We start from the raw sequence: 114546 nt of genomic DNA on the forward strand, positions 1-114546 counted from the left end.
CGGGAGACTGCCATGAGTGAAGCCTTCGAAGTCGTGCAGCGCTACATCGGTGCGTTCAACGCCGGAGACGTCGACGCGATGGCGGCGGCGTTCGCGCCCGACGGCTCGATCCTCGACGGGATGGCCCCGCATACCTGGCGGGGCCCGTCCGCTGCGGCCGACTGGTACCGCGACGTCCTGATCGAGGGCGAAGCGGTCGGCGCGGCCGGATACCAGGTCACGCTCGGCCAGCCGTGGCACGACGACATCCACGGCGACAGCGCGTACGTCGTCGCGCCGGCCACCATGACCTTCGAACTCAACGGGGCACCGATCCGGCAGTCCGGTGCGGTGTTCACGGTTGCGCTGCGCAAGCAGCCCGACGGGTGGCGCATTGCGGCCTGGGCCTGGGCCAAGGGAAGCCAGTAGCCCGCCCGGCGAATTCGATACCGCCTATGGCAGCGCCGACATCAACGCGGCGAGCGGATCAGCCGGAGCATTCTGCTGGGGCTGCGCGGGCTGGGCCGCCGCGGGTTGTGGTGCGGCCGGCTGGGCCGCCGCGGGCTGGACTGCCGCGGCCGGCTGGACTCCGGCGGGTTGAGCGGGCGCGGGCTGGGCAGGCACCGGCTGAATGGGCGCCCACGGCACCGGCGTCGCCTGAACCTGCACCGGCTGTGCCGGCGTCCCCGCGGCCACCGGCATCGCCGGTCCGGGCGCGACCGGGCCCGGCACTGCGGCCGGAAGATGCGCTTCGGCGCTCGCGGCGGGTTCGGGCACCGACGCCGACGACGCCTGGGCCGCTGATGCTGCCGGCTGGGCGGCGGCCGCGCTCACCTCGGGCGGCGACGCCTCGGCAGGCTCTTGTCGAGAGCTGTAGGTGTAGGTCGACTCGCCCGACGCCTCGGCTGTCGGGCGTACCGCGGTCGCCGGGTGCGTGGGAGTCAGCGGCACGTGGGCGCTGACGATCTTTGGTTCGCCGACGGGCTGTGCGGCCTGTGCCGGCGAAGGTTGCGCGTCGCGGGCGATGAATTGGGTTCCGGCGCCGAGTGCCGCGATCACCCCGGCACTGGCGGCGACGAGTTTGAGCGCGGTCGCGCGGCGCGATCGCGGTACGAGCTCGGGCTGTTCACCCGGTTTCGGTACGGCGTCGGTGGCCACGGCGTCGGCCGCGCGGTAGGCCTGCTCCACGGGGTCGAGCGCATCGCAGTCGGCCTCGTCGGCAGGCTCCGGCGGCACGGCGCGGACGTCGTCACATCCGGCCTGCTTGAGCAGCGCGAGCAGGTTCTGGACGTGGGCCTCGACCTCGCCGCACCACGTGACGCCGATCGACCGGATCTCATGGCCGCTGGCGGCCGCAATGGCCTGAGCACCACGAACCGCGACTGCGGCGCGCTCCGCCACCGTGTCGCGATCGCCGACGTCGAAGGCGTCGTCGTCGAGCGACGGCCCCTCGGCGGCGTCGATGAGCACCCAACCGACACGCGACTGCGTCACCGACAGCCCCAATATCGTGTTCAACCGATTGGCCTCAATTCCTGTCGTCGTGCCGGCGTCCCGTCACCGCGAAGAGCATATTTCGCTCGGCGCGTAACGGCAGCAGATACAAGAACCTTTGATGCCGGAACTACAACGCCTCTATCGAGCACCGGTCCGGACGTGTTACCAGCGTCGTTGCCGCTACCCGACGACCCAGGCAGGCGTATGACGGGGCAGGCCGGCAACCTTCCCGTCATCCAGATTTCATCGCGGCATCGTTTTTCGCCTGCCGGAACGCGTCGCAGTCCGTGCCGCCCTGCGCGGCCGCCGAATACCTGGTATGTCAAGCTACGTCGATGCCGACACCGCGGGCGACCGCGCCCGTAGCGCCCGCCGACGCACACAGCCCGCGGCGCGCCTGGGCCGCAGTCGCGGTGCTGGCCCTCGTCGGCACCCTGAACTACGTCGACCGGTTCCTGCCTGCAGTCCTGGCCGAGCCGATCAAACACGATCTGGAGTTGTCGGATACCGCGATCGGCGTCATCAACGGGTTCGGCTTCCTCATCGTGTACGCGGTGCTGGGCATCGTGATCGCGCGCGTTGCCGATCGCGGTGCTTTCGGCGCGGTGATCTCGGGATGCCTGACGCTGTGGGGCGCCATGACGATGCTCGGCGGCGCGGTGCAGTCCGGTTTCCAGCTTGCGCTCACCCGCGTCGGCGTCGCGGTAGGTGAGGCAGGCAGCACGCCGGCGGCCCACGCCTACGTGGCACGCAATTTCCTGCCCGAACGTCGCGCCGCACCGCTGGCGGTCATCACGTTCGCGATCCCGCTGGCCAGCACCGCCAGCCTGATCGGGGGCGGTCTGCTGGCCGAGAACCTCGGTTGGCGAACGGCATTCGTGATCATCGGCGGCGTCAGTGTGGCAGTCGCCCCGCTGGTGTGGCTGGTGGTCGGGGCGCGCCAGACGCTGCCTGCGGTCGACGTGCGGACCACGACCGTCAACTGGTGGGATCTGCTGCGCAAGCCCAGCTTCCTGGCCATGGTCGGCGGCACGGCGCTCATCTCGGCCGCGGGCTACTCGCTGACCACGTTCTCGCCTGCGTTCCTGATGCGCACGCGCGGCATGTCGCTCAGCGAGGTCGGCTTCGAGTACGGCCTCGCCACAGGCCTGTTCGGCGTGCTGGGACTGCTGATCGTCGGCAGGCTCGCCGACCATCTCGCCGAACGGGACGCACGCTGGCTGCTGTGGATCGTGGTGGTCCTGACGGCAGTGCTGCTGCCCGCGTCGGTGCTGGCCTTCGTCGTGGCGGACCGGTTGCCTGCCGTGGTGTTCCTGGCGTTGAGCTACGTCATCGGAACCGCCTACCTGGCCCCGTCCATCGCGGCGATCCAGCGCCTCGTGCTGCCCGAGCAACGCGCGACGGCGTCGGCGATCTTCTTGTTCTTCAACGCGATCTTCGGTTCTGTCGGCCCGTTCGTCACGGGCCTCATCAGCGATACGTTGACCCCTGACCTGGGTTCGCAGGCGTTGGGTCGTGCGCTGCTGATGCTGGTGCCGACCTTGCAACTGCTCGCGATGGGCTGCTATCTCGCCGCGGCCCGGTGGTACCGCCGCGACATCGTCGAGGGCGGCACCTAGTTCGTCAGAGCGGGCTTGGGCCGACGCCTGGTCGCACCCCACACGCCGATGCCGACGCCGACGACAGCTCCGCCCAGACCGATGAGCTGCTGCGAACGCGGCATCTCGCCGTGCACGCTCAGCCCACCGAGCAGGTCTGCGGCATCTGCGCCACCCGACGCCAGGAACCAGCCGCGCGTGTCGCGGCCGCGGAGCCCGGCCGCCAGCAGCAGCCCGCCGATCAGCGCATCGCGATACCCCATAGAACGCCACAGGAGTTGCGCGGTCGCGTCGGGTTTGTCGCGGCCACCCCACCACCGGTGCGCCCGCACCGGATCGACCAGAAATGAGATTCCCGAGGCCAGTCGGATGCCGCCTGCCGCGAGCGCTGCCCGGTCCATCGACATCCGCCGAGCATATGGCCGATTGCGCGAACTTGGGTCCGAGCCGACCGAACTCCGGCAATGATTGAACTAGGAGCACCCGAGTCCAGGAGCGGAGCCACATGGCCACGATCGAAGCCAATGCACAGACCAGCTCACCGTTCGACCAGGATGTCGTCGAGACCCAGCAGTACTTCGACAGCCCGCGCTTCGAGGGCATCACCCGGCTGTATTCGGCTCGTCAGGTCGCCGAGCAGCGCGGCACCATCCCGGCCGATTACGCGGTGGCCCGGGAAGCCGCCGCGGCGTTCTATCCCCATCTGCGCGAGCTCTTCGCGCAGAAGAAGAGCATCACCACGTTCGGCCCGTATTCGCCGGGACAAGCAGTTGTGATGAAACGGATCGGCATCGAGGGCATCTATCTCGGGGGCTGGGCCACCTCGGCCAAGGGGTCCATCAGCGAGGATCCCGGGCCTGACCTGGCGTCGTACCCGCTGAGCCAGGTGCCCGAGGAAGCCGCGGGGCTGGTGCGGGCCCTGCTCACTGCCGACCGCAATCAGCAGTACCTGCGGCTGCGGATGAGCCCGGAGCAGCGCGCCGCGAATCCGCCGGTCGACTACCGGCCGTTCATCATCGCCGACGCCGACACGGGTCACGGCGGTGACCCGCACGTGCGCAACCTGATTCGGCGTTTCGTCGAGGCCGGGGTGCCCGGCTACCACATCGAGGACCAGCGTCCCGGCACCAAGAAGTGCGGCCACCAGGGCGGCAAGGTGCTGGTGCCGTCCGACGAGCAGATCAAGCGGCTCAACACCGCGCGCTTCCAGCTCGACATCATGCGGGTGCCCGGCATCATCGTGGCACGCACCGACGCCGAGGCGGCCAACCTCATCGACAGCCGCGCCGACGAACGCGATCAGCCGTTCCTGCTCGGGGTCACCAACCTCAAGATCCCGTCGTACAAGTCGTGTTTCCTGGCCATGATGCGCCGCTTCTACAACCTCGGAGTCACCGATCTCAACGGTCATCTGCTCTACGCGTTGCCCGAAGGCGAGTACGCCACGGCCGAGGCGTGGCTCGACCGGCACGGCATCACCGCCGCGATCACCCAAGCCGCCGACAGCTGGAAGAGCGGCGCGGGCGATTCGGTCGACGCGCTGTTCGACAAGGTCGAATCGCAGTTCGTCGACGCCTGGCAGGACGATGCCGGCCTCAACACGTATGGCGAAGCGGTCGCCGAACTGCTCGAGTACCGCGAGCGCGAAGGTGAACCGGCCGGGATGAGTGCGGCCGAATGGCGAACCTTCGCGGCTCGGGCGTCCTTGTACTCGGCACGCGAGAAGGCCAAGGAACTCGGCGCCGACGTCGCGTGGGATTGCGAGCGCGCCAAGACGCCCGAGGGCTACTACCAGGTGCGCGGTGGCATCCCGTACGCCATCGCGAAGTCGCTTGCCGCGGCGCCGTTCGCCGACATCCTGTGGATGGAGACCAAGACCGCCGACCTCGCCGACGCCAAGCAGTTCGCCGACGCGATCCACGCCGAATTCCCCGACCAGATGCTGGCCTACAACCTGTCCCCGTCGTTCAACTGGGACACCACCGGCATGACCGACGACGAGATGCGGGCGTTCCCTGAGGAACTCGGCAAGATGGGATTCGTCTTCAATTTCATCACCTACGGCGGCCATCAGGTCGACGGGGTGGCATGTGAAGAGTTCGCGACGTCGCTGCGGCAAGAGGGCATGCTGGCCCTGGCCCGGTTGCAGCGCAAGATGCGCCTGGTCGAATCTCCCTACCGCACACCGCAAACCCTGGTCGGCGGGCCGCGCAGCGACGCGGCGCTGGCCGCGTCGTCGGGTCGCACCGCAACCACCAAGGCCATGGGCAAGGGCTCCACGCAGCATCAGCACCTGGTGCAGACCGAGGTGCCCAAGAAGCTGCTGGAGGACTGGCTCGCGGTGTGGAGCGAGCACTATCAGCTCGGGGAGAAACTGCGGGTCCAGTTGCGGCCCCGCCGCGCCGGCTCCGACGTCCTCGATCTCGGCATCTACGGCGAGGGCGACGAACCGTTGGCCAACGTCGTCGTCGACCCGATCAAGGACCGGCACGGGCGCAGCATCCTCACAGTGCGTGACCAGAACACGTTCTCCGAGAAGCTCCGCAAGAAGCGCCTGATGGATCTGATCCACCTGTGGCTGATCCACCGTTTCAAGGCCGAGATCGTCTACTACGTGACGCCGACCGAGGACAACATCTATCAGACCGAGAAGATGAAGTCCCACGGGATTTTCAGCGACGTGTACCAGGAGGTCGGCGAGATCATCGTGGGCGACGTGAACCAGCCGCGCATCGACGAGCTGTTGGCGGCCGACGGCGAAGCGCTCGGGCGGTTGATCCGCAAGGAGGACTGAGGGGCGCGGCTACTGGGCGCGCCGCACGCTCGTCCGGGCGGCCAGTGCCGCAACTCCGAACGCTGCCAAGGCCGACCAACCCACGACGCCGTCGAGCCCGCTCTTGGCCATCATCGTCAGGGCGACGCCGGCCAGGCAGGTCAGTACACCCGCGAGGACCGATCGCGCGCCCGTGGCCTGCACGGCGCCGTCCCACCAGGGCAACCGGCGGTGTTCGAGCGGCGAGAGCAGTTTGAACGCGACGCTCATGAGCACCGCGAACACCGCGGCCCGCAACACCAGTAGCCCCCAGAAGCCGGGCGCGTGAACGTCATACGCGTCCAGTCCCGCGGCGTGCAGGCTGAATGCCGCGACCGCGATGGCCGGGATGTGCCACAGGTAGAGCGTCATGGCTCCGCCGTTGCCGACCGCGACGACGTACCACACCCGCGGGCGCTGCGCCCACCGCCGGACCGGGCCCGCCGCCGCGACGAACGCGAACGACATCCACGTGCACTGCAGCGCGAGCAGCAGCGTCGGCGGCGACACGTTCGACACGTGCTCGGTACCCGTGACCACCAGGGATACGTCGTAGGGCCCGTACACCGCCAGCACCGCCTGGGTGGCCAACGCCGCCGCGGCGACCCCGGCCGCCACACGCGGCTGGAGCAATCCGCGCGCGTATGCCACGCCGATGACCACCGGGATCAGCCACACCACCACCAGGTTGGCGATGCCGGCCGCGGGCGTACCCACCGCGAACCGGATCCCGTCGACCACGCCGGCGACCACCAGGAGTGACGTGACCACCACCGCGGTCGCGCCGCCGCTGCGCAGCCGGGTCAGGGCCGGCACGAATGCGAGTACCACGAGGTAGACACCGAGAAACCACAGCAGCGCCACGCATTCGCGCCCGAGTGCCGCGGCCGACGACTCCCCCATGGCGTACCGCACGACCAGCAGGATGACGGTCCACACCGCGAGATACCAGAACACCGGCCGGCACAGTCGCTGCGAGCGCGTGAAAAGCCAGGTGCCCCATGATGTTCCGGATCTCCAGCTGTAGGCGCCCGCGGCACCGCCCGCGAGGAAGAACAGCGGCATGACCTGCAGGATCCAGGTGATGGGCGCCAATGCGGGTATGGCGCCGAGCAGGTTACCCACCTGGACACCGTCGGCGTCGATCGTGGCGAGCAACATCGCGCAGTGCCCGAACATCACTACGACCAGCGCAGAGAGCCGCGCGACGTCGACGGCCCGGTCCCGGTCCGGCTTGGTGTGTCGGATGACGTCGTCGGTTGACGAGGCGACCTCATGCGTCGGCATGCCATCAGTCTGCCGGTCGGGAGGCCTCGGAGACATGGGTAGTACTACCTCTTCGACACCGACGAAAGTCCCGCTCAGCGCTCGGGCTGTCTGATCGAAGTCGAATTACAGCGGCGCCGACCACAGCAGCAGCGTGCCCCCACCGGGAACGGCACCGACCTCGAAGTGACCGCCCGTCTCGAGTGCGCGCTCACGCAGGTTCTTCAGGCCACTGGGGGTGATGTCGTCAGGGATTCCGTCCCCGTCATCGATCACTTCGATAGCCAGTTCATCGGCGACCGCGATGTTGATGCCGAGTGTGGTGGCATTGGCATGCCGGACGGCGTTGCTCACCGCTTCCCTGACAACTGCCTCAGCGTGATCTGCCAGTTCCGGACCGACAGCCGACAGCGGACCGCGGTATTGCACCGTGGTCCGGATGTTGGAGTCCGCGAATTGGGCTACCGCTTCATCGAGACGCTGGCGGAGCCGCGTCAGGCCAGCGGACGAACCATGCAGATCGAATATGGCCGTTCGAATTTCTTGAATGACATTGTGAAGGTCATTGACGCTGTCGGCGAGCCGCTCTCGCACCTCGGGCATACGGGCACGGGGAATCGTTCCCTGAAGTGCCAGCCCGATCGCGAACAGGCGCTGGATGACGTGGTCGTGCAGATCACGGGCGATGCGATCACGATCGGTCAGGATGCTCAATTCACGCATCTGACGCTGGGTTGTGGCCAGCTGCCAGGCGAGCGCGGCCTGGTTGGCGAAACCTGACATCATGTCGAGCTGCTCGGCACTGAAAGGCTGCGTACCTCGCGACCGAATCGCGACCAGGACACCAGCGACCATATCGGTGGCCCGAAGCGGCAGCACGAGCGCCGGTCCGCCGTCGAGTCCAACGTCGAGGTCGAACTGCTCCAACCGTCCTGGCACCCGAGCGAGAAAAGCGTCGCCGACCGATGTCCCGTTGACCGGGAACGTCTTCGACCCGGTGCTGAGGTATTCGCCTGCGGTCGCGACGATGACGAGTTCGGCCACCTCGGCGGCCGGCACCTCGGGATCGAGCGGAACAGCGACGAGCGTCATCTCAGCGCCGCTGAGCGTGCGGGATTCGGCTGCGACAAGCTCGAAGACCCGGGCGGGATCCGCTCCTGAGAGCATTTCGGTGCCGATGTCTCGAGTGGCCTCGATCCACGCCTGGCGAAGCTTGGATTTGTTGTAGAGCCGGGCATTGTCGATGGCAATGCCCGCGGCAGCCGCGAGCGCCTGCACGAGCACCTCGTCGTCCTCGCTGAACGGCTGCCCGTCGGCCTTCTCCGTCAGGTACAGGTTGCCGAAGACCTCGTCGCGGATACGTACCGGCACACCGAGGAACGTTCGCATGGGCGGGTGGTTGGGCGGAAAACCCACAGATGCGACGTGATGCGAAATATTTTCCAGACGAATAGGTTTCGGATCGTCGATCAGTACGCCGAGCACACCGCGCCCTTCAGGCAGATGCCCGATCTGTTCTCTCATCTCCTCGTCGATGCCCTCGTAGATGAACTCGACCAGCTCGTGGTCGTGGCCGCGCACCCCCAGAGCCCCATACCGAGCGTCGACCAGGTTGATCGCGGTGTGCACGATGGTACGAAGGGTTTCATCGAGTTCGAGCCCCGACGTCACGACCAGCATGGCGTCCAGCAACCCATCAAGCCGGTCGCGGCCCTCCACGATCTGCTCGACGCGATCCTGTACCTCCATGAGCAACTCGCGCAGGCGCAGCTGTGAAAGGGTGTCGCGCAGCGGGCGCAGTGAAGATTCCCCGCCCGCCCCGCCCAGGTCGGTCACGCCACCATCGTCGCACCTGACGCCTGCGTTCACCAGATGTTTCGGCTATGAATTGACGAGGCTGTCGATCGGCGTCGCTGGCAGATCTTCCTGTCCGTGACGCTCCTGTCCGGCGAGGCTGAGCTGGTGCGCAAACGCATATCGGCTGGTCCGCTCGGCGCGGTCGCGCAGCCCACGCATCATCCCGACTTCCATCACAAAATGCGCCGCCTCGAACCACGCATGACCGACTGCTCCACCGCTGCCACGCACGACCAACCGCGTCCACCCAGCACGACGCCGCAGATAGAAACCCCACATTCCGGACACGGTCTCTCCCCGCTGCATCCGCTCGAAGTCTCGCGGCGCCATCAGCACCAGGTACGAGTCCGGCTGGACAAATGCCACCACCTGACGGGCGTTTTCGCCGTAACGCCTCGCCAGCCACACACTGTCGCCGACGTTCAAGTCCTGCCACTCCTGGTGAATAGTGTTCGCGTTGTGGATCCTCGCTCCGACGATTCGTTCCAGCCACGAGTAGCTGTAGAAGCCGCCGCGGTCTTCGCCGATCTGCGCCAGCCAAGCCCACACCGTGCGCCGAGGGGCATCAATCGTGAGCGCGCGGGTGGTTCTCGGCGTGCCCGGCGGTACGAGTTCGTCACCTGGAAGGACGGCGGTCACCTCCTCGTCAGCGGCGCCCCAGGTATACATCCACGGCCGAATCCTGCCGCGGTACAACGCTGTGATTCCGATGACGGCCATCAGGCCTGCCAGCCAAGGTCGTTGCTTGCCCATATCTCGACCCTATGCCCACACCGGTGGCACCGACAGGGGCCGAAGGTACCCATCCCTGATAGCCAAAGTTGCTGTGCGAGCGTGTTTTCAGCCCTCGCCCGCAGCGATGTCGACCGGCTCCGCCACCGCTTCGAAGAAACGTTCCACGTCCGGCCTCGTGCACGTTGCTGTTCCCGGTGTCAACAGCATCGCCGCCCCGGCTGCGATTCCGAATCGCACCGATTTATTCAGGGGCCACCCCCGGGTCCGGCCGACCGCGATGGCCGCCACCATCGCATCGCCCGCCCCGACACCACTACCGGCCTGAACCTGAACGGCCGAAAACCGTTGGCTGTGTCCGGGAGTCGCCAGCAAGGCACCATCACCGCCCAGAGATACCAGAACCGCCTGGCTCACGCCACAACCGATCAGATCGTGCGCCGCGGCCAATTGCTCTGCCTCCGTGCGCAGTTCTTGTCCGACGCATTCGCGAAGCTCTCGAATACTCGGCTTCAGAAGGAACACACCCGATTTCACATGTGTGAGCCCACCACCGGACGTGTCGAGGATCAATGGCGTGCCGACGTCTTCGCACACGTCGGCGATCCGCTATACCAGTCAGAGGGCACTCCGGGCGGCAGGCTTCCGCTCGCCACGACAAACTGCGCACCGGCCGCGCCCGCCCGCACGAGATCGAGGCATTGCGCCTGCTCCAGATCCGAAAGTTCGGGGCCTTGGAGCACAAACCGGAACTGCTTGCCGGTGCTGAGCTCGTTGACGGTGAAACTCTCGCGCGTCGTGCCGGCGATACCGATACGTTGCAGCGGGACACCCGCTTGCGCCACCAGGTCGGCGACCATCTTTCCCGCTGGTCCCCCGGCGGGAAAGATCGCCGATACCCGGGCACCAAGAGTGTGCGCGACGCGGGCGACGTTGATCCCGCCTCCGCCCGGATCGTATCGGGCCCCCGTGCAGCGGACTTTGTCAGTGTGACGCACGACCTCCGCGTCGGAGGTGATGTCGAGGGCCGGATTCATCGTCACCGTGACTATCGACGGGCTGAACTCGCGAGTCCCCATCGGCTGCTTCACAATCCGGTCGGGTAGGTCTCAGGCGTCTCACCGGCGACCCAGACGCTGTTGGCCTCGAGCGGTTCGAGCGCACGCGTCTTGTCGATGTGGATGAGCGCATCGAACTGCTCGGATGGCCGCACGTGATAGTAGTGACTCTGCCGCTCGGTTTCGGGCAGGTAGATCACACCGATGGCCCGGCCCAATCGAACCACGTCCAAAGGTTCGGCCGCCGCGCGCCTGATCATCGGCGACACCAGGAAAGCAGACCGGCCGGTCTCGTGGAACAATTCCTCCACACTCCCGTTCAATGCCCGCCGAACCGTCTTGCGTTCGGCGATCCCACCCCATTCGCCGGCCGCGGTGACGGTGCCGGAATATGTGGTGAATCCGATCAAGCGGCAATCGTCGCCGTATCGCTCGCGGACCAACTGCCCCAGCGTCAGCTGCCCGTCTCCGCCGACCTCTGTGGCGCGAGCATCGCCTACGTGGGAATTGTGTGCCCACACCACGATACGGGCCCGTTGGTGTCCGTATTCTCGATCGAAATGACTCAACAGGGCCGACAACGTCTGGGCCATGTGTTGGTCGCGAAGATTCCACGAGGTCACCCGGCCACCGAACATCGCGCGGTAGTACATTTCCGCGTTGCGGACAGTTTGGGCGTTCTGCCGCGCGTAGAACGCTTCGTCCTCGGCAAGCAGCCCATCCCGCCGGGCGTATTCGATTGCGTTCTTCTGCATCTCGACCAACTGCTCGATCGCCTGGCGTTCGCAGGACAGACCGGCGCCGAAGGCGGCGGCGAATCCGTACGCCTGACCGTCATCGGCAGATGTGTGATCGAAGCACGCGTACCTGTCCCGCGCCCGCGCCGCCGCGAGCGGATCCACCTTGTCCAGGTACGCGATCACCTCGTGCATCGAACGGTGCAAGCTGTAGAGGTCCAAACCGTAAAAGCCGGCCTGCGTTTCGCCACTGGCCCGGCACCTGGCATTACGGGCATGCAGCCATTCCACGAAATCGCGGACGACAACGTTGCGCCACATCCAGGCGGGAAACCGTTCGAACCCGCTCAGCGCTTCGTCAGGTGTCGTGTCATCACCCTGGCCCCGTACAAAACGGTTGACGCGGTACGCATCGGGCCAGTCAGCTTCGGCAGCAACCCCGCAGAAACCCTTTTCCTCGATCAGCCACCGGGTGATGGCTGCCCGGACTTCATAGAATTCGTGTGTACCGTGCGAACTTTCACCGATCAGAACGATGCGTGCATCACCGATGATCTCGTCGAGCGCTTCTGTCGGCGGCAGGCCGTCCGGAGCGTCGACCGCAGCGCGGTCGATGATGTCGGCCGCGCTTGCTCTGGCCGGAGCCCCCAGGGCCCGCAGATCCGCCGTGGGAGTGGCAAGGATATCGCGAACCTCCTCGTCACTCACTTGACGAAAGTCCCAATACCACTCGCCGACCGCGTTGAACGGGGTAGGCATGGTGGCGCACACGACGTCGTCGACCATGCCGGTGAACTGTCGGCAAGTCGATTCCGGAGCCGTCGGCACCGCGACGACGATCTCGGCCGGATCAGCATCGCGCAGTGCCTGCACCGCGGCGAACATGCTGGCGCCGGTGGCCAGGCCATCGTCGACGAGGATCACCACTTTGCCCGTGACGTCGATCGGAGGCTTACCGCCACGGTAGGCGGCTTCGCGCCGAATCAGTTCTCGGCCTTCGCGTTCAGCGACGTCGCGCAACTGTTGCGGCGTCACCCGCAACGCCCGTAGCACGTCATCGTTGACCACGACCCTACCGCCGCTGGCGAGTGCACCGACCGCAAACTCCTCATGCTCAGGAGCTCCCAATTTGCGCACAATGAACGCATCCAACGGGGCACCGAGACCGGCGGCCACTTCCCAGGCGACGGGTAATCCTCCGCGGGCAAGTCCCAGCACGACGACGTCCGTGCGTCCCTGATAGGCGCTCAACAGTTCGGCCAGCACGCGGCCGGCCTCTCTGCGGTCACGGAACACCCGTCGCGGCATCTGTCGATTCAATCCTCGTGCTCGTGTCATCGCGGTTCTCCTGTCCGACGGATGCGCTGACAACTCAGCGGCTGTTCCGGCGCGTGGCGGTCCACTGTTGAATCCGACCACCGCAGGAAGACAGTCGGTAGGGACAGAAGTCCCGGAGCACAGGTACATTCGTCGGACATCCGAGTTTGAGCTGCACCAGCGCTATTGCGAAAAGTCGCCGCGACAGCAGACTTCCGCCCCTATCCCGCACCACGTCGACGGCGAGAGAGTAGTCCCATGTTGAAGGCTATGACGCGTGCCACGGCCGCCCTTGCACTGCTCTACGGTGTGCGGCGGTACTACCGCAATTGGGGTACGACGAAGGAAGAGTGCCGGTTGTGGCTACCGGGTGACGAGTTGGTGCGCCAGCCGTTTGTGCAGTCCACCGAGGGTGTCTGGATCGATGCACCGCCGTCGGCCGTCTGGCCGTGGCTCAATCGGATCGGCGGGCATCGTGGCGACCTGACCGCGGGTGAGACCGTCCGCCTCACACCGTGGCCACGGCGGGGGGAACCGTCTGGTGCCTCACTCTCCGTCGAGCAGGTGACCGAAGGCCGATCGCTTGTGCTACGGGGTACTCCTCCCGGCTTTCCCTGGCATGCGGTGTGGTCGTTCGACCTTGAGCCGCGCTGGGAGGACCGGTGCCGGCTGTTGCTGCGCATGCGGGCGCAGCTCAAACGCCCCGGTGACATATTCCGAACGGAACTTGCCGGGCCGGTGACAGCATTCGCTGTTCGGCAGTTGCTGCTGGACATCAAGCACCAAGCGGAAAACTCGGTCCACGCAGCCGAACTTTCCTCGGCTATGTGAAATGTGACTTCTCCGTCTGGATGCCGTCGGAGAGTCGGATGGTGCATCCTGGCTGCACGTTCTGCAGGTGGCCCCGGCACTCTACGACGACCGCAGGTGCCGGACGTGGGTCCACACTGATCTCGGCCTCGCGGCCCGACACCCGGACGTACATATGATGGCCGCGGTAGCGAATCGGAAAGTCCAGCACACCAAGCGATTCCGGCCAGTACGGAGAGAGGACCAGGCGATCGCTACGCGTCTCCAGTCCCGTGAAGCACCGTTGCATCAGGTCGACACTGCCGGCCATTGCGCCGAGGTGAATGCCTTCGGAGGTTGTGCCGCCCTGGATGTCGGCGACATCTGCCTTGAGAACCTGGCGGAAGAAGTCCATGGCACGGTCGCGGTGTGCCCGGGCGAGAACCCAGGTGTGCACCACAGCGCTCAGTGTGGAACCATGCGACGTTCGCGCGAGGTAGTAGTCGACCATTCGCGGGATTTGCTCTGGGGCGAAGCGGTAACCGAGCCGTGAAAGCAGCTCCCGTAGTTCGTCTGACGACAGCAAGTACAGCAACATCAGGGCATCCGCTTGTTTCGCGGCTTTGTAGCGGTTGACGTCGTCATCCTCTGCTTCCAGGATCCGGTCCAACCGCTGAATGTCACCATAGCGCTGCTGATACCCGGCCCAGTCCAGCTCGACGAGCTTTTCGTAACCTTCGAACTGGCTGATGACGCCGTCGTGGAAGGGAACGAACATCCGCCTGCTGACGTGATCCCAGTGCGCTATCTCCTCAGTACTCACTCGGAGCTTCTCGCGAAGATCGAGTCGATTCGGCAATGGGATGCGTTCCAGTACTTCGATGGCGCGCAGAATCACCCAGGTTGCCATGACATTCGTATACGCGTTGTTGTCGATGCCCTCGTAGGGTCGGTCGGGATAACCCGAGTGGAACTCGTCGGGCCCGATGACTCCGCGAATGCTGAAGCGGTCGCGGTCCGGCTGGTAAGTCGTTCGGCTGACCCAGAATCGAGCAATCTCCACCAGGAGCTCGGCACCGTAGTCGATGAGGTAGGCGAGATCCCCGGTTGCCTGATAGAACTGCCATACGTTGTAGGCCACCGCGATCCCGATGTGGTGGGCCAGCCGGCTGGGATCTGGATTCCACCGGCCCGAACGGGGATTCAGGTGCAGGTCTGGACTTTCTTCGCGGCCGTCGCTTCCGGACTGCCATGGAAACATGGCGCCGCTGTACCCGGCGAGCTGCGCGGCGCGCCGCGCTTCGGGGAGGCGCCGGTACCGATACCGAAGCAGTGACCTGGTGACCATCGGCAACCGTAGGTTGAGTGCGGGGAAGATGAACAGCTCATCCCAGAAGACGTGGCCTCGGTACGCCTCACCGTGCAGCCCGCGGGCCGGCACACCAGTATCGATGTCCTCGCTGTGGCCGGAGACAGTTTGCAACAGATGCAACATGTGCAGGCGCAGAATGCGGAGTTCATCGGTGTGGCCGTCGAATCGGATCGCGAGCCGCTCCCAGAGCTGCGCCCACGCCAGCGTGTGTTCGGCGCAGATCTCGGCGAAGCGCGGCTGACGCGCCAGTCGCCGTTCGGCACTGGTCGCCGGGTCGCAGGCTGCGACATCGCGCCCGGTGGCAACAGCGACCACCTTCTCCACCAAAAGTGATTGTCCGGCCGCGAGTTCTGTGCAGATGTGGTGGCCGATCCCGAATTCCTGCTCCACAATTCGATAGGTGGCGGAGCCGGGGGCAGCGTCTCGCCACACGGTGGTCCGCGCCGCCAGCGCCACCGTAATCCGGGATTGTGTGGTCTGCACGGCCAGCAGAACGGAGTTCTCCGCCAGTGCACGCTTGTCGCACACCTCAAGGTGGTTGCTCGCCAACTCACGATAGCGCTCCACCAAGGAGTTCCGAACGTCACCGTCGAGCATCGAACGGACCTCAACCCGTCCCGACCAGTCCTCGGCCAAGATGACCGTCTCGAGCGCCGCGACGTGCGCCACGTGCATCGCGACGATGCGGCGCTGAGTCAGCGAGCTCGTGCGGCCCTCATCGTCACGAAAGCGTAGCTTTCGGGTCAGGACCGCGCCTCGGAGGTCCAGGGTCTGGCGGTAGTCCAACAATGTCACCGCATCGACGTCGAACCAGTCGCCGCCGTCGATCCGGAAGGTCAGCGGTAGCCAGTTGGGCAGGTTCACCAGGCTCTCGTTGGCGAGTTTGGTTCCGCCGACGATGTCATCGAGACGGTTGTAGATCCCGGCCGCGTATGTCCCGGGGTAATGGATCTGTCCGCTTTTGGATTCGGGTGCAGCACCCCGGGTGGCAATGTACCCGTTTCCGACTGTGCACAACGCTTCCCGCAGTTTCTCTGTCTGCGGATCGTATCCGTCGAACGTATAAGTCCAGGCGTCGGCTTCGGATTGCTCCTCACGCTCCAGCCAATCGCCCAGGCGCTGAAGGAATTCGGCGACCTCTCGCGTGCTGTTGAGGCTGAACTGTGCAGCCGACGGGCCGTCGCTGTCCTCGCTGTTGCGAACCACAATGCCAATACCGCTCGACCGGACCGAGTCGAAGGCGTCCTCGTCGGTGATGTCGTCTCCGATATAGATCGGAAGAGTGCGAAGGGACTGCCCCACATGGTGACGGAGCCAACCCAACGCGGTGCCCTTGTCCCAGTCGATGTCTGGGCGCAGCTCGACCACTTTGCGCCCATGCGTGGTCCGCAGGTCGTGCGCTCGGCCTCGCCGCCTGGTGATTTCGATGATGTCGGCAACGTCGGACTGTGCCGCACCACGGTAGTGCACTGCCACTGCGAATCGTTTGCGTTCGATCCGCACACCCGCAATTCGTTTCAGCTCGCTCTCGAGTGCAGCTGCGGCCTCTTGCAAGTGTCCGATCGCTGCCACGGCGTCGTCGTACTGCTCGTAGCCGCCATCTGGTCTGGCCAGCTCGTATCCGTGACTACCCGAGTACCAGAGGCCCGGAATCCCGACGCGATTGCGGATGTCACCCAGATCCCGGCCGCTGACGATCGCGACCGGACAAAGCTCGACCAGACGCGTCAGCTGTTTGCCCACACCCTCGGCCGGGGTCGCAGTGTCCGGATCACCGACGATCTCTGACAACGTGCCGTCGAAGTCCAGACACAGCAGCGGCCGGCGCCCCGAGATGACGCCGAGCAGCTGACCGTAGCTCGTCAATGCACTCGGCAACAAGGATCTGCGCGAGCAACCACCCTGTACTTCCACCTCCCACAAACTGCCCACGACAGCGTCGGCCGTCGACCGCCCGGACGCGTCTTCTGGGGTGCGGTCGATATCGACCACAAGCGCGAAGCGCGCGATCAAATCGGGCGCCATCGGACGGTCCGCATTCTCGATCACGACCAGGCGCTCGGCTTCCGCACCCAGGTTGCTCACGGCGTCCAGAACTCCGGAGTCGGTGACGACCGTGAACAGTTCGCTGAATCCGGCTGCCCGCAGCGCACGCTCACAGTTGAGGTCGGATGAGTAGACCGCAGTCTTGATACCGGAATCGCCCAGCTTGCGGGTGAGCGCAGTGACCGCGTCGAGAGCATCACCCGTGGTCGCCTCCGCCACCACGACATCGACGTCGAACAGGACTGCGTCGTGCCTGCGCGGATCTATCTTGACCGGTCTTGTTGCCAACGTGTCCTCCCAGTCCTGCTGAGAGCATCCGGAAGCCACGCGGTGCGCGGCAAGGGCACTACGACGACATGACAAGTGACCAACGTCCTTCACTCAGCGGTCTTCAGACGCTATGTATGTCGCCCGCCGTGACAGATGGTGGGCTCATGCACGACGACGCCTACGTCCGCGATATCGCTACGCTGCGAATCACCGATGCCGAGGAGGCCGGCGGCAAGGGAGCCAACCTTGGCGAACTCGTTGCCGCAGGCCTGCCTGCACCACCAGGATTCGTGCTCATGCGGTCGAGTTACCAGGACTCCATGCGCGCCGGTGGGATCGACACCGAGTTGGCTGTGCTGCACGCCGAAGCTCTGGCTGACGCTGCCGATACGGCACGTCTTTCCGAATTGTGTCGTCACATGCAGTCATTGGTGACCAAGGTCGGCGTCTGCCACCCTGTGCGTGACGCGACGTTGGCCGCGTACCGCCGCCTGGGTGCCGATTCGGTTGTGGCCGTGCGATCTTCGGCAACCGGAGAGGACGGGCGCGACGCCTCGTTCGCGGGGATGAATCGCACAGTTACCAACGTGGTGGGCGAGGCAGCCCTCCTCGAGGCCGTGACACAGTGCTGGTCGTCGCTGTTCACGCCGCGCGTCCTGACGTATCGGGCCAGCCGTGGATTCACCGCTCCTCCGGCGATGGCCGTGGTCGTTCAACAGATGATCGCTGCCGAGCAAGCCGGAGTTGCGTTCACAAGCGATCCGAGCACGGGCAATGGCGACCATGTCGTCATCGAGGCCGCGTTCGGCCAGGGTGAGGTGGTGGTGTCCGGCAAGGTTCAACCAGACACATACGTAGTCGACAAGCAGACCCTGCAGGTTCTCGACGCCCGCATCGGGTTCAAGGCCATCAAGATCGTCCGGGATCCGGAGGGGCACGACGCGATGATCGAATTGGCTCCCCCGGAAGCCCAGTCACGGGTTCTGGATGACGAAACTCTACGCCGAATCACGCAGCTGGCGATCGCGGCAGAAGAGCACAACGGCTGTCCGCAGGATGTCGAGTGGGCCATCGCTGCCGGCAAGGTGTGGCTGGTGCAGGCCCGGCCCATCACGACGCTGGCCGCGCCCAGCCAGGACCAAGAACCCAGCGTGCTTGCCCGCGGGCTTCCGGCCGCACCGGGTAGCGCCTCCGGCAACGTGCGGGTCTTACGTACACCCGAGGACGGGGAGCGCCTGCTCGACGGTGAGATTCTCGTGGCGCCGACGACGAATCCGGACTGGCTGCCAACCATTCGCCGCGCCGCGGCGGTGGTGACCGAATCCGGTGGGATGACATGCCATGCCGCCATCGTGGCCCGGGAGCTGGGCGTGCCGTGCGTGGTGGGCGTCCGTTCGGCCACCACGATCCTGCACGACGGCGCGACGGTGACGGTCGACGGCACCCGCGGACAGGTGACTGCAGGCAGTATGGCACCGTCCCGGTCGACCGTGTCCGAGCGGGTGGAGCTGTCACTCCCCCGTGGCGAAGTCACGGGGACCAAGATCTATGTGAATCTCGCGATGCCGGAGTCCGCGGAAGCCGTCGCAGCCCAGGACGTCGATGGTGTTGGCCTGCTCCGTGCTGAATTCATGCTCGCACAAGCTCTTTCAGGACGGCACCCACGGGACTTGATCGCACACGGTGAACAAGAGCATCTCATCGAGGCCGTGGCAGGCGCTGTCGATCGCATCGCTGCGGCCTTCGCACCGAGGCCCGTGATCTACCGGACGATGGACTTCCGCACCAACGAGTTTCGCGGATTGCGCGGCGGCAAGGCGTACGAACCGGTCGAGCACAACCCGATGATCGGCTATCGCGGCTGCTATCGCTACGTCAAGGAGCCCGACCTGTTCGCCCTCGAGCTGACGGCGTTGGCCCGCGTACGGGAACACTCACCAAATGTGCATGTGATGATCCCTTTCGTGCGTACGCGATGGGAACTCGAGGAGTGCCTCACGCTCATCGACGCCAGTCCACTCGGGCACCAACGCGGTTTGCATCGCTGGGTAATGGCCGAGGTGCCCTCGGTGGTGCATTGGCTTCCCGAGTACATCGGTCTGGGCATCGATGGCGTCTCCATCGGCAGCAACGATCTCACCCAATTGATGCTCGGTGTCGACCGCGATTCCGACATCTGCGCTGAACTGTTCGACGAGTCCGACCCCGCGGTCCTCGACGCGATCGGCCAGATAGTCACCACAGCAAACAGACGCGGGATCACGTCCTCGCTGTGCGGCCAGGCGCCTTCGACCAAACCTGCGTTTGCCGAGCACCTTGTTCGCATGGGCATCACATCCGTATCGGTCAACCCTGATGCCGCGGCAGCCGCGCGCCGTGTCGTGGCCGCAGCCGAACGACGCCTGCTGCTCGACTCAGTGCGGTAGCGCGTGACCACCGCGCAGATCCGAACATTGCATGGCCTTCGAATAGTCGCTGAGGCGAATCTGTCTGATCTGCTGCTGCAACTCGACACGACCCAAGACGGATTGTCGACCGCGGAGGCGAACGCCAGGCTCGGACGCTACGGCCCCAACGCGGTGCGCACGCACCGGGTGAATGCGGCCGCGGTGCTGCGACGTCAACTCAACAATGCGGTGCTGGCATTGCTGGCCGCGACTGCGGTGCTGTCGTTCTTTCTCGGCGACAGCACGCAAGCCTGCATCATCGGCATCATTCTCGTGATCAGTGTCGGGCTCAGCTTCGTCAACGAGTACCGCGCCGAACGCGCCACGGCGGCGCTGCATTCGCGGGTCAGACACAACGCGGTGGTGCGCCGCGACGGCCGGTTCAGCAGGATCGACGTCACCGCGTTGGTGCCCGGCGACGTCATCCGGCTCGAACTCGGCGAACTGGTGCCTGCGGATGTCCGACTCATCGACACCGCCGGCCTGGAATGCAATGAGAGCATTCTGACCGGTGAATCGACACCCGCTCAGAAGTCCGCTGCGTCGTCGCCGCGTGATCCCACGATCGCCGATGCGAACAACCTGGCTTTCATGGGCACGGTGGTCAGTGCCGGCGATGCCACCGCCGTGGTTTACGCGACCGGAGCCGATGCCGAATTCGGCCGGATCGCAGCAGGTCTCGGCGAACGCGAACCCGAGACAGATTTTCAGATCGGCTTACGCAGATTCTCCTACCTGTTGCTGAGGGTCGCGATCACATTGACGATCGTGATCGTCGTCATCAATCTCCTGTTGCGACGGCCGGTGATCGATTCCGCGCTTTTCGGACTCGCGATCGCCGTCGGTATCACCCCGCAGCTGTTGCCAGCCGTGGTGAGCACGAGTCTCGCATCGGGGTCACGCCGATTGGCGCGACTCAAAGTTCTGGTGAAGCGGCTGGTGTGCATCGAAGATCTCGGTGACATCGACATCTTGGTCACCGACAAGACCGGCACCTTGACGGAGGGGCGAATCAGCTACCTCGATGCAGTCGAGCCGACGGGACAGCACTCGGAATCAGTCCTGCGGTACGGACTCCTGTCCACTGATGTCGACCCCGCTACCGGGGGCGCCGGCGCCAACGATCTCGACACCGCCCTCTGGGAGGGCCGACCCGCGCTCACCGATGTCACGCGTGTCGCGATTCTGCCTTTCGACCATGACCGCAGAGCCACCTCGGCCCTGGCTGATACGCCCGACGGACGGATTCTGGTTGCCAAGGGCGCTCCCGAACAGATCATGGCGCGGTGTACGAAGCTACCCGAGTCAGCCCAATCCACTCTGTCGGAGCTGTTCGCGGATGGCCGACGCGTCGTCGCAGTCGCGAGCAGGCCCGCGCCTGACCTCGGGAGTATCACGGCGTCCGACGAGGCAGGGTTGACGCTCGACGGCTTCCTGGTGTTCGCGGACAACCCGAAAGCAGCTGCCCGCGAGTCGCTGGCACGGTTGGCGGCACTCGGCATCGAGGTGAAAGTGGCGACGGGAGATAATCCGCAAGTTGCCGAGAAGGTCTGCGCCGAGCTGGGTCTGGTGTCCAAAGGCACTGTCACCGGCAATGCGCTGGATCAGCTCTCCGATACACAGCTCGATGTACTGACCCGGCGCACCACGATTTTCGCGCGGGTTTCTCCGGAGCAGAAGTCACGGCTGGTGGCCTCGCTCCGGCGAAACGGGCGTTCGGTCGGGTTTCTCGGGGACGGTGTGAACGACGCACTGGCCCTGCATTCGGCCGACATCGGAATCTCGGTCGACACCGCCACCGACGTCGCAAAGGACGCCGCGGACGTGGTGCTGTTGGAAAAGGATCTCGGCGTATTGGCCGCCGGCGTCGCGGAAGGGCGACGCATCTTCGCGAACACCATCAAGTACGTGCTGATGGGCACCTCGAGCAACTTCGGCAATATGTTCAGCGCGGCAGCCGCCTCGGCGGTGCTGCCCTTCTTGCCCATGCTGCCCAGCCAGATTCTGCTGAACAACCTGCTCTACGACACCTCGCAACTGGCGATCCCCACCGACCGCGTCGACTCCGAGCAGTTGCATGCGCCGTCACATTGGAACATCGCATTCATCAGACGGTTCATGCTGACCTTCGGGCCGATCAGCTCGCTGTTCGACTTTTTGACGTTCGGACTGATGATCGGAGTGTTGCATGCCGGGGCGGTCCAGTTCCGAACCGGGTGGTTCGTGGAATCTCTTGCGACACAGACACTGATCATCTTCGCGATTCGAACCCGCAGGGTGCCGTTCCTGCGGAGCAGGCCAAGTCCGGTCCTGGCCGTTTCCACCGCGGTGGTCATCGCGGCCGGTATCGGACTGACCGTGTCCCCCTTGGCCCCTCGGCTCGGCTTCACTCCTCTGCCGTGGCAGTTCTTCCTGGCCCTGGTGCTGATGACGGTCACCTATCTGGTCCTTGTGGAGATCACCAAGACCGTGTTCTACGCCGAACCGATTCGAATCGCGGGTGCACCACATCGCACCCGTGGGCACGTGCACCGTGTACACCGCCGAGCCGCTCGGTTCAGCCGTGCCGAATCTCTGCCGGCACGGGTCAGCGCATTGCCAGATTGAGGACTTCGTCGAATCCCTCGACGAGGCAGCCATGGAAGGCGTGGTAATCAGGAACCGCACCGACGTCCACGTTGACGCCGATGCCGCAGGTGTCCACGTAAGAGAACATCGTCACGTTGAGAGCCGCTCCCAATGTCGGAGAGAACGCGTATTGCATCCGGACCGGCGCTCCGGCAAGAGAAACGGGCTTCGGGAAACCCGGAACATCGCTTGCGATGAAGTCCACGTGTCGCAGCGCGGAGGTGACATAGCGACGCGGCATCGCGTTGAGCACCGCTGCGATGGCCGAGGTATGGGCCAATGCCTTTTCGCTGCGGGCAATACCGGCGTGTTCGTGAATCGCCCGAATCCGGCTGCCGGGGTCCGTCAGATCAACCGGGACGCGGAACCGGCTCAGCGTCGCCCGATTCCCGCCCGCCGGATCATTTCCGGTTCGGATGCTTATTGGCATCGAAACCAGAAGTTCTGCTACGGGCGCAGCGTGGTTTTCGTGGTATCGGCGAAGCCCGCCTGCGATCGCCGCGATGAGCGCGTCGTTCAACGTGCCGCCTGCCGCATGCGCCGCACGCAAAAGCTCTGCTTTCGACACCTCGTGAGTGCCGACATGCCTACGCGGAGAACGCTTTACCATCAGACGTGATTGCGGCCCGTTCATCGGCCGAGCAGTCCGGACCATCGACGCGGCCGTCGTACAGGCCGCTGCCGCGGCGGCCAACGGATGGCGAACAGACGGCACAAAAAGTCGTCGTGCTTGGATCAATGCCGATAGCGGCGCGCCGACGTGACTGGTCTCACGTCCGCTGGGCACACTCTGCTCCGACGGTTCGATGCAGTCATAGAGGACCGAGGCGAGCTGGACAGCACCGACGCCGTCGGTCATCGCGTGATCGAGTTTGCACAGCAGGGCCGCGGCACCGTCGGCGAGTCCGTCGACGAGAGTCGCTTCCCACAGCGGGTGGGCGCGGTCGTAATCAGCCATCGCAGCAATCTGAACCCGCTCGAGTAGCACGTCGAGGTTTCCGAGTTCGGGCGTCCTTTCCCGCCGCACGTGAAATCCGAGATCGAACTCAGGATCGAGCTCCCAGTGTGGCGGAAGCGGTGGCGTCGATCGCTTCACGATCTGGCGGAATCTCGGGGCCGCAAGGCTGATCCGATTGAACCGGTCGACCACCTCGTGCCAGTCCGGGCAACGTTCGAGCATGGTGAGCGTGACGATGGTCGAATGGAGCACCGGGTCGTCCCCGATGGCCCACATGAACGCGTCGCTGCTGCTTAGGTACTCGGTCATCGCCTCAGCACCATGGAAATTCAAGCCACAGCTATGTCAATGGACAACCAGTCGCCGAGGGCAAGTGCCGCAGGCCAGTCGCCTGCACCGACCGCATCGGCAAATTCCCTGACCAACGGGCTGTGGACACCGGGTTCCGACAACCACGCTGAAACCGTCACAGGGATCGCGTCAGCCGGTACCTGCACCACGCGTCCGGCATGCAGCCTGTCGGTGAGCTGGTAGGTGGCCGCCGGTGGCAGCTTGTGGTGACGGGTGAGGCAGGCTGGTGTTTTCATCGGTGGCTCCTCGTAACGATCCTGCCTGTCCATCACACCGCCGGATGAGGCGACATCCCAGGGTCGAAAGCCACAACCTGCGGGCTACTTCGGTCCACGTTCGGCAGGCTCCGCCATGGACCTTCTCGTCGGTGCGAGGAACCTAAGGCCCTGCGAGTCATCCTCGGGCGCAAGGGTGAAGTAGTTCTCCTCCTCCTGTACGAAATGGAGGCGGAGCAGTGCGTACAGACCGTAGAGACACGCGAGCAGGTCGTCGACTTGGTCAGGTTGGATACCGCCGGAGTCCTCGGCCATTTGCACGTGCCTGCCGATTCGCTCGGCGAGGCGCTGGATCTCGGAATGAGTCCGGCTCATGGTCGCGGTGGCTTCACCACTTTGCAGCGGGGCGGCCAACGCAGGATAGAGTTCGGTCTCTTCGGCACGTTCATGCGGCAAGATCTGTTCGTTCAGGAGCGCGTAGGCCGCGGTCACAGCCTCCAGTGCCCGGCCGTCGGGGCCCGCAACCAACTGGTCGGCACTCTCGCGGATCAGGCCGATTGAGTCGCGCAGCTGGTCATGTTCAGCGGCGAAGCGGTGCAACAGCTTCTCGGTGTCGACCGGCAGTGGCACTTGAGCGCCCGGCCGGCCGCGTAACGCACGCAACGCGTTGAGAATGACGGTGACGTCGATCCCCTCCTGCAACATCGCACCGGGCGCCGGCGGCAGCCAACCCAGTGCAGCGACTGCCATCGCCAGCAGGGACAAGGTCATTCCGACGGCTGCACTCTGGACCGCGATCCGACGCGACCGGCGCGCGATGTCCATCGCGTCGGCGACCCGATCGAGGCGATCGGTGGTCAATACGATGTCGGAGGCTTCTGACGACGCGCTTGCCCCTCGGGCGCCCATCGCCACACCCACGGTGGCGGCCGCGAGCGCCGGAGCGTCGTTGATCCCGTCACCGACCATCACGGTCACGGCTCGACTTCGCTCAGCACGCACAGCGGCAACCTTGTCTGCTGGACTCTGTTGGGCCAGAACCTCGTCGAGCCCTAGTACCGTCGCAACTTCGCGGGCCGGCTCGGCGCGGTCGCCGGTGAGCATCACCAACCGCGTGAAACCCGCTGCCCGCAGCCGTCGCATCGTTCGGGGGGCCTGCCGACGCAAAGGATCTCGCAGCAGCACTGCTCCACGCGGCTCGCCGTCGATGCACACCCACGCCAGCGCGGCGCTGTCCAGCCGCGCCCGGCTGACCGCACCGCGCGCCCACGTGCCGATCACATCGTCATCGGGGAGTCTCCCTACCGTCACCCGCCGCTGGTCGAGATCCGCACTGACACCGCGACCGGGTTCTTCGCTGATGTTGGTCGGCAGCGACAGGTGTAAACCTCGCGCCAGCGCCTCGGTGACTATCGCCTCCGCCAGAACGTGCGGCGACATCTGATCGACCGATGCGGCCAGACGGAGAACCTCGGTGCTGTCCATCCCGGGCGCGGCGACGACGTCGACGACCGCAGGCCGGCCCATCGTCAGAGTGCCTGTCTTGTCCATCACCAAAGTCGTTGCATGGCCGAGGTTCTCCAGCGCGCCACCACTTCTGATGACCACACCGATACGCGAAGCCCGCGAGAGTCCCGACACAATCGCCACAGGAGCGGCCAACAGCAACGGGCACGGCGTCGCGACGACAAGGACCGCAACGGCCCGCACCGCTGAACCGCTCGCCAGCCACGCCCCGCCGGCAATCAACAACGTCAAAGGTAAGAAATACGCCGCGTACCGATCTGCGAGTCGTACCACCGGTGCGCTCTCTGCACCGGCCTGACGCGCGAGTCGTACGATGCCGGCGTAGGTACTCTGCTCGGCGTTTGCGGACGCCCGTAACCCGAATGCACCACCGGCGTTGACGACTCCGCTGCGCACCGAGTCACCCAAATTTCGTTCGACAGCCAACGGCTCGCCGGTCAGTGCTGACTCATCGAGGACTGCGACACCGTCCACGACGCGGCCATCGACGGGAACCACGTCGCCCGGCGCGACCATCAGCACGTCACCGACGGCAACCTCCGCCAGCGAGATGACGCTCACCTGGCCGCCTTCACGCCGACGCGCGAAACGAGGCGCACGCTTCAGCAGGGCCGTCAAGTCGTGTGAGGCACGACGGGTGGCGGCAGCGTCAAGAGCCCGTCCCCCGGCCAGCATCACCGCAATCAGCGCACCCGCGAGATACTCGCCCACGAACAGTGTGCCGAGGAGCGAGAGCACTGCAATGAGGTCCACGCCGAGACGGCCTCGGCGCAAAGACATCACGACCCAGGCCACCGCGGGCACGATCGCAACTCCAGTGCCGGCGATCCAGCAACCGTCGGCCAGCGTTCGGGCACCGGCCAGCCATGCGATCCCCCCAGCGATGAGAACCCCGACCGTGAACGCCACGAGGGCCGGCTCCACCATGGGTCGCAGCCGTGTGTAGCCACTGGCAAGCCGTGAGCCGACGGATCTACTCATCGCACTCCCTCCTGCCCAGCATCGAAACATCGAGGCGCACGCATGTTCTGGCTCGGTCCAGTTCACAACTGCGGCATGGGTAACGGCTAGAGCCGCAAGACCTCGCCTCAAAGGGCCTTACGACTCTCGCCGAACTACTACAAACTATGTAGTATTCGATCGACGGCTCTATCGTGAGGAGATCGCATGTCGACAGTCAACGGATTACCCGCCCATGTCTTGTTGGTGCACGTCCTCGTGGTACTCGCCCCGCTAACCGCCGTTCTGGTCATCCTCTGCGCCCTGTGGCCGGCCGCACGGCGCGTGTTGGCGTGGCCGGTTCTTGCGCTGGCCGCGTTCTGTCTGGTGCTGACGCCGATAACGACCGAGGCCGGAGAGTGGCTCGAGCACCGTGTCGGGCGGTCGCCGCTGGTGCACACACATGCCGAGCTCGGTGACACCATGATCTATGTGTCGGCGGCACTGTTTGTCGCCGCGGCGCTCCTCGTCGTCGTGCATGTCCGCACCACACGCGGTAAGGCGCTGAAACCCGTTCTCGCAGGATTGGTCTCAATGGTCGCCTTGGCCATCGGAGCAGGCGCAGTCACGCAGGTATACCGGATCGGCGATTCGGGCGCTCAATCCGCATGGTCCGATGTGGTCTCGACGTACTGAGCCCGTCAGCGGTACACGACCGACACCGATTCGCCGGCCTCCGGTATCAGGCGATCCTGAATCCAATCGCTCGTGCCCACGAGATCGGCACCGATCACAGCCAGTAACAGCACAGCAGCCACCAGCGGAGCCGCTCGCTGACGCCGCGGTCCCGGGCCGCGCAGCGCACCGACCCGCCGAACGACGGTGTCGGCGCCGGCGCTGATCCCGAGTCGGCCGGGGACGGCAAGCGACGCTTGCGATGTCAACAACGCGGCTTTCGTGAGCGCCCGAGCGACCACTGCGCGCCCCGCCTGCGCTGCGTCCTCGTCGGCCTGGCGTTCGGCGGCGAATCGCACTGCACCGCACCACCGGCCCAGCAGAGGGTTGATGCAGGCCGCGAGTTCGGCCATCTGAACATAGAAGTGATGGTGATGCCGAAGGTGAGCTCGCTCATGACGGATCACCGCCTCAAACTCCGCGGCCGTCAACACTTTCCGAAGCCCGTCGGTAGCCACGACCGTTCCGCCCCGCCCGGGCACGGCAAATGCCTGTGCGACGTCATCGCCGACGATCAACAACCTGTGAGACCCGATGGCTGCACGCCGAAACACATCGGAACCACGACTGAGTTGACACATGCGAAACAGGTGCACCGATGGTCGCCACCCAGCGAGCATGACTCCTGAGCCCACCACAACCCACAAGACAGGCTCCGGAAGATGCCAAAACACCCCGGCCGCGCACAACAGCGCCAACGTCGAAGTCAGCGTTGCCAAAGCAAGGGCCAAGCCGCCGACTGCTAGGAGGCGAACCTGCCAGCCAGGTGTGAAGCACATTTGCACACGGCGCAGAAAGACGGTCAAGACCGCCGCCAAGCACCACGCCAGGGTGAGCATGAAGACCAACATCGTCATCGCGGCCGGTCCTGTCCGTCGCCCGCCGACTTGAGCAGCTCCCTCAAGACGGCCTCGTCCTCGGGATCCAGATGAGCGACGAAGTTCGCCAGCACGTCCGCGCGTGCACTGCGGCCGTCCAACTCGCGACGCATCCGCAACGCGGCTTGAAGTGCCGGTAAGTCATCGGCGACCGCGGCCAGGCAGTACACGTAGGAACGGCCGTTGCGAACGCGCTTGACCAATCCCTTGCGAGTCAACCGGACCAATGCCGTCATGACGGTGGTGTGAGCAAGCTCGCCACCGAGCACGGCACGCACCTGCGCCACCGTCATCGGCTCATCCGCATGAAGTACTCCGACGACGGCGTCCTCCAAAGCACCAGGTTCGCGCCGCACACCACTCCTTCCACAATGAGAATAGTCGCCTCGGTGGCTTCGGTACCCGGCTATGGCAAGGCTATGTTTGCTGGCAGCACTTGCCGATTCTCGCTAGCGTGAGGCCGTGACAAGTCCGTCCCACCCTGCTGAACCCCACGTGGGCTCCGTTGCGTCGAAACTGAATTGGCTACGCGCCGGGGTGCTCGGCGCCAACGACGGCATCGTGTCGACGGCGGGCATCGTCGTCGGCGTCGCAGCCGCCACTGCTGAGCGCAGTCCGATTCTCACCGCCGGAATCGCGGGCCTGGCCGCCGGCGCGGTGTCGATGGCCCTCGGCGAGTATGTGTCCGTCAGCACGCAGCGCGACACAGAGAAGGCACTGCTGCGCAAAGAGCGCCGCGAACTGCGTGACGACCCGGCCGCCGAACTGGACGAACTCGCAGCCCTCTACGAGGCCAAGGGGCTCAAGGTGACCACTGCGCGCACCGTCGCCGAAGAACTCACCGCGCACGATGCGTTCGCCGCGCACGCAGAGATCGAATTAGGGATAACACCAGGAGAATTGACCAACCCGTGGCAGGCGGCGTTCTCGTCCGCACTGTCATTTACCGTGGGCGCGCTCCTGCCCCTCGTCGCAATACTGCTGCCGCCGATCACATGGCGGGTTCCGGTCACAGTGATTGCCGTGTTGGCGGCACTGATCGTCACCGGTGCGGTCTCGGCGGCGTTGGGTGGGGCGCCCAAGCAACGCGCTGTGTTGCGGAATGTCATCGGAGGCGGGCTCGCCTTGGTCATCACGTACGCGATCGGCCATCTAGTCGGTGCCGCGATCACATGACCCGCGTCGCGTCGAAAGACTGACTCAGCGGGCAGCGTACCGGCTGTCGCCGGCACCAGCACCTACGATGTCCCTGGCCTGTTCCAGGTGTGCCTGCGCCTGCGCCAAGTCGGTGTCGAACTCTGCCCGGTAGCTGTTCATAGACCCTGCCACCGCGGCCAGGCACATGTGCGCTGCTTGATGGGCGTCATCGGTCGCGGCTTTCAACTCGTTGGTCAGTTCGGGATCCGGTGTCGGTAGATGAGAGGGAAGGTCCACCGAAGCGCCGTCGTGCATCTGCTGACATGACACTCTCAACGCGTCGACATCCTGTCGTTTCAACGCGTCCTGCGTGTCGTCGAGAGCAACCTGCAACGCGGCGAAATCGTCACGGCTCTCGGCCCACCAATCTCGTATCGCCGCGCCGTCCTGCGTGGGCTGTTCTGATTGCCGAATCCCGCCATCGTGCCCGACGACGACAGCCACAAGCACGCCAAGGGCTACCGCAACCGCCGCAACGAGGGCGGCTACCAATGCTTTCGGGGTGAGGCGCAGCGAACCGGAGTCCTCCGACTGCTGCGCGGTGTCGTCGATCGGCTCCCCGCACTCGTTGCAGAATTCCCAATGCGCCGGGTTTCGGTGTCCGTTCGGGCAGATAGACATTTGTGCGGTCCCTTTCGGATCGATCATGAGGCGCGCCACGAATTTGCCAGACACCGAAGGCCGAACTGCCACACCACCGATAGGACACCGCGAACCTGCCGCGGCCGCGTCCGCTCATGGTGTTGATGCCGACCCCCGGTCTTTGGCCATGTCTCGATGGTCGCCAACCCGTGCCGGTCTCGACAGGGCCGAGAAGACCTCGGCATGAGGACCTAAGGCACTGAGTTCGCGTGAGGTACGACCGACCAGGCGCGTTGGGACTTTCGTCACTAGTGCCGCGCACGCGTGGGTCGGACGATCGGTACGACAAGCACTCGGAGGGAACCAGCATGATCTCAGCCGACAGAGTTGCTCTGACCGGACCGCAACTCGAAGCCATCGCACGGGACTTCCTGCGCTCTGAGTTCACGGAGCGGATCTATGGGATGTGGCCGATCGATCGGCGGATCGATGCATATCTCCGCCATCGCGGATTCCGCGGAATCCTCAACGATGGATCGGCTTGCAGCCGATTGACCGATCGTGTGATGGCCAATCTGGGGCGCGTGCGCTGCAACCCGGCAGATCGGCTTTCGAAACCAGTTGGACTCCAGAGTATTAGCGCACCAGAAAGGTAACAGAGATGGCCAACAACCGCGTCATGGAAGCCGTCAAGCGCCTGCTGATGGCAGAGACGTACCTACGTACGCACGAGGCCACCGAAGCGCATGAACCAAAGACCGCGGAGCAGGACACCCAGCCGCCGAGAACCTGAGGTGAACCTGCGGGACAATTAGCCCCCGAGCGAACCGACAGCCGCCTGGAGCCTCGCCGTCACCTCATCGGCGACCGAGCGCAATTGGTTCTCACCGGTCACCTCGACGAGGATCTGCGGGTCCATCGCCTCGACGAGGATGGTCCCTGCGTTGTCCGGATCCGCGCGGACCACGACGTTGCACGGCAACAACATGCCGATCTGACGGTCGATGTCGATGGCGCGGTGGGCGAGTGCCGGGTTGCAGGCTCCGAGAATCAGGTAATCCTCCATATCCTCACCGATCTTGGCCTTCATCGTCGCCTTGACGTCGATTTCGGTCAGCACACCGAAGCCCTCAATGGCGAGGGCATCGCGCGTGCGATTGACGACGTCTTCGAACGAGCTACGGATTGCTGCGGTCAGTCCAATGCCCATGTCTAGCCTTCGTCCGTCGAAACAGCTTCGCCGTTCTCCAGTGTGGTCCACTTGTTCGAACAACGTGAAGAGTTCGACGAGGAACCCGGCAAGGGATCGGCTGCGCGCCGGAAGAAGCTACGAAGGCTGGCTGTTGTGCAGAACGGCAAGACTGTTGCGGTAATCGGTTTCGCTTATCTCGCCGCGAGCGAAGCGCACAGCCAGTACTTCTTCCGCTGTCTGGGCACGGACCGGTGGTTCCTGGCGACTACTCACCAGGAACCTGATCAGCATGACGATTCCGACGATCACCACCGCCCAGAACAGCACCATGCCGATACTCATGCCGACGAACCCCCACCAGCCCATATCGTGGTCGTACCAGTACATCGTTGCTGACACCCCGCTATCACATTTGAGGACCGGTCCGGCCGCTGCCATCGGCCAGGAGCTCCAACGCTCGGTCCCAGCCCGTCGTACGGCTGCGAACCACAACCAGGTGAACGCCGGCCCACAATAGGAAGGCGGCGCCCACCATGACGAGCCAGTAGGCTGCGGCCGTCAGCAGGGCGGCTGTTCCGGCCTGCCAAGCCGGAGCCGGTGCCGCGACTCGGTTGCCCGCGGCATTCACCCAGATGTCTACCGGATCACCGGCTTTGACATCTGCCCGAGCCGTGACCAACTCGGTGTGATCGACTGCGCCCACTCGCCACCGAGCCTGCACCGCTGCGTTGACGCCGCGTGCGGCATCCGGTGCCTGAATCGCATCCTCGATCGCCGTGGCTGCGACAAGATGCCGGTTCCGCGCCTGCTCGACAAGTGTCTGTGCGCGGCTGTCGTGCACGGCCGTGCCGATCGCGCCGGCGACCGGCACTGCGAGCAGTGCGGTGACGAATACCAGTGCCAACAACAGCGCTTCAATGCGGTCACTGACTCGTACCAACGGATTTCGTCCAAGCATGCGAATGAGCAGCCCCCACCTGAAGCTCAGCGTGAATGTCTCCATCACAACCCTCCATCGATGTCGACGAAGACTGAATGAACCGATAGTTGCCGTTCTCAACACCCAGCCCAAGAGGCAAACGGCCCGCCGTCGGTCACCGCCCGCGAGGGACCACGGCCCATTGGCCGAGGGACCAATGGCCCTGCTCACCGCTCCCCCACCAAAATAGGGTCACCGCCAACGGACGCCAACAGCTCGGCCAAGGAGCACGAAATGGTGCGCAGCACAATAAAACCCGACATCATCGTGGCAGTCGACGGTTCGCCTGACTCCGAGGCCGCAATCGTATGGGCGGCACGTGAGGCCGTCCTGCGCGGAGCTGCCGTCAAGTTGCTCCACGTCATCGCACCCATGGTGGTCGACCTGTCCATCAGCCCAGTGCCGGAGAACTTCATCGAGTGGCAGAAGGACAACGCGAAACAGATTCTTGCGCAGGCCGAGAAAACGTTGCTGGCCAACACCGTTGAAGAGCAGACGCCCGACGTACATTCCGAAGTGAGGTTCGGCAGCGTTGTCGGCGAGATCGTCGACGCAACCAGGCAGGTCCACCTTGCTGTCGTCGGCAGCCGAGGAATGGGCGCTGTCGGACGCGCCGTCCTGGGCTCGGTCAGCAGCGGACTGGTCCATCATGCGCATTGCCCGGTCGCAGTGGTCCACGTGAACGAAACGCAACCCGCCGACCTCAGTTCCCCGGTCTTGCTGGGCGTCGACGGTTCCCCGGCATCGGAAAAGGCAATCGCGCTGGCGTTCGACGAAGCGTCCCGTCGTGGAGTCGAACTCGTGGCCCTGCACGCTTGGAGCGACGTCGGAGTTTTCCCGGTCCTTGGCATGGACTGGCGACGGTATGAGGACGAGGGACGCGAAGTCCTGGGTGAACGGTTGGCGGGCTGGAGCGAGCAGTACCCCGAAGTACGGGTGCAGCGGCGGATTGTGTGTGACCAACCGGCTCGGTGGCTCATCGACGCGTCAGCGGACGCTCAACTCGTCGTGGTCGGAAGTCACGGCCGCGGCGGTTTCACTGGCATGCTCCTGGGATCGGTCAGCGGGGCGGTTGCGCAGTCGGCCAAGGCACCGGTGATCGTCGTCCGCAGTTAGTTGTCGCCGCGTTCGGCCAACCCCGCCCGCGGGTTGTTCGGCAGGGCTGCCCACAGCTCACTGGCGGCGCGCCACCAGCGCCGGGACGTGGGCTTCTTGCGCCACTGCGGTACTGACCGAGCCGAGCAGCATTCCGGGAAATCCGCCGCGGCCGTGACTTCCGACGATCACCAACTGGGCCTGCTGTGCATGGTCGACGAGGTGTCGGGCCGGGTGGCCGCGCTCGATAACCCGGGTCACCGGTACTTCGGGATAGCGGTCCTGCCAAGCTTGTAGCGTCTCGGCGAGGTTCTCTCCCGCAGGCTCGTGCACACCTGTCCCGTCCCTGCGGGGTACCGACGACACGTCCGTGTCGCTGCACACGTGCAACGCCACCAAGCCCACGCCACGCCAAGATGCTTCGTCGAATGCCAGAGCAGTCGCCGGCTCGGACGCCGGCGAACAGTCGATCCCCACCAGAACCGGCAGCTCCGTCAACTGAGCCGGCTGGATCTCGTCGTGGACAATAGCCACCGGACCGCGCGCATGATGGAGCAAACCGATACCGACCGAACCGAGCAGGCGGCGGTGTCGGCCTGATCTCCCCCGGCATGCCACCACCACCAACTGGGCAGTCTTGGAGAGAGTTGTCAATGCCGATACCGGTGAGCCGAGGTACTGCTCACTGCCGATCTCGATGCCGACGGCGCCACCCATAGTGTCCTCGGCCGTCCTGATCGCCTCGGCGAGGATGGCGCGGGCCTCGCTGTCCTGAATCTCCAGAACCTCCTGTGGGATATGGCCAGCCGGCCACGTCAGCACCGACGCCGCGACAGGAAGGGAGGAGGCAACGTGCACGACGGTGAGGGAAACATGACGCATCGCAGCCTCACGTGCGGCCCACTGCACCGCGACCAGAGCCGACGACGAACCGTCGGTCCCGACGACTATCTTGTGATGTGTGGTGCGTTCGGACACTTTCGCCCTCCGTGCGGTTTGACGCTGTGGAGCGACCGCGCTGCGGTACCGGGGCATCAGTCGCGATGAGAGTGTCCCAACGCCGCTGAAGCCGCGGACATCGCGAACTCGTCGGCATTTGGGGAGCGACCGATCGCCGCGGGAGTGATCATTCCGAAATGTCCGTCGTAGCGGCGATACAAGACGCAAGCTCGGCCCTCGGCGGCTTCGATGAAGAACAGGAACGGTAGGCCGAGCAGGTCCAGCCGACGAACGGCAGCCTCCAACGTGAGGCAAGGTATGGGTTGCGCGCTGAGAGATACCGGCGCCACGAACGGGGCCAGCATGTCCGCCGGATAGGGTGCCACCAAGGCGAGGCGATAACCTGCCGGGCTGTTTCGATAGATGACGCCTACGATGCCGGTGCCGACCTCGGTGAACAGATGAAAGTCGTAGTCGAGCAGGTTCATTTCGGCCACGGCATCGTCCACTGTGCACGGCGCAGCCGAAAAGGACTTGCGACGGATCACGCGTGTCTCGGCGACCGGACGGGACAGAAAACGCCGATGTCGGATCTGTTTGGGCTCATGTTGCCATTCCCATTGCGCAGCAACGTGTTCGAGGCGGCGCCGTAGCCGGCTCTCGAGTCGGTCCACCGCCTCTCGAACGGTCAGGCCCTCGACCTGAACACGGACGGATCGCCCGTCGACGACCAGGTTGGCCTGCGCGATCACCGGTCGCTCGACCGCAGGATCACCATGGCGGCTCAACCGAACCCTGACGTTTGTCATGGGCCGTCGTGTGACGCGCCCGATTCGACCGATCTTGTCTCGGACGTATGTGACCGAGTCGGCAAGATCACCGTGCGCCGTCACGACGATGTCGGGGGCCGGCTGCGTTGATGCTGTCTGACGCATATCTCATTGCTACGCCGCAGCGCTCGGCCTGAGACAGTGCCAAAGGTCATCGATCCTGGACCGCTATATCGCCAGGCATATCCGTTGCGCCTCGGCCACCGAGTGATCGAGAGGTTGGCTGGTGTCGATGCGGTGACTACCCGGCCAGCTGACATCAGGCACGTCCAGCGCCGCAGCGATTTCGGGCGTCGCGTCGGACGTCGACGCCGTTCGGGACCGAATGCGAGCTGCCGCTGCGTCCTGCGGCAGAGAGCACGTGAATTCCACGATGGGAGCAGCGGCATCAGCGGCCACGGCATGTGCACGATCTCGTTGGTGCGGGTCATGCCACGTACCGTCGAGGATCACTGATCTGCCCGCGCCCAATTGCACCCTCGCGCGCCGCAACACTTCGTCATACACCGCGCTGACCTGCTCGGGCGCGTACAGGCCTGCATCGACGGTGCCGGGTTCACCCTTCAGCGTCCCCGCGCGGTGCATCTCGCGGCGTACGTCGTCGGTCGAGATGACCTGCGCTTCGAGTTGTTCGGCGAGTGCACGCGATATCGTCGTCTTTCCGGTACCGGGGCCGCCGCCGACGATGATCAGTTGCACAGTGCCCGACCTCAGATGGTCCAGCGCGATCTCGGCATGACGTCGAGCCGCAATCGCGGCATCAGGATGGCCCTGAGTGACGCGGACACAGTCGACCTTGGCGCGCACCCCGGCGCGATAGGCGATGTAGAAATCGATCAACGACACCGGAGCAGGATCCTGCGCATAGTCCCGGTAGCGGTCGAGAAACAACGAACCGAGATCCGGCCGACCGGCGAACTCGAGGTCCATCGCCAGGAACGCCGCGTCGTCGATACCGTCGACGTAGCGCAAACGGTCATCGAACTCAAGACAATCCAAGATGGCAGGGCCTTCCGGTGCGCAGAAGATGTCATCGGCCAGCAGGTCGGCGTGGCCGTCGACGATGCGACCGTTCGAGACTCGCTCCTCGAACAAATCAACCCGTCCCGCGACAAAGCGCTCTGCCAGACAGCGTAATTCGTCGACATATTCGCCTACCACATCGCTGAAGCGCTGCAATTCAGCGAGATTGGACTCCCACCTCGCCAAGACGGCGTCCGCGGAGCCCTCGGCGGCGACTATCGCACCACGCGCCGCGGCGAGATGAAAGGTGGCCAGTTTCTCGGCAATGGCGTCCAGATGCTCGTCCACCACCACGCCCCGGCTGACCATCGACGCCAACCGCATCGAATCTGGATACCGGCACATGACGACGACCGGCTCGGCAGTGCCGCCGTGGGGTCCGATGAAATGGCCGACGCCAAGGTAGCTTTCCGGGGCCAGCCTCCTGTTCAGGGCGACCTCGCGCTCGCAGGCCTTCTCGCGCTGCGCAGAGGTGGTGAAGTCGAGGAAGTCGGTGAGCACGGACTTCTTCGCCTTGTACGCGTTGTCTCCGAGAAGGAACACGATGCCGGTGTGTGTTTCGTGGACCTGTGCATCGAGATTTCCGGCAATCGCCCACGGCTTTTGCACCGCATCTGCCGCATGCGGCATATCGCTCATACCGGATGATGTTGCACCGCGCTCGCGGTCCCGCGACAGGGGCCCTTGGGCCCAGGCTTGGGGACCATTGGCCCTGTCGCTCGTCGCCGTTGTGCCTGATGTTGGACTGACGTCGAATGTGGAGGGTGATCATGCCGGTCACAAAGGTGGACGCTGAAGTCATCAAGAGCGCCGTGCGATTGGCATGTCGAGCCCCGTCGCTGCACAACAGCCAACCCTGGCGCTGGATCGGGGAGGCGGACGAGATCCACCTGTTCCTCGACAAGGACCGTGTCCTCTATTCGACCGATCACTCCGGCCGCGAAGCGGTGGTGGGGTGCGGCGCAGCCCTCGATCACTTCCGGGTCGCGATGACCGCGGCAGGGTGGACGGCCAACGTCGACAGGATGCCCAACCCCAACAACCCAATGCACCTGGCGACGGTCGACTTCAGCGCGATGGAATTGGTGACGGAGGGACACCAACTGCGCCCTGCGGCCATCTCGGAACGACGCACCGACCGCCTGCCATTCGCGGAGCCGCCACACTGGGAGGCAGTCGAGGCTCAGTTCCGTCGGGCCATGCCATCGGATGTCGCACGGCTGGACGTGATCGCCGACGAGTCACGACCCGAGTTGGCCGAGGCGTCCGCGCTCACCGAGTCATTACGGCTGTACGATTCCTCGTACCATTCCGAACTACATTGGTGGACCGGTGAATTCGAGACGAGTCAAGGCATTCCCCACAGCTCCTTGATCTCTCCTGCCGAAAGAGGGCGTGTCGAGATCAGCCGTGTGTTCCCCGAGGCCGATCACAGCAATCGGCGTGTCGAGTATGGGCATGACCACTCGAAGGTTCTCGTGCTGTCCACGTACGACACTGATCGATCCAGTGTGCTGCAATGCGGCGAAGCTCTGTCGGCAGTACTCCTCGAAGCCACCATTGCAGGACTCGCCACGTGCACCCTCACGCACATCACCGAGCTCGCCGCGAGTCGCGATATCGTCGCCAAGCTGATCGGCCAGAACACGACGCCTCAACTGTTGATCCGGGTCGGGCTTGCCCCTGAAGTCGAGGATCCGCTGCCGGCAACCCCACGCCGGCCGATCGAAGAGGTCTTTCATGTGCAGCGCTGAATCGCGGTCGTCCTGCGTGGTAGTCGGTATCGACGGCTCCAGGGCGGCGCTCGATGCCGCATTGTGGGCGGTGGACGAAGCTGTTGATCGCGACATCCCGCTGCGGCTCATGTATGCCGTCACGCCGCGTCCCCGATGCCGCGTCGATGCCCGTGAGGCTGCGCATGACCTCGCGACTGCGGAGATCGCCGTCCGGTACGCGGTAACAGCAGTCGAATCAACCGACAGCCCTGTGAAGATCGAAGTTGAGATATTGCAGGACAATCCCGCCCGGGCGCTTCTCGCAGCTGCCGGACAAGCGGCCATCCTCGTGGTGGGCGCACACGGTCTGGACTTGAGCAGACGCAGCCGCATCGGCCCTGTCGCTGCAGCCGTGGCCACGTACGCGGTTTGCCCCGTTGCCGTAATCCGGTCGTACGACCCCAATCCCGGGCAGCGACGCGGGGTGGTTGCCGAGGTCGACGAGACTCCCGCTGCGTGCAACATCGTGGTGGCGCGCGCAGTCGAAGAGGCACGACTTCGCAAGCTGCCGCTGACCGTGATCACCACGTGGCAGTCTCGATTCACCGATGTTCATGACTGTCACGCGGTGTCGAAGGGAAACCGAATCGCCAAAGCCCGACTTGACCATCATGTGGCTGCCTGGCGACGGCGCAACCCCGACGTGAGCATCCAGACCAAGGCCGTTCACGGCAGCACTTCGCAATACCTGGCAGCAAACGCCGAATCGATCCAACTGCTCGTGGTGGACAAGCCGCTGGCACGGGGGTTCAACGCCCTCATGGGGCGGCCGGGTTACGCGGCAGTGGCCGAGGCCGATTGTTCGGTGTTGATCTGCGAGCCACAAAACGTATCGTGAGTTCTATCGCGGCACCTCCACTCTGAGGGGTTGACATGGTGAAAGTCTTTCTCGTTGACGACCATGAGCTCGTCAGGCGCGGGCTGACCGACCTCGTGTCTGCGGATCCCGAGTTGGAGGTCGTCGGTGAGGCCGGCTCGGTTGCCGAAGCCATCGCCCGCATACCGGCACTGCGACCTGATGTCGCGGTGCTCGATGTTCGGCTCCCCGACGGCAATGGCATCGAACTGTGCCGGGATCTGCTGTGCCGGCTGCCGGATCTCCGCTGCCTCATGCTCACCTCCTACACGTCCGATGAGGCGATGTTGGACGCAATCCTCGCCGGCGCCAGCGGATATGTGATCAAAGACATCAAAGGAATGGATCTCACGCGCGCGATCAAAGATGTCGGAGCCGGCCGCTCGCTGCTCGACAACAGAGCCGCGGCGGCGCTGATGGCCAAGCTACGCCAGGCGGCTGAACATTCCGATCCGTTGTACGGGCTCAGCGACCAGGAACGCGTCCTACTGGACCTCCTCGGCGAAGGTCTCACGAACAAGCAGATTGCGGACCGGATGTTCCTTGCCGAGCGAACCGTCAAGAACTACGTCTCGCGCCTGCTGACCAAGCTTGGGATGGAGCGCAGAACGCAGGCCGCGGTATTCATATCCAAGCTCGATCAGTCGCAACGCCGGTCCGACGCAGAATAGGCGCACAGGCGAAGGGCACGCCTGACTCTTCCTCCACCACGGCATCGCGGCGACACGGTGCCGTGCGCGAGTACGTCGTCGTCAAGGGACCTTCGGCGATCAGCCGGGGACCAATGCCTCACCCGCACAGCATGGGTGACCGATAGCGTCCAATTCTGACCTGGACTGTAATGCCCGCACGAGGAGTTCGATGATGCCGAATGTGTCAGCGCCGATAGTCGTCTGCATCGACGGCTCAGACGCGGCGATAACCGCTGCCGAGTGGGCCGCGAAAGAAGCCGCAAGTCGCGATGTTGCCCTTCGCCTCGTACATGTCGCCCCGCCCACAGACCCAGCCAATCCCGGTGGCACAGCGAACATGGACAGGCAATACGCGGAATCAGCACTGCACGCGGCCGCAACGGCGGTGGCGGCATCCGAACCGCCGGTCAAGATCGAGACCGAAATCCTCTGCGGTGCGGTTGACTCGGCGTTGATCGATGAGTCACGCCACGCGGCGATGGTGTGTTTGGGGTCCGTCGGTATCGGGCAGATCGCCCGAGCGGTACTCGGTTCGACCGCTGCTGAGATGACGCAGCATGCTCAGTGCCCGGTAGCGATCATCCGATCACCGCGTCCCACACCGCGCGGCACCGAATGGATCTTGGTGGCCGTCGACCCGCAGGGCGACAACGATGCCGTGGTCGAATGCGCGTTGCAGGAGGCTCGTCTGCGTGAGGTTCCCGTCCTGGCCGTCGCAGGGCGGCACAAGAGCGCGAGCACGCCGCATGACGAACTCGATCGCCAGGTTGCCCGGTGGCGGCAGCGCTTTCCCGACGTTCACATCTATCCCGTCACGACGCCGCAGAGCATCGAAGCCTTTCTTGCCGAGCACCGGGACGAATCCATTCAGCTCGCCGTTGTCGGCCCTGTCGATGCAGCCACGGTGGCGGAAATCGTCGGCCCGCACCGGCATCCGTTATCTGCACATGGAAACTGCTCGGTTCTGGTCGTACGTTGACGCCGCCGAAATGGACACCGCGGCACAGCAACAAGTCTCACGCGCCGAATTGCTCGACGGTGCGAGGGTCGTCCTCCGCCGCCTGCGGCCCCGGGACGCGGATCAGGTTGTGCGACTTTACGAAACGCTCACCGACGAAGAGTGCTACTTCCGCTTCTTCGCTCTGCATCCAGTGCACCTACGAGAATGGGCGCGATCGCTGACAGAGCCCGCTGCCGATCGGTATGCACTGGGGGCCTTCGAGGCCGACGTCCTTCTCGGCGTTGCCAACTATGTCGAAGATCCCTCTCACGGTTGCACGGAGGTCGCGGTTGTCGTCGACCACAATCAACACCTGCGCGGTGTGGGCACCGTGCTACTGCAGCGGCTCGGGCAGATCGCCAAGGAACACGGCGTCCACCGATTCGTCGCCGAGGTCTTGGCGTTGAACCGCCCGTTGCTTGAGATGATCGCTGATTCCGGTTGGCCTTGCACGCGCCGCCTGGACAGCTCGGTGATCCATATCGACATCGACCTCGACGCTGTCAACTAAGGCGAATGTGACCAGTGCATCGGCAGCCCGTCCAACCTTGAGACCACGTCATCCAGATCCCGACGGGGGACGGCGGGAAGCGGATCGGCGTTGACGGGCGCCCAACCGACACGAAGCAACATCTGGGGATAGCCGTCGCTGCCGAAGATCTCGGCCGCGGCTGCCGCACGGGTCTCCGGCAGTTCCAGCGGTTCGGTGATCGGGCAACTGGCAAGCCCCAGGGCGGTGGCAGTCAGCAGCACCAAGCTGGTGGCTTCGCCTGCACGCAACCGCGATGTCTGATCGTCATCGACGGTGCCCAGGGCGATGACCACAGCGCAGTCGTCGACCTCTGGAGTCTGTGCGAGATCAGCGCGGGCGAACACTCGTCCGGGAAGGCGATCGCTGAGATCTGAGCGTGGGGTGCTGCGCGCAGGCACCCCGGTCACCGAGCCGTGCCGGCCACTCCACTCCGCCAGTTCGGCCTGGTAGTCAGAGTCCGCGGCATGACGCGCCGCCGCTTGGATGACGAGGCGTTTGAGATGTTCCAGTTCATCGATGCGCCGGAGCATCACACCCGCACGCGCTGCGCGCGCTCCCATCAGAGCGATGTCACCAGTGGCCACGGGCCAGGATTCAAAGTGACGCCTGTCCGTGCGACGCCGTGGGATCGCTGCCGCAAGGACGATGTCGATTGCTTCAGGCCGATGCCGGTGAAGCTCTATCGAGGCCAGGTGATCGGCGTCGGCGACATTGGGGAAGCGATGCACCTTCGATCCCCAGCCCAGCGCGGAAAACGCGATGACGCAATGATTCAGCGCGGCGCCACAGCTCAACATGAGATCGCGCGAATCCGGATCGGTGTGCGGCAGGTGCAGTGCGCGATCGGTATACAAGTGAACACTGCTCTCCCCCACCCGCCAAAGCCAAGGCTGCGAATTGTGCACTGACGGTGCGCGGACCGCCAGGGACAAGGCCGAGCGAATAGTCGCCGTACCGGGAAAGTTCGAGCTCATCTGTCCACACTGCACCCTGGACCCTTCGCCGTGCAGAGCACAACGGCACTGTCCTGGAGTACCTACGCAACTTGGGTGGACAGCCGGGTCACGGCAGTAAACTGAGCGTGCCGGCCGTATCGCGCCGGCGCGTCCGGGGCCACAGCGCGAGACCGATGGCGACCACCGCCGCCGACGGCGCCGCCCACGCCAGGAACCAGGCCGAGCGACCCGAGCCGTCGGTGCGCGGCCGGTCGGACTCGGGCACGGTCCGCGCCCACGCGATGAACGCGTCGCCAACCGGCAGAACGCCGAACAGATATCGCGTGGTGTGCAGGCCCATCGGTACGCCAAGTAGGTCGACCTGGCGCGTGAGGCGCCCCGCCAGTGCGCGGTCGCCGTTGGCCCGGGCCGCGGCCAGGCCGACCGCGGAAGCACTCAGGCTGACCCCGAGAATCAGCGGGCCGCTGTCGACATCACCGCGGCCGTCGACCCCGGTCGGGTACTCGAGCACCCCGGCCAGCCCGATCTTCTCGGTGACGAAGCGGTCGGTAAACCGCTGCCACTGATCGTCTTCCACCCCGAGCAGCCGGTCGAGCGCGGGCCAGAACGTCTGGATGATCGCCTGCGACGATCCTCGCGGCCCGGTCAATGCGGCACCATGCTGGTCGACCTGATGCGGCAACAGACCGGTGCCGGCGTCCACTGCTGCGAGTGCGCGTGACCGCCACGCCGCCAGGTCGGCACGCCACGGCAATCCGAGCAGGCTCGCCGCATCGGCGAGGGCACCGACTGCGACGACGGAATCGCACGGCCAGAACTGTCCCGGATAGCTCGCCAGGAACGGAGAACCGGTACGGGGCAGCGCGGTGTGGAGCACCTGGGCCCGTTCGGACGCTGCGGCGCGGTCGGCCTCCGCGCCGGAGACCCGCGCAATGGCGACGGCCAACGCCAATGACCAGCCGGCCGCGAAGACGCCGTGGTCGGGCGCCATACCCGAGCCGAATATGCTTGTGGATTCCGGGCTTTCGATTGCGGCCAGCCGCGCCTTGGCGCGCGCCAGATGACTGTCGGCTTCACTTCCCGGGGACAACCGCGCGGCGACCTGCGCCTCGGCCAGCCCGGTCAACACGCGCGTGAAGTACTCGCCTTCGGGAAACAGGCCCTGCATGTCGGCGTCACGACCGGTCGCCAGGGCTGCATCGAGATAGCCGAGTTGGCGTGCGGCGTGGTCGGGAAGCGGCGCGAAGCCGATGCACAGCGTGCGGGTGAGCGTCGTCAGACCGATCACCACGAGCACGACAGCAAGGATCAGGCGAAGGCGTCTGCGCATGGTGGCGGGTCAGGCGGTGGTGTTCGCCAGATTTTCGATGCGCTTGGCCGCACCCTGGGCTGCCGCCGTGATGTCGAATCCCCCGGCGGTGCCGCAGCCGGTGATCTCGATCGCCGCGTTGTGCGCCGCGATGAACGCGTTGTCGCAATCCCATCCTTGCGAGCGCAGCGACCACACCACGGTGTTCTCCGGGTCCGGCTGGACCGGCGGCAGCACGTCGAACAGGTAGGTACGGCCTTTCATCGAGGTGACCGTCACCTGGGTGCCGTGACAGGACTCGATGGTCTCGCGGGCCGCCCCGAGGGCATCGCGGGCGTCGAAGTCGGACGGGAAGACCGCGACCATCTCGGCGACGTACACCTCGGCCCCGCCGGCGCCGGTGGTCGCCCAGTGACCGCCGTCGCTGGCCACCGGGCCGTGGCTGTCGATGAAGGGCGGCTCGGACTCGCGGGCCACGCCGGTGCACTGTTCCGGTGCTGCAGTGACGAAAAGATTGCCGTCCTTGTCCTGGACGTCGAGGCTCAGCAGGTCGCCGACCTGCAAGGCCGAGATCGGCGCAGCCGGTGGTTGCGGTTTGGCCTGGGGGTTGGCGACCTCACGCGTGCACGCGCTCAGCAGCAGCCCCAAAACGACCGCGACCACCGGTTTCACCATGTCGTCGAGTCTATGGGCACCCGCGGGCACGCTGAAGCGCCAACCGCGTCGGCAGTGCGAGATCGCGCAGATCGCCATGCCGGATCCGACTCGACAGTAAGGTGCACACCGTGAGCAGAAATGTGTTAGCCAACGGTCGCGGCCGGTGGCTGGTTCTCGCGGCCTCGGTCGCTGTTTCTGCCGCGATGTTCTACGCCCAGGACACCAAGCCGGCGTGCTGCGCAGGCACCCCAGCAGCGGCGCCGACGAGCGTGCCGTCCGCGCCTGCCACCGCAAGCCCCGCGGAGGCCGAGCTGGTAGCTGCCAGTGCACCGGTCGCGGCCCGGGACTTCCAATTCGCGCTACCTGCGGGCATCACGCCCGAGCAGGGCCTGCAGATCCACACCATCTGGGTCGCCCGTGCCATCAACGTGATGTTCCCCGAGATCAAGACCATCGGCGGGTACCGGCAAGACCCGTTGAAATGGCATCCCAACGGGTTGGCCATCGACGTGATGATCCCCGACTACCACTCCGACGAGGGCATCGCGCTCGGTAACCAGGTCGCGGGGTTCGCCCTGGCCAACGCCGAGCGGTGGGGCGTGCTGCACGTGATCTGGCGCCAAGGTTTCTACCCCGGCATCGGCGCACCCAGCTGGACCGCGGACTACGGCAACGAGACCGCCAACCACTTCGACCACGTGCACATCGCGACCGACGGTGGCGGCTACCCGACCGGCAAGGAAACCTATTACCTCGGGTCGATGAGCTCGTAGCCGACCGAAGTGCTTGAGCCCTCTGACTTCTCGCGCGCTCAACCGCCCGCGGGTCCGCCGGGCGGGGCGGAGATCGTCGGCGGCTGAGTGGTCGTGACGGTGGTCGAGGGCACCGTGATCGTGACCGTGCTGGTGCTCGGGCTGGTCGGGCTGCTGCTGGTTGCCGGCGGGCTGGTCGTCGTAGAGATGGCCGGCCCCGCAGGAGCGCTTGGCACGACTGTCGTCGTCACCGTGGACGTCGAGGTCGAAGTCGAGATCGAGGTCGTCTCGGAGGTGCCTGCCGCGAGGACGCCGCAGGCGATCCGCTCCTGCGAACCGGCGGCGGACGTTGCGCCGCCACCCGACGGGCCGGCTTCGACGACAAGCGCGGTGCCTTGGCCGTTCCGCAGATCCTCGGCAGTGAAATCGGCCGAGGTGGTGACCAGCTTGGCCGCACCATCCGGGCGTACCTGCAGGTCGGTCAGATCGCCGCTCGCGGGATAGGTGTTGTGCCCACTCACCTGCAATGGGCTTCCGGCAGAGGCGAAGTCGGCGCCGCCACCGTTCTCGGAGGCCGATTCGCACTTGCCGACCGAGTGGATCCGCAAGCCGTGGAAGCCTGGACTGAGCAGTCCGGTTGCGACCGTCTGCACGGTGACCGTGGCATAGCCATCGGCGAAGTCGACGGACGCGTCGGCGACAGTGGTGCCGTCAGCGGTCTTCAAGGCCGTTTTCAGTGCGGCGGCAGTCGCGGTGCCGCTGGTTTCCGGGGTCTGCTCGCCTCCGACGTCTGACGATTGGTTCGAGCAGGCGACGAGCCCGATGAGTGGGACGGCCACGACGGCGGCGCACGCGATTGGCTTCAGCATTTTTGCGGGGTGCCCAATTGCCCGGAGCATAAACACTCTGACGTGCCTCGACCACGCGTGCCCACAATCAGTGGGATTTGCCCGCACGACAAGACGGCGGCGGGTTTTCACGACGCTGCCACTCTGTAATTCGGGCGGCCGCCAGATTCGTTACGCCGCCGGACCGCTCACAACCTCACGCTGCGCTGCTCACATGCGCCGCGGACTCACCGATCATGGCGTCGTCGCCGCCGGTGATGGTGCGCAGCAACTCCCGCTGCTCGCGCCTGCCGCGGGCCGCGGCCCGGTCCATACCGCCCGGCAACGCCATCGCGGCCGCGCTGCGCACCAGGTTGACGGGCAACCGCAGCACCGGGTACCACGGGGGCATGTAGGCGGGCAGCCCGAGGACACGCATCGCGCTCGGTCCGAGGAAGGCGCTCGTGATCGACAGGTGCTGAGCCCACGCCAGCCGGCGACGCAGCCCCCGGGCACCGCGGTAGTGCCACGTCAGCGGATCCCCGGCCATCGGAACCGACAGCTGCCGGGTGGTCTCGTCGGGCCGCGCCAGGGCGGTCGACGTGTGATAGAGCACGCGGATGCTGTCCCGGAAGGTGCGGGGCAGCCATTCGTCCTCGACCCCGATCAGCCAGCCGACGTAGCGGGTCAGGTGTGCGATGGCGTCGAGTTCGCCTGGCGCAGGCAGGATTCCCATTCCGAGCGCGGCGACCGGTGGGGCGATCAGCGCACCGACCAGCGTCGCGGCCATATCGGTCTGGTTGACCGGCAGACCCCACTCGTCGGCGCGCCAGTCGGGCAGCGCCGCGACGTGCCTGCGCACGAACGCGTGGATCAGGCGCACGTGCAGGGTGGATCGGTACCCGACCCCGAGGGGCTCGAGGCCACCGTCGGCGATGACGTCGATGGCCCACTGCATGGTCTCGGCGAAGCGCTTGTTCGAGCCCTTCTCCAAAGCACCTGTGCGCAGCAGGGTTTTGTTGAACCCGGAGAACTGGTAGCCACCGAGCAGTGAGACGTCACGGGCGACGGACATGCCGTCGGACCCACCTCGCTGCAGCGCGCGCTGCCCTTTGCGCAGCTTGTCCGGGTCCACCCAATCCGGCACCGTTTCGGCGCAGATGAAGAACTCGCGCAACGGCTCCGGCGCTTCGGGCACGTTGGCGATGCCCTCGGCGAGTGCCCGCTCGAACAACGGCTTCGTATGCGCCATGCCCGCCGACGACATCCAGTCGACCAGGCGGTCCATCGGTGCGTCGCCGACGGTCAGCCGCTCACCCAGCCGGCGCCACTGCTGAGGATCGGGTTCGCCGATACCCAGCGTCAAGGCGAATGTCCGGATGGCGGCCGGAACCGGTAGCGGACGTTCGGGATGGCGAGCGGGAACGGGCTGGTTCATCGGTGACCTCCAGACCACAACTGACTACGTGTGTAGTCCGAATCTAAGGGGCAGGTAGGCTGCTGTCAATGAAGCGCGCACAGGTGGTGCGCGGCTACGGCGGCATCAGCGCGGCCGATCGCCGCACCGAACGCAGGAACAAGTTGCTCGCCGCGGGCAGGCAGATCTGGGGCGAATCCGGTGTCACCGAGGTGACGGTGCGCGGCGTGTGCACGGCCGCCGGACTGACCTCGCGCTACTTCTACGAGCAGTTTCCCAACCGGGAGGCGCTGCTGTTCGCGATCTCCGACGACGTGCGCGACGAACTGATCAACGCGCTGGTGACCGCCGGCGTCGGCGATCCGGGCACCCTCGCCGACAAACTCACGTCGGCCCTCACGGCCTTCCTCGACATCATCGCCGCCGACCCGCACATCCACCGCATCGCCACCGGCGACGTCAGCAGCGTCGCAGGGCTGGCCGAGCACCGCACGCACATCCTGGAGATGGTCGCCGATCTGATCGTCCGGCTCGCCCCTTCGGTGCTCAGTACCGAGACCCCCCGCGAGGCCGAACTTCGCCGCAGTGCGCGTTTCATGGTCGGCGGCGTGAACCACCTGATCGAGACCTGGCTCGCCGATCCGCAGGAAAGCAGCCACGAACTGGCCACTGTGTGTGCCGACCTGTGCGTCGCAGTGGTGCGCGGGGTCACGCAGTCGGGCGAATAAGTCAGTCCTCGACCGTGTCGCCGCCGTTTCGCGGCCGCCAGCCCGCCAACAGCTGCTCCATTTCGGTCAGCTCCTCGGCGAAAACATCGCGCCGAACGCGCTGACCGCACGCCTGCAAGAGCCGCGTGAAGTCGTCGGCCGCTTTGCCGATCCGCTTGGACAGGTCGGAGCCGTACGCGCCGAAATCGTCGGTCGCGGCGTAGACACCGGTCGGCGACACCACCGCGTGCAGATACGAGAACATCGGCCGCAGTGCATGTTCCAGGACCAGCGAATGACGCTCGGTGCCGCCGGTCGCCGCGATCAGCACCGGCATGTCCGACAGCGCTTCTTCGGGCAGCACATCGAAAAACGACTTGAACAGTCCGCTGAACGAGGCATTGAATGCCGGCGTCACGGCGATCACGCCGTCAGCGTTTGCGATCGCCTCGAACGCAGAATTCAGTTCGTCGGACGGGAATCCGGACAGCATCGCGTCCACGATGGCGCGGGCCAGCGGTCGCAGCTCGATCACCGTCGCACTCACCGTGAGGTTCCGATCAGCGGCCGACGACTCCACTGCGGCTGTGATGCGATCGGCCAGAAGCCTGGTCGACGACGGTTCCCGCAGCCCGCCGCTGATGATCGCCAATTTCGTCATGACTCACGCTCCCCCGCGCCCGCAGCCGCGTCCACAAGCGCGGCGTGTGTCGGCGCGTCCGGCACATGATCCGGCCGACCGACCGCAAACTCCTTGCGCAGCACCGGGATCACTTCTTCACCCAGCAGGTCGAGCTGCTCCAGCACCACTTTCAACGGCAGGCCGGCGTGGTCGACGAGAAACAACTGCCGTTGGTAGTCGCCGGCGTACTCACGGAAACTCAAGGTCCGGTCGATCACCTGCTGCGGCGACCCGACCGTCAGCGGCGTCTCGGCGGCGAACTCTTCCAAGCTGGGCCCGTGGCCGTACACCGGAGCGTTGTCGAAGTAGGGGCGGAACTCCGCGATCGCATCCTGGCTGTTGGGGCGCATGAAGACCTGCCCGCCAAGTCCCACGATGGCCTGATCGGCGCTGCCGTGCCCGTAGTGTTCGAATCTCTGCCGGTACAGCTGCACCATGCGCTTGGTGTGCGCCGGTGGCCAGAAGATGTGGTTGGCGAAAAACCCGTCCCCGTAGAACGCCGCCAGCTCGGCCACCTCGGGAGTGCGGATCGAACCGTGCCAGACGAACGGCGGCACACCGTCCAACGGTCGGGGCGCGAGCGTGAAACCCTGCAGCGGAGTGCGGAATTCACCGCTCCAGTCGACGCTCTCCTCCCGCCACAGCCGCCGCAGCAGCCGGTAGTGCTCGACGGTCAACGGGATTGCGGCTCGGATGTCCTGGCCGAACCACGGGTACACCGGCCCGGTGTTCCCACGGCCGAGCATCACGTCGACTCTGCCACCCGAGAGGTGTTGCAGGACACTGAAATCCTCCGCGATCTTCACCGGATCATTGGTTGTGATCAACGTGGTCGACGTGGACAGCACGATGCGCTCGGTCAGGGCTGCGACATAACCCAAGAGGGTGGTCGGCGACGACGGTACGAACGGCGGGTTGTGATGCTCGCCGGTGGCGAACACGTCAAGACCCACCTCTTCGGCCTTCCTGGCGATCGCCACCGTGGCGCGGATCCGCTCGGCCTCGGTAGGCGTCTTACCGGTCGTCGGATCTGCAGTGACGTCTCCGACCGTGAAGATCCCGAATTGCATGCCCGACAAACACATCTCCTGATCCGTTGTGCATCGCGACGATCTCGGGCCGCGGCATCCGCAGCCGAACACTTTCCAAACGTTACGCCCACGGCCGCGGTTGCTGCGCCGTTTGCGCATCGGCCGTAGGGTGAGGTGACGATCATGGATCCGTGGAGAACGAGCCGAGCGGCCCCGCCGGAGACGAGGCCGAGGTGAGCCCGTCCCGGGTTGCGTTGGCGTCACCCGCCGCGCGGTGGCTCGTTGCCGCAGCGGTTCTCGGCTCGGGCATCGCATTTCTCGACAGCACTGTCGTCAACGTTGCGCTGCCTGCCATCGGGCGGGATCTAGGTGCCGGGATGGCAGGCCAACAATGGGTGCTCGATGGCTACCTGCTGTCGCTCAGCGCGTTGCTTCTGGCCGGCGGAGCGGCAGGAGACCGCTACGGCCGGCGTCGGGTCTTCGTGGTGGGCTTGGCGATTTTCACCGTGGCGTCGGTGGCCTGTGGCTTATCCCCATCCGTGGGTTGGTTGATCGCGGCCCGGCTGCTGCAGGGTGTGGGAGCGGCAGCCCTGGTGCCCGGCAGCCTCGCCCTGATCGACGTCGGGATCCGGCACGACGACAGGGCGCAGGCGGTGGGCATCTGGGCCGGTATGTCTGGTGTCACCTCGGCCCTCGGCCCGTTCATCGGTGGTTGGCTCGTCGACGCCGCGTCCTGGCGGTGGGTTTTCTTGCTGAATGTTCCCCTGGCCGTGGCGGCCGCGTGGATAACCATCCGGCACGTGCCCGAGTCACGGGCCGCTCCCGCCGCCGGCCGCGCAGACCTCGCCGGCGCTGTGGCAGTCATGATCGGCCTCGGGGGTGTGATCTACCCGCTCATCGAGGTGCCGTCCAGAGGTTGGACGCCGGTCGCCGTGGCGGCCGCAGCTCTCGGCGTCGTCGCGCTGGTGGCCTTTGTCGTGATCGAGCTCCGGGTCCAGGCACCGCTTCTGCAATTCGGCCTGTTCCGTTCACGCCAGTTCAGCGGCGCGAACCTGACCACGTTCGCCGTCTACGCCGCGCTCGGCGGTGCGCTGTTCCTGCTGGCGCTGCAGCTACAGCAGAGCCTGCATTATTCGGCGTTGCTCGCTGGGGTCGCGACGCTGCCGACCACGGTCATCATGCTGATCGGGTCTCCGTGGGCCGGCGCCCTGGCTCAGCGCACCGGCCCTCGATTGCCCATGACGGTGGGTCCGCTCATCGCCGCGGCGGGTCTGGCGTTGATGGCCCGGATCGTCCCGGGGGTGTCGTATCTCGCAGTGGTGCTGCCCGCAGTCGTCGTGTTCGGCGTCGGGTTGATGGTCACCGTCACCCCGTTGACCGCCGCCGTCCTGTCTGCCGTTCCGGAGAGCCAGGCGGGGACGGCATCGGGCGTCAACAACGCCGTTGCCCGGCTCGCCGGGTTGCTCGCCGTTGCTGTGTTGCCGGTTGCTGCGGGGATCCGGTCAGGTGCCGGAGAACCTCTTGGCCACGGCTATGTGACGGCGATGCTCATCGCCGCGGCGGTGGCCGGATGTGGCGGTGTCATTGCGGCTGTGACCATCCGTTCCGGCGCCGACGTCTCCCACCACGTGCTGCCCGGCGCCAACCAGGCGTGTCAGCACCCGTGCACCAGATATGCCGTGCAGCACGGCACGGGCCGAGGCGGATAGCCACCAGCCAACGCAGATTTACACTGCTGCAACGCTTTCAGCCGCCATCACCTCGGCAGCGGCGCGTTCACCCGACCGAACCGCACCATCGATCCAGCCGCACATGACAGCCGAGCTCTCCGTCCCGGCCCAGTGGATTCGCCCGCACACCTCCCGCAGCGTGTGGCCGAACTCGGTGAGTACACCGGGAGGTGCGTGACTGATCATGCCGCCACCCGAATAGCGTTCCACCGTCCAGTTCTGTTCGTGATAACTCAACGGGGACCGGGCCCTCGGGCCGAACCGATCGACCAGTTCACCGATCACCACGGATCTGCGCTCCGCGGCGTCGAGGCTCCCGAGTCGACGCGCCGCGGGCCCTTCGGTGATGACGCACATGACGCCCGGAACCCCGGTGTCGGTGCAGGCGTCGATCGTCAGCGTCGCCGGACTGCCGGGCGCGGCCGACTGCCCGCAGAGCCCGTCGGTACGCCAGAACGCGGTTTCGTAGACCACCGAGATCTTGAAGACCGCGCCACTCGGCATGCGGTGATGGAGAAACATCCGGTCCACGGGCAGCATGGGTTCGTAGGCGATCTGGTGCGCGACTGCCAGTGGCACAGCGACGATGGCTTGGCGCGCCCGTATCGTCGCGTCACCGGCGTGCACGGTGACGCCGTCGCAGTCCTGCTCGATGAGGCGCACGGGCCGCGAAAGCTGCAGTGCGGCACCCAGTTCGGCCGCCATCGGGCCATAGACGGCACTCATGCCACCACGCACCCGGGCGTCCTGCGCGCCGCCCTTGTTGGATATGACGAACACCGGGCCACCGCCCGACCCCATCTGGTGCAGCGCCCACAGCAACGACACCTCCGAGGCTGCCGACGTGTAGATGCCGGCCAGCGCCATGTCGAGCATCTCGCGCGCCTGCTTGGCGCGCACATGACCGGTGATTCACTCCCCCACGGTGATTCGGTCCCATTCCGCGGCCCTCTTCGCGGTCCACGGCGCCTCGAACGGGACCGACTTGCACATGTGGCCGACTTCGAGCAGCCCGGCGCCCAGGTTGGCGATGGCCCACGGGTTCATCGACCAGGGAATGGTGCCCGCGTATCGGTGCTTTTTGCCGTCGACGATCATCATCGCGTCGCCGTCGACGTACTGCTTGTACTCGACGACACCGTATTCGGCCATCAGAGCCTTGATGCGATCCTGGCCCGGACCGATCCACGCCCCGCCACGGTCGATCCAGGTGCCGTCCGGGAGCACCTCGGTGAAGGTCCGGCCGCCGACGCGGTCTCGCGCTTCGAGGAGCGCCACGGAGCGGCCCGCCTGCTTCAACCGCAGCGCGGCAGTCAAGCCGGCGAAGCCCGCGCCCACCACGCAACAATCGACGTCCGCCATGGTTCGCCCCTTCGTTCAGCCGGGCTCGGGGAGCAGAAACTCAAGCTACGCCGATCGGCTGCGGTCGAATCGGGTTCGGCAAAAACAGCATCCGTGCGGCCGCACCGTGCGGTGCGGCCGCGTCGGATGCGTGAGGTCAGCTCTGTGCGAGCACCGCGTAGAGCGACTGCTTCGCCTCGGTGACGGCGGTCAGGATCTTGGTCCTGGCCTCCTCGAGCTTCTCCTTCTGTTCGTCGTTGCCCGTCCACATGATCGTGCGGGCGAGACCGGCGACCTCGAAGAGTTCCTTGCGGAGCTTGAGCACGCCGGTGAACTTCGCCGCCTGCGCCAGGAACGCGTGTGCGGTGTCGCTGTTGATGCCCTTCCAGGCCAGGATGTTCTCGCCGAACTCGGTCAGCGTGGCAACGCCGTCTTCGACCGTGACGGCCCCACGCCCGGCCAGCAGGCCGATACCGACCTCCGCGGCACCTTCGGGCGGTGTGAACGCGCCACCGGTCGCCTCGGTCACGCGCCGCGTGATCTCGGCCGCGTCAGCCGGCCCGTCGAGCAGCAGAGCTGCGGTGGCGGCGGCCGCCAGCTTGCCGCGTCCGCCGAATCCGGGGCCGAAGTGGCCACCGAAGCCTCCGCCGAAACCGGGCCCGAATCCGGGTCCACCGAATCCGCCGCCGAATCCCGGACCGCCGAACGGCCCGAAACCTGGCGCGCCGAAACCGAATCCACCGGGCAATCCTCCGTGAAACATGTCCGTCTCCCTACCGTGTGATGTCCTGCCGTAACAGTTCGACGCCATATCGCGTCAATATCACGATATATCGGTAACTTGGAAGGTGGTCTATCTAAACGGTAATTCTCAGCGAATAATCAGGTCGGCGGCGAGGCTGCCGTGCCGTTCTCAGAGCCAGCTCGGCGGTCTGATCGCATTCGCGACATCGACCAGGGTGTAGCGATGCCGACGACGCGGCGAGTGGCGCGCCAGTTCCCGTAGCGCCTCCTCGATGCCCTCGCGCAGCCCCCGCTGGTCGAAGGGATGACCGAAGATCGGATCGTCGGCAGGTGCGGCAACGCCCGATTCGAGCCAGTCGAGCGCGATGCCGAGCACGAGCGCACGGATCTGCAGGGCCCGTGGTTCGGTCTCGGTCAGACGGCTCACCCGGTGCGCGGCGTCGCGCAGGTCTTCCTCGGTGATGTCGGCACATGGGCGGCCGTCGAGCAACATGACCACCGACGTCAGTTGCGCCTCGCCGTAGTGGCGCGAGGTCAGCGGCACCTGCTCGAGCACGCTGATCGCGCCGGCCCGGTCGCCACGGCCGGCGAGCAGGCGCGCCAGGCCGAACGCGGCGTTCACCATCGCCGGGTCGGTGCGCCACAGCGTTCGGTAGTACCTCTCGGCCAAGAGCCGCAATCGTTGTCTGTCCTCGACATCACCCGCGTCGAGCATGAGTTCGGCCGCCGCCGCGGCCGCAAGCTTGGGTGCCGATTCACCGGGAAGCAGGCCAATCACCCGCTCGAAGCTCGTCAATGCCCTATCGGGCTGTCCGGCTTCCAGCCCCGAGACCCCCTCGGCCCAGTCCTCACGCCAGTCGTCATCCGATTCCTCGACGGGTATCGGCTTCGGCAGGGCGTGAGCGACGTCTCGCGCACGCAGCCTCGCGGTGCGGCGGCGCCCGTCGACGAAAACATCGGTGCGCCGCAGCGCCAGGTCGGCACCGAAGGTTGACCGTGGCACACTGAACAGCTTTGATACGCGCGGGCTCGGCGAGCCCGTTTGCTCGGCAAGGATCTCGTGCAGGACACCCTTGCACTGGTCAGCCATCTCATCGACCGACGAGAAGCGTTGCGCCGGGTGAGGATTGGTTGCACGCACCAGAAGCCGGTAGAAGGACTCGTAGCGTTCGAACAGCGGCACCTCGTCGCGGGCGGGCAGCGACTCGGCATAGCGGTCACCTGCCAGGTCGACGGTCAGCTTGGCCAGCGTGCGGCCCACCGTGTACACGTCGGAGGCTACCGTCGGGCCTGTTCTGACGATCTCGGGCGCTTGAAAACCCTTGGTGCCATAGATGTATCCGAAGTCGCCGATACCCGATACCGCACCCATGTCGATCAGCTCGATGTTGTCCTCGGTCAGCATGATGTTCTCGGGCTTGAGATCGTTGTAGACCAGGCCGAGCGAGTGCAGGTAGGACAACGCCGGCAGCGCGTCCAGCACATAGCCGAGCGCCTGCTCGACAGGCATCATCCGCTTGTCGTCACCACCGGCCGCCCGCTGCTTCGCCAGGATCGCTTCCAACGTGGTGCCGCCGATGTACTCCATCACGATGTAGCCGACAGGGCGCCCGTCGAACCCGGGATGTTCGACGAAGTTGTAGATCTTGACGATGCCGGGGTGGTTGACCATCGCAAGGAACTGCCGTTCGGCGACAGCGATGGCCTGCGACTGCTCGCCCCCGGGCTGAAGCAGGCCTTTGAGCACAACCCACCGGTCGCTCACATTGCGGTCGATCGCCAGATAGATCCAGCCGACGCCGCCGTGGGCGATGCAGCCCTGGACGTCGTACTGACCGGCGACGAGCTCCCCCGCCTCCAGTTGTGGTGAGAAGGAGAACAGTGCGCCACAGTGCGGACACACGCCGTCGGTGGGTCCGGGCCGGCCCGCGCTCCCCCGGCCGACCGGCCGACCGCAGTTGCCGCAGTCCCGTTTCGACTCGGCGACAACGGGATTGGTCAGGATCGCAGTGGCGGGCTCGATGTCCTCCCGAATCGGGATCTCGACAAGGCCATCGCCGATCCGCCGCCGGCCGGTGCGCAGCCGCGGGCGGGTGGGCTCGACCTTGGTCGGCCCGGATTCGGTCACCAGGACGGCGCGCGTGCCCTCGTCACGAGCCATGTCAGTCCCGGTACTTCGGTGTCGGCGGGCTCGGAGCCGGGCCGAGCATGCTGAACCACCTGCGGTACAACGCCTCCCACGTCCCGTCGCGACGGATCCGTTCCAGACTCGCGTTGACCGCGCGGACCAGATCCTCCTCGGCCTTGTTGACCCCGATGCCGTATGGCTCGTTCTCCAGGCCAGGACCGACGATCTCGAGATTGGGATCCTGCATGGCCATGCCGACCAGCAGCGCATCGTCGGTGCTGACCGCGTCCACCTGGCCCTGCTGAAGCGCGACCAGGCAGTCGTCGAAATTCTGCATGCCGACGATGTTCGCTCTCGGAGCGACCCGGGCGACCGTGGCGATGGATGTCGTCGCGAGCCCCGAGCACACGCGCTTGTCGGCCAGGTCGGCCGGTCCCCGCACCGCCGAGCCTCGTGGGACCAGCAGGCGTTGATGCCCTTCGAAATACACCGTGGAGAACGCGATCAGCTCGGCCCGGGGACACGTGATCGACGTCGCCTTCGTCAGGATGTCGACGATCTTGTGCTGTACCGCCGGAATCCGCTCCGGCTCCGTCAGCAGGCGAAAGTCCACCTTGTCGGGATCACCGACCAGATCCCGGGCGATCTCACGGGACAGGTCGACCGAAAATCCCCGCAACTCGCCCGTCACCGGGTCACGGAAACTGAGTGGGTCGGTGTTCTGATCGATACCCACGATCACCCGGCCGCGGCGCCGGATCGCTTCCACCGTCGGCGCGGGTGCCGACGACGGACGCAAACTGGCTGTGGCGTCACAACTCTCGACCGCCTCGCCCGAAACGGACGGCGCGACGACTGCGCCGCTGGGCAGCGGCAGGGTCGTTAGCGAGGCAGGCACCTCGACCAGCGGTTGCACTGTCGAACATCCCGTCAGCAGTGCCGCTGCGACGGCGAGGACTCCGGTGGCGGCACGCATCAGTGGTACTCGTTCAGCCGTGGTGCGACGCCCGCGGCAACCGCGAGCGCTGCCAGCACGCTGATGGCCGCCGCACCGGCCGGAAGCGCGCTCAACGCCACGTACGCACGGGTTATCCCGTCGCGCTGGCGCTCTCGTAGTCGCGCGATGTCATTCCCCAAAGCCTGATCCAACCGCGTGAAATGGGCCGTCGAACCCCCTGGCCCGGCGTCTCGAGCGATCGCCACCGCGCCCGGAAAGTCGCCCGCGCCCAGCTTGTTCCGGATCTCGTCGTGCGCAGTCAGCCAGCGCTGCAGGGCATCCCGGGTTCCGTCTACGGGGTGCTTTTCGAGCAATGCCGCCACCTGTGCGGTCCGCTCATCGAATCTGACATCCGATTCGGTGTCGGAACCCCGCTTGAGCAGGCCGAGGATCTCGTCGGCACGGGCTTGCTGAACGAGGATCCGGGTGGTCACCGCGACGTCCATCGGCGCACCGGCCCCGGTATGGGCGGCGCCGGCAGCGCGCGACGCCACCACCCCGGCGCCGGTCAGCCAGACCGCGAGCACCGTCATGAGCACCGACGCCAGCACCAGTCCGGGGTTGATCCGCCGATGACTGTGCCTGGCGAGGAACACCTGCGCGAGCACCAAAAGCCCCACCGCGACGAGGGCCCCGGCGATCACCGCGTACGACGGACCGACCGCGCGTTCCGACGCTGTGACGGCGTCGGCCTGGTTCCGGTACAACTGCTCGGCGTCCGGCAGGATGGACTGCTGCAGCAGCGAGGAGGATCCGCCGAGGTAGGCAACGCCGATGGGGCGACCATCGCGGTTGCTCGTCCGCGCTGTCGCCATCACCCCGGTGTAGACGGCCAACTGGTTGGACAGGTCGGTCAGCAACGTCAGCGAGTGGATGTCGTTGGGCGACACGCCGTTCGACGCGGTGACCAGGCCCGCGGACGCCTGCCCGATTGCGGCGTCGTAGCGGTCGCGGACGTCGCGCGGTTCGACGCCGCCGGCCAGAAACGCGGTGGCCGCGGTCGTGTTGGCCGACGACAGCGCGCTGTAGATCCGTTGCGCGGCATCGGCCAGTGGCTCGGTGTGCGAGCGCAGATTGCCCAGACCCTGTTGCTTGTCCGACACCGTCGTCGAGGCGCTCACCCCCACGGCCAGTACCGCGGCCACGAGCACGACGGCCATCACCGCGATCCGGCCGGGCGTGGCCCGGAGGAAGTCGACGACGGGGCGGTCTGGTTCGTCGAGATCGACCAGTTGGGACTCGTCGAGTGTGCGCGCCTGCCGACGCTCCACCGCACCGCTGTCCACTCGGCATCTCCTCATCGCAGGCTTGGTCCCGACCAGCGATACCGCACCGGTCCGATGCGGATGATTCGCACGGTAGCCGCTGCGCGCGCCTCGCGTGGGTGGTTACGTCACACCGGATCGACGCCGTCGCAGCGTTTCACTGAGGGTGGGTTGCCAGGTATTCGGCGACCGGGATCGGCGCGGGCGCCCGATAACCGACCGGCAGCAGGACGTCGCCGGCGGTCGTGCGGTAGTAGATCTCCCACCGGTAGTAACCGGTGAATGCCGCCGGGTCGGCCTCCAGGATCAAGGCATAGTCGGTGACGGCCCGCACGTAGTCGTCCGAGTGGTTGTAGGCGTAGATCGCGCCATCGCGGTCGTGCCCGAAGCCGTTGGCGGCCAGCTTGCGACCGGCGGCCATGATGCTGTCGCGGGGCGCGTGGATGTCGCCGCCGTCGCCGTAGGCGGCAAACGTCGACGGGAGGAACTGCATGGGGCCCTGCGCGCCGGCCGAACTCGGGCCGACGATGCGGCCGAACGTGGTCTCGACGAAGTTGATGGCCGCGAGGTAGTTCCAGCCGACACCCGTCGCCGTATCGGCTTCGCGGTAGTAATGAAGCAGTTCGTGAGCCGGGGCCGGCGGATCGATGCGCCAGGCGGGAACCGTGTCCAACACATCGGCGGTGAGCAGGCTGTCCAAGTGCCGACGCGCCTCGACGTTGCGGTCGTAGAGCGGCAGCAGAACCGCTGGGATGCGGGGACGCGTGACCTCATCCCATTCGGGATGGCGGCCGATGGCCCGGTAGGCCGCCTGCTGGCGTCGGGCCGCGGCGGCCAATACCGGCTCCGGTGCGGCCGGATCACGCAGTGCCCGCTCATCGGCGACAAGGTCGTCGGCAAGCCTCGCGGGGTCTTCCGCGAGTCGCGGCTGCGCGGGCGCGGGCCCGGGCGAGACTTCCGGACGCGCAGCACTCGGGGCGGCTGCCGCCTGCGCCTGCGGTGCCGGTGGGGGCGCCGAATCGGTCGCCGCGGAGCAGCCCACCAGGACGGTCGCCGATATCGCGACCAGAGACCTTGCCCCCCAATGCATCACATCGAGCCCGTCGTTCACGTCGCCTCCCCGCGGTCGTATCCCCGCCATTGTGACCCTCGCGTGGGCGGTCGGGCACGCCGCTGCGCAGAAAATGAGGTGGACTACTGATGGCTGCCGGCCGACTCGCCATCTTGGAGAACTACGTCGGCGAGACGATCCCGGGCGCACACCAGTGGCACCGATCCGACGATTGTGGTAAACGCCATAATTTTTGCCCATGCGGGCAGCAGGTCACTGAAATCGACGTCGACCCCGCATCGCCGTGACGGCCGTCGCACACCGCTGGACGGGGGCATGCCGAACGCCTCGGGATCCGTCATGACCTGCCACTTCGCCACGGCGGGCGCATCATAGACCACTGCCTTCCCGGCAGTACACCGCGTCAAAGTCAGGTTGACGGGCGGCCGCTCTTCCATACCCACGCAGGGCTGCGGCCAAACCTCGCGATGGCGGAATTCTGTCGGCCCGCCGGTATGGTCCGGTCGTCATGGGTAGACACCGATTAGCCAAAGTTCGGCGCCGCCGATCGGCCGTCGTCGCTGCGGTCTTCGTGCCTGCCGCGGCAGCTCTCGTCGTCGGCGCGGACACCGTGCCGGCCGTCAAGGGCGAGCCGCAGTGCTGCGCTCAGATCGCTGCGGCGCCCGCCGGGACGCCGCCCACACCGGGTGAGCCTGCCGTGCGTCGCACCATGCGGTATCCACTGCCTGCCGGTGTCGCACCGGAAAAGGGTTTGCAAGTCGAGACCATCTTGGCGGCCCGCGCCGTCAGTGCGCGGTTCCCCCAGGTTCTCAACATCGGCGGGGTCCGCGCCGACTCGATGAAGTGGCACCCGAACGGCTTGGCGATCGACGTGATGGTCCCGAATTACGCGACCCCGGAAGGCAAAGCGCTCGGCGATCAGATCGTCGGGTACGTCATGGCCAATGCCGACAAGTTCGGCGTCAACCACGTGATCTTCCGGCAGGAGATCTTCTACCACGACGGTCGGCACAAGACGATGTCGGACCGCGGCGGGGACACCGCAAATCATTACGACCACGTTCACATCGCCACGAACGGCGGCGGATTCCCGACCGGGCACGAAACCTATCTGACGTAAATTCGGGCACGGGCGGGTTCCGATGAACCGCCGACGTCACGACTTTGCTGATTATTACAGAGCTATCGTTTCGCCCTCCGGAGCCACCGTCCCGAGTTGCGAAGCGGCGCTTGATTCCTCGCCGTTTGCCCGTCCGGACACGGCAACTGCCCAATTGCGGACGGCAAATTCTCGAAACGAGAAATCCAAACGCAATTGGGTCACTATCCTTTTCGGTACAGGAGGGTGCCGGGTCAAGAGTTGGGTCTGCCTGTCGACGTCGACGACAAACCTTTCTCCGCGACCGGGATGAGAAAGCTGGTCGAGTTGCTACGGGTCTTGGTGGCCATTGCCCCATTCTTTGAGACCGCCCGGTCTTTGTGAGGAATCATGAGTGGAGATCCGTCTTTGCGGTTGTTGTCGATTGATCTGCTCGACGACCACGAACACGACGTACTGGACGAGTGGGGCAATCGCGCGGTATTGACCCGGCCCGTGCCCGCACCGGTGTCGATTCCGGCGTTGTTCGCGGTGCAGGTGGCTCAACATCCGGATGCGGTCGCACTGACATGTGGCGAGCATTCGTGGACGTACAGCGGACTGGACGAGGCCGCCAACCGGTTGGCTCAGGTGGTGGTCGCTCACGGCGGCGGACCCGGCGAGCGGGTGGCCCTGCTGCTGCCGCGTTCCGGCGAGGCCATCGTGGCCATCCTCGCGGTCCTCAAATGCGGGGCTGCGTATCTGCCGATGGATCCCGCGCATCCCGATGCGCGGATCAGGTTCATGATCTCCGACGCCGCGCCGGTCGCAGTGCTCACGACGGCTGAACTCCGGGCGCGACTGGACGGGGCCGACGTCGCGGTCATCGACGTCGCCGATCCCACCGTGGCCGAACAGCCCGGCCGCGGGTCGCCTGAACCGGCCGCCGACGACATCGCGTACCTGACCTATACATCGGGCACCACCGGTGTGCCCAAAGCCGTTGCCGTCACGCACCAGAACGTCACGCAACTGCTCGAGCGCCTGCATCCGGCCCTGCCCGCGGGCGCGGGACACGTGTGGTCGCAGTGGCATTCGCTGGTCTTCGACGTTTCGGTGTGGGAGATCTGGGGTGCCCTGCTGCACGGCGGCCGGCTGGTCGTGGTGCCCGAATCCGTGGCCGGTTCACCGCATGACCTCAATGGCCTGTTGGTCGCCGAGAAGGTCGACATCCTGTGCCAAACACCTTCTGCGGCAGGCATGTTGTCCCCTGCCGGGCTGGAGCACACCGCACTGGTGGTGGCCGGCGAGGCCTGCCCTTCCGATCTCGTCAAACGGTGGGCGCCGGGACGCGTGATGATCAACGCCTACGGGCCGACGGAGACCACCATCTATGCGGCGATGAGCCCACCGCTTTCCCCGGCGTCGGTTTCGGTGCCGATCGGTCGGCCGGTACCGCGCGCGGCGGCCTTCGTGCTGGACGAGTTCCTGCGCCCGACATCCGAGGGCGTCGTAGGCGAGATGTACGTCGCGGGTGCCGGTGTCGCCGTCGGATATGCGCGCCGCCCGGGGTTGACCGCATCCCGGTTCGTGGCGTGCCCGTACGGGTCACCGGGACAACGCATGTACCGCACCGGCGACCTCGTGCGGTGGGATCCCGACGGGCAGTTGCAGTACCTGGGACGTTCCGACGAACAGGTCAAGATTCGTGGCTACCGCATCGAACTGGGCGAGATCCAGGCCGCGTTGGCCGAGTCGGACGGCGTGGATCAGGCAGCCGTGATCGCCCGCGAAGACCGGCCGGGTGACAAGCGGCTGGTCGGTTACATCACCGGCACCGCCGATCCCGCCGAGCTGCGGACCGCGTTGGCCGAACGGCTCCCGGCCTACCTGGTTCCGGCCGCGGTGGTCGTGTTGGACTCACTGCCCCTCACCGTCAACGGCAAACTCGACAAGCGCGCCCTACCTGCTCCGGAGTACCACAGTGTCGACCGGTATCGCGCTCCCGCCACCGACGTCGAGACGATCCTCGCCGGCGTCTACGCGCAGGTGCTGGGTGTGGAGCGCGTCGGAGTGGACGACTCGTTTTTCGCCATGGGCGGCGACAGCATCCTCTCGATGCAGGTGGTCGCGCGCGCACGCGCGCAGGGTGTGCTGTGCCGGCCACGTGACGTGTTCGTCGAGCAGACCGTGGCGCGACTGGCATCGGTGGCCGAGCTGGCGGGCGGACGAAACGGCCCGCCGGACGAGGGCATCGGCGAGGTGCTGCCCACACCGATCATGCGCTGGCTGCGCACCGTCGACGGACCTGTCGACCAGTTCAACCAGACGCTCGTTCTGCGCGCGCCGGCCGGCGCGACCGAGTCCGACGTGGTGTCGCTGATAGAGGCCTTGCTGGATCGCCACGCCGCCTTGCGGCTGAGAGTGGATGCGCGCGACTGGTCGATGACCGTGCCGCGGCACGGCTCTGCCGATGCGCGCGCATGTCTGCACGCGGCCGATGCGTTGTCCGACGCGGCGCTGCGCACGGCGCGTTCGCTGCTCGACCCCGCCGCAGGCAGGATGCTGTCGGCGCTGTGGGCGGCCGACACCCGGCAGCTGGCTCTGATGATCCACCACCTGGCCGTCGACGGGGTGTCGTGGCGAATCCTTTTGGAAGATATCAACATTGCCTGGGTCCAGCATCGCAGCGGTCAACCGGTCGAGTTGCCTGCCTGCGGCACGTCGTTCGCCCGCTGGTCGGCGGCGCTGGACCGGCACGCGCGCAGCGCCGAGGTGGTTGCCCAGGCCGATGCCTGGCGGCAGATCCTCAGGGCCGCGCGTGCGTTGCCGGAGGTACAACCGGCACGCGACACGTACGCCCGCGCGGGCCGCCTGTCGGTGACGCTCGACGCCGACACCACGCGCCAGTTGTTGGGTGAGGTGCCCACCGCGTTTCACGCCGGGGTGGGCGACATCCTGCTGATCGCGTTCGGCCTCGCAGTGGCGGAACTCTTCGGTACGGGTGCGAGGCCCGTCGGAATCGACGTCGAGGGCCACGGTCGCGAGGAACAGATCGGCGATCAGATCGACCTGTCGCGGACCGTCGGCTGGTTCACCACCAAGTACCCCGTCGCCCTGACCGTGGGCGAACTGCCCTGGGAACACGTGAAATCCGGGCATGACGCGCTCGGGGCGGTGATCAAGGCCGCCAAAGAACAGTTGCGCCACCAACCGGACGGCTTGACGTACGGACTGCTGCGTTACCTGAACCCGGATGTGGAGCTGTCCGGACCCGAGCCGACGATCGGCTTCAACTATCTCGGCCGCCTGGGCGCCGGCGATCCGTCCGACGCGCTGTGGAGTGTCGATCAGGACGCGTTGCCGCTCGTCGACGCCGCCGCGGGCATGCCCATGCCGTTGATGCACACGCTCGAGCTCAACGCCGGAACCCTGGCGACGGATAACCACAGCGGCCCTCGCCTGCAAGCGAACTGGACGTGGGCGCCGTCGTCGGTGGACGACGCGCAGGTGCGTCGGTTGAGCCGGTTGTGGTTCGAGGCTCTGGGCGGGATCTGCGCCCACGTGCGTTCCGGCGGTGGTGGCCTGACGCCGTCGGACATCGCGCCGTCACGGTTGAGCCAAACCCAGATAGACGAATTGGCCCGGCGGTACCGCATTGCCGACATCCTGCCGGTGACACCGGTGCAGCACGGATTGCTGTTCCATTCCACAGTCGCGCGCGAGCGGGAAACCTCCGGCGCCACTGACGTGTATGCAGTTCAGCTGGATATGACCGTGACCGGAATCCTTGATCAGGATCGGCTGCGGGACGCCCTGCACACGGTCGTCACCCGCCATCCCAACCTGGCGGCCCGGTTCAGTGCCGAATTCGGGGAACCGGTGCAGATCATCCCCACCGACCCGGTGATCGCGTGGCGGTACCTGGATCTGCGGGGCGACGACGCGAATCCCGACCGCGAGGTCCAACGGTTGTGCGCTGCCGAGCGGGGCGCGGTGTGTGAGCTCGCCGAGCGGCCGACGTTCCGCGCGGCGTTGATCCGGACCACCGGCACCGAGCACCGGTTCGTGCTGACCTTCCACCACATCGTGATCGACGGCTGGTCGCTGCCGATCCTGCTGCAGGAGATCTTCGCGGGCTACCTCGAGCAGCGGCTCCCCGACGTCTGGCCGTACCGCAACTTCGTCGCGTGGCTCGCGGGCCGAGATCGGGAAGCCGCCAAGGCAGCCTGGGCCAAGGTGCTCGACGGGTTTTCCACGCCGACCCTGGTCGCTGCGCAGGCGCGATCCGGACCGCGCCGCGTCGAATCGTACCGACTGTCGGCCGACATCACGAAAGCCGTTGGTGAACTGGCCCGTTCGTGCCACACGACCGTCAGCACGGTGCTGCAGGCCGCGTGGGCGCAGCTGCTGATGGTCGTAACCGGGCGGCGCGACGTGGTCTTCGGGACCGCCGTCTCCGGACGCCCAGCGGAGTTGGCCGGAGCCGAGCACATCGTGGGTCTGCTGATCAACACCGTGCCGGTGCGCGCACGCGCGGCCGCCGGCTGCACGGTCGCCGACCTGCTGCACCAACTGCAGCGCGACCACAACGACACCGTCGACCACGAACACCTGTCGCTCAACGACATTCACCATGTCGCCGGGCATGACCAACTGTTCGACACGCTGTTCCTCTACGAGAACTATCCGCTCGACGCGGGTGCCGTCACCGGCGCACACGAGTTGGCGGTCACCGAGTTCACCACCCGCGAGTACAACCATTACCCGCTGTCGGTGATCGCCCTGCCCGGCCACGAGCTGACGCTGCGAGCCGAGTTCGACTGCGAAGCGCTCAACGCGGCAACGATCGACGCGCTCGTCGCGCGGTTCCGCCGGATACTGGCCGCGATGACCGAGGATCCCATCCGGCCGCTGTCATCGATCGATGTGCTCGATCCGGCTGATCACGAGCGCCTCGACGTTTGGGCCCACCGCGCGATCCTGACCGAGCCGGTCCGCGCGCCTGCCTCGATCCCCCGGCGGTTCGCCGAACAGGTGACGCGAACGCCGGACGCGACGGCGGTGACATTCGAGGGCAGCTCGATGAGCTACCGCGGGCTGGACGAGGCCGCGAACCGGTTGGCGCACCTGCTGATCGAGCACGGCGCGGCACCGGGTGAATCCGTGGCGGTCATGGCGTCTCGATCCGCACGGGCGATCGTGGCGATCCTCGCGGTACTCAAGACCGGGGCCGCGTATCTGCCGGTCGACCCGGCAGTCCCTGCGGCACGGTTGGAATTCATGCTGCGCGACGCCGCCCCGATCGCCGTGGTAACCACCGCCGAATTGCTACCCCGGTTCGACGGGGTCGCCGTGCCGGTCATCGAGTTCGACGATCCTGCCGTCGCGAGCCGGCCCACCACGGCGCCGCCGGAACCCGCCCCCGACGACATCGCGTACACGATCTACACGTCCGGCACCACCGGTGCGCCGAAAGGTGTTGCGATCACTCATCACAACGTCACCCGGCTGTTCGACGCACTCGACGCCGGTTTCGGCCTGACGCCCGATCAGGTGTGGACCCAGTGCCATTCGTACGGCTTCGACTACTCGGTGTGGGAGATGTGGGGCGCCCTGCTGCACGGTGGACGGCTCGTGGTCGTGCCGGAGCCTGTCGCAGGATCGCCGCAAGACCTGCACGAGTTGCTGGTCACCGAGCACGTGACTGTGCTCAGCCAGACGCCCGCGGCCGTGGCGGCACTCGAACCGCAGGGCCTGGAGTCCGTGACCCTCATGGTGGGCGGCGAGGCCTGCCCGGCCGCCGTGGTCGATCGATGGGCGCCGGGCCGGGTGATGGTCAACGGCTACGGCCCGACCGAGACGACGGTGTACGCCACCATCAGCGCCCCGCTCAAGTCCGGGCGGAGCGTCGTCCCGATCGGCGTGCCGGTGCCAGGTGCGGCATTGTTCGTGCTCGATGAGTGGCTGCGGCCGGTACCGGCAGGAGTGGTCGGTGAGTTGTACGTCGCAGGCCGTGGCGTCGGTGTCGGGTACGTTCGCCGCCCGAGCTTGACGGGCTCGCGGTTTGTGGCGTGTCCGTTCGGCGCACCGGGAGCCCGTATGTATCGCACCGGTGATCTGGTGCGGTGGGGTGACGACGGGCAGCTGCAGTACCTGGGCCGCGCCGACGAGCAGGTCAAGATCCGCGGTTACCGGATCGAGCTCGGTGAGGTCCAGGCCGCGCTCGCCGCCCTGTCCGGTGTGGAGCACGCGGTGGTGATCGCCCGCGAGGACAGCCCCGCCACCGTGCGCCTGGTCGGTTACGTCACCGAATCGGCCACCGGCACCGTCGATCCCGCGCAGCTGCGTTCGCAGCTCGCTGATCGTCTGCCGCCGTACATGATTCCCGCCGCCGTCATGGTGCTCGACGCACTGCCGCTGACCGTCAACGGCAAACTCGACAAGCGTGCGCTGCCCCTTCCCGAGTACCAGGGAGGCGAGCGGTACCGCGCTCCGGTCACGAAGGCCGAGAAGGTCATCGCCGGCGTCTACGCGCAAGTGCTCGGTGTGGACCGGGTCGGCCGCGACGACTCGTTCTTTGACCTCGGCGGGGACTCGATCTCCGCCATGCGGGTCATCGCGGCGGTCAACACGGCCCTCGACGCCGACCTCGCGGTTCACACGTTGTTCGACGCACCGACGGTGACCGGGTTGAGCCTGCAGGTGGACCGGGCGTCTCAGACGGCGCCCGCGCCTGACGGAGTGAGCTTCGCGTCGGTGCACGGCCGCGACGCCGGCGAGGTGCGCGCGAGTGACTTGACCCTGGACAAGTTCATCGACGCGCCCACGCTGAAGGCTGCCCCCGCCCTGCCACGCCCCGACGGCAAGCCGCGCACCGTCCTGCTGACCGGGGCTACGGGGTTCCTCGGACGCTATCTGCTGCTCGAATGGCTCAAGCGGTTGCGCCGTGCCGATGACACCTTGATCTGCCTGGTGCGCGCACCATCCGACGACGAGGCCCGGTGGCGGCTCGCGGCGACGTTCGACACCGATCCCACCATGCGCAGGCACTTCGACGAGTTGTCGGCCGGACGGCTGCGGGTCGTCGCCGGCGACAAGAGCGCGGCCAATCTCGGCCTGCCTGACGCCATTTGGCGCCAGCTGGCGGAAACCGTCGACGTCATCGTCGATTCCGCAGGCTTTGTCAACGGCATCCTGCCGTACAGCGAGTTCTTCGGCCCCAACGTCATGGGCACGGCCGAGCTGATTCGCTTGGCGCTCACCACAAAACTGAAGTGCTTCACGTTCGTGTCGACGGCCGACGTGCGCCATCAGATCGACCCGTCGGCGTTCACCGAGGACGCCGACATCCGCGTGATCAGTCCGTCGCGGGTGCTCGACGGCGGCTACGCCAACGGGTACGGCACCAGCAAGTGGGCCGCCGAGGTGCTGCTGCGGGAGGCACACGACCTGTGTGGGCTGCCGGTCGCGGTGTTCCGCTGCGACATGATCCTGGCCGACACCACCTACGCGGGGCAGCTCAACGTGCCCGACAACGTCACTCGGATGGCGTTGAGCATCGTGGCCACCGGGCTCGCACCGGCGTCGTTCTATCAACTCGACGCCGACGGCAACCGCAGGCGTGCGCATTACGACGCGCTGCCTGTCGGATTCGTGGCCGAGGCGATCACTACGCTGGGGTGGCGGGCCGCCCGATCGGCTGCGACGGCGTTCGCGACGTATCACGTGATGAACCCGCACGATGACGGTATCGGTCTCGACGAGTATGTCGACTGGCTGGTCGACGCCGGTTACCCCATCACCCGCATCGCCGACTTCGGGGAATGGCTGCGCCGGTTCGAAACCGCGCTGCGGGTGCTGCCCGACCACCAGCGTCAGCACTCGGTGCTGCAGATCCTGCAATCGCACGTCACGAAAGACCTTCGTGCGCCCGAGCCCACGCACGGAGCCTACGGGCCAACGGACCGATTCCGCGATGCCGTGAAGAGCGCCGGAATCGGGCCGGACAACGACATCCCCCACATCTCGGCACCGATCATCGTAAAGTACGTCACCGACTTGCAGCGGCTTGGGCTGCTGGGCCCCATCGCCGTGGCCGACGATCGATTCCCAGCGTTCACACAGGAAAAAGCCTGACGCGTGTGGTTGTGGTGTCCGGCTCCGTGTCGTACCGTCAACCTATTTGATTAGCTGCCCTAGAGGAGATCCCATACCGTCCGCGCCTGTCGCCGCTCATTGAAAGGGTCACGGATGCAGCGGTTTTCGATCAGACGCCGGCTGAGTCAACGCTGGATGCTGGTCGTGGCGGTCGTGGTGGTCGCGGTGGCCGGGTACGCGGTGTTTCGGCTGCACGGCATCTTCGCCGCCCACGACGTCACCGCCACCCCCAGCGGTGCGGTGAACGACATCGTGCCGTTCAACCCCAAACATGTGGTCATGGAGGTCTTCGGCCCGCCGGGCACGGTGGCCACCATCACCTACATGGACGTCAACGCCCAACCGCAGCGCGCCGACGCGGTTCCGCTGCCCTGGTCCTACGACACCACGACCACGCAGCCCGCGGTGTTCGTCAACGTTCAGGCGCAAGGTGACAGCGATTCGATCGGCTGCCGAATCAAGATCGACGACGTGATCAAGGACGAGAGATCGGTGACCACCTTGAACGCCTACACCTACTGCTTGGACAAATCCGGATGAGCGTGCAGCGCGTCCCGGACCTGATCCGGCAGTTCTCGGTGCTCATCGCCCTTTTCTGGTTGGGCCTGGCGGTGGTGACGAACGTCTTCGTTCCGCAGCTGGAAACCGTTGCCGAATCGCACAACGTGTCGCTGAGCCCGCAGGACGCGCCGTCGTTGCAGGCCGCCAAGCGGATCGGCAAGGTGTTCGGCGAGTTCGACTCCGACAGCTCGGCGATGATCGTCCTCGAGGGTGATCAGCCGCTCGGCGCCGACGCGCATCACTTCTACGACGGCCTGATTCAGAAGCTCCGGCAGGACACCAGGCACGTCCAGCACATTCAGGATTTCTGGGGCGACCCGCTCACCGCGGCAGGCTCACAGAGCACCGACGGCAAGGCCGCCCTGGTGCAGGTGTACCTGGCCGGAAACCAGGGCGAGTCGTTGGCCAACGAATCCGTCGACTCTGTCCGTGACATCGTCGAGCACAGTCCGCCGCCGCCGGGTGTCAAGGCCTATGTCACCGGCGCCGCGCCTCTGGTCACCGATCAATTCGAAGTGGGCCGTCACGGCACATTGAAGACCACGTTGATCACCATCGGGGTCATCCTGGTGATGCTGCTGTCGCTCTACCGCCGCGTCACCACGGCGATCCTGGTGATCTTCACCGTGATGATCGAATTGACGGCTTCCCGTGGCGTCGTCGCCGTGCTCGCGAACGCCGGCGTCATCGAACTCTCGACGTATTCGACGAATCTGCTGACGCTGCTGGTGATCGCGGCCGGCACCGACTATGCGATCTTCATCCTCGGCCGCTTTCACGAAGCGCGTTACGCCGGGCAGGACCGCGTCTCGGCGTTCAACACGATGTACCACGGGACCGCGCACATCATCTTGGGTTCGGGCCTGACGATCGCAGGTGCGGTGCTGTGCCTGACCTTCACGCGGCTCCCCTATTTCCAGAGCCTGGGAATTCCCGCGGGCATCGGTGTCCTGGTGGCGGTGGTCGCGGCGTTGACGTTGGCACCGGCCGTGCTCGTCGTCGGCCGCCACTTCGGCCTGTTCGAACCCAGCCGCCCGATGCGCACCCAGGGCTGGCGGCGCGTCGGCACGGCCATCGTGCGCTGGCCCGGCCCCGTGCTGGTGGTGACGGTCGGGGTGGCCCTCATCGGTCTGCTCGCCCTGCCCGGGTACTCGACGAGCTATGACGCGCGTCCCTACATGCCGGCCGACGCTCCGGCCAACGTCGGCTATGCGGCTGCGGAACGCCACTTTTCGCAGGCCCGGCTGAACCCCGAACTGTTGATGGTCGAAGCCGACCACGATCTGCGCAATTCCACCGGCATGATCCTGCTGGAGCGCGTTGCCAAGGCGGTCTTCCACACCGACGGCATCGCTCAGGTGCAGTCGATCACGCGTCCGCTGGGCACGCCCTTGGACCACTCGTCCATACCGTTCCAGATCAGCGCAGGCAGCTCAGGGCAGATCAACAACCTGCCGTTCCAGCAGGCCCGTGGTGCCGACCTGCTCAAACAGGTTGATGTGATCAACAATTCGATCAACATCCTGCGTCAGCAGTACACGCTGCAGCAGCAGTCCGGTGAGATCACCGACGAGCAGGCCAAAGCCTTCCAGCAGACGGTCGCCACGGCCAAGGATCTTCGCGACAAGATCGCGGACTTCGACGACCAGTTCCGCCCGCTGCGCAACTACTTCTACTGGGAACCACACTGTTTCGACATCCCGATGTGCGCCGCGCTGCGATCGGTATTCGACGCGCTCGACGGTATCGACGAACTGACCGATCAGCTCGCCAGTGTGTCGGGAAGCATCGACAAACTGGACGCGCTGCAGCCGAAACTGCTTGCGTTGATCCCGCCGCAGATCGCAAGCCAGCAGACCAACCGTGACCTGACGCTGACCAACTACGCCACCACGTCGGGTATCAACGACCAGACCGAAGCGGCACTGCAGAATTCGACCGCGCTGGGCCAGGCGTTCGACGCCTCGAAGACCGACGACTCGTTCTACCTTCCGCCGGAAGCGTTCACCAATCCGGAGTTCCAGCGCGGACTCAAGCTGTTCCTGTCCCCGGACGGCAAGGCCGCCCGCATGATCATCACGCACGAGGGCGATCCCGCGACGCCCGAAGGTATTTCGCACATCGACAACATTCGGCATGCCGCGCAGGAAGCAGTCAAGGGCACGCCCCTGGCCGGGTCCAACATCTACATCGCCGGCACCGCCGCCACGTACAAAGACATCCAGGACGGCGCCAAATACGACCTCATGATCGCCGGGATCGCGGCGCTGAGCCTGATCCTGCTGGTCATGATGTTCATCACGCGCAGCATCGTCGCGGCGTTCGTGATCGTGGGCACCGTGGCGCTGTCGCTGGGTGCCTCGTTCGGGCTGTCGGTGCTGATCTGGCAGGATCTGCTTGGCATCCAGCTGTTTTGGATCGTGCTGGCGCTGGCGGTCATCCTGCTGCTGGCCGTCGGATCGGACTACAACCTGCTGCTGGTCTCGCGGTTCAAGGAGGAGATCGGCGCCGGTTTGAACACGGGCATCATCAGGGCCATGGCCGGCTCGGGCGCGGTGGTGACCTCGGCAGGTCTGGTGTTCGCCGCGACCATGGCGTCATTCGTGTTCGCCGACTTGCGGATTCTCGGCCAGATCGGCACCACGATCGCCTTCGGCCTGCTGTTCGACACGTTGATCGTGCGGTCGTTCATGACACCGTCCATCGCAGCCCTGCTCGGCCGCTGGTTCTGGTGGCCGCTGCGGGTACGGCCCCGTCCGGCGAGTCAGATGCTGCAGCCCTACGGATCTCGCGCAGCGGTTCGCCAGCTGCTGCTGTGGGAGGACGGTGACCCGATCGCCGGGTCGCAGAGACGCAGCTAAGCCGGCTCGGTCATCAAAGGCGCTACTTGCAGCTTCTTCTTCAGCCGCGCGACCCTGTGCAACTGGGCGGCGATGTTCATGGACGTGAGCATCGGGATGCCGCCGATGAACGTGCGGAACGAGGGGTTGCCGCCATGCACGTGCAGTTCGTAAAGGCAGCCGACCACGTAGAAGAAGCCCATGCTGAACAGCACGGCCGGAATCGCGTACGCGAGCGGTGACCGCGCGTCGTCGACCAGTTCGGTCGCGTAGTCGAACTCGTCCCGCGTCAGCGGCTCGCGCTTGCGCAGCTTGGCGAGCACCACCTTGTGGGCGCCGACCTGTTCGCCCAACGGCGCGGGCGTTCGCTTCTCCAGACGGGTGATGTACACGAACACGCATGCGGCGAAGGTCAATGCCATCACGCCGGCGAGAATCGTCAGATCACCCCACAACCCGAGACCCACTGTGCCGCTCCTTCACCCCGAGCCGCCGTCGTTACCGAGAACTGCTAACTAACGCTACCTCACCCGAAGGCCTTCAGTGGCCGCGGCAGGTTCAGCGCCAGTTGCGCATTCCTGGTCACCTCGAGGCTGAGGATCCGGGAGGCACCGAGTCCGTTGAGCAGGTCACTCAGCGGCCCGCCGTGACGGGTGATGCTGACGTCGCGCGGGAAGCTCCGCTGGGCATATGACAGCGTGTTGGACTGCACCGACGTCTGGTGCCACTCGCCGTCGACCAGATGGATCATCGTGTTGGTGCCCATCCGAGACTGTGCCGGGACGTCGGTGAAATCCGGCAGCGGCGCCTGCAGAGTGACGTCCGGTTGGCCTGCGGGCCCGTCGATCTCAGCCCGCACGGCGTCGCTGATGTCGACGTTGATGTCGGTGCGCCACTTGGGCAGCTGGTAGCCGTTGACTCCGCGCACCCGGGCGATCTCGGTCGTGACGGGCAGGGCGAGCACGTGGGCGTAGAAGTTCCTGCGCCGGACCGCGTCGAGCAGTTCGAGCTCGGGCAGCAGACTCGACACCGGCCCCCGCCGGCCGGGCTTGCGGATGACGACCGCGACGGACACCTCGTCGTACGGGTCGTTGTCGCACACCGCATACGAGAAGAAGGTCAGCGCCGTGACACCGAAACCGGGGACGGCCCGCAGTGGCTCGAGCGGCGCCGGAAGCATCGCGGCCAGGCGGTCGAACGGCGCGAGCAGGTTGGCCTGAACGATGCTCGCGCGGTAATAGAAGTTCGGTGCCCACAGCGGCCCGACGCGCGAGGACACCTGGACCTTGGGGATTCGGCGGAACCAGTCGATGTTCCCGACCGCGGGATCTTGTGCCACCTCGTCGAGGTCGGGGTTCGACCGGAAGCGGTCGTAGTACCCGCCCTTCGGCACCTCGACTGTCTGGCCGGCGAATTCGACCTCGGTGAGTTCCGTAGCCATGGTGATGGACCTCGTCCTTCGTAGTGGGTTGGTGGCTCCAGGCTGCCAGCGCAACGGTCGCGCTCACAGGTGCCGGATGGCCAAGAAGTTGTGATATCGGGCCGGAGGCGTGTTTGCCGGAGCGGATGCGGGAAGGATCGACACAGTTCGACTCGTGACCGGTCCGAAACCGAGGAGGCAAGCCATGACCGACATCAATCCAGTACTGGAGCCCGAGGCCGCCGAGTTCTGCAAGGCCACCGACACCCCGCCGTTCCTCTACCAACTGCCGCCGGCCGAGGGTCGCAAGGCGGTCGACGAGGTGCAGTCCGGCGATGTCGACAAGCCGGCGGTCGACGAGGAGTGGGTCACGGCCGAGGGCGGGCCCACGGGCTCGGTGCGGGTGCGCATCGTCAAACCGGTCGGCGTGAGCGGCCCCCTGCCGGTGGTCTTCTACATCCACGGCGCGGGCTGGGTCTTCGGCAATGCCCACACCCATGACCGCCTGGTGCGCGAACTGGCCGTCGGCGCCGAGGCCGCCGTCGTGTTCCCCGACTACGACCTGTCCCCAGAGGCGAAGTACCCGACCGCGATCGAACAGAATTATGCCGCCGCGCAATGGGTGTTCGCCCACGGCGCCGAGAAGGGCCTGGACGCTTCGCGGTTCGCGGTCGCGGGCGACTCGGTGGGCGGCGACATGGCCGCCGTGCTGACCCTGATGGCCAAGGATCGCGGTGACGTCACCATCGCCCACCAGGTGCTGCTCTACCCCGTCACCGCAGCCGATTTCGACACCCCGTCGTATCACCAGTTCGCCGAGCACTACTTCCTGACCCGCGAAGGCATGAAGTGGTTCTGGGATCAATACACCGAGAACGATGCACAGCGCGACGAGGTCTACGCCTCTCCCCTGCGGGCCACCGTCGACCAGCTCTCAGGCCTGCCACCGGCCCTGGTCATCACCGCCGAGGCCGACGTGCTGCGTGACGGCGGCGAAGCCTACGCCGCCAAACTGCGCGCCGCGGGCGTGCCAGTCACCCAGGTTCGATTCGGCGGCATCATCCACGACTTCATGATGCTCAACGCCCTGCGGTCGACCCAAGCCGCCACCGCCGCAATCAAATTGGCGCAAGACACGCTTCGCCAGGCGCTGCGGTGACCGCCACCGCGTCGGATTGGAACACCATCGGCCGGGCGAGCTATGTGTCGTTCACCAGATACCGCAAGGACGGCAGCGCCGTCGCGACGCCGGTCTGGATCGCCCCGGCCGACGGCAAGCTGTACTTCTTCTCCGAGGTCGGCGCACACAAGGTCAAGCGCATCCGCCGCAATCCGGCGGTGACACTGCAACCCTGTGATGTGCGCGGGAGGCTTACGCCGGGCTCGCCGGTCGTCGAGGGCACCGCGCGTGTCCTCGACTTCGAAGACACCCCGGAGGTGCGCAAGATCGTCAATCGCAAGTATCCCGTGTTGGGCCGGCTCAGCCAGTTGGGCGTGTGGATCACGCGGCGTCAGCGGGCGTCGTTCGCGATCGAGATCTCGCCCGTCACGTAATCCGGCTGGGGCGCTCAGCCCTCCAGCACAGAGACGACCTTCTTGGCGGTCTCTTTGGCGGAACCCGGATTCTGGCCCGTCACGAGCCGACCGTCGACCACGACGTAGGAGGTGAACGGAATCAGACCCTTCTCGTACAGCGCGCCGCGCTTCTTGATCTCCTCTTCGGCGTTGTAGGGCACCAGCTTGTCGACCCGGGCCAACACCTCCTCCGACCACGCGAACCCGGTGAGCTTGCGCCCGGCGACCAAGAAGGATCCATCCGAGAGCTTGGTGTTGAGCAGGCCGCAGTAGCCGTGGCAGACCGAAGACACCACGCCGCCACGTTCGAATATCTCACGCGAGATACGTTGCAAGCCTTCACTGTCAGGAAAATCGAACATCACCGCATGGCCGCCGGTGAAGTAGATCGCGTCGAAGTCCGCCGAGTCGATCTCATCGGGTGACGCGGTTTCGGCCAGCAGCGCCATCTTTGCCGGGTCGGCCTTCCAGGCCTTGGCGCTCTTGTCGTAGTTCGGGAACTTCAGCGATCGCGGTTCCAACGGCGACAGGCCGCCTTTCGGGCTGACGATCGTCTGGTCGTAACCCGCCTCGGCGAATACGTGATACGCGTGCGTCAGCTCCGAAAGCCACAGCCCGGTCGGCTCGGACGGATCCTCATAGTGGGAGACGTTGGTGACGACGTTCAGGATGCGCTTGGTCATGCTCCAAGAATTGCCGCGACGGGCCCCTGTTGCCAGCACCTGGCCACTTCTCACAACTTGTTGGCCATTCGTCACCTGTTGGGCAAGGCGTGCTCGTCCTTAACCTCGGTAGCGCATGATGAGAGCAAACAGCCAGACCGGCCGATGTGAGGTTCAGGTGAGTACGCACGATGTCCTGCGCTCCCCGGCAGGCGCGGCGCTGCTCGTCGACCTGGCAGCCGAGCACGGAATGGCCCATGCCGACGTGCTGCGCGGAACACCCCTCACCCGAGAGGCGCTCGACGACCTCGACGCCGAGGTCCGACTTCGCGATGAGCTGCAGATCATCAGCAACATGCTCGACGCGCTTCAGGACGTCCCGGGGCTCGGCGTCGAGGCCGGTCTGCGGTGCCATGCCGCCTCCCCCGGAATCTGGGGGCTCGCGCTCATGAGCTCGGCGACACTGGGCGACGCGATGTTGGTGGGTATGTCGCTGGCCGCCCTCAGCTTCTGCCTGTGCCGCCTGAGCACGTCTGCCGACCCGGCCGACGGCACCGGCCGGTTGATTCTCGACCCGACCGCGCTCCCGGTCGGCGTACAGAGCTTCGCCGTCGAGCGGGACAGCACCGGGATCCAGACCCTTCAGCGCGACCTGCTCATGACGCCCGACGCCGAACTTCGGGTCGCGTACACGATGGCGCGCCCACCAGAGGCGGTGGTACAGAAATACGTCGACGTGTTCGGCGTCGAGCCCGAGTTCGAAGCACCGCAGAACTGCCTCATCCTCAGCCTGGAATCGTTGGCCAAGCCACTGCCCCAGGCGAATCGATACGCGCGGTCGATGGCGGAGAAACAAGCAGTCGAACTGTTGAAGCAGCGGTCTGCACGTGCCGGCGTCGCAGGCCTGCTGCGTGATGTGATGCTGGCGAATGCGTCGCCGGTGCTGTCGCTCGACGACGCCGCGCAGCAGCTGTCGGTCAGCTCACGGACGCTGCGGCGCCACCTGGCTCAGGAAGGCGTGTCGCTGCGGGTTCTTCAGGAAGAGGTGCGCGAGGCCCTCGCCGAGGAGCTGCTTGTCAACGATCATCGTTCAGTTGCGGAAATTGCCGAGCGCCTCGGCTATTCGCAGGTGTCCAGCTTTACCAAGGCATTCCGACGCTGGAAGGGCGTCGGCCCACAGGAGTACCGCCGGCAGGTTCGCCCCCGATGACGACGATGGACGTGCATTCGAAACGGCCCGCCGCCAGTCTGGCGCTCATGCTCGACTGGGCCACCGAGTTCGGTCTGACGGCCCAACAATGTCTGGTGGGCACGCGGCTGACGCCGGCGGCGGTCCGCAACCCCTCCGCCGAGGTCAGCGGACAGCAAGAGCTCAAGGTGATCACGAACATCGTTGCCGCTCTTGGCGACCGGCCCGGGCTGGGATTACAGGCCGCGTCGCGATATCCGGTGACAGCCTTCGGGGTGTGGGGTTTTGCGATCCTCACCAGCCCGACCCTGGGCGAAGCCATCGACGTCGCGGTGAGATTTGTGCGACTGAGTTACGCCTTCTGCTCCTTCGAGACGCGCCGACACGGCGACGACCTGTCGATCGTCGTCGACGCCCGTGCGGTGCCGGTGCCGATCCGCCGATTTGTGCTGGAACGTGATGCCGCAGCCATTCCCAATCTGTACCGCGAGATCCTCGGCACATCGCCTCCACCGAGCCGCATCTCATTCGCTCTCCCCCATCCGGGGGCCGCCGTCGCAGTGTACGAGGACATGTTCGGCGCGGAGCCCGCGTTCGACGAGGCAGAAACGTCAGTCACCATCTGTGCGGCGCAGCTGAACGTTCCTCTGCCGCAGTCGAGTCCGCACACCGCCAAACTCGCCGAGCAGCAGTGCCGGATGCTGCTCGAGCAGCGGGAGGCCAGAACGGGCCGCGCGGGTCAGGTGCGGGATCTGTTGCTGGCCGACCCCGCTCGCCCACCCAGCCTCGCACAAGTGGCCGATCGACTGTCCTGCAGCACTAGGACGCTGCGCAGGCAGCTTGAGGCAGAGGGCACGTCGTTCCGCAAACTGCTCGACGAGGTGCGCCAGCATCTCGGCACCGAGTTGCTCCAAAGCGGCATGACCGTCGAGCAGGTGTCGAACCGGTTGGGATACACCGATGTCAGCAACTTTTCACACGCGTTCCACCGCTGGCAGGGCGACAGCCCGCGCGCGTACCTGGCCCGCAGGAACGCGTCGAGGTACATGACCACGAGAAACCGATAGAGGAGACAGCTGGATGTATGCGATAACGCTCAATGGTTTTGGCGATCCCGAGGTGATGGAGTGGGCACAGGTGGACGACCTGCCCGCCCCCGGTCCGGGCGAGGTCGCCATCGACGTGGTGGCCGCGGGGGTGAACCGGGCCGATGTGATGCAACGGATGGGTTTCTATCCCCCGCCGCCGGGGGCGAGCGAGATCCCGGGCCTCGAAGTGTCCGGGGTGATTGCCGAAGTCGGTGCCGGAGTCCAGGATTGGGCTCCCGGCGATGCCGTGTGCGCACTGCTGGCCGGGGGCGGCTACGCCGAGCGGGTCAACGTCGCCGCCAGTCAGGTGTTGCCGGTGCCGCAGGGTGTCACTGTCACCGCGGCCGCGGCGCTGCCGGAGGCCGCCGCCACCGTGTGGTCCAACGTGGTGATGACGGGCGGTCTGCACGATGGCCAGACACTGCTGATCCACGGCGGCGGCAGCGGAATCGGCACGCACGCAATACAAGTAGGCCGCGCACTGGGCGCGAACGTGGCGGTGACCGCCGGCAGCCAGTTCAAGCTGGAACGCTGCCGCGAACTAGGTGCACAGACCCTGATCAATTATCGCGAGCAGGACTTCCCGGCGATCGTCAACGCCGAATATCCCGGTGCCAACGTCATTCTCGACATCATGGGTGGCAGCTACCTGCCCAAGAACGTGCAAGCCCTCGCCGAGAACGGACACCTCACCATCATCGGTCTGCAAGGCGGCGCCGCGGCCGAGCTGGATCTCGGCGCGCTGCTGTTCAAACGTGGATCGGTGCACGCGACCAACCTGCGCCGACGCCCCGTGCAGGGGCCCGGATCCAAAGCCGAGATCATCGGCGAATTGCGGGAGCAGCTGTGGCCGTTGATCGCCGAGGGTGCGGTCAAGCCGGTCGTCGCGGCGGAAGTCCCGATCACCGACGCCGCCGAGGCGCACAAGCTGCTCGACTCCGACGAGACGGTTGGGAAGGTGCTGCTGACGGTGCGGGAAGCGTGAGGGCCTGAGGCCGGGTTGGCGTCACAGTCGAACATGTGTTCCAATGGGCGCTCGGCCCGGCCCGCGCGCTGCGGGCGATGTTCAGGAGGAGATCAACGATGACTGTAGACACTCTGGCACCCCAAGCGCCGTCGACCGACTCGGACATTCCCGCCGAGGAGAAGCCCCGGAAGGCGCCGGCGAAGAAGGCCTCGGGCAAGAAGACCAAGACTCTCGAGCTGACCCTCACCGTCACGGGCACCGCGGACGGTGAATGGCGCGCCGAGCTGAAGCAGGGCGGCACCTTCCTAGCCCGTGATCTCGCGGTCGCGGCTGCCGCCGTGTCCCGCGCGGCCAAGGAACTGCACGAGGATCTCTCCACCCCCATCGACGCGGTGATCGAGGAGGCCCGCGCCCAGCAGGCTGCCAGGGTCGCGGCCCTCGAATCCGAACTGGAAGCGGCCCGCAAAGCGCTCGCCGATCTCGCGTGAGAACAGCGAATTCGTCGACTACCGAACCGAATCCATCGGGATCGACGGGCTGACGAGGCGGAACTTCGAGTTGCTGCGTTCCATGAACCGGCGTTCGAAAGTTCCCTCGATATGCCTGCCGTCCAATTCGCCCGTCAGCACCAGCCGGTCCTTGTCCGGTTGGGTCGCGCGCAGGACGACCTCGGTCACATCGGTATCGGGCTTGCGCAATTCGAGACGATCACCGTCGATGTCGAGCAGCCACCTGGTGGTGTAACCCGCCGGGTCTTGGCTGACAAACCTGACCACGCCGAGTTGGGGCACCTTGTTGCGATCGGTGATCGCCACGTTGATCCACGGCTGCGGATTCGTCTGGTTCAGCGTGGCTTCGCGCCCGTCGATGGTGAATGACGTTGCGCGCCAGACACCGTCGAGAGTAGACGATGGCGTGTGATAGCCGATGTAGGCCAGGACGCCGCCCACTCCGGTGATCACCAGCAACACCGCGGCGGTGCCGAATTTGGCGACCACACCGGCCTTCCGCAGCCAGCGTCTGTCCGCCCAGAGTGGCGTCCAAAGCTCAACGGGGCGCGTCTCACCGCGATTGAACACGACCCGGGCAAAGTTCGGCCACATCGGTACCGTGATCGCGATCGCCACCAAGAACAATTGGGCCGCAACCAACTTGACCGGCACGTCGTAGGTCAAGTTGAGCAGGAACACCTGCGCCGTGGAGATCACCGACCCGAGCGCTCCGAGCACCCACGTGCGGTTCCACAACAGCAGCAACCCCGACAGCAGTTCGATCGACCCGATGGCGACCGAATACGGCTCGGAGGCACCCACGAAACCCCACAGTGTGTTGAACAGACTGGTGTCGCCCGTCAACTGCAACTGGTGCTGTGGCAGCGGCATGTACCCCATCTGGACAGGGATCACCTTGCCCCATCCGTAGAAGATCATCACCAGTGCCAGCCCGAAGCGCGCGAACACCAGAAGCGACGCCGCCAGGCTGCGGTAGTTGGGGCGCCGCCGATCCAGGACGGTCCACAACGCAGTGATCGGCAGGGCCAACACGATCCACCCGAGCTGGAAACACCACATCCACAACATGTCTCCGCCGGCCGACCTGGTGATCTCGACACCACGCCCTCGACTGACATAGCTGCCGATCTGCGCGAGCAGCCACAGCAGCCGCTCGCAGGGGTAGTGCCCCTCGTCGAAGCCCACGACACTGCCGAACACCGTGACCAGCAGCACCACCCCACCGGTGACGGTGAGCATCCCACCGCCGACCGTGAAAAGCAGTCGGAAACCCAGTTTTTGAAGCGGGGTCCACTGCGGGACAGCTTCGGCCGCATCCGGTGCTTCGGGGGTTGCCACCACGGTGGGCGCAGTGCTCGTCACCATCGCCACGCGAGGCGCGTTGTCGACGCTCATCCCACCCACCCGGCACCGTTTCGTGTCGTCAAAGAAACGACTTCCGCTGCTGCCGTTAGGATTTCGCGGCCCGCTGCCGCGGCACAGCTACAGACGCACAGGCAACCCATTGGTGCCCCTTCCTCGCAGATGACGTCAGCCGTACGCTCCCCGCGATACCCCGACCGCCCAGTGGTTTGCTGGCCAGCAGAAGGTTACCGCGGCCAGACCCCGCCTGAACAGGGGTTTGTAGAAGTTTTAACTCGAGAAATGTTGCTGTGCAGTGGAATTCGGATAAGGCGAAGAGTTTGAGCCATTCCGCGAGTTTGCCTGCGCGCTCGTCTGCGCACGGCAACACCTCAAGCCACATGAACTAACTGCGAGACCGGGGCACTGCAGCAAAGATCGCCCGGTCGCGGCAGAATTGCCGGGTCATCGACCGACGCGCAGGGCCGTCACGCAAGAGGCCCGTCATCCAGCTTCGAATGACGGGCCCCGCGCGCGTTTGACGCTACTCGTCGATCACCACATAGAGGCTCGCGATCTTGTCGTCGCGGATGATCAGCACGTCTCGACCCGAGGCGATTGTGTCGCCGCCCTCGGGGCCGAGCGTCCACGCGTAGGTCACGAGATCCTGGGCAACCTGCGTGGGGCCGATTCGGGTGATCACGCTCCCGGGAAGCTGCGCCTGCAGTGCCGCGATGGCAGATTCGACACCGGCGTGACCGGTGAGTGCGGCGGCAGGCTCGCCCACGAAAACATCGGGCGAATAGATCTCGGCGATCGCCCGTTGCCGCTCGGGGCCGCTCGGCGAGTTCCAGGCGTTGAGGTGGGCGACGATGACGCTCTCGACGGACACGACGGTCTCCTTATGTCGGCGAGGCCGGGCGGACACCGACCATACCGAGGACAACCGGACTACGGTCCAGATATTCCCGGAGATTGAGGGCGGCGCAGGCTGGTGTTGGAGCAGCCGGAAGTGTGTGGTTCACCGACTCGCCCGAATCATCAGCCCGCGAGTACCGAGACTGAACACAGGGACAAAAATCGGCGCGATCGTGTCCCTCAGTACAGTCTCGGCGGCTAAGTCCCCTGGGGTGGTGGGAATTCGGGGACGGGGCTGAGGTGGGCGGAGATGTTCAGGCCGTGTCGGTGCCGGTGTTGGGGTGGGCCATCGCGTAGTGGTCAGTGAGTTACGTACCAAAGTGACTCACCGAAGGAAACCGCGCGATGACCCTTGACCATTCTGCCCTGCTCGCTCAGCTCGATGCACTGAAGTCCGCTGACTCGGGTGCGGTGTTCGCCGAGTTGATCCGTTCCGGGTTGCAGCAGCTCATCGAGGCCGAGGCCACCGCGGCGATCGGCGCGGGCCGTTACGAACGCAGCGACGGCCGCACGGTGCACCGCAACGGGCACCGCCCCAAGACCGTCTCCACGACCGCCGGGGACATCGAGGTGCAGATCCCCAAGCTACGGGCGGGATCGTTCTTCCCGTCGCTGCTGGAACCCCGCCGGCGTATCGACAAGGCGCTGCACGCGGTCATCATGGAGGCCTACGTGCACGGGGTGTCCACCCGCAGCGTCGATGACCTGGTGACGGCGATGGGCGTGCAGACCGGGGTGTCCAAGTCGGAGGTGTCGCGGATCTGCGCCGGCCTGGACCGCGAGATCACAGCGTTTCGGGAACGCTCGCTGACCCACACCAGCTTCCCCTACGTGTTCTGCGATGCCACCTTCTGCAAGGTCCGCGTGGGGGCGCACGTGGTCTCCCAGGCCCTGGTGGTCGCGACCGGCGTGTCGATCGACGGCACCCGTGAGGTGCTGGGCACCGCGGTCGGTGACAGCGAGTCGTTCGAGTTCTGGCGCGAGTTCCTCGCCTCGCTTAAGGCGCGCGGCCTATCGGGGGGTGCACCTGGTCATCTCCGATGCGCACGCTGGGTTGAAAGTCGCTGTGGCACAGCAGTTCACGAACTCATCGTGGCAGCGGTGCCGGGTGCATTTCATGCGGAACCTGCATACCGCGGTATCGGCCAAACACGCCCCGGCGGTTACCGCGGCGGTCAAGACCATCTTCGCTCACACCGAACCCGACGAGGTCGCCGCGCAGTGGGACCGGGTCGCCGACACCCTGGCCGCGTCGTTCCCGAAGGTGGCCGCGATGATGGGCGAGGCCAAGACCGACGTGTTGGCGTTCACTGCGTTCCCGAAGGCGCATTGGCAGAAGATCTGGTCGAATAATCCGATAGAGCGTCTGAATAAAGAGATCAAGCGTCGGGCCGATGTCGTGAGATCTTCCCCAATCCGGCGGCGTTCCTTCGCCTGGCCACCGCGGTGGTCATCGAATCCCACGACGAGTGGCAGGTCACCCGCCGCTACCTCTCCGATGTCTCCATGGACGAACTACGCGCCGTGATCGCCGCCAAACACGCCGCGGCAGCACTTGCCAAACAACACCAAATCGCCTAGCGTTCACCATGACTCGTTGATCACAACGCGTGAACCACGCCAGATCCGAAGTCCACCACTCCCCGGGACGCTATCGTCTCGGCGCGGAAACCCATTTCTGAGGAGCCGACGGTCACATGCCGCAGTGGTATGAAGTCGCCGCATCATGTCCCCCGAGCATCAAAAAAACTCGCTCGGCGTCGCCGGCGAGTTTTTCGATGGTCGGGCTGACAGGATTTGAACCTGCGACCACTTGACCCCCAGGAGTGTAGAGCACTGTTTTCCCAGCTCGCTACAACTGAGCCAACGACGCTGAACTGGGAAAATGCTCGTTCAGATCGCTATCGGAATAGCTGTTGAGTGTCACCGATGTGTCACTCTAACCGAGCGCATAATGGCTTCTGAACTGCGCCGACAAACGACGGGCCCGATTCAGCGTGTCACGTCTGCGTGCTTGACGCTAGGACCGTTTCGGTGCGTGCCGGCACCGGGCCGCCGGACGTCCGCCGACGACTACACCCACAGCTGCGGGCCGGTTCGCCGGACGTGCCGACGCTGCGGCTTGCCGCGCTACCGTCGAGGCTCGGACGCGAAGGGGGGAATAGAGGATGGGCGAGCCGTTGAAACTCTCCGAGGTGTCGAAACGGTGCGGGATTAAAGTGCGCACACTGCAGTTTCTGGTGGCCGACGGACTGCTGCCCGCCGAGCGCACACCGCAGGGCCATCCATTGATCCCCGACGACGCCGTGCCGACCTGGGCACAATGCCGGGCACTGCTGGAACAACACCGCGACAGGCACCTACAGCAGGCCGCCAAGATGCTCGACCGGGTGCTCCTCGAACTCGAGGCGGTGCGCAACGACATCACCGAAGCTCGCGAGCACCCCACCGAACCGCTGGGCATCGACTTCACCGCCGCATCGCGATATGGCTCGGGATCCGGACAGACGACACTCGCAGCAGCGATGACCCAGTTTGAGCACGCCCGCATCAACGTGGAGCTGTACCACCGCGCACTCACCGAGGTAATCGACGCGGACAGGACTTGATTCCGGCTCAGAGTCCGCCGCTGGCGAGGTAACGCGCGAGCCCGGCCGCATCGCTTTTGGCCGCTTCCACCAGAGCGGCCCCGGCGGCGTGCAGTGCCGCAGCTGCCGTCTCGCTACCGGCCATTTCGCTGAACAGCTGCCATCCCGCCGCGGTGGTGGGAACCGCGGGAACATCGCCGCGACGCACCGACTCCAGCAGCTCTGCCACCACGCCGCGCGGCTCGGTGTCGCACGCGCCGAACCGGACATAGCGCGCCTGCACCGCGGTCAATTCTTCAAGGGCCTGCTGCACACTCACCTGGGGTGTCCTTCCTCGTTGTGGCCAGCAGCATCACAGCGGTCCCTGCGAGATCAGGGGCATGGCGCGGCTCGGGCGGACGTTGCGGGCACGCACTGGTACACCGGTCGAACCACGCCCATGAGGAGACGAGAATGCACGCACGACTGGAACCGACCGGCGACGCCGAATGGAACTGGCAAGTGGTCGACGACAAGGGCACCGTGCTGGTGCGACTGGGCGGTGCCACGGATGCTGTGACCGGGCCGGCGCTGGCTTCACTGGTCGCCGATCACGGGTACCCGTCGGGTCAGTGGATCCCCGACGGCGACGGATTCCGCTTCGCAGCAACGTGACAGCAGCCCGCGGGTCCTGGACAGCAGGCGGCCTCGACAACCAGTGACGGTGTCGGGGCCGATTCGCGTTCAAAAGAATGGTGGGTTAGCGCAGCTGTTCCGGGATCTGGTGGTCGTACCCGGGGATCAACTTGCGCTCCCCGAACCGCGTCGTGTTGTCCGGATCCTCGCGCACGAAGTGCATCAGCGTGGACGCCTGCCCGATCAGTTGACCGTCGATGAACACCTGAGCGGTGGAGTTGTCGCGCGCACCGGCCGGCAGATAGGTAGCGCGGCCTTCGCGGGCGGCGTTGAGCACGTCGATGCGCTGCTGTTCGTGGTTGGGGCTGCCCATGGCGGTGGTTCCTCTCGTCAGCTGATGGCAGCGCGACTGTGCCTGCGCCGGTCCCCTGCCTGCGAGTGGGGCGCGCACGCGCCGCGACGGTCGCCGCTTCCGCCCTCGCGGCACGGTGACGGCACCGGACACCGACGCCGGCCGACCAATATCCGAGGAGACATCTGATGAGCACAGCAGCCGAGACCCTGTGGCCGATCCCCGATGACCTGCGCGGCACCGGCCGCACCGCGGCGGAGACGATCCGCGCGTTTCTCGACAAACACGACCTGATGGAGCACGGCGGCGGTGGACGGTTCTACACCCCTGAGCAGTGGGCCGATCGCGGCGAGGACTACGGCACGAAATCGCTCCTGGTCGTCACCCATGACGGCGGCGACCATGCGCGGGCGTTCAACCTCGACTACGGCGACCACCAGTCGCACGAAGCCCTGCAGAACGCTCTCGGCGAGGTCGGCATGTACGTGGAAGGCTGCACAACCTGGTACTCCGCGGTCTACCGTCGCTGATCGTCGATTCGTTGCATGGACCCGGAAAGTCTCACGGCCTCGCGCGGCTTCCTCATCAACCGGGCCCGCACCACCTCCGGGTCCACGCACGAATCGCACAGCCACACAACGGGTAGCGGAAAGTCCGGATCTGGCGGGTAATAGTGCGGGCCCGGCGCGCGGCAAGCTGAACACAGTCGCAGCTGCGGATCGCGGGTCACGGCCGCACCGCCGGAACTGTCCAGAACGTCGGCGGCAGCATCCGCGCGCCAGCGACCGCGCGCAGCACCGCTGTCCCATCGCGGGCCGGATCGAAATCGGACTGCGCAATCACCACGTCGTTGGGGCTCAGCGCCTGCGTGCCGTCGATGCGCACCCGCACCACGCGCAGACCCCGCGCAGCGTAGAACCGGTTGCGCATGATGTCCTCAGCGATCTTGTCCGGTGTGCCGTGCCAGTGGTCCGGATCGACCTCGACAGCAGCGAACGGTCGACGGATCAGGATGTCGGGGGTGAAGAACCGGTTCTTGCCGGCGCTGTCACGTCCCATACACATCATCGTTCCCTGCGGGTACGTCGCATATCCCGCGTCCTCCAGCACCTTTCGCACTCGCTGTTCAGTCTTCGACGTCGCGGACGACCCGCCGGCGGACAAGTCACCGGGCCTCGCCCGGCCGCGATCCATCTTCGGCAACACCGGCGGCGTCTTGCGGTGGTTGTGCGCCCATACCGCCCACACCACCAGTAGCGATAGCGGCACCACCGGGTGCAGCAGGAACTCGATCATGCAGTCGTTCAGTCCCCCGCGACGAACGTCAGCTGATCCTCGCCGACTGTGTCGAACAGCTCAGCGAGGCTGATCTCACCGTTCGCGTAGTTGTCGATGTCATGCTGGGCGGCCTGGGCTTGCGTCTGGACATGAGCGGGGTACTTCGACGTGTCGGCGCGATAGCGCAGCGTCATCGTGATCGATGCCATCCGAATGCCTCTCGTGAATCAGGGGTAGACGCGGACCGTTACCGGCGTCCCGGACCGGCGGTCAGTGCCCTCCAAGTCGACGGACGCACGCTTGCCTGCGGCCACCTCACCGACCAGCTGAGCTGCGTCGCCGTTGTCGGACAGGGTCAAGCTGACGGTGATGTCGTGTGCCATGGCGCCGACCGTAGGCCAGAACAAGCAGGTCTCGCGAGGTGCGGCGCGCACTGTCCAGCCGGGACGTCCGCAGGACGTGACACCGACCGAACGATGCGGACGGATGGGCCGGAGTACCCGGTGGCCATCGTGGATCGCGCCGCGTACCCGCTGCACTGTGTGCCACTGACACGATTCCCGGCATGACCTACAACGGACGCGCGGTGCTCGAACAGGTCGCCGCACAACACGGGTGGACCACCGTCTCTGTGACTCCGTGCTTCGAAGACCGGGAGCAGGTCATCTACGGCCGCGAGGGCGTCGAGATCCTGATCGCGTGGACACCACTGAACACCGCGACGTGTGTCGTGAAGAACTACGGAAAACCCGATGAGACGGTGGCTGACGGCCCGCTGGGTCTGATCACCGCTCGGGGCTGGATGGAGGAGAACTGCTGATGTCGATCATCGGTGAGGGCGTCGAGAAGACCCTGACCTACGAGGAGGCCACTGCGATCCTGGCCGAGCCCGGCTACGACGCCTATGGGCGACTGCGTCTGTACGGGATCATCGCCGACGGTGAATCCGCCGGCCAGCTCGCCGCCATCAAATCGCAGCAGAACCTCGAACGGTTCAGCTACACCCGCATCTACTCAGTCGAACGGTAAAGCGCCATGGTCGAACTCGGCAATGTGGTCAAGACGGCCGACGGTGCGATCGGCGCCGTCGTCGACTGGCTCGACCACGGGATGCGCCCGGGCATTTTCACCATCGAGTGGGACGAGGTGACGTTCACGGGCGAAGCTCCCCCACGCCACTGGACACGAGCCGAGGCCGAAGCACTGATCATCCTGCCGTGAGCCGGATCGGCGGAGTCTACCTGCCCCGACACCAACCCTCGCAGTCCCAACCTCCCGTGCGGTTTCTGCGAGCTGGGCCGAACCAGAACAGCATCGCCGACAGCGTGGCGCGATTGACAGCTGCGAGGGGCATCAGTTGGGAAGTGGCAGAACGGCTAACGGATCGGCTATAGCTGGTCCGGCGCGAACGGTTGCAGCAACCCGATCCCCGTGTTCGTTGATCGGGTTGCTGCGCTACTCAGGATCCGCGATCCAGTCCGCCGACACCGTCTCAGCGTCGGCCAAGAGGCGCCCGACAGAGCCGCTAGAGGAGAGCACCAGTGGAACGAGGCTGTTGGCGTTCCCGGGCGCGCGGACCTCGAATGCGACGATGGGAAGGCTGTCACCGTCCTTCGAGGTGGCAGTCAGGCCCGCAGGAGCGGGCAGGATCAGTGACTCGGGTTCTTGGGCCGCCGGTGGCGCGGATTCGGCTGGTGCCCACGGAGATTCCATTGCGACCATCCCCGTCAGCTCCGGGACCGGCTGCACTTCCACGTTCATGTCAAGGTAGCCAGGAACAACACGTTCTCTCTCGGGATTCTCGCGGTGGTGCTGGTGCAGTAGCGCGACCACCGGCCGGGGATGGTCCGGGTGAACGTAGACATGCATCCCCGGAGCCAACGCGGTGGTCCCGATTGTCTTCCAGTGCTCGTTTGCCATCATCGTGTCCTCTCGCCTGTTTGGTGGGTTGTCGGGGACGCTACGTTGCACCGTCTACGAGCGCACCCATCAATTGACCCACGGCATGGGGCTGTGATTGTCAGCTATCCGGTGCCCGCAGCTGCGACTCAATCCCGTTCATCGAGATAAGCTGAGTACCGCACGGAGTCACCTGTGCCACCTCATTAGGGAGAGGGCAGTGACTCGGTCTATAGGCGGCCTGATGTTGAGCCGTCTTGCGCGCGAGTTTGCCGCCGAAATCGCTGACCACGACTGGTCAGACGCACCGTATCGACTAGACCGTGCAGGACACCAGCGCAGTTTTGATAGCCGCCCCAGTCCCAGCCGACTCGAAGACGTTGAAACTGACCGGTTGCGAACCAACGTTGCGTGGGTAGTGGGGCAGGTTCTCGCGTATTCCGATCCCAACTTCGACATCGACGAGTTCGTCTCGGCCTGCGGCGTTCCTCGATCGATCACTCACCGCACAAATGGCTCGCGCAGTGGCGTGATCGAGAACGGGTTGCGTTGGCGCGATTTTCACAACCGTGCTCTGCACGCCCCGGGTGCACCACTGTGGCGCGCGAAGATGCTGTGCGACGTCACAAACCTCGAGGAATTCGTGCGCCAGTTGGGGTCACTCGCCAGCAGGTCCGCCGCAGGTCCAGGCATCGACCCGCACGTTGACGCGGTCATCGACTCAGCCACAGGGAGAGACCATATCGTGACACTCGTGGTAAAGGCATGGGATTCAGCCGGAGCTGAGCAGCGCGCGATGCAGATCGTCGAAGCTGCCAGCTCGGCTGCAAACGGCGGAACGGTGACAAGTATCAGCTGCGTCGAATTCACATTCGCTCCATAGGCGGTGCGCAGCGGCGTCGGCCGCGGATCCTGCACGAGACACGCGGACACGGTGCCTCCGTGCCGGGCACCCGATTCCCGCGCTGCTGCTGCCATCATCGCGCGCATGCCAACACACGGTGGACTCGACGACACCCAACGCCAACGACTCTGTGAAACGAAGGTGACCCTCGACGGGGAGCCCTCCGCCGGAGCCGGTCGGGATGGTGCCGATGGCCGGCGCCGCCGACGGGACCAGATTCCCGTTGGCGACCGGCGCCTGGGCGACGGGCGCTGCGGCGGGCTGGGCCACCGGGAACTGTGCGACCGGGGCCTGTGCGACCGGGAACTGCGCGGCCGGCGCGGGAGCGGCAACCGGAGCCGGAGCCGCCACGGGAGCGGGAGCGGGAGCGGCAACCGGAGCGGGAGCGGCCACGGGAGCGGGAGCAGCCACGGGGACCGGGGCGGGTGCGACGGGAGCGGGGGCGGTCATGTCAGTCTCGTTTCTGTTGCTGTTGCTGTTGCTGTTTCAGTTGCTGTTGCTGATCCGGTGCGGATGCGTAACCGGTGAGCTTCCCCGCTCACAGGCTGCGGAACTCACCCGCACCGGATGGGTGAAGTTGTACTCGGCATCCCCGACAAGCAACGGCGCATGCAACAGGCTGCGCTTCGGCGTGTCGCGGCGACTAGGCCAGCGTCACCAGCGTCACGGCCACCGGTGACTCCTCGGACACCTCGCGGATGATCGCGACCGCCCTTGCGGGGTCCAGTCCACCGATACCTCCGCCTATCAGCGGAACCGCCACCGACCGGATGCCGTGCCCGACAGCCAGTTCCAGGCCAACAGTCAGTGACGACCGCAGCCACTCCTCGGTCGCGTTGGGCCCGGGATGATCCTGGCTGGCGCAGTGGATAATCGTCTTGTCCCCCGGCCCTTGCGTGCAGATCATCGCTCCGCCCGGCGGTAAGTCACCGCGCCGGGCGAGTACCTGGTACTGGTGAATTGCGTTGGGGTGTTGCAACTTCATCACAGCTGCCACGCCAGCACCGGCGACGCCTTTGCAGTTGACGCCGTGCGCGATGGCCTCAGCCGGGTGGGCGAAGAGGTCGCCGATCTCATGGGTGAAGCTCATGTGCGGTCCTTAGTGTCTATGCAACGTTCGAAGTTTCGACGTTGAGGCCAGCAGTGGTTGATGTGTGCGGGGGGTGGTAGCCGGCCGCGGATCAGGACGTGACACCGCGACGGGGACGCACCGGTCAGGCCGGTTCGTAGCGGTGTGCGGTCGCAGCGTCGATGCATACGCCGTGTCCGTGGTCGAACTCGGCGCAGACAATCGGTCCGGCGGACGGATCGTCGCGTGTGTCAGCCGGCCGGATCTCGTGCACGGTGAGCACCTTGCCCCGGTCGTCGCGGATCCGATCGCCGACACTGGTGGCATTGACGTCCAGGCCCATCACAGCTGTGCCCTCTGGTCCGCGGTGAACTGATCCCAGGAGCGCCCGGCCAGCCCCAGCGGTGACCGGTGATCGGCGATCAGTTCGGCGGCGTAGCGGTCGCAGTCTGTCAGCTGGTCCGTGCTGGCGCCCGCGGCGATCGCTCGGTCCCTCGCCTGCAATCGCACCGCCTCGTGGCCGGTACGGTTCTCCCAGAACCGCTCATGGCTGGGGAGCCGGTCAAACCAGCAAGCGACGCTGTACTGGTCCAACGCATGCTGCAGCGCGGTGATACTCACGCCGCGCCGTTCTCGGACAGCGCGTCGCCATCTGTGCCGCCCTCACCCCCGGTCGCACCGACGGTCGGTCCCTCGTCCTCGTCGTCGGCGAGGTCCGCGCCAGCGCCTGCTCCGCCGCTGTCCCCGAGCGTGGTGGCCACCGCGACCTCGGGGTCCTCGACGTCGAGATCCGGGTGGTAGGCGTGCGCCGCAAGCACCGCGCGGAACACACCCGCACATGTGACGGTCACGATCGAGGCCGGATGCGCGCGGGTGTAGATCTCCACGGGCTCCTTGAAGACCGCCGCGATCGCACCGACTTTCTTGATGGTCTCGGCGGTGAACGCCTGCACCTTCCCCACCTTGAGCGGGGCATTGCTCATATCGTCCCCAGCGCCGCGCGCACCCAGAATCTCGCGGGCACCTTTGGCCTGCAACGTCTTGAGCACCGAACGGATCGGGAAGTCGTCGGCATCCTGCAGCGGGATGTAGTGGCGGGAGTCCGCCTCGCCCAGTGCGCCGTCGGTCAGGGTGCGCATCAGCAGCGTCGATCCCTCATCGACCACCGACAGCTCCACCTCGGTGGAGGCCTCCTTGTCCTTTTTCTTCACGGCGGAAGCCGCACCCCGGGCCGCCGACAGCAACTGGTTGGCCTGGTCGAGTGAGAACTTCACCAGCGGCAGGTCGCCGTCGCATTCGAATATCGCCTGTCCCGGACTGATGCCGTCAGAAGCGAGGAACGCCAACGAGTTCTGTGAGCCGACCTCGGCTGTCTCCACGCGTGCGGTGCCGAGCAGCACGGCGGCGTGCGTGGGGTCGTCCTTGCCGGCGAAGGCCATCACTTTCGCTGCTGACAGACCTTTGACGAACGCCTTGTTGTCGATCACGGCTGTCATCGCCGGACCACCTTTCGGTTGCTGCGGAGTGTGCGGCGGCTGCACTGCGCGAGACCGCCGACGCCGCGGTGCTCGTGTGCCCGCGGTGCGCGCAATCTAGGACCGGCGCGGGACCGCCGCGGGTCTGCGGCGCGACTGCCCCCGCGCCGGCGCCCTCACACGGTGTGCAGCAGTCAAAAGCGAGCTCAAGAGCACCCCACACGAGCCGCTATCCACCGACCGGTTCCCGCCGGGCTCCGTCACCGGGCCTTGCGTCGCCAACGTGCGTGCGTACGGGCCCGACACCTGCCGGCGCCGCGATGCTCCAACCCGCGCTCCAACCGGCACTCAGAACTTCGCTCAAACAGGCACTCAAAACCGTACTAAATCAGTGCCTCAAAGTAGTCCTCAAAATCGCTATCAGTGCCGCCGTACAGCGCATACAAGCAGCTCACCGCCGTGCCCCGGTGACGCTTCCGAATGCGCAGACGGGCATCCCCGGCGGTATACAGACCCACCACCGGGGAGCGGCCGCCCGGCGAACGTGCTGCGCGCACGACCCGAAAACGGTGCCGCGGCTGGATGCCGAATGACGGGGACGTGACAGTTCCCGAGCGCGGCCGCTGTCGCGCCGCGGAAGGGCCGCAACGGCAGCGGCGGCCACACTGCGCGGCCATGGGAACAACGAATAAGACCTCCGGCATCGTCTCTACCCTGCTGCAGCTGGCGTTGATCGGGTTGATCATGGTCGTGACCGCCGTCGTGCTGCTCGGATCACTGGCCGGCACTGCGGTTCCGGTGATCGGGCCGGCCATCTCAGCAACCCGCGAATGGATCGCAGGCAGTGGAGATGAACAGGAACCGGCCGGCAACGCAGTTCCGCCCGGCTCCGCCGGCGCGCCGATGGCTTTAGGCGGAACAAGTACCCCCAGCCCCGACCCGTCCACCCTCGTGGTCGCCCCGCAGGCATCCATGAACGGCTACGCCCGCGTACGGTTCGGTCAGGCGTGGACCGATGACGTCGATGTCGAGGGCGGGAATAACAACTGCGACACGAGGAACGACATCCTCGCCCGCGACTTGACCGCGGTGACCACACTCGACGGGTGCAAGGTCGCCTCTGGAACATTGGTCGATCCCTACACCGCGGAGATCATCGGCTTCATGCGCGGGAAAGACACCTCAGCGGCGGTACAGGTCGATCACATCGTGGCCCTGGCCAACAGCTGGGTGTCCGGGGCGTGGACGTGGGACCTGCCCGCGCTCAAGCAGATCGCCAACGACCCGCTCAACCTCTTGGCGGTCGACGGGCCAGCCAACATGGGCAAGGGTGCCAAAGCAGCTGACGAGTGGCTGCCGCCCAACCCCGCGTTCCAGTGCACCTACGTCAAACGTCAGGTCATGGTGAAGAACAAATACCGCCTCAGCGTCACGGCCCCGGAGAAAGCTGTGATGGAGCGCTTTCACGGTCAGTGCTGAGTTTCTGAGACCACAACGATCAGCGCCCGCCCCGGACTCCGGGACGGGCGCTGAGTCTTTGCGGGTGGCGTGGATCCCTATCCCGCCGCGGGCACGTCGTTGAACCGGGCGGCGACCGCATCGACATCAATGTGTGCGGTCTGCACCATCACGTGGTCTTCGGCGTCCACAATCAGGCGGCCCTGACCGGCGCGCCACCGTGCCGGTTTGAGGTGAAATGCCTGCGCGACGGGCAGACCCGAGGCCGGAGCGCCGGCCAGCTGCAGGATCGGCGCCATCAGCGACTCCCGCAGCGCGAGCAGCAGTGCCGAGGCTTTCACCCGATCGGCGAACCCGGTGCCGTCCGAGAGGATGAAGTGAACACCGAGATCGGTGCCGGTCGCCAGCAGCCTGCTCACCGATTCTCCGCCGACCTCCACTTCGTCGAACGCCGTCTTGGCCGCGTAGCCGCTGGCGATGGAGGCGAAGTTGTCGATGAACACGTAGACCTCCGGACCGGTGAAGTACGTCCGGTTGCGCAGCTGATCGGAGGTCGCGTCGTCACCGGGACGGCGCGAAACCATCAACCGCACCAGCATCTCGGCGACTGCATCAATGTCCTCGCGGCTGGCGACATACCCGGGCGGACGCTTGCGCACCTGCACCGGCTTACCGTCGGCGTCGAGAACCGTTGCGCCGCTGGAATCCACCTTGTCGACGAACTTGGCGCGTTGCATGTACCCGCGCTCGTAGAGGCGGTCGCGTTCGCCGAGCATCTGACGCAGGGGATCGATGACGATGATCACCGCATCCTTGGGAGCGAACTGACGCATCACGGATTCCATGACCGAGCGCAGCACATTGCTCTTGCCCGACTCCTTCTCTCCGTACACCAGCAGGTTCTGAGAGAAATTCGGCACCGGCGCCAAGGCCAAGGTGTCCATGCGGCTACCCAACGGCATGATGGTGCGTGCCGGATGCCGACCGAAATCGACCATCGGCTCGAACACCGACCAGATCGTCTCGTAATCGATCACCGCATCCGCCGGCAGCACCGCGGGCACCTTCTCCTCGGCGTAAACGGCTGCGAGGTCCCCGCACAGCATGCGGATCTCCTCACCGTGATCGACCACATCGAACACCGGCATGCCTTTGTCCTCGCGGTCCGGCTCGATCGCCCGGTTGATCGGGACAACCGTGCGCGCCTGCAGCGAAGTGGCCGCATCGAACGACCGCCCCGGCTGATCCAGCGGGATACGGTCGGCCAGTGTCATGCGCACCTCCGGCGGCACCTTGGCGCCGGAGTAATCGGTTGAGGGGAGCTGCACTCCGCCTTTGACCTCCACCGAGTAATGCGTCACGTTGCCGGCGTTGGCCGAGCCCTGTGAGTCGGCGGTGTAGACCAGATGCACCCCGACCGCGCCACCGCCGTCGAGAATCGGGCGCAGCAGCTTGGCCCGTTCCTGGCGATCCTCGCCGAGGAACTCGCCGATGCCGTCGATGGCAACAATCACGTAGCCGTACGGATCGCCAGGCACCGGGTCCTGATCTTTGGACGCCAGATACGCGTCCATGGACGGGACTTCGCGGTCCACCATGACCTCGCGGCGCAGATCGATCAGCCGCTGCGATTCGCCAAGGATCCGCGCCACCGTTTCGCCGTCACCGGGACGAGCGTATGCCGCCACGTTCGGGCTGTTGCGGACCTCCCCCAGTTTGCCGGTGCCGTAGTCCGCCAGCATGAACGCCAGCCGCGACGGGCCGTGCTGAACACAGCCGCAGATCACCAGCGTCTGCAGCAGCGTGGTGCGCCCGGACTTGCCGGCCCCGGCGATCACCTGATGCGCCACGCTGCCACCGAAGTCGATCATCCACGGAAGGCGGGTGTGCTTCTCGGGGGCGTCGAGGTCGCCGATACGGATACGCAGCCCCTGCTGCTGGCGCTGCAGTCCACCCAGCGTCGGAAGGCTCAGCGGTTCCCGCAGTGAAGGCTTCCACAGATCCAGAGTCCGCATGTCACGCAGCCGCGACACCTTCTCCAGGAGCACATCGGCCATCTTCTCGCCCAGCTGCTCCTCACGCGTCTCGACTACCTCGCCCTCGATCACGGGGGTGAAGCCGCGCTCGGTGAACAGCGTGAACGGAACCACCGGATCCGCCACCACGTCGTGGCTGTCGTTGACGGTCCGGGCCCGTTCGATCACGGTGCGCCGGATGTAGGGAGCTTCGTGGTGGAACGCGGCCACTTCCACTGGGCCGTGGTCGGAGGAAAACTTGCGCAGGATCTTGCCTTTGAGCTTGCCGCCGACCATCGTGGCCGCTGCGTCGGTGCCGATCATCGCGATCGAGTGCTGCGGGGAGTTGACCGAAAGCGAGTACCGGAAGCTCAGGTGTTCGAAAAGATCACCGAGCACCGACTTGTCGATGAACTGGCTGCACATCACCAGGTGCATGCCCAGCGAGCGGCCGACGCGACCGACGCGGGTCAGCAGCTCGAGGTAGCCCGGCCGGTCTTTGAGAAATTCGCCGAACTCGTCGATGATGACGATCAGATCAGGCAGTGAAGGCCAGTCCGGATCGTTGGGGTGCTTCTGCTGCTGTTCGCGATACTCGAAGATGTCCTTGCACCGCCTCTGGGTCGTGATGAACTCTTCGCGACGGTCCACCTCACCGTTGATCACCGCGCCGAGCCGGTCCACCAGCTCCATGGCGTTCTCCAGATTGGAGATCGACGCCACCGTGTGTGGCAGGTTCTCCATCCCCAGGAACGTCGCACCACCTTTGAAGTCGGCCAGGATCAGCGCCACCTTGTCCGGACCGTAGATGGCCACCAGCGCCAGCACGATGGCGCGCAGGAAATACGACTTACCCGAACCGGTGCGCCCAGCCACGGCGCCGTGGGGACCGTTGCCGCTGCGGTTCTCCTCATAGAAGTTCACGTAGCTCAGCTCCGGGGTCAGCACATCCCCGGCACGCTGATAGCCGAACGGCACTTTGATCTCATCAGTGAAGGCGTTGCGCTTCCAGACCTCGATGACGTCGTGAGTCTCGATGTCACCGATCTGCAGCGCCTCGAAGAAGTCCGCGATGTGCTCAGGTGTGTCATCGACCACCGCGCCGCCGACACCGTAGTTGCGCGGCCGGAACATGTACATCGCCCGGGCGAACGTCTCCGCTGCGACGACCGACACCGAATCGGCTGCAGCGGCATCGAAGTCCTCCACCGTGGAGACCCGACCGTCGCGCAGCAGGATGCGGCTCTTGAGATCAGAGACCAGATCGGTGCCGTACCGAACCACCAGCCAGGTCATTCCCGTCACACCGCCGGCCATGTTCGCCGGCCATGACACGACCGCGTTGGGGGTGTCAATGATCAGCAGCAGATGCGGGGGCTTGGCGCCCTCGGCGGGGTCCCGCATCCGCTCGATCTGGGCGGCATGGCGTACCGCGAACTCATCGAGGCTGCGCCAACTCAGCTGCCGCGCGCCCAGTCCCTTCTCGACTTTGGTCACATCCTCGTTGTGGGCCAGCCACTTCAACCATTCCCACTCCTGCGGATCCTCGGTGACCACCCCGATGTTCAGGTCGCTTGGCTTGTGGTTGAACGCCAATGACATCAGCATTGCCCGGACCAGACCACCGCGGTCGGCGGATTCCTCGCCGCGCAGCGCATAGGCCGGGAACTCGTTGAGGCGGACGTCGATCGGCAGGTTGGCCACCACCGACAGCGTCTGCATCGCCCGCTCGTAGCGCACCATCGTGGTGGGTTCCAGCATTTCGGGAACCACATCGGGAGCGGGGATCAGCTTCGGATACAGCGGCGCCATCCCGATGCCGATTCGCGCCCGCAGATACGGGTTGGACGTCAGATTCCGGACGTCGGGGTCGGTTTCGTCTTCGGGGGCAACCACTCTGCCGATTTCCGGGTTCGGGTCGGCCTGCCACATGTCGTCGGTGCCCACCAGTGACAGAAGATCCCCCGGATGCGGGAAACAGGCGGTACGCAGATCGTGCATTGCCCGGCCCTGCTCGTAGACCTCGGCGCGCTGCTCCCGCAGCTCCAGGTCGTACTCTTCGATCTCCTGCTCGATGTCGTTGTTGGTGGAATTCTGCCCGCGCATCTGCGTGAGCATCATGACCAGCATCATCAACATCATCGGCATCGTGAACAGCATCGAGGTGAGCGCGCGGGCGCCCAGAAGCGCGAACATGACGAACATGCCGAGCATCGCCAGGATCATCACGAACGGCAACGCCTTCATCCACAACGGCCGGCGGTCCGGCTGCGGCGCGGCCAGCGGTTCTTTGATCTGCACACCGGTCGGCGCCAGCGACACCGCCGGCCGGGGCGGCGCCCGGAAAATCGAAAACATCAGATGAGTCCTTTCAGTGGGGATCAGGCGCCGGGCTCGGCGGCGAGATCGGCTTCGGGGTCGGCTTCGGGGTCGGCTTCGGTGACCGGCTCGTCGCTCGGTTGCGAGTCGGGCTCGGGTGGCCGCTGACCTTTACTGGTCGGAGGATTGGGCACCTGTGAGTGCGGTACAAGCGTTCCCTGCATCACCTGTGCGTTCTTGATCGACAAGGTGGCTCCCGGTGCGTAAAGCTTGGCCACTGCCCACGGGATCGGGGTTGGTGCGATGGTGTCGAATCCCAGCGCCTTGACCGTGGGGTCATAGGACACCTCACCGGCCGAAGATCCGACCACCGCATCTATCGGGTACCGGGTGCCGTTCGGATCGATCCACATCAGCTGCTCGGCTGCCACGGAATCGGTGGCATCACCGGTGGTGCGGGCATACCAGCCGAACCCGGGCAACGTGATCGAATCTGAGGCCTGTTCAGCGGTTCCGTCGTTGGGAAGCAGGTTCACCGCCGACGCGCGTCCCGCTTCGGTCAGCGGCATCCGCGCGTTGGTGAAGATCCGCGTCGAAGCAGTCAGTTCGCCACGGGATTTCGCCCAGCTCCAGCACAGTGCCGGCTCGGCGATCATGGTCGGCACCGCCGACGGGAAACGGGAATCATCGACGATGGTCACGTGCGGCTGAGCCTGTACCGTGGCCGGATCGTCGACGAGCCGCTGTGCCGAGCCGGTGTTGATCATCATCTGGGCCAGCACCGGGGAGACCTGCTGCACCCCGGAGGATCCGACCAGATAGAACGAGCGAGCGCCGGAGGCAGTGGCCACGGTCAGCACGTCTCCGATCGCCGACCCGGTTACCACGGGGCTGGGCTGTCCGCGGTCGACGAGCGCCGGCGCGGTGAGCACCGGTGACGGGCTGATCGCTCCAAGCAGCGCCGAGGAGACGGTCACCGCCGTATCGATCAGCGCCGGGGTCAGACCGAGCGCTGCCTGCGCGGCGTAGTCGGTGCGGCCAACCTCGGCTCGCGTGTCGCGGTAGAGCAACCACAGCTTGGACGGGTCGGTCACCGGCTTGACCAACACTGCGCGGTTGTCACCGAGATCGGTTCCGCCGTCGAGCATGTCCGAGCCGGCGATCACCGCGGTGGTGATGTCGCCGGAACGCAGCAGCGACAGCGGGACGGCGGTGTCGCGCCAGTCGCACACCGTCCATGTCGCGGTGTCGTCGGTGCGCGGCGTGAGCAGGTTGGGCGCGTTCGGAATCCCCATGAGGGGCCCGGTCGGCATGCTGCGTAGCGCGGTGTCGGTGACAACTTTGGCTTCGTCGGGGTTGCCGACGATCAACCTCGCGGATGCGAGGTTGGTCACCGGGTGCAGGCGGCCGTTGAACTGAACGAACATGCCTCCGCTTCGGGTGGTCATGATCGACGCGACACCGGCATCAGGCTTGGGACTGATCAACGACGCGACGAATGCTGCGACCAGGATCAGCACCCCGAACACCATGCCGACGCTCATGCCGCCGCGAAGCCGGGTCAGCGGCGAACCGAGCCCGCGCACGTCCTGGCGTGAGAGCGCCTCGTCCACGCGATTGAGTTCGCGCTTGAACCCCTTGATCTGGCGTGGGGTTGTCAGATACCACGGCACCTGATGTCTCCTTGCTTGTCCGGCCCGCAGCTGCTCGCGGGACCTTGTCGGCTCCGAGGGTGGCCAATCGGCAAAAGAACACGCCGCTGGGGCGCGACTGGGCCCCGGCCTGCGCCGGCGTCCCTCGGCGTGTCTGCCGCAGCTGTCCGGAGAGTCGTCTGCGATCGATACGGTGCGCGCATGAATAGCAGCAGCCGCCGGTTCAGCTGCGCCCCTGCGGTGATCGGCGCCGATTCCACCGTCGGGTTCGGTGACGCCGGCCCGGACACCGACTGGCTGAGCGGCCACGAGCGCAACGCGCGTGCCGCCGGTCAGACTCTGCGGGCGGATGCGTTGGCATGGCTGATCGCGGAGTTCGATCTGCGGGTGGTGCTGTTCCCCGGGGCGACCGCCGTCGACGTTGACCCGGACGTGCGGCCACGGGTGTGCGCGGTGGTGGGCAGTTACCGGTTCTTCGAATTCGCTGCGGCCAGAGAGGAACGGCGAGCCCACCGCGGCGCGGTGCTCACCGAGCACAGATTGATCCGCGAGCACGGATTCGCTTATAGCGCCGGCTACAGCGACCAGAACCCGACCTACGACAAGGTCGCAGCCGACGAGATCCATGCCTGCATGGGCAACTTCCTGGGCGTGGTCGGGTACGCCCCCGAGTTCGATGCGGCACCGGCGCTGTCTCGCTGGACCGACACCGTCGACAGCGACGTCCCCGAGGAACTGCAGGAGTTCACCGCGGAATACCTCGCGACGTTGCGGGCGATCGAGGAGCTTCCGGCATCCCACACCGAGGCGTTGCAGGCGTACTCGCGGGCGCTGGCCGCCGTGTACAGCGCCCCGACGGCGCAATTCGAGGCCGCGGCTGGGCGTGCACACGCGTGGCACGTGGTGCTCCGTGACGAACGGTGCCGGTCCGTCCCAGAGGCGCAGGCAGCAGCGCGCGACTGACACAGGCCAGCCGACGGTATTCAGCCATGGCCGGCCAGTCAACGCAAGGCCGCGTCACCGGCACCCAGACGCATGAACACCGGCACGCCGAATCCGGCTTGCGCGATGCAGCGCCAGACCGTCACACAACTTCTCCTGCTATTCTCCATTTTAGAGAACTATGTGAGGAGGAGTCATGGGCGACAACACCAACGGCACCATTGCCGAGCCACTGCGCTACAGCAGCACCGTCACCGACGTCGCGATCGGCGCAGCCATCCGCCGGCGGCGTACCGGCGCACGGATGCAGCTCGACAAGCTCGCCGACAAAGCCGGGGTGAACCTCAAAGTCATGTCACGCATCGAACTGGGTCAGCGGCCCTGCCGGGTGCCGGAAATGGTCAGCATTGCGCGGGCTCTGCGGCTGTCACCTCAGACGCTGATCAAAGAGGCCACCGAGATCCAGGCGGCCGGCGCCGCCGCCAGCCAGGCCAGCTGATCACTATGCATATAGCCACGCCGCGCCGAGCCACCGCGACTGGTCCGACACTCGGCGGGATCGGTCAGCTCGGACTCGCGCTCGTGGATCTGCTGCTGTCGCCGTCGCTGCCAGCCAGGCCGTGTCCACAGTGTGGGGCACCGATTCCCGGCGGGCCGAAGCCGTGGCCGAGCTGCTGCACAACGGACGTGACAGTCGCTGGCGGCTGCGCCGCTGTGGATCGAACTCGCGGGTGCCCAGGCACCGGCGATCCGTGCTGACGCACTTGCATATACTTCACGCCGCCGCTGAGCCAACCGAACAGGAGCAGTACATGCCGCTACGGACGTTTCTCGGACTGGTGGGTGCCGTCGGCCTCATCGCCGGAGCGCTGGCCCTCCTGCTCCCGATCAACCTCCATGACGAAGCCACATCCAGCGAGGTGCGGTGCAGCCAACCGTTCTCCATCGAACTCAGCCATGCGCGGCTCCTGGACAAAGAGAGCGCCGAGAGCTGGCGTAACCGGACTCCGACCGATCACGTGGGTGAGTGCAAGTCCGCAGCCACGTTCCGGAAAGCGTGGGGCACCCCCGCACTGATCATTGGTGGGATCCTGCTCGCCGGAGCCGTCCTCGTCCGTCCCGCCGGCACGCCCAAAACCGCTGAGCCACCGGCGGCGAACAACTCCTGAGCACCTCACCACGAACGCTGGCTTGATTGGACGCAGCGGAAGCAGGTTTCGGTTCACCGAATTCGTGCGTAGTCGACGCGACGCACTCCGCGGTGGCAACGCCTGACCGAGGCGGGATGTCAGCAACACGTGATAAAGCTGAACCCGTGGGGAAGACATATTTGGTGCATGAGGTGCAACCTGCCGACACCACCGACGCCGCCCTCCTGATCTCCGCGCACACAGGACTCAGCCAGCCGGCGGCACAGAGGATCGCAGAGGATCGCAGCACTCTCGTCGCCGTCACACCCGACGGGGAGGTCTGCGGCGTGCTCGGCGCCGGCCAGCCCACCGCCACGACTCTGCGCGTCCTGCGCGAGCAACGCGGGCAAGCGTTCGACCCGTCAATCGTGCCGTGGTGGAAGATCCACGCCCTCGCCGTCGCCGAAAAGCACCGCCGCGCCGGGATCGCGCGATCCCTACTGGCAGAAACGGTGCGGCGCCTCCCGCGCCGACACGTAGGCCTCTACGGCAACGTCGAGAACCACCGCCGCGAATCCATCAACTGGTATCGGCGCCAAGGGTTCTACATAGGCCCCTTCTCGGGCCTCACGCCCACCGAACGCGCTGGAGGCGCTGGTGGAATTCGTGTGCAGCCGATCGACGGCGAGACAATCTTCCGGGGATACCGCAGCACGCTGCGCGAGCATCTTGCCAACCGCGAACACCCCAACTGGGAGCTGAGAACAGCCCGCGCCGAATTCACACGATGGCGCACCGCAATCAGCCAAACCCAGCCCCCCGCAGCCGACCTCGGATACCGGCTCTATGCGCGCATCATCGCCACACAGATCGATCCATCCACCTGTCTTCACGCGGCGTTTGGCCCGCGCCCGCTGATGGTGATCGGCTGGGACCCGGACCACACACGCGCGTGCTGGGAGTGCGCCGAACGACAGGCGCTGCGGGTGGAGCGGTTCGACAGCGCCACACTCTGCGACGCGTGCGGACAACATCAACCCGACGTTCACGTCTCCTGGGCATCCGACGAAGACCAGCAGCTCATCGTCTACGCCGGACTGTGCCCGCCATGCCGCCGCGGCGATCGGGAGCCATCGCCACATCGACCCCGCTCGCACGGATCCAAGTAGTTCTACCGATTCGTGACGCCGCTGCTTTGACTGACGATGGAACCATGAGTCAGGAACAGGCCCGAGACCGCGCCGTGCTGCTGTCGATCACCGCTCTCGCCGCGATGGCCATCGCCTACCTGCTGATCTGGGCGGTGCTGCGCGACCCCGACATGACCGACAAGCTCATGAACGGCATCGCGCCACCGGGTACTGCCGTGGTCGGCAACCGGGTCGCGGTGATCGGCGGAATCATCGCCGCGCTCGGTGCGTGGACAGCCGCGATCACCAGCCGGCGGGTGATCCCGGTGCTGCTGGTGGTGCTCGCCTCGGTGCCGTTCGCGCCGATGACACTGTTCACGCTGGCGCTGGCGTTCGACGGCTGAGGACGCCGCGGCGCACAGCCGTACTGCTGGGCAGCACGCGGGTTCCCGGCGCTGCTTCGCGCAAATCAGACGGGACACCGACGACTTCGACGTCACTCACCCCGCCAGGCCGGCACTCGACAGCCGGGCCATGATCAGATCAAGGTCGGCCGCAGAACCTTTGTAGCTTGCAGGGATGTTCGGTCCCCGATATGTGCTTGCATGTAAGGGTCCAAGGACTGCCTCTGCATGTTTCCACGTGGTCATCTCGCTCACGCGCTCGAATTCGCCGCCGCCGAACATCTGGTAGGCGATCCAACCCCGGCAATCACCGATTGTCGGGTTGCCCGGCTCTTCGTCGAAGATGAGAAGCCCCCGGCGTCCACGCCTGTCGAACACTTTTGTTCCGCCTGCAAAGTCACGGTAGGTCATGGCTCTCGATTCTCTCATCGGCCTTCACGGCGGTGTCCGCGGAAAGGGCGTGTCGACCCGCTGCGCCAGCAGCCAGCCGCCCAGTTCCAGAACCCCGTCCCCGCAAGTCCACAGCGGGCTGCCTGTCCGAGGACGGCGCCATGCCCGCCAGCCCCGCGCACTGACGCTTTCGCGCTTGCTCGACAACCGAGGGTTCAAGCGTCCTGAGCCGCCAGGTCGGCCGGGCGTCGAATTGGCGCACAGCGCCCACATCCGGCGGGCATAGGCTCGGAACCAGGCAGACTCGCAGCACGTCCCGCGAGCGTCACGCCTCCCGACCGGGCGTCCCTGTGGCGCGCCACCCGCGCTGCGGTCCAAACCCACCACGAAAGCAGATGGAGTTCCGACACCATGAACCGTCCGAAAACTCTTCTCCGCCAACTGGTCACCGCTGCCATTCTGACGCTCGCCGCGACGACAGCCGTGGCGTGCGGCACCGAGGAGAAGCCGCTCACCATCGACGAGATGCGCAACATTTTCGCCGACAAGACCCTGCCCGCCCCGGCGTCACCGTGGTCGAACATGGCGCCCGTCGGCGACGACAGCGCATGCGCCACATCGGAATCGGCGATGGTCGACGTGCCTGCCCGCAGCGCCCTTGAGCCGCAGCTGCGGCTGCCCGAGCCGCAAGGCTGGACACGGTTCACCCAGCTCGACAGCGAACTGATCCGATACGCCCTGGTCAACCGATCTTTGATCGCCGAGCAGTTCGCGCCCAACATCGTCATCACCATCGAGGCCGCGCCGCCGGGTGATGCGCAGACCGTCTACGGCCAGGCCCAACAGAACCTCACCCGCATCGCCGGCGCCAAAGACATGAGCACCGAAGCAGTCACCGTCTGCGGCCTGCCCGCTGAGAAGCTCCAGTTCCGTACCCCGAGCATGGGCGCACCCGGACCCGACCAGCACGTCCAGGCACTGCAGATCCTCACCACCAGCGGCACCCAGCCCTACCTCGTCACCGCCACCGTGCAGACCAAAGACCCCGACAACCCCACCTACCAGCGCGACGCCGGCCTGCTCCTGACTGGGCTGCAGGTGCTGGCGCCGACGACGAATCAGTAGGTGCGGGGCGGCGCGATTTTCACACGTAGAGACGCCGCCCCAGCTCGGTGAAATCCACCTCGACCATGTCTTGGTCGCGCGTCACCTCGCAGTAGCCGAGCCGGCGAAGTTCCTCCAACGCCTCCCACGGCGGCCCCTCGTGACGCAGGGACCACCCGATCGCCGTCGGCGGGCCGTCGTGATGGTGGTCGACGAGTTGGTCGAGGATGCGGACGGCCGCGGGGCTCGGCGGTGGCGGTTCGGGCGCGGGCGCGGGACGGTCGCTTCTGCGCCACGGGAACCACCTCATTGGTGGAACTGTAGGCGGGGCGCTGACGACCGACACTGCGCCGGCCATCTGGATGCCGCTGGCTGCGTGGTACCGGTGCAGTCTCGGGAACCCGCGCTCAACGTCGAATGGTCCGCCGAGGGTGTGAGGCTGCGACAACAGCTTCACGTCGAGCACCGGCCACACCCGGTGACCGGCGCTCCCCGCACCACGACATTCTTCGCGGCCGACACCACAGCCCAGACGCCGCCAGGCGTGGACTCACGAGGTCGTCGGTGACGGCACAGACGCTGGCATGGTTGAGGTGAGCCCTTCGTAGTGGTCCAGTCGTTGTGCGACTCTGTTGCCCGGTCTGCGGGCAAGGAAGAATCAACAACGACATGGCATCGAACAAGCGCCGGCGGCACACCGGACCAGATCATCCGCAAGCTCGCCGAGGGCAACAAGCTCCTGCAGCGGGCCAGGAACTGAGCGAGGTGTGCCGACACCTAGAGATCGCGGAGTCGACGTGGCATCGCTGGCTTGCCCAGTACGGCGGCATGAAGGCCAACGACGCCAAGCGTCTCAAAGAACTCGAAGCCGAGAACGCCCGGCTCAAGAAGATGGTCGCCAACCAGGCCCTCGACATCGACATGCTCAAGGAGATCTCGGCGGGAAACTTCTGACCCCGAACCGCAAGCGCAGCGCCGTCACGGTGCTGCGCGAGCGGTTCGGGGTCGCCGCGCCTGCACGGTCGTGGGTCTGCACCGCTCCACGATGCGCCTGACGCCGGCGCCGATCGCCACCGAGGAGGCCGAGCTGCGGGCTTGGTTGCGCCGGTTCTCCACCGATCGACCTCGCTGGGGGGTGGCGACGGGCAGCCAAGATGGCCCGCAAGGCCGGCTGGAAAGCCAACAACAAGCGCATCCGCCGGCTGTGGCGTGAAGAGGGCTTGCGGGTCCCACAGCGCCGCCGCAAGAAGCGGCTGACCGGCATCGGTGTCGCCGTGGGTGCGATGTCACCGATCCGCCCGAACGTGATCTGGGCGATGGACTTCCAGTTCGACACGACCGCCGATGGCCGCATCCTCAAGATGCTCAACGTCATCGACGAGTTCACCCGCGAAGCACTCGCGATTGAGGTCGACCGCGCCATCAACGCCGACGGCGTCGTCGACGTCTTGGATCGCCTGGCCCTCACCCACGGGGCGCCGCACTACGTGCGCTTCGACAACGGGCCCGAGTTCGTGGCCCACGCCGTGAGCGATTGGTGCCGATTCAACAGTGCCGGTTCCCTTTTCATTGATCCCGGCTCGCCGTGGCAGAACGCCTGGATCGAATCCTTCAACGGCCGCCTGCGTGATGAACTGCTCAACTCGTGGCGCTTCGACTCGCTTCTGGAGGCCCGGGTGATCATCGAGGACTGGCGCTGCGATTACAACGCCAACCGACCCCACTCCGCCCACGGCGAACTTACCCCAGCGGAGTTCGCTCTACAGTGGACCACGACCCACCAACCCCAAGTCGCATAGCGACTGGACCACCAAACGGGTCCCCCTCATGGTCTTCAACTGCCGGTTCACTCCCCTGCCGCTGAAACAGCCCCTGGCCGATGACCAGGACGCGTGGCTCGGCCTGATCGACCCGGGATTCACAACGCTCGCCCGTCGTTGACTCAACGCCCCTCGATGAGGCCGATAACCGGACAGTTCCACCGATTCGCCCGCATCGACGTAGCCGATCACCTACGGCAGCAGACCAACTCCATATGCCCAGCGGATAAAGCTATCAACCTGCGGCAACCGCATCCCGGTGGCAACGAGGTCAGCGTAGATCTGTTCCGCCGCCTCGGAGTCGACATCATCGAGTCGCTTACGCGCCTGCGCAATGATCCACATCGAGTTCACGTGCCGCACACCGCGACTGACAGCCTGGCCGCGGCCGCCACCGTCATCGATCACCGCGACCATCTGTCGATGAATCGCGCAGGCCAGCACAGCGCACTCGCCAAGGTGTTTGCGCGCAGACTCGCCCACCTGCGACGGCATGTACACCTTGATGTCGAGCTGAGTGTCCTGCTCCTGCTCGGTCAACACACCGACCTCTACCCATTCGAGGTCACCAACAGCTGGGATGTCGTAATCGCGATCCCGACCGTCCAAGACCTCCGAGTACACCGTGTCCGGGATCAGGATCAGTCCTTGCGGGGCGAGCCTGCGCAAGATGTCCTGATGCCCGGCGCGACAGAAGTGAGTGAAGGTCGACGTGTCCATCACCCACCGCGGCGGGGCGCTCAACCCATTCGGGCGTAGTCGGCGGCAATCTCAGCGCGAGGCTGCGGCAAATCAGCGATGTCCAACTGGCCGCGCAACAACTCCACCGCCCGTGGCGCCGAGATCCGCAGATCGACGTACGCGTCGAGCACGGCAGCGGCCAGCCCCGGAGACACCGACGGCGGTCGAAGCTCGTCTGTATCCAGAATGATCTGCAGCTTCGTGAACTCACCGATCGCGGGTCGTGTCGGCTCCAACACTCGCCGCTGCTCGTCCGTGATCAGATGGAGCGTGTGCAGGTGCAGCACCGCCGCCGACCACGACAAACGATAGATGCCCGCCACGCGAACCACCGTGTCACGCAGCCGCTCGGAGCGGTACTGGTTCCACAACGCGGTCACGCCAGCGCGCGGCGCCAGGAAGAATGCGGCAAACGAGGTGATCAGCTGCTCGGTATCGGTCCCGGTATTGGAATCAAAAGCATCGCCGAACAGCCAATGACCGAGTTCATGGGCCAACGACATGCGTCTCCGGCCGACCCGGGCATCCCCGTCGATGACCGCCACTGCCGCACCGTCTGCCACCGCGACCAGCGCGCCGTCGGCACCCTGCTCGCCGAACCTGAGCGCGCAGGAATACAGGCCGAACCGTTCCGCGACGGCCGCGACATCGCCAAGCGGCTCATGGCCCAATCCGAGGTGTTCTCGCACCTGGCGCGCAACCATCTCTGCCGACGCGACTGACTGAGGAGTCCGCCAGGCCGGCCGGTCGGGCAAGGGCCGGATCACTCCGTCGGCCAGCAATTCGGCCACGTCGCCGGCGAACAGTTCCAGCGCCTGATCGAGCCTGGCGGTCACCTCGTGACTTGGACCCGCCTCGGCGCGGCGACTGATCACCGCGGCCAGGGGGTCGCGCACGAACCATGCCAGCGGGGTCGACAGGGCAGCTGCCAGGTCGACCAGTTCGATGGCCGACACTTTGCGCTTACCCTTCTCGATCAGGCCGAGCGCGCTGCGGTCGATTCCAATGGTGGCAGCAAGATGTTCCTGCGTCAGATCGCGGGCCTTTCTGGCCTCGACAATCCGCTCACCAAGGATCTTGCCGTCCATATGCGCGATTTTCACACATTCCGGCTTCTGGTGTCGACTAACAATTGCGCGACCAGATACGGGACGAGCCTCCGCGCCGCTGAGCGACGGAACTCACTTGGACTTCCGAACACGTTCCGAATAGCATGGCGGCATGGCCACAACCGCGCTCCGCACCACCACGCGCCGCTCCTCGGACCTGAGCAAGCGCTCAGCCGAGGTGTTCGCCGAGGCTGAGGATCACCCGGTGACGGTGACCCGCCGTGACGGCGAAGATCTTGTGCTCATGTCGCAGCGTGAGGCCGACAGCCGCAACCGTATGCTGCAGTTCGCCGCGCAGCTCATCGGCGCCGCGGTGAGTGACGACGGCCCTCTCGCCGACCGCATGTCCCGGGCTTTCCCGTGGATGCTCGCCTTGTCGCCGCAGGACCGTGCTACCTGCGCCCAGGATCTCGTCGACGCCGCGCGGGCCTCTTTCTCCACCGACCAGCCGCACCGGGTGCTCTCGGAGCTGACCTCGTGGCGGGAGACGGCGACCGCGATCGCCGCCGGACTCGGCCAGGCCGATCTCGAGTGGTTGGACGACGGCGATGACGACACCGTTGTGGAGCGTCCGTAGCGGTGGCAGGCAAGGGGGAGCTTGTCCCGCGGCCGCCGAAGAAGATCGAGTACGAGATCCGCTTTGCCACGACCAACGCCAAGAGGGGGTGGCAGGATCTCGCCGCGACGATCCGCAACCCTCTCGCCGACGCGTGGGACTTCCTGACGCGGACCCCGCTGGCGAACCTGCCGACGAACTACCCGCTGAAGGGCGAGTACGGGACGATCGACCGCGACGGCAAGGCGCACACGCGCTGGCAGCACAAGCCGACGCTCAAAGGCACCGCCCGCATCTGGTTCTACGTTGAGGGGCGGACGGTCTACTTGGAGCAGGTGCACACCAGTCACCCGAACGAGACGAAGTAGGCCACGCAAGATGCGCGACGTGTGCAACAACGTCCGCAACTTGCGGAAGAAGGTCTCCCCGGCTGCACCTGGCGCTTCTTACCCGAAGTTACCGGTCACGATGTGTCCCGGCTGCACCCACGGTCGCGTGGGCGGACCGCGGCACCCGCGCTTTCGATAACTGCTAATCGACCCCGCTGAGGTCTTCGGCGCTCCAGCGCACGGCGGTCACCGGTGCGGCGGTAATCACGGCGGCCAGTGCCGATTCCACCGCGCGGTCATTGCGCTCGGCTGCGACGACCATGGCCACGATCCTCACCTCGTTGTCGGCCACCAGGTCTTCGGCGGCTACGGAACGAATGGTGAAGTCGGGGCGGGCGATTGCGTCTGTCCGTTCTCGTTGAACTTGGCGGTTATCGCAATCGAGTTGGCGGTTGACGAATTGCGGCCGGCGTCCCGATTAAGCTCTGCGGCGCTGCCTACTTATTGCGGGTCAGCCCATCACGCTCATGCGAGCAGAACACACACGGCTGGCCGTCTTCACTGCCGTACTCGACGAACCTGGCCACCTCACCGACGAGCGCACGCGCCGTCTCCGTGTCCAATTCCGCTCCCTGCGAGCTCACCGGACTCAACGACCCGATACTCGCAATAAGCGGCACAACAGATTTCGGATCACCGGTCACATCAGCTGCGGCCCGATTGCCGACGAACACCGTGAACAGATCGTGCTCCGGGAAACCGACGTTGAACCTCAACACCCACCACACATCACCGACCTCGGCGGCGAACGGAAAGAAGCGATACCCCGTTCGCACCCACAGTGGGGCCATAGTCCAATCAATACCGACACCGCCACCTCTCATACCGTGAACCCTAGAACAGCACCTCTTCCTGCGACGCGGCGTGCTGGGCATGGCGATGCTCTGACAGCTCCCCTGACCAGCCACCACGGAATCGGTATGCGGAATTCCCGGGCGGTGTGCTGCCACGATCTGGATGAGTCAGCATTGCATTCCGGCCCTTCTGGGGTCGGACTACTCTTTCCACCGCAGTCGAGTGAAGCCGCCCTCGTCACCGAACCGCCAGATCTACTGAACGGCGGTATAGGCGAAGCGTCTCCGTCGAACTGGCGAACGCCAGGTATTCGCCGTCAGTTCGACTGAGACCGCACAGCGTCCATCACCAACGCGCGCACCTCGCTTTCGGCCTCTGCCCGGCAACGCACCTCGAAGCGATACTCCGTCTCGCCTGACTCGGTACCCAGCGGCACGGTTGCGGTCCAGGGCGCGGCTGAGCGGACGCAGCTGGGACATCGGCTGCGATCATCGCGAGCGTGCCGGCCAGCCGCGACCTTGTGGGCATCGGCGGCAGGTCTGGTCACTGGAAAACGCAGGAGCGCGTCTCATACCGCGGGGCACCAGTTAACAGATTCGGCCCCACCCGCACACGCTCCCCGGTTTGCGCTGCGCTGCCCGGCCATCACGTGCCGTGACACGGCTCACAGGATTTCGTAGACAGTTGTCGGACGCCAAACCGATGGCGCAGAACGCACGAATATTTTCGGTTGACGCACTTTTGACCAGCGGAAACTGTCAGCACGGCGTGCAATCACGGCGCTACCTGCAGTGCAGCATCCATGTCGCCAGAAGGGGGAGGGGGTCGTCAATCATGAAGAAATTCACTGAAACACTTTTCGCTACAAAAACGGTCTTATTGTCGGATGCGTAAAAGTAGAATTGCCTGATAGATACATATAACTAGATACACTAACTAAAAACATGAACGAGTAAAAGAAACTGTCACCATTCATCGCCCCGATAAACCGCTGTGAGCCACGTCACATGCGACCGTGTAAAGACGGTTACCGTCAGACCCCCTCCCCCCTCTGGCGACATCAATGCAACTGTCCAGCTCACGGCGAGATCACCGAAAACTCTGACACTTTCCGCAGGTCAACGGTGCGCCAACGGGAAAAGTTAGTGCGATCTACACCAGCGGAATGCGCAGGGGCACGAGACTGCGGAGCGCAGAGACGGCGAACGGACTCGGGTATGCACCGTTGGGCGCTAAGAGGCTGGTCAGACGTTATTTTCACAGGAACCACCGGCGCCCTAACCGCAGTTCACGGTGAACTCGCCGCCGATCGCGCCGCCACCGCGGCTAGCAAACTCACGCCGTGGCACCACTCGAATCCCGCCACAGACGGTGCGCATCGCGAATGTGGGTGCCGCGGTAGGCCCCGCGTGTCGGGCGCCTGCCTGTTGTCTCCTCATCGCACACGCCGAAGGCGGTCTCTCCGCGTGATCTTCGAATGCGTCGGAGACTGCCGCTAGTCTCCGTTTTAGAGATCTGTCGCCTCGAAGAGAAGAGAGCCCGCGTGAGCGTCACCATGTCGCCGTCGACCGAACAGCAGGCGATCATCGCCGCGTTCCTGGCCGGCGCCGACCTGGCTGTGCAGGCTGGCGCCGGTACCGGCAAGAGCACGACTCTGGCGTTCATCGCCGCGGCTGCGCAGATGTACCGGCCCACAACCACCGCCTGGTACATCACGTTCAACAAGCGCAACGCCGAAGAAGTCGGTGCCACCTTCGCCGATTTCGGCTTGACCAACGCGCGAGCCTCAACCGCACATGCACTGGCGTATCGCGGATGTCGGACGAATCCGGCGCTGACGCACATGGTCGATCACCTCAACCGTGACAGCATGCCGATCCGCGCCGAGATGAAGCACCTCGGTATCGCGAAAGCGTCACGATGTCTGCGGGCGACCGTGGAGTTCAACCCGAACACCAACGCCTACACCCGCATCGAGATCCCCAACTACAGCCTGCCGTTCGGGGCCCAGCGACGGTTCCTGACCCTTACCCGCGACACGGTAAAGCTGTTCTGCCAGTCCGCCTCCCCCACTATGACCGAGGATCATGTGCCTTATCTGGGTGAGCTGGAGCCGGCGCTACGACCACTGGTGCGCGCGGCCCTGCTGGAGAGTGCGCAGGCGTTGTGGGCGGAGCTGACCAGTCCGCACGGGCAGTTGAAGACGAGCCACGACCACTACCTCAAAGCTTGGGCACTCACGTCGCCACAGATTGGCTCCGACGGCGATGTAGTTCTCTACGACGAGGCGCAGGACGCAAACGGGGTCATGGCCGGTCTGGTGCTGGCCCAGCGCGGTCGTGTGCAGCTGGTCCTGTGCGGCGACCCGTTCCAGGAGCTGTACTCGTTCACCGGCAGCATCGATGCCATGCAGGGCTTCTCAGCACAGCAGGGTGTGGTCACACTTCCACTGCGCGAGTCGCGCCGGTTCGGCCCCGAGATCGCCGCACACGCCAACGGGATCCTCGAGCTGCTCGACCCGGGTCACGAAGTGCCGATGCGCCTGCTCGGGGTCGGCCCGGCAGACGGCCATCTGCGCGACGTGTTCGACGAGCACGAAGCGTTCGGTTGCGACGCGGTGGTGTGTGCCACCAACCGCCAGGTGGTCGATGCGATCGTGAGCCACACCCGTGCCGGCCGCCGCGTCTACTCGACGCTGGATCTGCAAGACCTGGTTTCGCTGGCACGTGACGTGGCGCTGGTCGAAAGCGGTAGGGCCGACGAGTGTGCCGAGCCGGTGCTGCGCCGGTTCACCGATCTGGTGAGCTGGCGTGAATGGCTGCGCTCGGTTCCGGGCGTCGAGGAGGAGTCACTGCACGCCACCGTGACGTTGGTGCGCACGCATGGCGCCGAGGCGCTGGAGCAGTTGGCGCGCACCGTGGTTGCGTCTCGGGATATGGCCGACGTGACCGTCTCGACGATCCACAAGGCCAAAGGGGGTACGTGGGAGCGCGTGCACGTGCTGATGGGCGAGGTCGACATCGAGGACACCGCCAAGTTGCGGATGCTCTACGTGGCGATGACCCGTGCAAGGACGCTGGTGCTGCGCGAGGTCAGCTTCGTGTCTTCTGAGGACGCCGGCCAGACAAAACCCGCGGCATAGGCCTGCGAACCTCGACGGCCATTGCGCCGTGGGCGTTGTCCTGACGCACAGTGGTGAGCGGGTGCGCGGCGGTGTCACGTCCACTCACCACAGTGTCGGCTGGTTTCCGAGTAGCGCGGCTTCCACCGCGCAGGCGTCCCACCCGCAGCGCACCGCTTCACGCAGCGCCACCGAGCGTTGCCGGCGCAGATCACGAAGAGCGCCGCGGATGACGCGACCGCTGCCGCCTCGGCGCATCGCCACCATGCGCGCCATGTTGTGGCGTTGATCGCCGCCGACGATGTGATGCGGGCCGACGCGGGTGCAGATCGGGTTGTCGCACTCATGCAGTGCAAGTATTCGGGGAGCCACGGCTCCCCCGCCGAACAGTGCCAGGGCATAGCGATTGGGGCGCACACAGAAACGGGCTCCACCGCGGTTGATGTGGAACCGTCCGTATCCGTCCGCACCGATGCCGCCGATCCAGATGTCGCAGTCGTGGTCCGCGGGTCCTTCTACGATGTAGCCCGTGAACCGGGCGATCTCCTCGGCGTGTACTCGTGGGTCGACCACCAGGCCAGCAGCGGTCCTCATGGCGCGACCTTATTGCGAAGGTCCGACGAATTCAGGCTGCTCGCGCCGCATGTGGTGCAGTTCCCGATGCCGATGCACCGTTGCGCTCGCACACGAAACGATTCACATATCGCGCACTCGCGGTGTGTCGCAGTAAAGCGCTAGGCACTGTCGGTCGCCGGTGTTAGCGTGCGGGGATGTCCACGTTGGCTCGCGACTATCGCATGACAGTCGGGATGCGCACTGCGTCCCCGGCTGCGTTGTCGTGCGTGGAAACGGTCGAGACCAATGTCATCGGAGCCTGGGCGCTCGCTGAGTCGCGCGACTTCGGTCAGCCCAGTTGCTTCCGGCTATTCCGTAGCCCTTCCACCCCGTTCGCGGGTGTGTGCCCCAGCCGGAAGCAAGGGCCAGAAGACAAATCTCATAAATCCCTCACCTTTTCGGTTGCCGCTGGCAGAAACGTCGCCTGACGTTTCTGCGTTTTGCCGCATCTAAAACGATTGCACAGCAACACTTTTCGAGAACAAACACGCTGGACACGGCGCCGCTTTCGGTGCACCATTCTCCTCGTCGGATACGAACCCGCTCAGCGGTTACGGCTCCGGCTCGCGGACTCGGTGACACCGGGCCCCCGCCCAGGAACTTGAGAACTCCATAGTGTGTGATGCGCTGTCCCTCACCGGGACAGGTGTATTCGCCGCCTCGGCGACCGCCGCTCCCCCGGGAGCCACTGCGCGGTCAGCCAGACGTGTGGGTGCACCCCGGACCGGTGATCGGGACAGCGGCTGGGCGCCGCCATGCGCCCAGCACCCCGCACAGGCGTGCCAGCTGGTGCGCTTGTGCGGGTTCGAGCAGGGCAGGCCGGACACAAACATGCCGGTCTGTCCTGCCGTTTGCGCCGCTAGCTCAGTCGGTAGAGCAGCTGACTCTTAATCAGCGGGCCGGGGGTTCGATCCCCTCGCGGCGCACCCCGTTTTGACACCCAGCCGACCAAGCCGGCTTGTTCCGGGTATGAGCGAATATGCACTGCCCTGCTTCGTCTGCGCCACATCTCTGCACAACGCCTTCGCCGATGTCGACAACCAGCCGTACGGCGGCACCGAGTTCCGCACCAGCGGGCACTACGGGTCGACGTTCTGGGACAGTTTCGACGGTGAGGAGTTGGTGCTCAACATCTGCGACGACTGCCTTCAGGCCGCAACGTCGAGACTTGGCCAGCACAAGCGGTTCCTGCCGGTCATCGCGGCGGGCGTGGGCACGGTTGGATCAGTGCCTGTGGATCGCCCGCTGGTCGGCTTCACCGGGCATCTCGATGACACCGCCGTGCGCGTCGAGCTTGGTGAGATCGGATCTGCTCTGCCGGGCGTGATCTGGTTTCAGAATGCCGATGAACTGCGGCGGCATGCGCTGCGCATACAGGACGCGTCGCCACACTGACACGGCTTTCTCGACTACGCCGATCGCGGGGCGCCCGCACGGCGGTAGCGCCCTAATGCCGTGCCACATCACACCGAGTGGCCCCGTCGGACACGGATCCGGGGCTTTGCGGATGTAGCTCAGCTGGTAGAGCGCGACCCTTCCAAGGTCGATGTCGCGGGTTCGATGCCCGTCATCCGCTCCACTGCGCGCGGCGCGCACTGCAGATCGTTTCCGTCGATCGCGCTCGACGAACAACGGCCCTCTGGCGTAACTGGCAGCCGCGCCGCGCTCAAACCGCGGTTCTCACACCGAGAGTGCGGGTTCGATTCCCGCGGGGGCCACGCATTGCCTCGTGGTGTAACTGGCAGCACCGGCGGTTTTGGTTCGCCCGGTTCAGGTTCGAACCCTGGCGAGGCAGCAAGTCCGCGGACTGTACACGCGCCCATTGCCCGGTGGTCTAACTGGCAGGACACCTGATTCTGGATCAGGCCGGTAGAGGTTCGAATCCTCTCTGGGCAGCCCGTTCACCGGACCCCGTCCGGCGTGTCGAACCTGCTCGGACTACTTGTCGGCAACGGCGTCTATTCTCTGTTTTAGGGAATTGATCGCCTCCAGGGAGTAAGGACACTCACCATGTCGATGAACTTGAAGCTGTGCGTCACGTTGCGCTACG

102 protein-coding genes, 4 tRNA genes and 6 pseudogenes (1 of these 112 running past the window's edge) are annotated in these 114546 nt (G+C 65.8%); 54 read left to right on the forward strand and 58 right to left on the reverse strand.

Annotated features, from left to right (window positions below):
* Positions 1-12: 12 nt before the first annotated feature.
* Positions 13-408 (forward strand): YybH family protein, encoded by a 396-nt coding sequence (locus G6N67_RS33145; RefSeq protein ID WP_036439734.1) that lies wholly within the window; start codon positions 13-15, stop codon positions 406-408.
* A gap of 24 nt (positions 409-432) precedes the next feature.
* On the opposite strand, the gene G6N67_RS33150 is transcribed toward G6N67_RS33145, so the two are convergent.
* Entirely contained in the window at positions 433-1473 is a 1041-nt protein-coding gene (locus tag G6N67_RS33150; protein ID WP_051579181.1) for a DUF7159 family protein, read from the reverse strand.
* A gap of 338 nt (positions 1474-1811) precedes the next feature.
* On the opposite strand from G6N67_RS33150, the gene G6N67_RS33155 reads away from it, so the two are divergent.
* Entirely contained in the window at positions 1812-3095 is a 1284-nt protein-coding gene (locus G6N67_RS33155) for a spinster family MFS transporter (RefSeq protein ID WP_036439732.1), read from the forward strand.
* On the opposite strand, the gene G6N67_RS33160 is transcribed toward G6N67_RS33155, so the two are convergent.
* Complete coding sequence (locus G6N67_RS33160) at positions 3092-3481, reverse strand: DUF4267 domain-containing protein (RefSeq protein WP_036439730.1); 390 nt, start codon at positions 3479-3481, stop codon at positions 3092-3094. The genes G6N67_RS33155 and G6N67_RS33160 overlap by 4 nt on opposite strands.
* Positions 3482-3579: 98 nt before the next feature.
* Here G6N67_RS33160 and aceA point away from each other — a divergent pair, with 98 nt between their 5' ends.
* Entirely contained in the window at positions 3580-5868 is a 2289-nt protein-coding gene (gene aceA, locus G6N67_RS33165; protein ID WP_036439728.1) for an isocitrate lyase ICL2, read from the forward strand.
* Positions 5869-5877: 9 nt separating this feature from the next.
* On the opposite strand, the gene G6N67_RS33170 is transcribed toward aceA, so the two are convergent.
* The 5 genes and pseudogenes from G6N67_RS33170 to G6N67_RS33190 all read right to left on the reverse strand — a co-directional run bounded on the left by G6N67_RS33170 (position 5878) and on the right by G6N67_RS33190 (position 12874).
* Positions 5878-7173, reverse strand: coding sequence for an acyltransferase family protein (locus tag G6N67_RS33170; RefSeq protein ID WP_036439725.1), 1296 nt, complete (start codon positions 7171-7173; stop codon positions 5878-5880).
* 105 nt (positions 7174-7278) lie between these two features.
* The gene (locus tag G6N67_RS33175) at positions 7279-8979 is read right to left on the reverse strand and encodes a GAF domain-containing protein (RefSeq protein WP_036440697.1); all 1701 of its coding nucleotides are present in this window, start codon (positions 8977-8979) and stop codon (positions 7279-7281) included.
* Positions 8980-9033: 54 nt separating this feature from the next.
* Positions 9034-9762 (reverse strand): hypothetical protein, encoded by a 729-nt coding sequence (locus G6N67_RS33180; protein ID WP_063835187.1) that lies wholly within the window; start codon positions 9760-9762, stop codon positions 9034-9036.
* 87 nt (positions 9763-9849) lie between these two features.
* Positions 9850-10739 (reverse strand): annotated as a pseudogene (locus G6N67_RS33185) (1-phosphofructokinase family hexose kinase).
* 89 nt (positions 10740-10828) lie between these two features.
* On the reverse strand, positions 10829-12874 hold the full coding sequence (locus G6N67_RS33190; RefSeq protein ID WP_051579180.1) for an erythromycin esterase family protein: 2046 nt from the start codon (positions 12872-12874) through the stop codon (positions 10829-10831).
* A gap of 249 nt (positions 12875-13123) precedes the next feature.
* Here G6N67_RS33190 and G6N67_RS33195 point away from each other — a divergent pair, with 249 nt between their 5' ends.
* Entirely contained in the window at positions 13124-13684 is a 561-nt protein-coding gene (locus G6N67_RS33195) for an SRPBCC family protein (RefSeq protein WP_229478185.1), read from the forward strand.
* Here G6N67_RS33195 and otsB read toward each other — a convergent pair.
* Positions 13677-17348, reverse strand: a complete 3672-nt coding sequence (gene otsB / locus G6N67_RS33200; RefSeq protein WP_036440688.1) for a trehalose-phosphatase — start codon at positions 17346-17348, stop codon at positions 13677-13679. The genes G6N67_RS33195 and otsB overlap by 8 nt on opposite strands.
* A gap of 146 nt (positions 17349-17494) precedes the next feature.
* On the opposite strand from otsB, the gene ppsA reads away from it, so the two are divergent.
* Together ppsA and mgtA are read left to right on the forward strand one after the other, a co-directional pair.
* Complete coding sequence (gene ppsA / locus G6N67_RS33205) at positions 17495-19756, forward strand: phosphoenolpyruvate synthase (RefSeq protein ID WP_036440686.1); 2262 nt, start codon at positions 17495-17497, stop codon at positions 19754-19756.
* A gap of 3 nt (positions 19757-19759) precedes the next feature.
* On the forward strand, positions 19760-22384 hold the full coding sequence (mgtA, locus tag G6N67_RS33210) for a magnesium-translocating P-type ATPase (RefSeq protein ID WP_081812791.1): 2625 nt from the start codon (positions 19760-19762) through the stop codon (positions 22382-22384).
* Here mgtA and G6N67_RS33215 read toward each other — a convergent pair.
* From G6N67_RS33215 to G6N67_RS33225, 3 genes are all read right to left on the reverse strand, one after another.
* On the reverse strand, positions 22365-23672 hold the full coding sequence (locus G6N67_RS33215; protein WP_036439722.1) for a wax ester/triacylglycerol synthase domain-containing protein: 1308 nt from the start codon (positions 23670-23672) through the stop codon (positions 22365-22367). The genes mgtA and G6N67_RS33215 overlap by 20 nt on opposite strands.
* Before the next feature lie 20 nt (positions 23673-23692).
* A complete protein-coding gene (locus tag G6N67_RS33220) occupies positions 23693-23950 on the reverse strand; it encodes an Rv2628 protein family (protein ID WP_036440683.1) in 258 nt (85 codons plus the stop codon).
* An 84-nt stretch (positions 23951-24034) separates the two neighbouring features.
* Positions 24035-26437 (reverse strand): heavy metal translocating P-type ATPase, encoded by a 2403-nt coding sequence (locus tag G6N67_RS33225; RefSeq protein WP_081812790.1) that lies wholly within the window; start codon positions 26435-26437, stop codon positions 24035-24037.
* Positions 26438-26623: 186 nt separating this feature from the next.
* Here G6N67_RS33225 and G6N67_RS33230 point away from each other — a divergent pair, with 186 nt between their 5' ends.
* A complete protein-coding gene (locus tag G6N67_RS33230) occupies positions 26624-27091 on the forward strand; it encodes a DUF2231 domain-containing protein (RefSeq protein ID WP_036439721.1) in 468 nt (155 codons plus the stop codon).
* A 5-nt stretch (positions 27092-27096) separates the two neighbouring features.
* Here G6N67_RS33230 and G6N67_RS39755 read toward each other — a convergent pair whose 3' ends face one another.
* Entirely contained in the window at positions 27097-27987 is an 891-nt protein-coding gene (locus G6N67_RS39755) for a M56 family metallopeptidase (RefSeq protein ID WP_081812789.1), read from the reverse strand.
* Entirely contained in the window at positions 27984-28364 is a 381-nt protein-coding gene (locus G6N67_RS33240) for a BlaI/MecI/CopY family transcriptional regulator (protein WP_036439720.1), read from the reverse strand. The genes G6N67_RS39755 and G6N67_RS33240 overlap by 4 nt, the downstream gene beginning before the upstream one ends.
* A 106-nt stretch (positions 28365-28470) precedes the next feature.
* Between G6N67_RS33240 and G6N67_RS33245 the strand changes: the two genes are divergently transcribed.
* The gene (locus G6N67_RS33245) at positions 28471-29184 is read left to right on the forward strand and encodes a VIT1/CCC1 transporter family protein (RefSeq protein WP_036439719.1); all 714 of its coding nucleotides are present in this window, start codon (positions 28471-28473) and stop codon (positions 29182-29184) included.
* Between the two features lie 24 nt (positions 29185-29208).
* Here G6N67_RS33245 and G6N67_RS33250 read toward each other — a convergent pair whose 3' ends face one another.
* On the reverse strand, positions 29209-29826 hold the full coding sequence (locus G6N67_RS33250; RefSeq protein ID WP_051579177.1) for a hypothetical protein: 618 nt from the start codon (positions 29824-29826) through the stop codon (positions 29209-29211).
* Between the two features lie 622 nt (positions 29827-30448).
* Between G6N67_RS33250 and G6N67_RS39555 the strand changes: the two genes are divergently transcribed.
* Entirely contained in the window at positions 30449-30580 is a 132-nt protein-coding gene (locus tag G6N67_RS39555; RefSeq protein WP_268951229.1) for a hypothetical protein, read from the forward strand.
* 18 nt (positions 30581-30598) lie between these two features.
* On the opposite strand, the gene G6N67_RS33255 is transcribed toward G6N67_RS39555, so the two are convergent.
* The 3 genes from G6N67_RS33255 to G6N67_RS33265 form a co-directional block, all read right to left on the reverse strand.
* Positions 30599-30997 (reverse strand): DUF302 domain-containing protein, encoded by a 399-nt coding sequence (locus G6N67_RS33255; RefSeq protein ID WP_036439718.1) that lies wholly within the window; start codon positions 30995-30997, stop codon positions 30599-30601.
* Positions 30998-31114: 117 nt separating this feature from the next.
* Positions 31115-31366 carry an SHOCT domain-containing protein gene (locus tag G6N67_RS33260; RefSeq protein ID WP_036439717.1) on the reverse strand — a complete coding sequence of 84 codons (252 nt, stop codon included), beginning with the start codon at positions 31364-31366 and terminating at the stop codon, positions 31115-31117.
* A 19-nt stretch (positions 31367-31385) separates the two neighbouring features.
* On the reverse strand, positions 31386-31982 hold the full coding sequence (locus G6N67_RS33265) for an Rv1733c family protein (RefSeq protein ID WP_036439716.1): 597 nt from the start codon (positions 31980-31982) through the stop codon (positions 31386-31388).
* A gap of 210 nt (positions 31983-32192) precedes the next feature.
* On the opposite strand from G6N67_RS33265, the gene G6N67_RS33270 reads away from it, so the two are divergent.
* Complete coding sequence (locus tag G6N67_RS33270; protein ID WP_036439715.1) at positions 32193-33074, forward strand: universal stress protein; 882 nt, start codon at positions 32193-32195, stop codon at positions 33072-33074.
* A 57-nt stretch (positions 33075-33131) separates the two neighbouring features.
* On the opposite strand, the gene G6N67_RS33275 is transcribed toward G6N67_RS33270, so the two are convergent.
* The 3 genes and pseudogenes from G6N67_RS33275 to G6N67_RS33285 all read right to left on the reverse strand — a co-directional run bounded on the left by G6N67_RS33275 (position 33132) and on the right by G6N67_RS33285 (position 36484).
* On the reverse strand, positions 33132-34031 hold the full coding sequence (locus G6N67_RS33275; protein WP_230021470.1) for a universal stress protein: 900 nt from the start codon (positions 34029-34031) through the stop codon (positions 33132-33134).
* A gap of 137 nt (positions 34032-34168) precedes the next feature.
* Positions 34169-34927 (reverse strand): annotated as a pseudogene (locus G6N67_RS33280) (sigma 54 modulation/S30EA ribosomal C-terminal domain-containing protein); the annotation flags it as partial.
* A 63-nt stretch (positions 34928-34990) separates the two neighbouring features.
* Positions 34991-36484 (reverse strand): bifunctional aminoglycoside phosphotransferase/ATP-binding protein, encoded by a 1494-nt coding sequence (locus G6N67_RS33285; protein ID WP_036439714.1) that lies wholly within the window; start codon positions 36482-36484, stop codon positions 34991-34993.
* A 131-nt stretch (positions 36485-36615) separates the two neighbouring features.
* Here G6N67_RS33285 and G6N67_RS33290 point away from each other — a divergent pair, with 131 nt between their 5' ends.
* From G6N67_RS33290 to G6N67_RS33310, 6 genes and pseudogenes are all read left to right on the forward strand, one after another.
* Positions 36616-37599, forward strand: a complete 984-nt coding sequence (locus G6N67_RS33290; protein ID WP_036440670.1) for an Acg family FMN-binding oxidoreductase — start codon at positions 36616-36618, stop codon at positions 37597-37599.
* Between the two features lie 16 nt (positions 37600-37615).
* The gene (locus tag G6N67_RS33295; protein ID WP_230021469.1) at positions 37616-38458 is read left to right on the forward strand and encodes a universal stress protein; all 843 of its coding nucleotides are present in this window, start codon (positions 37616-37618) and stop codon (positions 38456-38458) included.
* Positions 38459-38493: 35 nt separating this feature from the next.
* Positions 38494-39147 (forward strand): response regulator, encoded by a 654-nt coding sequence (locus G6N67_RS33300; RefSeq protein WP_036439710.1) that lies wholly within the window; start codon positions 38494-38496, stop codon positions 39145-39147.
* Between the two features lie 193 nt (positions 39148-39340).
* Positions 39341-39742, forward strand: a pseudogene (locus G6N67_RS39760) (universal stress protein); the annotation flags it as partial.
* Positions 39743-39793: 51 nt separating this feature from the next.
* Positions 39794-40147 (forward strand): hypothetical protein, encoded by a 354-nt coding sequence (locus G6N67_RS39350; protein WP_230021468.1) that lies wholly within the window; start codon positions 39794-39796, stop codon positions 40145-40147.
* A 109-nt stretch (positions 40148-40256) separates the two neighbouring features.
* A complete protein-coding gene (locus G6N67_RS33310) occupies positions 40257-40679 on the forward strand; it encodes a GNAT family N-acetyltransferase (RefSeq protein WP_229478171.1) in 423 nt (140 codons plus the stop codon).
* On the opposite strand, the gene G6N67_RS33315 is transcribed toward G6N67_RS33310, so the two are convergent.
* The 3 genes from G6N67_RS33315 to G6N67_RS33325 form a co-directional block, all read right to left on the reverse strand.
* Positions 40676-41674 carry an Acg family FMN-binding oxidoreductase gene (locus G6N67_RS33315; RefSeq protein WP_036439704.1) on the reverse strand — a complete coding sequence of 333 codons (999 nt, stop codon included), beginning with the start codon at positions 41672-41674 and terminating at the stop codon, positions 40676-40678. The two genes, G6N67_RS33310 and G6N67_RS33315, sit on opposite strands and share 4 nt — an antisense overlap.
* An 88-nt stretch (positions 41675-41762) precedes the next feature.
* Positions 41763-42986 (reverse strand): hypothetical protein, encoded by a 1224-nt coding sequence (locus G6N67_RS33320; RefSeq protein WP_051579175.1) that lies wholly within the window; start codon positions 42984-42986, stop codon positions 41763-41765.
* Positions 42987-42995: 9 nt separating this feature from the next.
* Entirely contained in the window at positions 42996-43640 is a 645-nt protein-coding gene (locus G6N67_RS33325; protein WP_036439703.1) for a sensor domain-containing protein, read from the reverse strand.
* Between the two features lie 83 nt (positions 43641-43723).
* Between G6N67_RS33325 and G6N67_RS33330 the strand changes: the two genes are divergently transcribed.
* The gene (locus G6N67_RS33330) at positions 43724-44395 is read left to right on the forward strand and encodes a VldE C-terminal domain-containing protein (protein WP_230021478.1); all 672 of its coding nucleotides are present in this window, start codon (positions 43724-43726) and stop codon (positions 44393-44395) included.
* 38 nt (positions 44396-44433) lie between these two features.
* Here the strand turns inward: G6N67_RS33330 and G6N67_RS33335 are convergent, their stop codons facing one another.
* Together G6N67_RS33335 and G6N67_RS33340 are read right to left on the reverse strand one after the other, a co-directional pair.
* Positions 44434-45243, reverse strand: coding sequence for a superoxide dismutase family protein (locus tag G6N67_RS33335; protein ID WP_036439701.1), 810 nt, complete (start codon positions 45241-45243; stop codon positions 44434-44436).
* 175 nt (positions 45244-45418) lie between these two features.
* Complete coding sequence (locus G6N67_RS33340) at positions 45419-46639, reverse strand: oxygenase MpaB family protein (protein ID WP_036439699.1); 1221 nt, start codon at positions 46637-46639, stop codon at positions 45419-45421.
* A 68-nt stretch (positions 46640-46707) separates the two neighbouring features.
* Here G6N67_RS33340 and G6N67_RS33345 point away from each other — a divergent pair, with 68 nt between their 5' ends.
* On the forward strand, positions 46708-47346 hold the full coding sequence (locus G6N67_RS33345) for a TetR/AcrR family transcriptional regulator (protein WP_036439697.1): 639 nt from the start codon (positions 46708-46710) through the stop codon (positions 47344-47346).
* 1 nt (position 47347) lies between these two features.
* Here the strand turns inward: G6N67_RS33345 and G6N67_RS33350 are convergent, their stop codons facing one another.
* Complete coding sequence (locus tag G6N67_RS33350) at positions 47348-47986, reverse strand: FMN reductase (RefSeq protein ID WP_036439695.1); 639 nt, start codon at positions 47984-47986, stop codon at positions 47348-47350.
* Positions 47983-49077: an LLM class flavin-dependent oxidoreductase gene (locus tag G6N67_RS33355; RefSeq protein ID WP_036440664.1), complete on the reverse strand. Its 1095-nt coding sequence runs from the start codon at positions 49075-49077 to the stop codon at positions 47983-47985. Before G6N67_RS33355 ends, G6N67_RS33350 begins: the two co-directional genes overlap by 4 nt.
* Before the next feature lie 152 nt (positions 49078-49229).
* Between G6N67_RS33355 and G6N67_RS33360 the strand changes: the two genes are divergently transcribed.
* Positions 49230-50747, forward strand: coding sequence for an MFS transporter (locus G6N67_RS33360; RefSeq protein WP_407663296.1), 1518 nt, complete (start codon positions 49230-49232; stop codon positions 50745-50747).
* An 18-nt stretch (positions 50748-50765) separates the two neighbouring features.
* Here G6N67_RS33360 and G6N67_RS33365 read toward each other — a convergent pair.
* The 7 genes and pseudogenes from G6N67_RS33365 to G6N67_RS33395 all read right to left on the reverse strand — a co-directional run bounded on the left by G6N67_RS33365 (position 50766) and on the right by G6N67_RS33395 (position 58758).
* Positions 50766-52130: pseudogene (locus G6N67_RS33365) on the reverse strand (flavin monoamine oxidase family protein).
* Between the two features lie 136 nt (positions 52131-52266).
* A complete protein-coding gene (locus tag G6N67_RS33370; protein WP_036440658.1) occupies positions 52267-52857 on the reverse strand; it encodes a hypothetical protein in 591 nt (196 codons plus the stop codon).
* Positions 52858-53022: 165 nt separating this feature from the next.
* Positions 53023-55014: a serine/threonine-protein kinase gene (locus G6N67_RS33375; RefSeq protein WP_036439693.1), complete on the reverse strand. Its 1992-nt coding sequence runs from the start codon at positions 55012-55014 to the stop codon at positions 53023-53025.
* Between the two features lies 1 nt (position 55015).
* Complete coding sequence (locus tag G6N67_RS33380) at positions 55016-55957, reverse strand: glutamate ABC transporter substrate-binding protein (protein ID WP_036439691.1); 942 nt, start codon at positions 55955-55957, stop codon at positions 55016-55018.
* The gene (locus tag G6N67_RS33385) at positions 55957-57264 is read right to left on the reverse strand and encodes a GlnX family signal transduction membrane protein (RefSeq protein WP_036439689.1); all 1308 of its coding nucleotides are present in this window, start codon (positions 57262-57264) and stop codon (positions 55957-55959) included. The genes G6N67_RS33380 and G6N67_RS33385 overlap by 1 nt, the downstream gene beginning before the upstream one ends.
* Positions 57265-57400: 136 nt before the next feature.
* Entirely contained in the window at positions 57401-58333 is a 933-nt protein-coding gene (locus G6N67_RS33390) for a lytic transglycosylase domain-containing protein (protein ID WP_036440655.1), read from the reverse strand.
* A 104-nt stretch (positions 58334-58437) separates the two neighbouring features.
* Positions 58438-58758, reverse strand: coding sequence for a hypothetical protein (locus G6N67_RS33395; protein WP_131524834.1), 321 nt, complete (start codon positions 58756-58758; stop codon positions 58438-58440).
* Between the two features lie 65 nt (positions 58759-58823).
* Here G6N67_RS33395 and G6N67_RS33400 point away from each other — a divergent pair, with 65 nt between their 5' ends.
* From G6N67_RS33400 to G6N67_RS33415, 4 genes are all read left to right on the forward strand, one after another.
* Entirely contained in the window at positions 58824-59435 is a 612-nt protein-coding gene (locus tag G6N67_RS33400) for a VldE C-terminal domain-containing protein (RefSeq protein WP_051579174.1), read from the forward strand.
* A 369-nt stretch (positions 59436-59804) separates the two neighbouring features.
* Positions 59805-67532: a non-ribosomal peptide synthetase gene (locus G6N67_RS33405; RefSeq protein WP_051579173.1), complete on the forward strand. Its 7728-nt coding sequence runs from the start codon at positions 59805-59807 to the stop codon at positions 67530-67532.
* 114 nt (positions 67533-67646) lie between these two features.
* The gene (locus G6N67_RS33410) at positions 67647-68093 is read left to right on the forward strand and encodes an MmpS family transport accessory protein (protein ID WP_110798653.1); all 447 of its coding nucleotides are present in this window, start codon (positions 67647-67649) and stop codon (positions 68091-68093) included.
* Positions 68090-70975, forward strand: coding sequence for an MMPL/RND family transporter (locus G6N67_RS33415; protein WP_036439681.1), 2886 nt, complete (start codon positions 68090-68092; stop codon positions 70973-70975). The genes G6N67_RS33410 and G6N67_RS33415 overlap by 4 nt, the downstream gene beginning before the upstream one ends.
* Here G6N67_RS33415 and G6N67_RS33420 read toward each other — a convergent pair.
* Together G6N67_RS33420 and G6N67_RS33425 are read right to left on the reverse strand one after the other, a co-directional pair.
* Complete coding sequence (locus G6N67_RS33420) at positions 70972-71421, reverse strand: hypothetical protein (RefSeq protein WP_036439679.1); 450 nt, start codon at positions 71419-71421, stop codon at positions 70972-70974. The genes G6N67_RS33415 and G6N67_RS33420 overlap by 4 nt on opposite strands.
* Before the next feature lie 59 nt (positions 71422-71480).
* Positions 71481-72395, reverse strand: a complete 915-nt coding sequence (locus tag G6N67_RS33425) for a hypothetical protein (protein WP_036439677.1) — start codon at positions 72393-72395, stop codon at positions 71481-71483.
* 184 nt (positions 72396-72579) lie between these two features.
* Between G6N67_RS33425 and G6N67_RS33430 the strand changes: the two genes are divergently transcribed.
* Positions 72580-73533 (forward strand): alpha/beta hydrolase, encoded by a 954-nt coding sequence (locus tag G6N67_RS33430; RefSeq protein ID WP_036439675.1) that lies wholly within the window; start codon positions 72580-72582, stop codon positions 73531-73533.
* Positions 73530-73928, forward strand: a complete 399-nt coding sequence (locus tag G6N67_RS33435; RefSeq protein WP_036439673.1) for a PPOX class F420-dependent oxidoreductase — start codon at positions 73530-73532, stop codon at positions 73926-73928. Before G6N67_RS33430 ends, G6N67_RS33435 begins: the two co-directional genes overlap by 4 nt.
* Before the next feature lie 14 nt (positions 73929-73942).
* On the opposite strand, the gene G6N67_RS33440 is transcribed toward G6N67_RS33435, so the two are convergent.
* The gene (locus tag G6N67_RS33440; protein WP_036439671.1) at positions 73943-74632 is read right to left on the reverse strand and encodes a type 1 glutamine amidotransferase domain-containing protein; all 690 of its coding nucleotides are present in this window, start codon (positions 74630-74632) and stop codon (positions 73943-73945) included.
* A 157-nt stretch (positions 74633-74789) separates the two neighbouring features.
* Between G6N67_RS33440 and G6N67_RS33445 the strand changes: the two genes are divergently transcribed.
* The 4 genes from G6N67_RS33445 to G6N67_RS33460 all read left to right on the forward strand — a co-directional run bounded on the left by G6N67_RS33445 (position 74790) and on the right by G6N67_RS33460 (position 78343).
* Positions 74790-75821 (forward strand): AraC family transcriptional regulator, encoded by a 1032-nt coding sequence (locus tag G6N67_RS33445; RefSeq protein WP_230021463.1) that lies wholly within the window; start codon positions 74790-74792, stop codon positions 75819-75821.
* Entirely contained in the window at positions 75818-76867 is a 1050-nt protein-coding gene (locus G6N67_RS33450; protein WP_036439669.1) for an AraC family transcriptional regulator, read from the forward strand. Before G6N67_RS33445 ends, G6N67_RS33450 begins: the two co-directional genes overlap by 4 nt.
* Positions 76868-76880: 13 nt before the next feature.
* Complete coding sequence (locus G6N67_RS33455; RefSeq protein ID WP_036439667.1) at positions 76881-77873, forward strand: NAD(P)H-quinone oxidoreductase; 993 nt, start codon at positions 76881-76883, stop codon at positions 77871-77873.
* Positions 77874-77971: 98 nt separating this feature from the next.
* Positions 77972-78343 carry a DUF6319 family protein gene (locus tag G6N67_RS33460; protein WP_036439665.1) on the forward strand — a complete coding sequence of 124 codons (372 nt, stop codon included), beginning with the start codon at positions 77972-77974 and terminating at the stop codon, positions 78341-78343.
* A gap of 18 nt (positions 78344-78361) precedes the next feature.
* Here the strand turns inward: G6N67_RS33460 and G6N67_RS33465 are convergent, their stop codons facing one another.
* On the reverse strand, positions 78362-79729 hold the full coding sequence (locus G6N67_RS33465) for a hypothetical protein (RefSeq protein WP_036440647.1): 1368 nt from the start codon (positions 79727-79729) through the stop codon (positions 78362-78364).
* Positions 79730-80252: 523 nt separating this feature from the next.
* Complete coding sequence (locus G6N67_RS33470; RefSeq protein ID WP_036439663.1) at positions 80253-80600, reverse strand: nuclear transport factor 2 family protein; 348 nt, start codon at positions 80598-80600, stop codon at positions 80253-80255.
* Between the two features lie 371 nt (positions 80601-80971).
* On the opposite strand from G6N67_RS33470, the pseudogene G6N67_RS33475 reads away from it, so the two are divergent.
* Both G6N67_RS33475 and G6N67_RS33480 read left to right on the forward strand, forming a co-directional pair.
* A pseudogene (locus G6N67_RS33475) lies at positions 80972-82207 on the forward strand (IS256 family transposase).
* Between the two features lie 587 nt (positions 82208-82794).
* On the forward strand, positions 82795-83235 hold the full coding sequence (locus tag G6N67_RS33480; protein WP_036439661.1) for a MerR family DNA-binding transcriptional regulator: 441 nt from the start codon (positions 82795-82797) through the stop codon (positions 83233-83235).
* A gap of 7 nt (positions 83236-83242) precedes the next feature.
* Here the strand turns inward: G6N67_RS33480 and G6N67_RS33485 are convergent, their stop codons facing one another.
* On the reverse strand, positions 83243-83533 hold the full coding sequence (locus G6N67_RS33485) for a hypothetical protein (RefSeq protein WP_051579172.1): 291 nt from the start codon (positions 83531-83533) through the stop codon (positions 83243-83245).
* 134 nt (positions 83534-83667) lie between these two features.
* Here G6N67_RS33485 and G6N67_RS33490 point away from each other — a divergent pair, with 134 nt between their 5' ends.
* The gene (locus G6N67_RS33490) at positions 83668-83868 is read left to right on the forward strand and encodes a hypothetical protein (RefSeq protein ID WP_036439659.1); all 201 of its coding nucleotides are present in this window, start codon (positions 83668-83670) and stop codon (positions 83866-83868) included.
* Positions 83869-83953: 85 nt separating this feature from the next.
* Here G6N67_RS33490 and G6N67_RS33495 read toward each other — a convergent pair whose 3' ends face one another.
* Positions 83954-84202 carry a hypothetical protein gene (locus G6N67_RS33495; RefSeq protein WP_036439658.1) on the reverse strand — a complete coding sequence of 83 codons (249 nt, stop codon included), beginning with the start codon at positions 84200-84202 and terminating at the stop codon, positions 83954-83956.
* Positions 84203-84369: 167 nt separating this feature from the next.
* Here G6N67_RS33495 and G6N67_RS33500 point away from each other — a divergent pair, with 167 nt between their 5' ends.
* Positions 84370-84711: a hypothetical protein gene (locus G6N67_RS33500; protein ID WP_036439656.1), complete on the forward strand. Its 342-nt coding sequence runs from the start codon at positions 84370-84372 to the stop codon at positions 84709-84711.
* A 196-nt stretch (positions 84712-84907) separates the two neighbouring features.
* Here G6N67_RS33500 and G6N67_RS33505 read toward each other — a convergent pair whose 3' ends face one another.
* The 3 genes from G6N67_RS33505 to G6N67_RS33515 are packed head-to-tail and all read right to left on the reverse strand — an operon-like array spanning position 84908 to position 85842.
* Complete coding sequence (locus G6N67_RS33505; RefSeq protein ID WP_036439654.1) at positions 84908-85477, reverse strand: putative endonuclease domain-containing protein; 570 nt, start codon at positions 85475-85477, stop codon at positions 84908-84910.
* 8 nt (positions 85478-85485) lie between these two features.
* The gene (locus G6N67_RS33510; RefSeq protein ID WP_036439652.1) at positions 85486-85668 is read right to left on the reverse strand and encodes a hypothetical protein; all 183 of its coding nucleotides are present in this window, start codon (positions 85666-85668) and stop codon (positions 85486-85488) included.
* Between the two features lie 18 nt (positions 85669-85686).
* Entirely contained in the window at positions 85687-85842 is a 156-nt protein-coding gene (locus G6N67_RS33515; RefSeq protein WP_163642400.1) for a hypothetical protein, read from the reverse strand.
* 182 nt (positions 85843-86024) lie between these two features.
* On the opposite strand from G6N67_RS33515, the gene G6N67_RS33520 reads away from it, so the two are divergent.
* Genes G6N67_RS33520 through G6N67_RS33530 form a run of 3 tightly spaced genes read left to right on the forward strand, consistent with a single transcriptional unit; the run spans position 86025 to position 86680 of the window.
* Positions 86025-86279, forward strand: a complete 255-nt coding sequence (locus G6N67_RS33520; RefSeq protein ID WP_036439650.1) for a hypothetical protein — start codon at positions 86025-86027, stop codon at positions 86277-86279.
* On the forward strand, positions 86279-86488 hold the full coding sequence (locus G6N67_RS33525; protein ID WP_036439648.1) for a hypothetical protein: 210 nt from the start codon (positions 86279-86281) through the stop codon (positions 86486-86488). Before G6N67_RS33520 ends, G6N67_RS33525 begins: the two co-directional genes overlap by 1 nt.
* Before the next feature lie 6 nt (positions 86489-86494).
* Positions 86495-86680 (forward strand): hypothetical protein, encoded by a 186-nt coding sequence (locus tag G6N67_RS33530; RefSeq protein WP_036439645.1) that lies wholly within the window; start codon positions 86495-86497, stop codon positions 86678-86680.
* A 234-nt stretch (positions 86681-86914) separates the two neighbouring features.
* On the opposite strand, the gene G6N67_RS33535 is transcribed toward G6N67_RS33530, so the two are convergent.
* The gene (locus G6N67_RS33535) at positions 86915-87379 is read right to left on the reverse strand and encodes a hypothetical protein (protein WP_131524833.1); all 465 of its coding nucleotides are present in this window, start codon (positions 87377-87379) and stop codon (positions 86915-86917) included.
* Positions 87380-87602: 223 nt separating this feature from the next.
* Here G6N67_RS33535 and G6N67_RS33540 point away from each other — a divergent pair, with 223 nt between their 5' ends.
* Entirely contained in the window at positions 87603-88241 is a 639-nt protein-coding gene (locus G6N67_RS33540; protein WP_131805287.1) for a hypothetical protein, read from the forward strand.
* A gap of 664 nt (positions 88242-88905) precedes the next feature.
* On the opposite strand, the gene G6N67_RS33545 is transcribed toward G6N67_RS33540, so the two are convergent.
* The 4 genes from G6N67_RS33545 to G6N67_RS33560 form a co-directional block, all read right to left on the reverse strand.
* A complete protein-coding gene (locus G6N67_RS33545; protein ID WP_036439639.1) occupies positions 88906-89352 on the reverse strand; it encodes a macro domain-containing protein in 447 nt (148 codons plus the stop codon).
* A 124-nt stretch (positions 89353-89476) separates the two neighbouring features.
* Positions 89477-89674 (reverse strand): hypothetical protein, encoded by a 198-nt coding sequence (locus G6N67_RS33550; RefSeq protein WP_036439637.1) that lies wholly within the window; start codon positions 89672-89674, stop codon positions 89477-89479.
* Positions 89674-89952: a hypothetical protein gene (locus G6N67_RS33555; protein ID WP_036439635.1), complete on the reverse strand. Its 279-nt coding sequence runs from the start codon at positions 89950-89952 to the stop codon at positions 89674-89676. Before G6N67_RS33555 ends, G6N67_RS33550 begins: the two co-directional genes overlap by 1 nt.
* Complete coding sequence (locus G6N67_RS33560) at positions 89949-90827, reverse strand: hypothetical protein (protein WP_230022551.1); 879 nt, start codon at positions 90825-90827, stop codon at positions 89949-89951. The genes G6N67_RS33555 and G6N67_RS33560 overlap by 4 nt, the downstream gene beginning before the upstream one ends.
* A 654-nt stretch (positions 90828-91481) precedes the next feature.
* Between G6N67_RS33560 and G6N67_RS33565 the strand changes: the two genes are divergently transcribed.
* Complete coding sequence (locus G6N67_RS33565; RefSeq protein WP_036439633.1) at positions 91482-92285, forward strand: HNH endonuclease family protein; 804 nt, start codon at positions 91482-91484, stop codon at positions 92283-92285.
* Positions 92286-92362: 77 nt separating this feature from the next.
* Here the strand turns inward: G6N67_RS33565 and G6N67_RS33570 are convergent, their stop codons facing one another.
* Complete coding sequence (locus tag G6N67_RS33570) at positions 92363-96637, reverse strand: FtsK/SpoIIIE domain-containing protein (protein WP_036439631.1); 4275 nt, start codon at positions 96635-96637, stop codon at positions 92363-92365.
* Between the two features lie 23 nt (positions 96638-96660).
* Positions 96661-98271 (reverse strand): type VII secretion protein EccB, encoded by a 1611-nt coding sequence (gene eccB, locus G6N67_RS33575; RefSeq protein WP_230022553.1) that lies wholly within the window; start codon positions 98269-98271, stop codon positions 96661-96663.
* 180 nt (positions 98272-98451) lie between these two features.
* Here eccB and G6N67_RS39355 point away from each other — a divergent pair, with 180 nt between their 5' ends.
* From G6N67_RS39355 to G6N67_RS33600, 5 genes are all read left to right on the forward strand, one after another.
* Complete coding sequence (locus G6N67_RS39355; protein WP_036439629.1) at positions 98452-99213, forward strand: hypothetical protein; 762 nt, start codon at positions 98452-98454, stop codon at positions 99211-99213.
* Between the two features lie 175 nt (positions 99214-99388).
* Positions 99389-99691 carry a helix-turn-helix domain-containing protein gene (locus tag G6N67_RS33585; RefSeq protein ID WP_051579170.1) on the forward strand — a complete coding sequence of 101 codons (303 nt, stop codon included), beginning with the start codon at positions 99389-99391 and terminating at the stop codon, positions 99689-99691.
* Between the two features lie 313 nt (positions 99692-100004).
* The gene (locus tag G6N67_RS33590; protein ID WP_131524832.1) at positions 100005-100361 is read left to right on the forward strand and encodes a hypothetical protein; all 357 of its coding nucleotides are present in this window, start codon (positions 100005-100007) and stop codon (positions 100359-100361) included.
* A gap of 173 nt (positions 100362-100534) precedes the next feature.
* Positions 100535-101491: a GNAT family N-acetyltransferase gene (locus tag G6N67_RS33595; RefSeq protein WP_163642402.1), complete on the forward strand. Its 957-nt coding sequence runs from the start codon at positions 100535-100537 to the stop codon at positions 101489-101491.
* Between the two features lie 44 nt (positions 101492-101535).
* Entirely contained in the window at positions 101536-101856 is a 321-nt protein-coding gene (locus tag G6N67_RS33600) for a hypothetical protein (RefSeq protein ID WP_036439623.1), read from the forward strand.
* Positions 101857-101952: 96 nt separating this feature from the next.
* Here G6N67_RS33600 and G6N67_RS33605 read toward each other — a convergent pair whose 3' ends face one another.
* Positions 101953-102267 carry a hypothetical protein gene (locus G6N67_RS33605; RefSeq protein WP_036439621.1) on the reverse strand — a complete coding sequence of 105 codons (315 nt, stop codon included), beginning with the start codon at positions 102265-102267 and terminating at the stop codon, positions 101953-101955.
* A gap of 390 nt (positions 102268-102657) precedes the next feature.
* On the opposite strand from G6N67_RS33605, the gene G6N67_RS33610 reads away from it, so the two are divergent.
* The gene (locus G6N67_RS33610; protein ID WP_051579169.1) at positions 102658-103371 is read left to right on the forward strand and encodes a hypothetical protein; all 714 of its coding nucleotides are present in this window, start codon (positions 102658-102660) and stop codon (positions 103369-103371) included.
* Positions 103372-103390: 19 nt separating this feature from the next.
* Here G6N67_RS33610 and G6N67_RS33615 read toward each other — a convergent pair whose 3' ends face one another.
* On the reverse strand, positions 103391-103579 hold the full coding sequence (locus tag G6N67_RS33615) for a hypothetical protein (protein ID WP_036376916.1): 189 nt from the start codon (positions 103577-103579) through the stop codon (positions 103391-103393).
* Between the two features lie 440 nt (positions 103580-104019).
* On the opposite strand from G6N67_RS33615, the pseudogene G6N67_RS33620 reads away from it, so the two are divergent.
* Positions 104020-105149: pseudogene (locus tag G6N67_RS33620) on the forward strand (IS3 family transposase).
* Between the two features lie 213 nt (positions 105150-105362).
* Here G6N67_RS33620 and G6N67_RS33625 read toward each other — a convergent pair.
* Both G6N67_RS33625 and G6N67_RS33630 read right to left on the reverse strand, forming a co-directional pair.
* The gene (locus G6N67_RS33625) at positions 105363-105890 is read right to left on the reverse strand and encodes a PIN domain-containing protein (protein ID WP_036376756.1); all 528 of its coding nucleotides are present in this window, start codon (positions 105888-105890) and stop codon (positions 105363-105365) included.
* Positions 105891-105910: 20 nt separating this feature from the next.
* Positions 105911-106999 (reverse strand): helix-turn-helix domain-containing protein, encoded by a 1089-nt coding sequence (locus G6N67_RS33630; RefSeq protein WP_036376753.1) that lies wholly within the window; start codon positions 106997-106999, stop codon positions 105911-105913.
* A gap of 133 nt (positions 107000-107132) precedes the next feature.
* Here G6N67_RS33630 and G6N67_RS33635 point away from each other — a divergent pair, with 133 nt between their 5' ends.
* On the forward strand, positions 107133-107597 hold the full coding sequence (locus tag G6N67_RS33635; protein ID WP_036376751.1) for a prevent-host-death protein: 465 nt from the start codon (positions 107133-107135) through the stop codon (positions 107595-107597).
* A 2-nt stretch (positions 107598-107599) separates the two neighbouring features.
* Entirely contained in the window at positions 107600-107944 is a 345-nt protein-coding gene (locus G6N67_RS33640; protein WP_036439618.1) for a hypothetical protein, read from the forward strand.
* Positions 107945-108107: 163 nt separating this feature from the next.
* Here G6N67_RS33640 and G6N67_RS39765 read toward each other — a convergent pair whose 3' ends face one another.
* On the reverse strand, positions 108108-108305 hold the full coding sequence (locus tag G6N67_RS39765) for a hypothetical protein (protein ID WP_337349805.1): 198 nt from the start codon (positions 108303-108305) through the stop codon (positions 108108-108110).
* Positions 108306-108402: 97 nt separating this feature from the next.
* Positions 108403-108756, reverse strand: a complete 354-nt coding sequence (locus G6N67_RS33645; protein ID WP_036376747.1) for a hypothetical protein — start codon at positions 108754-108756, stop codon at positions 108403-108405.
* Between the two features lie 1547 nt (positions 108757-110303).
* Between G6N67_RS33645 and G6N67_RS33650 the strand changes: the two genes are divergently transcribed.
* On the forward strand, positions 110304-111902 hold the full coding sequence (locus tag G6N67_RS33650) for an AAA family ATPase (protein ID WP_036376726.1): 1599 nt from the start codon (positions 110304-110306) through the stop codon (positions 111900-111902).
* 84 nt (positions 111903-111986) lie between these two features.
* Here the strand turns inward: G6N67_RS33650 and G6N67_RS33655 are convergent, their stop codons facing one another.
* Positions 111987-112475 (reverse strand): hypothetical protein, encoded by a 489-nt coding sequence (locus tag G6N67_RS33655; protein ID WP_036439615.1) that lies wholly within the window; start codon positions 112473-112475, stop codon positions 111987-111989.
* An 874-nt stretch (positions 112476-113349) separates the two neighbouring features.
* Between G6N67_RS33655 and G6N67_RS33660 the strand changes: the two genes are divergently transcribed.
* The 6 genes from G6N67_RS33660 to G6N67_RS33685 all read left to right on the forward strand — a co-directional run.
* Positions 113350-113422: transfer RNA gene (locus G6N67_RS33660), tRNA-Lys, on the forward strand.
* A gap of 43 nt (positions 113423-113465) precedes the next feature.
* Positions 113466-113891, forward strand: coding sequence for a hypothetical protein (locus G6N67_RS33665; RefSeq protein WP_036376718.1), 426 nt, complete (start codon positions 113466-113468; stop codon positions 113889-113891).
* Between the two features lie 108 nt (positions 113892-113999).
* Positions 114000-114075: transfer RNA gene (locus G6N67_RS33670), tRNA-Gly, on the forward strand.
* A 54-nt stretch (positions 114076-114129) separates the two neighbouring features.
* Positions 114130-114214: transfer RNA gene (locus tag G6N67_RS33675), tRNA-Leu, on the forward strand.
* Positions 114215-114319: 105 nt separating this feature from the next.
* Positions 114320-114392, forward strand: a tRNA-Gln gene (locus G6N67_RS33680).
* Between the two features lie 114 nt (positions 114393-114506).
* Positions 114507-114546, forward strand: partial view of a hypothetical protein gene (locus tag G6N67_RS33685; protein WP_036439613.1) — the start only. Its footprint extends 275 nt past the window's final position; the window shows 40 of its 315 coding nt (coding positions 1-40); it begins with the start codon at positions 114507-114509; its stop codon lies beyond the right edge, outside the window.

This window comes from Mycolicibacterium mageritense, assembly GCF_010727475.1.
Taxonomy (GTDB): domain Bacteria; phylum Actinomycetota; class Actinomycetes; order Mycobacteriales; family Mycobacteriaceae; genus Mycobacterium; species Mycobacterium mageritense.

Coding starts and splice junctions, on each gene's coding strand:
- G6N67_RS33495 (WP_036439658.1), bottom strand. CDS start 84,202: ATGGGCAGCCCCAACCACGAACAGCAGCGCATCGACGTGCTCAACGCC.
- G6N67_RS33340 (WP_036439699.1), bottom strand. CDS start 46,639: ATGAACCAGCCCGTTCCCGCTCGCCATCCCGAACGTCCGCTACCGGTT.
- G6N67_RS33550 (WP_036439637.1), bottom strand. CDS start 89,674: ATGGGCCTGGACGTCAATGCCACCAGTGTCGGCGATCGGATCCGCGAC.
- G6N67_RS33665 (WP_036376718.1), top strand. CDS start 113,466: ATGAGCGAATATGCACTGCCCTGCTTCGTCTGCGCCACATCTCTGCAC.
- G6N67_RS33225 (WP_081812790.1), bottom strand. CDS start 26,437: ATGAGTAGATCCGTCGGCTCACGGCTTGCCAGTGGCTACACACGGCTG.
- G6N67_RS33380 (WP_036439691.1), bottom strand. CDS start 55,957: ATGCGTGCCGCCACCGGAGTCCTCGCCGTCGCAGCGGCACTGCTGACG.
- G6N67_RS33255 (WP_036439718.1), bottom strand. CDS start 30,997: ATGGGCATTGGACTGACCGCAGCAATCCGTAGCTCGTTCGAAGACGTC.
- G6N67_RS33545 (WP_036439639.1), bottom strand. CDS start 89,352: ATGAGCTTCACCCATGAGATCGGCGACCTCTTCGCCCACCCGGCTGAG.
- G6N67_RS33230 (WP_036439721.1), top strand. CDS start 26,624: ATGTCGACAGTCAACGGATTACCCGCCCATGTCTTGTTGGTGCACGTC.
- G6N67_RS33530 (WP_036439645.1), top strand. CDS start 86,495: ATGGTCGAACTCGGCAATGTGGTCAAGACGGCCGACGGTGCGATCGGC.
- G6N67_RS33250 (WP_051579177.1), bottom strand. CDS start 29,826: ATGTCTATCTGCCCGAACGGACACCGAAACCCGGCGCATTGGGAATTC.
- G6N67_RS39355 (WP_036439629.1), top strand. CDS start 98,452: ATGAATAGCAGCAGCCGCCGGTTCAGCTGCGCCCCTGCGGTGATCGGC.
- G6N67_RS33460 (WP_036439665.1), top strand. CDS start 77,972: ATGACTGTAGACACTCTGGCACCCCAAGCGCCGTCGACCGACTCGGAC.
- G6N67_RS33220 (WP_036440683.1), bottom strand. CDS start 23,950: ATGAAAACACCAGCCTGCCTCACCCGTCACCACAAGCTGCCACCGGCG.
- G6N67_RS33315 (WP_036439704.1), bottom strand. CDS start 41,674: ATGAGCTCGAACTTTCCCGGTACGGCGACTATTCGCTCGGCCTTGTCC.
- G6N67_RS33535 (WP_131524833.1), bottom strand. CDS start 87,379: ATGGCAAACGAGCACTGGAAGACAATCGGGACCACCGCGTTGGCTCCG.
- G6N67_RS33605 (WP_036439621.1), bottom strand. CDS start 102,267: ATGACCTACCGTGACTTTGCAGGCGGAACAAAAGTGTTCGACAGGCGT.
- G6N67_RS33350 (WP_036439695.1), bottom strand. CDS start 47,986: ATGACGAAATTGGCGATCATCAGCGGCGGGCTGCGGGAACCGTCGTCG.
- G6N67_RS33215 (WP_036439722.1), bottom strand. CDS start 23,672: ATGACCGAGTACCTAAGCAGCAGCGACGCGTTCATGTGGGCCATCGGG.
- G6N67_RS33505 (WP_036439654.1), bottom strand. CDS start 85,477: ATGATCGAGTTCCTGCTGCACCCGGTGGTGCCGCTATCGCTACTGGTG.
- G6N67_RS33320 (WP_051579175.1), bottom strand. CDS start 42,986: ATGCGCAGACGCCTTCGCCTGATCCTTGCTGTCGTGCTCGTGGTGATC.
- aceA (WP_036439728.1), top strand. CDS start 3,580: ATGGCCACGATCGAAGCCAATGCACAGACCAGCTCACCGTTCGACCAG.
- G6N67_RS33635 (WP_036376751.1), top strand. CDS start 107,133: ATGGCCACAACCGCGCTCCGCACCACCACGCGCCGCTCCTCGGACCTG.
- G6N67_RS33590 (WP_131524832.1), top strand. CDS start 100,005: ATGCCGCTACGGACGTTTCTCGGACTGGTGGGTGCCGTCGGCCTCATC.
- G6N67_RS33285 (WP_036439714.1), bottom strand. CDS start 36,484: ATGAGCGATATGCCGCATGCGGCAGATGCGGTGCAAAAGCCGTGGGCG.
- G6N67_RS33630 (WP_036376753.1), bottom strand. CDS start 106,999: ATGGACGGCAAGATCCTTGGTGAGCGGATTGTCGAGGCCAGAAAGGCC.
- G6N67_RS33345 (WP_036439697.1), top strand. CDS start 46,708: ATGAAGCGCGCACAGGTGGTGCGCGGCTACGGCGGCATCAGCGCGGCC.
- G6N67_RS33515 (WP_163642400.1), bottom strand. CDS start 85,842: ATGGCACACGACATCACCGTCAGCTTGACCCTGTCCGACAACGGCGAC.
- G6N67_RS33480 (WP_036439661.1), top strand. CDS start 82,795: ATGGGCGAGCCGTTGAAACTCTCCGAGGTGTCGAAACGGTGCGGGATT.
- G6N67_RS33400 (WP_051579174.1), top strand. CDS start 58,824: ATGGGTAGACACCGATTAGCCAAAGTTCGGCGCCGCCGATCGGCCGTC.
- G6N67_RS33455 (WP_036439667.1), top strand. CDS start 76,881: ATGTATGCGATAACGCTCAATGGTTTTGGCGATCCCGAGGTGATGGAG.
- G6N67_RS33610 (WP_051579169.1), top strand. CDS start 102,658: ATGAACCGTCCGAAAACTCTTCTCCGCCAACTGGTCACCGCTGCCATT.
- G6N67_RS33190 (WP_051579180.1), bottom strand. CDS start 12,874: ATGACACGAGCACGAGGATTGAATCGACAGATGCCGCGACGGGTGTTC.
- G6N67_RS33510 (WP_036439652.1), bottom strand. CDS start 85,668: ATGGCATCGATCACGATGACGCTGCGCTATCGCGCCGACACGTCGAAG.
- G6N67_RS33560 (WP_230022551.1), bottom strand. CDS start 90,827: ATGACAGCCGTGATCGACAACAAGGCGTTCGTCAAAGGTCTGTCAGCA.
- G6N67_RS33170 (WP_036439725.1), bottom strand. CDS start 7,173: ATGCCGACGCATGAGGTCGCCTCGTCAACCGACGACGTCATCCGACAC.
- G6N67_RS33335 (WP_036439701.1), bottom strand. CDS start 45,243: ATGCTGAAGCCAATCGCGTGCGCCGCCGTCGTGGCCGTCCCACTCATC.
- G6N67_RS33645 (WP_036376747.1), bottom strand. CDS start 108,756: ATGGCCCCACTGTGGGTGCGAACGGGGTATCGCTTCTTTCCGTTCGCC.
- G6N67_RS33655 (WP_036439615.1), bottom strand. CDS start 112,475: ATGAGGACCGCTGCTGGCCTGGTGGTCGACCCACGAGTACACGCCGAG.
- G6N67_RS33585 (WP_051579170.1), top strand. CDS start 99,389: ATGGGCGACAACACCAACGGCACCATTGCCGAGCCACTGCGCTACAGC.
- G6N67_RS33265 (WP_036439716.1), bottom strand. CDS start 31,982: ATGGAGACATTCACGCTGAGCTTCAGGTGGGGGCTGCTCATTCGCATG.
- G6N67_RS33290 (WP_036440670.1), top strand. CDS start 36,616: ATGCCGGTCACAAAGGTGGACGCTGAAGTCATCAAGAGCGCCGTGCGA.
- G6N67_RS33180 (WP_063835187.1), bottom strand. CDS start 9,762: ATGGGCAAGCAACGACCTTGGCTGGCAGGCCTGATGGCCGTCATCGGA.
- G6N67_RS33415 (WP_036439681.1), top strand. CDS start 68,090: ATGAGCGTGCAGCGCGTCCCGGACCTGATCCGGCAGTTCTCGGTGCTC.
- G6N67_RS33375 (WP_036439693.1), bottom strand. CDS start 55,014: ATGGCTCGTGACGAGGGCACGCGCGCCGTCCTGGTGACCGAATCCGGG.
- G6N67_RS33625 (WP_036376756.1), bottom strand. CDS start 105,890: ATGGACACGTCGACCTTCACTCACTTCTGTCGCGCCGGGCATCAGGAC.
- G6N67_RS33260 (WP_036439717.1), bottom strand. CDS start 31,366: ATGTACTGGTACGACCACGATATGGGCTGGTGGGGGTTCGTCGGCATG.
- G6N67_RS33565 (WP_036439633.1), top strand. CDS start 91,482: ATGGGAACAACGAATAAGACCTCCGGCATCGTCTCTACCCTGCTGCAG.
- G6N67_RS33520 (WP_036439650.1), top strand. CDS start 86,025: ATGACCTACAACGGACGCGCGGTGCTCGAACAGGTCGCCGCACAACAC.
- G6N67_RS33425 (WP_036439677.1), bottom strand. CDS start 72,395: ATGGCTACGGAACTCACCGAGGTCGAATTCGCCGGCCAGACAGTCGAG.
- G6N67_RS33355 (WP_036440664.1), bottom strand. CDS start 49,077: ATGCAATTCGGGATCTTCACGGTCGGAGACGTCACTGCAGATCCGACG.
- G6N67_RS33500 (WP_036439656.1), top strand. CDS start 84,370: ATGAGCACAGCAGCCGAGACCCTGTGGCCGATCCCCGATGACCTGCGC.
- G6N67_RS39755 (WP_081812789.1), bottom strand. CDS start 27,987: ATGACGATGTTGGTCTTCATGCTCACCCTGGCGTGGTGCTTGGCGGCG.
- G6N67_RS33450 (WP_036439669.1), top strand. CDS start 75,818: ATGACGACGATGGACGTGCATTCGAAACGGCCCGCCGCCAGTCTGGCG.
- G6N67_RS33600 (WP_036439623.1), top strand. CDS start 101,536: ATGAGTCAGGAACAGGCCCGAGACCGCGCCGTGCTGCTGTCGATCACC.
- ppsA (WP_036440686.1), top strand. CDS start 17,495: ATGCACGACGACGCCTACGTCCGCGATATCGCTACGCTGCGAATCACC.
- G6N67_RS33405 (WP_051579173.1), top strand. CDS start 59,805: ATGAGTGGAGATCCGTCTTTGCGGTTGTTGTCGATTGATCTGCTCGAC.
- G6N67_RS33195 (WP_229478185.1), top strand. CDS start 13,124: ATGACGCGTGCCACGGCCGCCCTTGCACTGCTCTACGGTGTGCGGCGG.
- G6N67_RS33540 (WP_131805287.1), top strand. CDS start 87,603: ATGTTGAGCCGTCTTGCGCGCGAGTTTGCCGCCGAAATCGCTGACCAC.
- G6N67_RS33325 (WP_036439703.1), bottom strand. CDS start 43,640: ATGGTGAAACCGGTGGTCGCGGTCGTTTTGGGGCTGCTGCTGAGCGCG.
- G6N67_RS33410 (WP_110798653.1), top strand. CDS start 67,647: ATGCAGCGGTTTTCGATCAGACGCCGGCTGAGTCAACGCTGGATGCTG.
- G6N67_RS33525 (WP_036439648.1), top strand. CDS start 86,279: ATGTCGATCATCGGTGAGGGCGTCGAGAAGACCCTGACCTACGAGGAG.
- G6N67_RS33440 (WP_036439671.1), bottom strand. CDS start 74,632: ATGACCAAGCGCATCCTGAACGTCGTCACCAACGTCTCCCACTATGAG.
- G6N67_RS33490 (WP_036439659.1), top strand. CDS start 83,668: ATGCACGCACGACTGGAACCGACCGGCGACGCCGAATGGAACTGGCAA.
- G6N67_RS33300 (WP_036439710.1), top strand. CDS start 38,494: ATGGTGAAAGTCTTTCTCGTTGACGACCATGAGCTCGTCAGGCGCGGG.
- G6N67_RS33570 (WP_036439631.1), bottom strand. CDS start 96,637: ATGTTTTCGATTTTCCGGGCGCCGCCCCGGCCGGCGGTGTCGCTGGCG.
- G6N67_RS33160 (WP_036439730.1), bottom strand. CDS start 3,481: ATGTCGATGGACCGGGCAGCGCTCGCGGCAGGCGGCATCCGACTGGCC.
- G6N67_RS33270 (WP_036439715.1), top strand. CDS start 32,193: ATGGTGCGCAGCACAATAAAACCCGACATCATCGTGGCAGTCGACGGT.
- G6N67_RS33390 (WP_036440655.1), bottom strand. CDS start 58,333: ATGCATTGGGGGGCAAGGTCTCTGGTCGCGATATCGGCGACCGTCCTG.
- G6N67_RS33145 (WP_036439734.1), top strand. CDS start 13: ATGAGTGAAGCCTTCGAAGTCGTGCAGCGCTACATCGGTGCGTTCAAC.
- G6N67_RS39555 (WP_268951229.1), top strand. CDS start 30,449: ATGGCCAACAACCGCGTCATGGAAGCCGTCAAGCGCCTGCTGATGGCA.
- G6N67_RS33430 (WP_036439675.1), top strand. CDS start 72,580: ATGACCGACATCAATCCAGTACTGGAGCCCGAGGCCGCCGAGTTCTGC.
- G6N67_RS33155 (WP_036439732.1), top strand. CDS start 1,812: ATGCCGACACCGCGGGCGACCGCGCCCGTAGCGCCCGCCGACGCACAC.